The sequence below is a fragment of the Rhizobium bangladeshense genome (assembly GCF_001662075.1).
Taxonomy (GTDB): domain Bacteria; phylum Pseudomonadota; class Alphaproteobacteria; order Rhizobiales; family Rhizobiaceae; genus Rhizobium; species Rhizobium bangladeshense_B.
The window spans coordinates 674,270-787,798 of record NZ_LYPL01000001.1; the positions used below are offsets into that span (position 1 = coordinate 674,270).

The 113,529-nt window shown below is 62.2% G+C and carries 104 protein-coding genes, 1 tRNA gene and 1 other RNA gene (2 of these 106 only partly in view); 55 read left to right on the forward strand and 51 right to left on the reverse strand.

The window, feature by feature from the left end; all coding sequences use genetic code 11:
• The 11 genes from phnG to A7X77_RS03350 form a co-directional block, all read left to right on the forward strand.
• Positions 1-103, forward strand: partial view of a phosphonate C-P lyase system protein PhnG gene (gene phnG, locus A7X77_RS03300; RefSeq protein WP_064681558.1) — the 3' end only. The gene continues 374 nt to the left of window position 1, outside the view; 103 of the gene's 477 nt are visible here — the last part of the coding sequence; its start codon lies off the left edge, out of view; its stop codon occupies positions 101-103.
• Positions 103-711, forward strand: a complete 609-nt coding sequence (gene phnH / locus A7X77_RS03305) for a phosphonate C-P lyase system protein PhnH (protein WP_064681559.1) — start codon at positions 103-105, stop codon at positions 709-711. The genes phnG and phnH overlap by 1 nt, the downstream gene beginning before the upstream one ends.
• Before the next feature lie 4 nt (positions 712-715).
• Positions 716-1,822, forward strand: coding sequence for a carbon-phosphorus lyase complex subunit PhnI (locus tag A7X77_RS03310; protein ID WP_064681560.1), 1,107 nt, complete (start codon positions 716-718; stop codon positions 1,820-1,822).
• Positions 1,819-2,694: an alpha-D-ribose 1-methylphosphonate 5-phosphate C-P-lyase PhnJ gene (locus A7X77_RS03315; protein WP_064681561.1), complete on the forward strand. Its 876-nt coding sequence runs from the start codon at positions 1,819-1,821 to the stop codon at positions 2,692-2,694. The genes A7X77_RS03310 and A7X77_RS03315 overlap by 4 nt, the downstream gene beginning before the upstream one ends.
• Complete coding sequence (phnK, locus tag A7X77_RS03320; RefSeq protein WP_064681562.1) at positions 2,691-3,467, forward strand: phosphonate C-P lyase system protein PhnK; 777 nt, start codon at positions 2,691-2,693, stop codon at positions 3,465-3,467. Before A7X77_RS03315 ends, phnK begins: the two co-directional genes overlap by 4 nt.
• A 37-nt stretch (positions 3,468-3,504) precedes the next feature.
• Positions 3,505-4,212, forward strand: coding sequence for a phosphonate C-P lyase system protein PhnL (gene phnL / locus A7X77_RS03325; RefSeq protein ID WP_064681563.1), 708 nt, complete (start codon positions 3,505-3,507; stop codon positions 4,210-4,212).
• Entirely contained in the window at positions 4,209-4,826 is a 618-nt protein-coding gene (locus A7X77_RS03330; protein ID WP_064681564.1) for a DapH/DapD/GlmU-related protein, read from the forward strand. The genes phnL and A7X77_RS03330 overlap by 4 nt, the downstream gene beginning before the upstream one ends.
• Positions 4,827-5,252: 426 nt before the next feature.
• Positions 5,253-5,948, forward strand: coding sequence for a DUF1045 domain-containing protein (locus A7X77_RS03335; protein WP_064681707.1), 696 nt, complete (start codon positions 5,253-5,255; stop codon positions 5,946-5,948).
• A gap of 13 nt (positions 5,949-5,961) precedes the next feature.
• A complete protein-coding gene (locus A7X77_RS03340; protein ID WP_064681565.1) occupies positions 5,962-7,101 on the forward strand; it encodes an alpha-D-ribose 1-methylphosphonate 5-triphosphate diphosphatase in 1,140 nt (379 codons plus the stop codon).
• On the forward strand, positions 7,098-7,694 hold the full coding sequence (phnN, locus tag A7X77_RS03345) for a phosphonate metabolism protein/1,5-bisphosphokinase (PRPP-forming) PhnN (RefSeq protein WP_064681566.1): 597 nt from the start codon (positions 7,098-7,100) through the stop codon (positions 7,692-7,694). Before A7X77_RS03340 ends, phnN begins: the two co-directional genes overlap by 4 nt.
• A 20-nt stretch (positions 7,695-7,714) precedes the next feature.
• The gene (locus A7X77_RS03350; protein WP_064681567.1) at positions 7,715-8,218 is read left to right on the forward strand and encodes a GrpB family protein; all 504 of its coding nucleotides are present in this window, start codon (positions 7,715-7,717) and stop codon (positions 8,216-8,218) included.
• Positions 8,219-8,253: 35 nt separating this feature from the next.
• Here the strand turns inward: A7X77_RS03350 and A7X77_RS03355 are convergent, their stop codons facing one another.
• Together A7X77_RS03355 and polA are read right to left on the reverse strand one after the other, a co-directional pair.
• Positions 8,254-10,614: a DNA translocase FtsK gene (locus A7X77_RS03355; protein ID WP_064681568.1), complete on the reverse strand. Its 2,361-nt coding sequence runs from the start codon at positions 10,612-10,614 to the stop codon at positions 8,254-8,256.
• Positions 10,615-10,785: 171 nt separating this feature from the next.
• Positions 10,786-13,779 (reverse strand): DNA polymerase I, encoded by a 2,994-nt coding sequence (polA, locus tag A7X77_RS03360; RefSeq protein WP_064681569.1) that lies wholly within the window; start codon positions 13,777-13,779, stop codon positions 10,786-10,788.
• Between the two features lie 427 nt (positions 13,780-14,206).
• Between polA and A7X77_RS03365 the strand changes: the two genes are divergently transcribed.
• Positions 14,207-14,623, forward strand: a complete 417-nt coding sequence (locus A7X77_RS03365; RefSeq protein ID WP_064681570.1) for a MarR family winged helix-turn-helix transcriptional regulator — start codon at positions 14,207-14,209, stop codon at positions 14,621-14,623.
• Between the two features lie 124 nt (positions 14,624-14,747).
• Here the strand turns inward: A7X77_RS03365 and A7X77_RS03370 are convergent, their stop codons facing one another.
• Positions 14,748-17,075 carry a bifunctional diguanylate cyclase/phosphodiesterase gene (locus A7X77_RS03370; RefSeq protein ID WP_064681571.1) on the reverse strand — a complete coding sequence of 776 codons (2,328 nt, stop codon included), beginning with the start codon at positions 17,073-17,075 and terminating at the stop codon, positions 14,748-14,750.
• A gap of 214 nt (positions 17,076-17,289) precedes the next feature.
• Between A7X77_RS03370 and A7X77_RS03375 the strand changes: the two genes are divergently transcribed.
• From A7X77_RS03375 to A7X77_RS03405, 7 genes are all read left to right on the forward strand, one after another.
• Positions 17,290-18,678 (forward strand): dipeptidase, encoded by a 1,389-nt coding sequence (locus A7X77_RS03375; RefSeq protein ID WP_064681708.1) that lies wholly within the window; start codon positions 17,290-17,292, stop codon positions 18,676-18,678.
• Positions 18,679-19,070: 392 nt separating this feature from the next.
• A complete protein-coding gene (locus A7X77_RS03380) occupies positions 19,071-19,760 on the forward strand; it encodes an SH3 domain-containing protein (RefSeq protein WP_064681572.1) in 690 nt (229 codons plus the stop codon).
• Positions 19,761-20,103: 343 nt separating this feature from the next.
• On the forward strand, positions 20,104-20,325 hold the full coding sequence (locus tag A7X77_RS03385; protein ID WP_064681573.1) for a hypothetical protein: 222 nt from the start codon (positions 20,104-20,106) through the stop codon (positions 20,323-20,325).
• A gap of 262 nt (positions 20,326-20,587) precedes the next feature.
• Complete coding sequence (locus A7X77_RS03390; protein ID WP_064681574.1) at positions 20,588-22,912, forward strand: transglycosylase domain-containing protein; 2,325 nt, start codon at positions 20,588-20,590, stop codon at positions 22,910-22,912.
• Positions 22,913-23,293: 381 nt separating this feature from the next.
• Positions 23,294-25,210 (forward strand): molecular chaperone DnaK, encoded by a 1,917-nt coding sequence (dnaK, locus tag A7X77_RS03395; RefSeq protein WP_064681575.1) that lies wholly within the window; start codon positions 23,294-23,296, stop codon positions 25,208-25,210.
• 85 nt (positions 25,211-25,295) lie between these two features.
• Positions 25,296-26,423, forward strand: a complete 1,128-nt coding sequence (gene dnaJ, locus A7X77_RS03400) for a molecular chaperone DnaJ (protein ID WP_064681576.1) — start codon at positions 25,296-25,298, stop codon at positions 26,421-26,423.
• A gap of 328 nt (positions 26,424-26,751) precedes the next feature.
• Positions 26,752-26,952 (forward strand): hypothetical protein, encoded by a 201-nt coding sequence (locus tag A7X77_RS03405; RefSeq protein WP_004672628.1) that lies wholly within the window; start codon positions 26,752-26,754, stop codon positions 26,950-26,952.
• Between the two features lie 116 nt (positions 26,953-27,068).
• Here the strand turns inward: A7X77_RS03405 and A7X77_RS03410 are convergent, their stop codons facing one another.
• Positions 27,069-27,437: a helix-turn-helix domain-containing protein gene (locus tag A7X77_RS03410; RefSeq protein ID WP_064681577.1), complete on the reverse strand. Its 369-nt coding sequence runs from the start codon at positions 27,435-27,437 to the stop codon at positions 27,069-27,071.
• Positions 27,438-27,837: 400 nt separating this feature from the next.
• Here A7X77_RS03410 and recF point away from each other — a divergent pair, with 400 nt between their 5' ends.
• Genes recF through A7X77_RS03425 form a run of 3 tightly spaced genes read left to right on the forward strand, consistent with a single transcriptional unit; the run spans position 27,838 to position 30,268 of the window.
• Positions 27,838-28,962 carry a DNA replication/repair protein RecF gene (recF, locus tag A7X77_RS03415; protein WP_064681578.1) on the forward strand — a complete coding sequence of 375 codons (1,125 nt, stop codon included), beginning with the start codon at positions 27,838-27,840 and terminating at the stop codon, positions 28,960-28,962.
• Complete coding sequence (locus A7X77_RS03420) at positions 28,959-29,774, forward strand: molybdopterin-synthase adenylyltransferase MoeB (RefSeq protein WP_064681579.1); 816 nt, start codon at positions 28,959-28,961, stop codon at positions 29,772-29,774. Before recF ends, A7X77_RS03420 begins: the two co-directional genes overlap by 4 nt.
• 5 nt (positions 29,775-29,779) lie before the next feature.
• Entirely contained in the window at positions 29,780-30,268 is a 489-nt protein-coding gene (locus A7X77_RS03425; protein WP_064681580.1) for a GNAT family N-acetyltransferase, read from the forward strand.
• A 7-nt stretch (positions 30,269-30,275) separates the two neighbouring features.
• Here A7X77_RS03425 and A7X77_RS03430 read toward each other — a convergent pair whose 3' ends face one another.
• Complete coding sequence (locus tag A7X77_RS03430) at positions 30,276-31,277, reverse strand: 2-hydroxyacid dehydrogenase (protein ID WP_010033669.1); 1,002 nt, start codon at positions 31,275-31,277, stop codon at positions 30,276-30,278.
• Positions 31,278-31,461: 184 nt separating this feature from the next.
• On the opposite strand from A7X77_RS03430, the gene A7X77_RS03435 reads away from it, so the two are divergent.
• Positions 31,462-32,001, forward strand: a complete 540-nt coding sequence (locus A7X77_RS03435) for an SH3 domain-containing protein (RefSeq protein ID WP_064681581.1) — start codon at positions 31,462-31,464, stop codon at positions 31,999-32,001.
• Here the strand turns inward: A7X77_RS03435 and A7X77_RS03440 are convergent.
• Positions 31,994-32,986: an adenosine kinase gene (locus A7X77_RS03440; RefSeq protein ID WP_064681582.1), complete on the reverse strand. Its 993-nt coding sequence runs from the start codon at positions 32,984-32,986 to the stop codon at positions 31,994-31,996. The two genes, A7X77_RS03435 and A7X77_RS03440, sit on opposite strands and share 8 nt — an antisense overlap.
• A 417-nt stretch (positions 32,987-33,403) precedes the next feature.
• Between A7X77_RS03440 and A7X77_RS03445 the strand changes: the two genes are divergently transcribed.
• Positions 33,404-34,351, forward strand: a complete 948-nt coding sequence (locus tag A7X77_RS03445; protein WP_064681583.1) for an AEC family transporter — start codon at positions 33,404-33,406, stop codon at positions 34,349-34,351.
• Positions 34,352-34,420: 69 nt separating this feature from the next.
• On the opposite strand, the gene A7X77_RS03450 is transcribed toward A7X77_RS03445, so the two are convergent.
• Complete coding sequence (locus A7X77_RS03450; RefSeq protein WP_064681584.1) at positions 34,421-34,984, reverse strand: c-type cytochrome; 564 nt, start codon at positions 34,982-34,984, stop codon at positions 34,421-34,423.
• 153 nt (positions 34,985-35,137) lie between these two features.
• Between A7X77_RS03450 and A7X77_RS03455 the strand changes: the two genes are divergently transcribed.
• Both A7X77_RS03455 and A7X77_RS03460 read left to right on the forward strand, forming a co-directional pair.
• Complete coding sequence (locus A7X77_RS03455; protein ID WP_064681585.1) at positions 35,138-35,893, forward strand: 3-deoxy-manno-octulosonate cytidylyltransferase; 756 nt, start codon at positions 35,138-35,140, stop codon at positions 35,891-35,893.
• Between the two features lie 10 nt (positions 35,894-35,903).
• The gene (locus A7X77_RS03460; RefSeq protein ID WP_004672645.1) at positions 35,904-36,758 is read left to right on the forward strand and encodes a prephenate dehydratase; all 855 of its coding nucleotides are present in this window, start codon (positions 35,904-35,906) and stop codon (positions 36,756-36,758) included.
• 22 nt (positions 36,759-36,780) lie between these two features.
• Here the strand turns inward: A7X77_RS03460 and A7X77_RS03465 are convergent, their stop codons facing one another.
• From A7X77_RS03465 to A7X77_RS03485, 5 genes are all read right to left on the reverse strand, one after another.
• Positions 36,781-37,149, reverse strand: coding sequence for a VOC family protein (locus A7X77_RS03465; RefSeq protein ID WP_010034504.1), 369 nt, complete (start codon positions 37,147-37,149; stop codon positions 36,781-36,783).
• A gap of 125 nt (positions 37,150-37,274) precedes the next feature.
• Positions 37,275-37,535: a hypothetical protein gene (locus A7X77_RS03470; protein ID WP_064681586.1), complete on the reverse strand. Its 261-nt coding sequence runs from the start codon at positions 37,533-37,535 to the stop codon at positions 37,275-37,277.
• Between the two features lie 72 nt (positions 37,536-37,607).
• Positions 37,608-38,303 (reverse strand): helix-turn-helix transcriptional regulator, encoded by a 696-nt coding sequence (locus A7X77_RS03475; protein WP_064681587.1) that lies wholly within the window; start codon positions 38,301-38,303, stop codon positions 37,608-37,610.
• A 4-nt stretch (positions 38,304-38,307) separates the two neighbouring features.
• On the reverse strand, positions 38,308-39,267 hold the full coding sequence (gene nudC / locus A7X77_RS03480; protein WP_064681588.1) for an NAD(+) diphosphatase: 960 nt from the start codon (positions 39,265-39,267) through the stop codon (positions 38,308-38,310).
• Positions 39,264-39,674, reverse strand: a complete 411-nt coding sequence (locus A7X77_RS03485) for an HIT domain-containing protein (protein WP_064681709.1) — start codon at positions 39,672-39,674, stop codon at positions 39,264-39,266. Before A7X77_RS03485 ends, nudC begins: the two co-directional genes overlap by 4 nt.
• Before the next feature lie 88 nt (positions 39,675-39,762).
• Here A7X77_RS03485 and ffs point away from each other — a divergent pair.
• The 3 genes from ffs to A7X77_RS03500 all read left to right on the forward strand — a co-directional run bounded on the left by ffs (position 39,763) and on the right by A7X77_RS03500 (position 42,122).
• An RNA gene (ffs, locus tag A7X77_RS03490) (signal recognition particle sRNA small type) lies at positions 39,763-39,859 on the forward strand.
• Between the two features lie 45 nt (positions 39,860-39,904).
• Positions 39,905-41,776, forward strand: coding sequence for a DNA polymerase III subunit gamma/tau (locus tag A7X77_RS03495; RefSeq protein ID WP_064681589.1), 1,872 nt, complete (start codon positions 39,905-39,907; stop codon positions 41,774-41,776).
• Positions 41,777-41,798: 22 nt separating this feature from the next.
• Positions 41,799-42,122 carry a YbaB/EbfC family nucleoid-associated protein gene (locus A7X77_RS03500; protein ID WP_064681590.1) on the forward strand — a complete coding sequence of 108 codons (324 nt, stop codon included), beginning with the start codon at positions 41,799-41,801 and terminating at the stop codon, positions 42,120-42,122.
• A gap of 73 nt (positions 42,123-42,195) precedes the next feature.
• On the opposite strand, the gene A7X77_RS03505 is transcribed toward A7X77_RS03500, so the two are convergent.
• On the reverse strand, positions 42,196-42,813 hold the full coding sequence (locus A7X77_RS03505) for an MOSC domain-containing protein (RefSeq protein ID WP_197486775.1): 618 nt from the start codon (positions 42,811-42,813) through the stop codon (positions 42,196-42,198).
• Positions 42,814-42,870: 57 nt separating this feature from the next.
• On the opposite strand from A7X77_RS03505, the gene recR reads away from it, so the two are divergent.
• Both recR and A7X77_RS03515 read left to right on the forward strand, forming a co-directional pair.
• The gene (gene recR, locus A7X77_RS03510) at positions 42,871-43,476 is read left to right on the forward strand and encodes a recombination mediator RecR (protein ID WP_064681592.1); all 606 of its coding nucleotides are present in this window, start codon (positions 42,871-42,873) and stop codon (positions 43,474-43,476) included.
• Positions 43,477-43,487: 11 nt separating this feature from the next.
• Positions 43,488-44,726, forward strand: a complete 1,239-nt coding sequence (locus A7X77_RS03515) for a lytic murein transglycosylase (protein WP_156668072.1) — start codon at positions 43,488-43,490, stop codon at positions 44,724-44,726.
• A gap of 5 nt (positions 44,727-44,731) precedes the next feature.
• Here A7X77_RS03515 and A7X77_RS03520 read toward each other — a convergent pair whose 3' ends face one another.
• Together A7X77_RS03520 and A7X77_RS03525 are read right to left on the reverse strand one after the other, a co-directional pair.
• Positions 44,732-45,187, reverse strand: a complete 456-nt coding sequence (locus A7X77_RS03520) for a GNAT family N-acetyltransferase (protein WP_064681594.1) — start codon at positions 45,185-45,187, stop codon at positions 44,732-44,734.
• Between the two features lie 8 nt (positions 45,188-45,195).
• Positions 45,196-46,875 carry an MFS transporter gene (locus A7X77_RS03525; protein ID WP_197486776.1) on the reverse strand — a complete coding sequence of 560 codons (1,680 nt, stop codon included), beginning with the start codon at positions 46,873-46,875 and terminating at the stop codon, positions 45,196-45,198.
• Positions 46,876-47,072: 197 nt separating this feature from the next.
• Here A7X77_RS03525 and rimP point away from each other — a divergent pair, with 197 nt between their 5' ends.
• From rimP to A7X77_RS03575, 10 genes are all read left to right on the forward strand, one after another.
• A complete protein-coding gene (gene rimP, locus A7X77_RS03530; RefSeq protein WP_064681596.1) occupies positions 47,073-47,678 on the forward strand; it encodes a ribosome maturation factor RimP in 606 nt (201 codons plus the stop codon).
• Positions 47,679-47,738: 60 nt separating this feature from the next.
• Entirely contained in the window at positions 47,739-49,340 is a 1,602-nt protein-coding gene (gene nusA, locus A7X77_RS03535) for a transcription termination factor NusA (protein WP_064681597.1), read from the forward strand.
• Entirely contained in the window at positions 49,337-50,029 is a 693-nt protein-coding gene (locus A7X77_RS03540) for an RNA-binding protein (protein ID WP_197486777.1), read from the forward strand. Before nusA ends, A7X77_RS03540 begins: the two co-directional genes overlap by 4 nt.
• Before the next feature lie 102 nt (positions 50,030-50,131).
• Positions 50,132-52,879: a translation initiation factor IF-2 gene (infB, locus tag A7X77_RS03545; RefSeq protein WP_064681599.1), complete on the forward strand. Its 2,748-nt coding sequence runs from the start codon at positions 50,132-50,134 to the stop codon at positions 52,877-52,879.
• Between the two features lie 160 nt (positions 52,880-53,039).
• Positions 53,040-53,444: a 30S ribosome-binding factor RbfA gene (rbfA, locus tag A7X77_RS03550; RefSeq protein WP_010030783.1), complete on the forward strand. Its 405-nt coding sequence runs from the start codon at positions 53,040-53,042 to the stop codon at positions 53,442-53,444.
• 12 nt (positions 53,445-53,456) lie between these two features.
• Positions 53,457-54,389, forward strand: a complete 933-nt coding sequence (gene truB / locus A7X77_RS03555; protein ID WP_064681600.1) for a tRNA pseudouridine(55) synthase TruB — start codon at positions 53,457-53,459, stop codon at positions 54,387-54,389.
• Positions 54,390-54,485: 96 nt separating this feature from the next.
• Positions 54,486-55,337, forward strand: a complete 852-nt coding sequence (locus tag A7X77_RS03560; RefSeq protein ID WP_064681601.1) for an alpha/beta fold hydrolase — start codon at positions 54,486-54,488, stop codon at positions 55,335-55,337.
• Positions 55,338-55,487: 150 nt separating this feature from the next.
• Complete coding sequence (gene rpsO / locus A7X77_RS03565) at positions 55,488-55,757, forward strand: 30S ribosomal protein S15 (protein ID WP_009997779.1); 270 nt, start codon at positions 55,488-55,490, stop codon at positions 55,755-55,757.
• Between the two features lie 348 nt (positions 55,758-56,105).
• Entirely contained in the window at positions 56,106-58,244 is a 2,139-nt protein-coding gene (pnp, locus tag A7X77_RS03570; RefSeq protein ID WP_064681602.1) for a polyribonucleotide nucleotidyltransferase, read from the forward strand.
• Positions 58,245-58,373: 129 nt separating this feature from the next.
• Positions 58,374-59,390, forward strand: coding sequence for a class I SAM-dependent methyltransferase (locus tag A7X77_RS03575; RefSeq protein ID WP_064681603.1), 1,017 nt, complete (start codon positions 58,374-58,376; stop codon positions 59,388-59,390).
• Positions 59,391-59,485: 95 nt separating this feature from the next.
• Here the strand turns inward: A7X77_RS03575 and fabI are convergent, their stop codons facing one another.
• From fabI to fabA, 3 genes are read right to left on the reverse strand one after another with little or no spacing between them, the layout of a single operon-like run.
• Positions 59,486-60,292 (reverse strand): enoyl-ACP reductase FabI, encoded by an 807-nt coding sequence (gene fabI, locus A7X77_RS03580; protein ID WP_064681604.1) that lies wholly within the window; start codon positions 60,290-60,292, stop codon positions 59,486-59,488.
• Between the two features lie 4 nt (positions 60,293-60,296).
• A complete protein-coding gene (fabB, locus tag A7X77_RS03585; protein ID WP_064681605.1) occupies positions 60,297-61,529 on the reverse strand; it encodes a beta-ketoacyl-ACP synthase I in 1,233 nt (410 codons plus the stop codon).
• 45 nt (positions 61,530-61,574) lie between these two features.
• Positions 61,575-62,090, reverse strand: a complete 516-nt coding sequence (gene fabA, locus A7X77_RS03590; RefSeq protein ID WP_064681606.1) for a 3-hydroxyacyl-[acyl-carrier-protein] dehydratase FabA — start codon at positions 62,088-62,090, stop codon at positions 61,575-61,577.
• Between the two features lie 301 nt (positions 62,091-62,391).
• Here fabA and irrA point away from each other — a divergent pair, with 301 nt between their 5' ends.
• Complete coding sequence (gene irrA / locus A7X77_RS03595; RefSeq protein WP_038692124.1) at positions 62,392-62,811, forward strand: iron response transcriptional regulator IrrA; 420 nt, start codon at positions 62,392-62,394, stop codon at positions 62,809-62,811.
• A gap of 122 nt (positions 62,812-62,933) precedes the next feature.
• Here irrA and A7X77_RS03600 read toward each other — a convergent pair whose 3' ends face one another.
• On the reverse strand, positions 62,934-63,569 hold the full coding sequence (locus A7X77_RS03600) for a trimeric intracellular cation channel family protein (RefSeq protein ID WP_064681607.1): 636 nt from the start codon (positions 63,567-63,569) through the stop codon (positions 62,934-62,936).
• 113 nt (positions 63,570-63,682) lie between these two features.
• Here A7X77_RS03600 and A7X77_RS03605 point away from each other — a divergent pair, with 113 nt between their 5' ends.
• Positions 63,683-64,156, forward strand: coding sequence for a hypothetical protein (locus A7X77_RS03605; protein ID WP_064681608.1), 474 nt, complete (start codon positions 63,683-63,685; stop codon positions 64,154-64,156).
• A gap of 1 nt (position 64,157) precedes the next feature.
• Here A7X77_RS03605 and A7X77_RS03610 read toward each other — a convergent pair whose 3' ends face one another.
• The 5 genes from A7X77_RS03610 to A7X77_RS03630 all read right to left on the reverse strand — a co-directional run bounded on the left by A7X77_RS03610 (position 64,158) and on the right by A7X77_RS03630 (position 66,862).
• Positions 64,158-64,946: a YdcF family protein gene (locus tag A7X77_RS03610; protein ID WP_064681609.1), complete on the reverse strand. Its 789-nt coding sequence runs from the start codon at positions 64,944-64,946 to the stop codon at positions 64,158-64,160.
• Between the two features lie 68 nt (positions 64,947-65,014).
• A complete protein-coding gene (locus A7X77_RS03615) occupies positions 65,015-65,734 on the reverse strand; it encodes a YoaK family protein (RefSeq protein ID WP_064681610.1) in 720 nt (239 codons plus the stop codon).
• A gap of 159 nt (positions 65,735-65,893) precedes the next feature.
• Positions 65,894-66,133, reverse strand: a complete 240-nt coding sequence (locus tag A7X77_RS03620; protein WP_064681611.1) for a GIY-YIG nuclease family protein — start codon at positions 66,131-66,133, stop codon at positions 65,894-65,896.
• A 120-nt stretch (positions 66,134-66,253) separates the two neighbouring features.
• Positions 66,254-66,329: transfer RNA gene (locus tag A7X77_RS03625), tRNA-Ala, on the reverse strand.
• A 149-nt stretch (positions 66,330-66,478) separates the two neighbouring features.
• Positions 66,479-66,862 (reverse strand): TIGR02300 family protein, encoded by a 384-nt coding sequence (locus A7X77_RS03630; protein WP_064681612.1) that lies wholly within the window; start codon positions 66,860-66,862, stop codon positions 66,479-66,481.
• A 329-nt stretch (positions 66,863-67,191) separates the two neighbouring features.
• On the opposite strand from A7X77_RS03630, the gene cmk reads away from it, so the two are divergent.
• Together cmk and rpsA are read left to right on the forward strand one after the other, a co-directional pair.
• Positions 67,192-67,839 carry a (d)CMP kinase gene (gene cmk / locus A7X77_RS03635; RefSeq protein WP_064681613.1) on the forward strand — a complete coding sequence of 216 codons (648 nt, stop codon included), beginning with the start codon at positions 67,192-67,194 and terminating at the stop codon, positions 67,837-67,839.
• Positions 67,840-68,013: 174 nt separating this feature from the next.
• Entirely contained in the window at positions 68,014-69,717 is a 1,704-nt protein-coding gene (gene rpsA / locus A7X77_RS03640) for a 30S ribosomal protein S1 (protein ID WP_064681614.1), read from the forward strand.
• Positions 69,718-69,795: 78 nt separating this feature from the next.
• On the opposite strand, the gene A7X77_RS03645 is transcribed toward rpsA, so the two are convergent.
• The 3 genes from A7X77_RS03645 to A7X77_RS03655 all read right to left on the reverse strand — a co-directional run bounded on the left by A7X77_RS03645 (position 69,796) and on the right by A7X77_RS03655 (position 73,275).
• Positions 69,796-71,343, reverse strand: a complete 1,548-nt coding sequence (locus A7X77_RS03645) for a hypothetical protein (RefSeq protein WP_064681615.1) — start codon at positions 71,341-71,343, stop codon at positions 69,796-69,798.
• A gap of 330 nt (positions 71,344-71,673) precedes the next feature.
• Positions 71,674-72,300 (reverse strand): ribonuclease D, encoded by a 627-nt coding sequence (locus A7X77_RS03650; protein WP_010027227.1) that lies wholly within the window; start codon positions 72,298-72,300, stop codon positions 71,674-71,676.
• Between the two features lie 168 nt (positions 72,301-72,468).
• A complete protein-coding gene (locus A7X77_RS03655; RefSeq protein ID WP_064681616.1) occupies positions 72,469-73,275 on the reverse strand; it encodes a MerR family transcriptional regulator in 807 nt (268 codons plus the stop codon).
• A gap of 161 nt (positions 73,276-73,436) precedes the next feature.
• On the opposite strand from A7X77_RS03655, the gene A7X77_RS03660 reads away from it, so the two are divergent.
• Together A7X77_RS03660 and A7X77_RS03665 are read left to right on the forward strand one after the other, a co-directional pair.
• Positions 73,437-74,717, forward strand: coding sequence for a 4-aminobutyrate--2-oxoglutarate transaminase (locus A7X77_RS03660; protein ID WP_064681617.1), 1,281 nt, complete (start codon positions 73,437-73,439; stop codon positions 74,715-74,717).
• A 56-nt stretch (positions 74,718-74,773) separates the two neighbouring features.
• Positions 74,774-76,255 carry an NAD-dependent succinate-semialdehyde dehydrogenase gene (locus A7X77_RS03665; RefSeq protein WP_064681618.1) on the forward strand — a complete coding sequence of 494 codons (1,482 nt, stop codon included), beginning with the start codon at positions 74,774-74,776 and terminating at the stop codon, positions 76,253-76,255.
• A gap of 45 nt (positions 76,256-76,300) precedes the next feature.
• Here the strand turns inward: A7X77_RS03665 and A7X77_RS03670 are convergent, their stop codons facing one another.
• A complete protein-coding gene (locus A7X77_RS03670) occupies positions 76,301-76,510 on the reverse strand; it encodes a SlyX family protein (protein ID WP_064681619.1) in 210 nt (69 codons plus the stop codon).
• Positions 76,511-76,679: 169 nt separating this feature from the next.
• Between A7X77_RS03670 and uxaC the strand changes: the two genes are divergently transcribed.
• Positions 76,680-78,095 carry a glucuronate isomerase gene (gene uxaC, locus A7X77_RS03675; RefSeq protein WP_064681620.1) on the forward strand — a complete coding sequence of 472 codons (1,416 nt, stop codon included), beginning with the start codon at positions 76,680-76,682 and terminating at the stop codon, positions 78,093-78,095.
• Positions 78,092-79,549, forward strand: a complete 1,458-nt coding sequence (locus A7X77_RS03680; protein ID WP_064681621.1) for a mannitol dehydrogenase family protein — start codon at positions 78,092-78,094, stop codon at positions 79,547-79,549. The genes uxaC and A7X77_RS03680 overlap by 4 nt, the downstream gene beginning before the upstream one ends.
• A 77-nt stretch (positions 79,550-79,626) precedes the next feature.
• On the opposite strand, the gene A7X77_RS03685 is transcribed toward A7X77_RS03680, so the two are convergent.
• The 15 genes from A7X77_RS03685 to A7X77_RS03755 all read right to left on the reverse strand — a co-directional run bounded on the left by A7X77_RS03685 (position 79,627) and on the right by A7X77_RS03755 (position 97,251).
• Positions 79,627-81,516, reverse strand: a complete 1,890-nt coding sequence (locus A7X77_RS03685; protein WP_064681622.1) for a bifunctional sugar phosphate isomerase/epimerase/4-hydroxyphenylpyruvate dioxygenase family protein — start codon at positions 81,514-81,516, stop codon at positions 79,627-79,629.
• A 270-nt stretch (positions 81,517-81,786) separates the two neighbouring features.
• The gene (locus tag A7X77_RS03690; protein ID WP_064681623.1) at positions 81,787-82,515 is read right to left on the reverse strand and encodes an ABC transporter ATP-binding protein; all 729 of its coding nucleotides are present in this window, start codon (positions 82,513-82,515) and stop codon (positions 81,787-81,789) included.
• A gap of 2 nt (positions 82,516-82,517) precedes the next feature.
• Positions 82,518-83,264, reverse strand: coding sequence for an ABC transporter ATP-binding protein (locus tag A7X77_RS03695; RefSeq protein WP_064681624.1), 747 nt, complete (start codon positions 83,262-83,264; stop codon positions 82,518-82,520).
• Positions 83,261-84,247 carry a branched-chain amino acid ABC transporter permease gene (locus A7X77_RS03700; RefSeq protein WP_064681625.1) on the reverse strand — a complete coding sequence of 329 codons (987 nt, stop codon included), beginning with the start codon at positions 84,245-84,247 and terminating at the stop codon, positions 83,261-83,263. The genes A7X77_RS03695 and A7X77_RS03700 overlap by 4 nt, the downstream gene beginning before the upstream one ends.
• Positions 84,247-85,125 (reverse strand): branched-chain amino acid ABC transporter permease, encoded by an 879-nt coding sequence (locus A7X77_RS03705; RefSeq protein WP_064681626.1) that lies wholly within the window; start codon positions 85,123-85,125, stop codon positions 84,247-84,249. The genes A7X77_RS03700 and A7X77_RS03705 overlap by 1 nt, the downstream gene beginning before the upstream one ends.
• A 58-nt stretch (positions 85,126-85,183) precedes the next feature.
• Positions 85,184-86,320: an ABC transporter substrate-binding protein gene (locus tag A7X77_RS03710; protein WP_064681627.1), complete on the reverse strand. Its 1,137-nt coding sequence runs from the start codon at positions 86,318-86,320 to the stop codon at positions 85,184-85,186.
• Positions 86,321-86,404: 84 nt separating this feature from the next.
• Positions 86,405-87,232 (reverse strand): shikimate dehydrogenase family protein, encoded by an 828-nt coding sequence (locus tag A7X77_RS03715; protein WP_064681628.1) that lies wholly within the window; start codon positions 87,230-87,232, stop codon positions 86,405-86,407.
• A gap of 237 nt (positions 87,233-87,469) precedes the next feature.
• Positions 87,470-88,399, reverse strand: coding sequence for a LysR family transcriptional regulator (locus A7X77_RS03720; protein ID WP_064681629.1), 930 nt, complete (start codon positions 88,397-88,399; stop codon positions 87,470-87,472).
• A 95-nt stretch (positions 88,400-88,494) separates the two neighbouring features.
• Complete coding sequence (locus A7X77_RS03725) at positions 88,495-90,945, reverse strand: GcvT family protein (protein WP_064681630.1); 2,451 nt, start codon at positions 90,943-90,945, stop codon at positions 88,495-88,497.
• Positions 90,946-91,821 (reverse strand): choline kinase family protein, encoded by an 876-nt coding sequence (locus A7X77_RS03730; protein ID WP_064681631.1) that lies wholly within the window; start codon positions 91,819-91,821, stop codon positions 90,946-90,948.
• Positions 91,822-91,921: 100 nt separating this feature from the next.
• Complete coding sequence (locus A7X77_RS03735; protein ID WP_064681632.1) at positions 91,922-92,998, reverse strand: ABC transporter ATP-binding protein; 1,077 nt, start codon at positions 92,996-92,998, stop codon at positions 91,922-91,924.
• A gap of 23 nt (positions 92,999-93,021) precedes the next feature.
• Positions 93,022-94,119 (reverse strand): Gfo/Idh/MocA family protein, encoded by a 1,098-nt coding sequence (locus A7X77_RS03740; RefSeq protein WP_197486778.1) that lies wholly within the window; start codon positions 94,117-94,119, stop codon positions 93,022-93,024.
• Positions 94,119-95,006 carry a carbohydrate ABC transporter permease gene (locus tag A7X77_RS03745; RefSeq protein ID WP_156668073.1) on the reverse strand — a complete coding sequence of 296 codons (888 nt, stop codon included), beginning with the start codon at positions 95,004-95,006 and terminating at the stop codon, positions 94,119-94,121. Before A7X77_RS03745 ends, A7X77_RS03740 begins: the two co-directional genes overlap by 1 nt.
• Complete coding sequence (locus tag A7X77_RS03750) at positions 94,999-95,958, reverse strand: carbohydrate ABC transporter permease (protein ID WP_064681635.1); 960 nt, start codon at positions 95,956-95,958, stop codon at positions 94,999-95,001. The genes A7X77_RS03745 and A7X77_RS03750 overlap by 8 nt, the downstream gene beginning before the upstream one ends.
• 6 nt (positions 95,959-95,964) lie before the next feature.
• The gene (locus A7X77_RS03755; RefSeq protein ID WP_064681636.1) at positions 95,965-97,251 is read right to left on the reverse strand and encodes an ABC transporter substrate-binding protein; all 1,287 of its coding nucleotides are present in this window, start codon (positions 97,249-97,251) and stop codon (positions 95,965-95,967) included.
• 263 nt (positions 97,252-97,514) lie between these two features.
• Here A7X77_RS03755 and A7X77_RS03760 point away from each other — a divergent pair, with 263 nt between their 5' ends.
• The 5 genes from A7X77_RS03760 to A7X77_RS03780 all read left to right on the forward strand — a co-directional run bounded on the left by A7X77_RS03760 (position 97,515) and on the right by A7X77_RS03780 (position 102,810).
• Positions 97,515-98,192, forward strand: coding sequence for a TetR/AcrR family transcriptional regulator (locus tag A7X77_RS03760; protein ID WP_064681637.1), 678 nt, complete (start codon positions 97,515-97,517; stop codon positions 98,190-98,192).
• Between the two features lie 131 nt (positions 98,193-98,323).
• Positions 98,324-99,472 carry a Gfo/Idh/MocA family protein gene (locus A7X77_RS03765; RefSeq protein WP_064681638.1) on the forward strand — a complete coding sequence of 383 codons (1,149 nt, stop codon included), beginning with the start codon at positions 98,324-98,326 and terminating at the stop codon, positions 99,470-99,472.
• Between the two features lie 3 nt (positions 99,473-99,475).
• Complete coding sequence (locus A7X77_RS03770; protein ID WP_064681639.1) at positions 99,476-100,639, forward strand: dihydrodipicolinate synthase family protein; 1,164 nt, start codon at positions 99,476-99,478, stop codon at positions 100,637-100,639.
• A gap of 20 nt (positions 100,640-100,659) precedes the next feature.
• Positions 100,660-101,490, forward strand: a complete 831-nt coding sequence (locus A7X77_RS03775; RefSeq protein ID WP_064681640.1) for a sugar phosphate isomerase/epimerase family protein — start codon at positions 100,660-100,662, stop codon at positions 101,488-101,490.
• Between the two features lie 42 nt (positions 101,491-101,532).
• Positions 101,533-102,810 (forward strand): Gfo/Idh/MocA family protein, encoded by a 1,278-nt coding sequence (locus A7X77_RS03780; RefSeq protein ID WP_064681641.1) that lies wholly within the window; start codon positions 101,533-101,535, stop codon positions 102,808-102,810.
• A 13-nt stretch (positions 102,811-102,823) separates the two neighbouring features.
• Here A7X77_RS03780 and A7X77_RS03785 read toward each other — a convergent pair whose 3' ends face one another.
• The 3 genes from A7X77_RS03785 to A7X77_RS03795 are packed head-to-tail and all read right to left on the reverse strand — an operon-like array spanning position 102,824 to position 106,723.
• Positions 102,824-103,834, reverse strand: a complete 1,011-nt coding sequence (locus tag A7X77_RS03785; RefSeq protein ID WP_064681642.1) for a hydroxyacid dehydrogenase — start codon at positions 103,832-103,834, stop codon at positions 102,824-102,826.
• Positions 103,831-105,687, reverse strand: coding sequence for a DUF2264 domain-containing protein (locus A7X77_RS03790; protein WP_064681643.1), 1,857 nt, complete (start codon positions 105,685-105,687; stop codon positions 103,831-103,833). Before A7X77_RS03790 ends, A7X77_RS03785 begins: the two co-directional genes overlap by 4 nt.
• 4 nt (positions 105,688-105,691) lie before the next feature.
• Entirely contained in the window at positions 105,692-106,723 is a 1,032-nt protein-coding gene (locus A7X77_RS03795; RefSeq protein ID WP_064681644.1) for a LacI family DNA-binding transcriptional regulator, read from the reverse strand.
• Positions 106,724-106,868: 145 nt separating this feature from the next.
• On the opposite strand from A7X77_RS03795, the gene A7X77_RS03800 reads away from it, so the two are divergent.
• Entirely contained in the window at positions 106,869-108,155 is a 1,287-nt protein-coding gene (locus A7X77_RS03800) for an ABC transporter substrate-binding protein (protein WP_064681645.1), read from the forward strand.
• A 105-nt stretch (positions 108,156-108,260) separates the two neighbouring features.
• Here the strand turns inward: A7X77_RS03800 and A7X77_RS03805 are convergent, their stop codons facing one another.
• The 5 genes in view from A7X77_RS03805 to A7X77_RS03825 are tightly spaced (at most 37 nt apart) and all read right to left on the reverse strand, a layout consistent with a single transcriptional unit that may run on beyond the window.
• A complete protein-coding gene (locus A7X77_RS03805) occupies positions 108,261-109,232 on the reverse strand; it encodes a glycoside hydrolase family 26 protein (RefSeq protein WP_064681646.1) in 972 nt (323 codons plus the stop codon).
• A gap of 3 nt (positions 109,233-109,235) precedes the next feature.
• Positions 109,236-109,757 (reverse strand): DUF995 domain-containing protein, encoded by a 522-nt coding sequence (locus A7X77_RS03810; protein ID WP_064681647.1) that lies wholly within the window; start codon positions 109,755-109,757, stop codon positions 109,236-109,238.
• Between the two features lie 37 nt (positions 109,758-109,794).
• A complete protein-coding gene (locus tag A7X77_RS03815) occupies positions 109,795-111,663 on the reverse strand; it encodes a glycosyltransferase family 2 protein (protein ID WP_064681648.1) in 1,869 nt (622 codons plus the stop codon).
• Positions 111,660-112,643: a UDP-glucose 4-epimerase GalE gene (gene galE, locus A7X77_RS03820; protein WP_064681649.1), complete on the reverse strand. Its 984-nt coding sequence runs from the start codon at positions 112,641-112,643 to the stop codon at positions 111,660-111,662. Before galE ends, A7X77_RS03815 begins: the two co-directional genes overlap by 4 nt.
• Before the next feature lies 1 nt (position 112,644).
• Positions 112,645-113,529: the 3' portion of a UDP-glucuronic acid decarboxylase family protein gene (locus A7X77_RS03825; RefSeq protein ID WP_064681650.1), read on the reverse strand. Its footprint extends 138 nt past the window's final position; only the last 885 of its 1,023 coding nucleotides appear in the window; the start codon falls outside the window, past its right edge — the gene reads right to left on this strand; the stop codon is at positions 112,645-112,647.

The window sequence follows — 113,529 nt, forward strand, 5'->3', positions numbered from 1 at the left end:
TTTACCGATCACTGAGCGGATCGCCGCCGCCGAACGTCGCATGGCCGACGAGACGGCGGCGACCCGCGTCGATTTCTTCACGATGGTGCGGGGAGACAACTGATGGGTTTCGACACGGAAGTCTTGACCGGCGGCTTTGCCGAGCCGGTCTTCCACGCCCAGAGCGTCTTCAAGATGCTGATGCACGGCATGGCCCGTCCTGGGACGATCCAGACCGTTCAGCCCGATGTCGCGCCGCCTGCGCCGCTCGGCATTGCAGCCGGCGCGATCGCGCTGACGCTTTGCGATCACGACACGCCGGTCTGGCTTTCTCAGGGGCTAACAAAATCCGCCGTGCCGGAATGGCTCAGCTTCCACGCCGGCGCGCCGCTGACCACGGAGAAGGCCGAGGCACGCTTCGCCTTCACGGAGGCCGGTGCCACGCTTTGCCCCTTCGGCCTCTTTGCCTCTGGCACGCAGGAATATCCCGACCGTTCAACGACGCTCATCATCGAACTTTCCGACCTCGAGGGTGGGCGCCGGCTGGCGCTGATCGGCCCCGGCATCCAGACTGTGACAGAGATCGCACCTGTCGGGTTGCCGGAGACCTTCCTGCGGCTCTGGACCGAGAACCGCGCGCTCTTTCCGCGCGGAATCGACATCGTGCTGACATCAGCCGAGCGCTTCCTCTGCCTGCCGCGCACCACCAAGATCACAGCAACGGAGATCTGAGCTCATGTATGTTGCCGTCAAGGGTGGCGAGGCCGCCATCGCCAATGCCCACCGCCTGCTTGCCGACCGCCGCCGCGGCGACCGTTCGCTGCCGGCGATCGGCATCGATCAGATCGTCGCGCAGTTGGCACTCGCCGTCGACCGCGTCATGGCCGAGGCCTCGCTGTTCGACCGCACGCTCGCAGGCCTTGCCATCCGCCAGTCGCGCGGCGACATGATCGAGGCGATCTTCCTGCTGCGCGCCTACCGCACGACGCTGCCACGTTTCGGTTATTCCAAGCCGCTCGACACGGCTGATATGACGATCGAACGCCGTATCTCGGCGACCTACAAGGATCTGCCGGGCGGCCAGCTTCTCGGGCCAACCTTCGATTATACCCATCGCCTGCTCGACCCTTCGCTGCTTGCCGATGAGGCGGTCGAGGCGCCCGCGCTGCGTACTGCCGAAACCGGCCGCGTCATGCGCGTCTCCGAAATTCTCGGCGAGGAGGGCCTGATCGAGGCCGACGGCGATATGCCGGAGGATCACGAGGTCGGCGATCTGACCCGCGAGCCGATGGAATTTCCGATGAGCCGCGACCTTCGCCTGCAGGCGCTCGCCCGCGGCGACGAAGGCTTTTTGCTGGCGCTCGGTTATTCCACCCAGCGCGGCTACGGCCGCAACCATCCCTTCACCGGCGAGATCCGCATCGGCGAGGTCGCGGTCGAATTCGACGTGCCGGAACTCGGTTTCGCCGTCTCGCTCGGCGTCATTCAGATCACCGAATGCCAGATGGTCAACCAGTTCAAAGGTTCGGCCAAGGCGCCGCCGCAATTTACCCGCGGCTACGGCCTGGTTTTCGGGCAGAGCGAGCGTAAAGCGATGGCGATGTCGCTGGTCGATCGCGCATTACGCGCCGAAGAGCTCGGCGAGGATATCACCGCGCCGGCCCAGGACGAGGAATTCGTCATCTCGCATTCCGACAACGTCCAAGCGACCGGCTTCGTCGAGCACCTGAAGCTTCCGCACTATGTGGACTTCCAGGCCGAACTCGATCTCGTCCGCCGCATGCGAAGCGAATTCGAAGCCTCCCGCAGCAGCGGCGAAGACATGAAGGAAGCCGCCGAATGAGCGATCTCGCCAGCTATAACTTCGCCTATCTCGACGAACAGACCAAGCGGATGATCCGCCGCGCCATCCTGAAGGCGATCGCCATTCCCGGCTATCAGGTGCCTTTCGCCAGCAGAGAAATGCCGATGCCCTACGGCTGGGGCACCGGCGGCGTGCAGGTGACGGCCTCGATCATCGGTCCTGACGACGTGCTGAAGGTCATCGACCAGGGCGCCGACGATACGACCAACGCCGTGTCGATCCGCGCTTTCTTCCAGAAGGTCGCCAATGTCGCGGTGACGACGCATACGAGCGAGGCGACGATCATCCAAACGCGCCACCGCATCCCGGAGGAAAGGCTCAAGGCCGGCCAGGTGCTGGTCTATCAGGTGCCGATCCCGGAACCGCTGCGCTTCCTCGAACCGCGCGAAACCGAGACGCGCAAGATGCATGCACTGGAGGAATACGGCCTCATGCATGTGAAGCTCTATGAGGATATCGCCCGCAACGGCCGCATCGCCACGACCTATGCCTATCCGGTCAAGGTGCATGGCCGCTACGTCATGGACCCCTCGCCGACGCCGAAGTTCGATAATCCGAAGATGCACAGGTCGGAGGCGCTGCAACTTTTCGGCGCCGGCCGCGAAAAGCGCATCTATGCCGTGCCGCCCTATACCGATGTCGTCAGCCTGGACTTCGAAGACCACCCCTTCGAAATCCAGCGCTTCGGCAAGCCCTGCGCGCTGTGTGGCGCAGAGGAGGTCTATCTCGACGAGGTTATCCTCGACGACAAGGGCGGGCGCATGTTCGTCTGCTCCGATACCGATCATTGCGAAGATCGCCGGGCACACGGGCATGCCGGCGAAATGCTGGCCCGGGAGGCTGCAGAATGACCGACACGCCGCTTCTCAAAGTCAACGACCTCTCGAAGTTCTATGGCAATCGCATCGGCTGCCGCAATGTCTCCTTCGGGCTCTGGCCCGGCGAAGTGCTCGCCATCGTCGGCGAATCCGGCTCGGGCAAGACGACGCTGTTGAACTGCATCTCCACCCGGCTGATGCCGACCACCGGCAGTGTCGAATACCACATGCGCGACGGCACCTACCGCGACCTCTACCATATGAACGAGGCGGAGCGCCGTTTCCTGATGCGCACGGACTGGGGCTTCGTCCACCAGAACCCGGCCGACGGGCTGCGCATGACGGTTTCCGCCGGCGCCAATGTCGGCGAACGCCTCATGGCGATCGGCGACCGGCATTACGGCAAGATCCGCTCCACCGCCATCGACTGGCTGGAACGCGTCGAGATCGATGCCGACCGCATCGACGACCAGCCGCGCGCCTTTTCCGGCGGCATGCGTCAGCGGTTGCAGATCGCCCGCAACCTCGTCACCGGCCCACGCCTCGTCTTCATGGACGAGCCGACCGGCGGCCTCGACGTCTCGGTGCAGGCCCGCCTGCTCGATCTCGTGCGCAGCCTCGTCAACGACCTCGGCCTCTCGGCCATCATCGTCACCCACGATCTCGCCGTCGCCCGGCTTCTGTCGCATCGCATGATGGTGATGAAGGACGGCTACGTCATCGAACACGGGCTCACCGACCGGGTGCTCGACGATCCGCGCGAACCCTACACGCAACTGCTCGTTTCCTCGATCCTGCAGGTCTGAGCACCGCTGCAGGTCCAAAACCAGGGAAGAAGACATCATGCCAACGCCCCTCGTCGTTTCCGAAGTCTCGAAGAGCTTCACCATGCACCTGCGTGACGGCATCCGGCTGCCCGTCGTCTCCGATGTCGCCTTCTCGGTCGCATCAGGCGAATGTGTCGTGCTCGGCGGCCCGTCGGGCATTGGAAAGAGCTCGCTGCTCAAGATGATCTACGGCAATTATGCGGTCGACACCGGTCAGATCCTCATCCGCCACGACGGCCGCGTCGTCGATCTCGCCGCCGCCGATCCGCGCACCGTGCTCGACGTTAGGCGCAATACGCTCGGCTATGTCAGCCAGTTCCTGCGCACCGTGCCGCGCGTGGCGGCGATCGACGTGGTGGCAGAACCGCTCGTGGCGCGTGGCGATGACCCCATCACGGCGCGGGAAAAGGCGGGCGCGCTGCTTGCCAAGCTCAACCTGCCGGGAGCACTCTGGCAGCTCCCGCCCGCCACCTTCTCCGGCGGCGAGCAACAGCGCATCAATATCGCGCGCGGCTTCATCACCAATCACACGATCCTGCTCCTCGACGAACCGACGGCTTCGCTCGATGCCAAAAATCGCGCCGTCGTCGTCGACATGATCGCGGAGAAGAAAAAGGCGGGCGTCGCCCTTCTCGGCATCTTCCATGATGAGGAAGTGCGCGAGGCGGTCGCCGACCGTGTCCTCGACGTCCAGCAGTTCTCGCCGAGGAAGATCGCCGCATGAGCCGCAAGCTTGATATCGAGCCCTATATCCACAAAACGGCCGAGGTCAGCGATTCCACCTTCGGGCGCTATACGGAGGTCTCCGATCGCTGCCGCATCAGCGAGGCAACCTTCGGCGACTATTCCTACATCATGCAGGACGGCTCCGTCTGGTGCGCGACGATCGGCAAGTTCGTCAATATTGCCGCCGCCGTGCGCATCAACGCCACCAACCATCCAACCTGGCGGGCGACGCTGCATCACTTCACCTATCGCGCCGCCGACTACTGGCCGGACGCCGACATGGACGAGGATTTCTTCGCCTGGCGGCGCGCAAACCGCGTAACAATCGGCAACGACGTCTGGATCGGCCATGGGGCGACGATCCTGCCGGGCGTCAGCGTCGGCAACGGCGCGGTGATCGGCGCCGGCGCCGTCGTGTCGAAGAACGTTGCGGCTTACTCGATCGTCGGCGGCGTGCCGGCCAAGCTCATCCGCGAGCGCTTTTCGAAAAGGGTCGGCGAACGTATGGACACGCTTGCCTGGTGGGACTGGGAGCATGACCGGCTACGCCTGGCGCTGCAGGATTTTCGCGACCTTAGTGCGGAAGATTTCCTGGCGCGCTACGGGGCCTAGATTTGGTCTTCGCAGCGCCGGGACACCACTTACACAAAATGACACGCGACGTTCACGAAGCGGGACGAATGCGCTGCTCATCAACGCCTGGAATACAGGAGGAAGAGCATGAGATTCGAGCTGAAGAATGTCACACGCCGTTTCGGGAACAAGCTCGCCGTTGATGCCGTGACACTGACCATTCCCCAGGGCCAGATGCCTGCGCGCCGTCGGCGCCGCCTGGCTGGAGCGGATCCTGGTAATCTTCGCCTTCGACAACCTATCCAATGCGCTGCGCCCGTGCGTGACGGGGAAAAAGAACCACTGACAAACTGCCGCATCATCATTCTGTCACCGAAATCTTTTAGCCGGGGAGCCTGCTTGCGGTTCGCCGCCAAATCACTGCACATTGCGCTCCCCGTTTCGACGATCCCCAGGACAAAAGCCTTGCGCTACGCTCTCTATTTCTCGCCGCCGAAGGATGATCCCCTGACCGGCGCGGCCTCGCGCTGGCTCGGCCGCGACGCCTTTACGGGCGAGACCTATCCCGCCCCGGCCTATGAGCAGCTCGGCCAGGCAGAGCAGCTCGAACTGACCGCCGATCCACGGCGCTATGGCTTTCACGCCACGATCAAGGCGCCGTTTGCGCTTGCCACCTCCGTCACCGAATCGGACCTCATGACTTTTGCCGAGGATTTCGCCGCGCGCACGCCGGCCTTCGAAGTTCCCGAACTCGTGCTCGGTCAACTCGGGCGTTTTTTTGCGCTCGTCCCCGGTTCTCTTCATCAACCTCTTCAGGATTTCGCCGCGAAGGTGGTAAAGTCTTTCGAACCGTTTCGCGCGGCGCTTTCGGAGGCCGATATCATCAGGCGCAACCCGGAGAAGCTCAGCGACAGCCAGCGCGCCAATCTGCAGCGCTGGGGTTATCCCTACGTCATGGAGGATTTCGGCTTCCACATGACGCTGAGCGGGCAAGTACCCGAGGCCCGCGCCGCGGTGATGAATGCGATCCTGGCCGAGCGTTTTGCCGGTTTCACCGGCCGGCCGCTGTCGATTTCCGGCCTTGCCGTCTTCGTCGAGGAGACGCGCGGCGCCCCGTTCAAAGTTCATTCCTGGCTGCCGCTTTCCGGCGCCAAAAGCTGAAAGACCTGACGAGATGAGCAAAGAGACCGTGTTTTCCAACGCCCGCATCGTTCTCGAGGATGACGTCCTCGCCGGATCGATCCTCATCCGCGACGGCAAGATCGCCGATATTTCCGAAGGGAAGTCGGTAGCCGGCGAAGATTTCGAAGGCGACTTCATCATTCCCGGCCTCGTTGAGCTGCACACCGACCATCTCGAAGGCCATTATCAGCCGCGCCCCGGCATCCGCTGGAACAAGACCGCCGCGGTCCAGGCACATGACGCCCAGATCGTCACATCCGGCATCACCACGGTGTTCGACTGCCTCCGCATGGGTGCGGACGAGGACGGCGGCTTCGAACTTGGCGAGATGCGCGACATGGCCGACGCCATTCAGTCGGCGGAGAGGGAGGGCCGGCTGCGCGCCGAGCACCTTCTGCACCTGCGCTGCGAGGTCTCGGCCGACAATGTGCTCGAACATTTCGCGGATTTCGAGAAGGATCCGCATGTGCGGCTCGTCTCGCTGATGGATCATGCGCCCGGCCAGCGCCAGTTCCAGACGATGGATCAATATATCTTCTACTACCAGAAGAAGCGGGGCTTGAGCGACGAGGTCTTCGCCCGTTTCGTCGCCAAGCGTCAGGCGGAATCGGCGCGCAATTCGACCCCGCACCGTAACGCCATCGCCAAGGTCTGTGCCGAACGCGGCATCACGGTTGCAAGCCATGACGACGCCACACTCGCCCATGTCGACGAGGCGATCGACAACGGCGTGCGGCTTGCCGAATTTCCGACCAGCTTCGACGCCGCCCGCGCCTCGCACGAGCACGGCATGAGCGTGCTGATGGGGGCGCCCAACATCGTGCGCGGCAAATCCCATTCCGGCAATATCGCCGCCCGCGACCTCGCCGAGATGGGCGTGCTCGACGTGCTGTCCTCCGATTACGTGCCGCTCAGCCTGCTGCATGCGCCCTTCATCCTCGCCGACGAGGTCGAGAGCATCACGCTGCCGAAGGCGATCGCCATGGTGACGTCGACGCCCGCCCGCACCGTCAGCCTCGACGACCGCGGCCGGATCGCGACAGGGCTGCGCGCCGATCTCGTCCGCGTCCACCGCTCGCATGGCGTGCCGGTGACACGCTCCGTCTGGCGCCAGGGACGCCGTGTCGCATGAGCCCGCACGAACCCCATCCCGGAGCCGGCGCCGAGCGCGGCATCATGGTCGTCGTCGTCGGGCCGAGCGGCGCCGGCAAGGACACGCTGATGAACATTGCCGCCCGGCATTTCGCCGGCCGCGCCGACATTCACTTCACCCGCCGCGTCATCACCCGCCACCGTGACGCCGGCGGCGAAGACCACCTTTCCGTCTCCCTCCAAGGCTTTACGGCGATGGAACAGTCGGGCTCCTTCGCCGTGTGGTGGGAGGCGCACGGTCTGAAGTACGGTATCCCGGCCGAGGTCTCGGTGGCACTGTCCCGCGGCCATGTCGTCGTCGCCAATGGTTCGCGTTCGGCGCTTCACCGTTTCCAGGCCGCTTTCCCGCGGCTCAAGGTGATCAACGTCACCGCCCGGCCCGAAGTGCTCGCCAGTCGGCTGGAGGCGCGCGGGCGCGAGACGCATGAGGATATCATGGCGAGACTCGCCCGCGGGCCGCTGACGGTGCGCGGCGACTACGACGTGACGGAGCTCGACAATAGCGGCTCGCTCGAAGAGGCCAAGCAGAAGATGATCGCGATCCTCGACGGGCTGCTCGCCGAGGTGCATTGACCGCAATTGAAGGGAAGGGCATGCGCGCCATCAAAGTGGTCGACTACGATCCCTCCTGGCCGCGGCGCTTTGCCGAAATCAGCGCCGAAATCTCCGTCTTGCTCGGCGATGTCGTGCTGTCCATCGACCATCTCGGCAGCACGTCGGTGCCTGGCCTGGCGGCCAAGCCGAAAATCGACCTCGATGTCGTCACCATCTCAGACGATGTTCTGCCGGCGGCTATCGGCATCCTGCGCTCTGCCGATTTTGTCTTCCACGGCGACTTGGGAGAGAACCGCTGGGCCTTCACTCGAGATCACAAAGCCTATGGCTTCAAGCTCTATCTTTGCGACCCCGCCAACCTCGCGCATCGGCAACGCATCCTGTTTCGCGACTATCTCAGGGATCATACCGACAGGGCCGAAGCTTATGCCGATCTCAAACGGCGGCTGGCCGTGGAGGCAGACGGCGACCGGGATTTTTATACCGCCGGAAAATCGGCCTTTGTCAACGAGACGATACGATTGGCCACGTTGAGAACGTGAGACCGAAGCGCCTGCGGCGCTTCGGCCGTCCCCGATCAGTCGCTGTCGCCTCGTCCCGATACGATCTCGCGCTTGCCGACGTGATTGGCCGGGCCGACGAGCCCTTCCTTCTCCATGCGTTCGACCAATGAGGCGGCGCGGTTATAGCCGATGCCGAGGCGGCGCTGGATGTACGAGGTCGAGCACTTCTTGTCGCGCATGACGACTTTGACTGCCTGCTCGTAGAGCTCATTGCCGTCCTCGGAGGCCATGGCGCTCTTGTCGAAGACGGCGCCGGCCTCTTCCTCTTCCGGCTCTTCCTCTTCGTCGGCGGTAACGGTGTCGAGATATTCCGGGCGGCCTTGGGTTTTCAGATGGGCAACGACCTTTTCGACCTCGGCATCCGAAACGAAGGGACCGTGCACGCGGGCAATCCTGCCGCCGCCCTGCATGTGCAGCATGTCGCCCTGGCCGAGCAGCTGCTCGGCGCCCTGTTCGCCGAGAATGGTGCGGCTGTCGATCTTCGAGGTCACCTGGAAGGAGATGCGGGTCGGGAAGTTCGCCTTGATCGTGCCGGTGATGACATCGACCGACGGGCGCTGCGTCGCCATGATCAGATGAATACCGGCGGCACGCGCCATCTGCGCCAGACGCTGGATCGCACCTTCGATCTCCTTGCCGGCGACCATCATCAGGTCGGCCATTTCGTCGACGATGACGACGATATAGGGCATCGGCGCGAGATCCAGCTCCTGCTGCTCCTCGACCGGCGCGCCGGTTCCCCTGTCGAAGCCGGTCTGGACCATGATATGGATGGTCTCGCCCTTGTCGCGCGCCTGGGAGACGCGGCCATTATAACCGTCGATGTTGCGCACGCCGAGGCGCGACATCTTGCGATAACGCTCCTCCATCTCGCGCACCGCCCATTTCAGCGCCATGACTGCCTTCTTCGGGTCGGTGACGACGGGCGTCAGCAGATGCGGGATGCCGTCATAGACGGAGAGTTCGAGCATCTTCGGGTCGACCATGATCAGCCGGCACTGTTCCGGCGTCATGCGATAGAGCAGCGACAAGATCATCGTGTTGATGGCGACGGATTTGCCCGAGCCGGTGGTGCCGGCGACGAGCAGATGCGGCATCTTCGCAAGCTCGGCAATCACGGGCTCGCCACCGATGGTCTTGCCGAGGCCGAGCGCCAGCTTATAGCCGCTCTTGTCGAAATCCTGGCTCTCGATCATCTCGCGGAAATAGACAGTTTCGCGGGTGACATTCGGCAGTTCGATGCCGATGACGTTGCGGCCGGGAACGACGGCGACGCGGGCAGAAAGCGCCGACATCGAGCGGGCGATATCGTCGGCGAGGCCGATGACGCGCGACGACTTCACGCCGGGCGCCGGCTCGAATTCATAGAGGGTGACGACAGGGCCGGGGCGGACATGGATGATCTCGCCCTTGATGCCGAAATCTTCCAGCACGCTTTCCAGAAGACCGGCATTCTGTTCCAGCGTCTCCTGCGACATGATTTCGCCAAGCCGTTCCGGCGGCTCCTGCAACAGGGCGCGGGGCGGGAATTCATAGCCTGACGCGTCGACCTTTTCCGGTCTTGCTATAAGGCGCGGCGACGGCAGGACGGCGGCGACGGGGGGCGTCGACCGAGGCGCCGGCGCCGCCTGGGGCAGCGCTGTAGCCTGGGGCAACGGTGTAGCCTGCGGCATTGGTGCGGTCTGGGGTGCCTGGGGCACGCCTCTCTGGGCCAGCACAATCGGCTCCGCAGCGAGAACCGGCTTTTCCAGGGTTATCGCGGCCGGCAACCGCGGAGCCGCCGATGCGGGCGTTGCAGCCGGCGGCTGGATCGGGCGCGATGCTGCGGAAGCCGATTTCGGCGCGCCCGGACGCCATTCCATGACTCGGAACAGGGCGGTAATCGATTCGGGCGTGGTCTCGATCTTCGGAACAACGATCGAGGGTGTACGGACCGGCTCGCCTTCTTCGAAGGCCATGACTTCCCAGAAGGCGAAATCGGAAATCGAAGCCAGTTCGGAAGCAGCGCGCAAGGCCGGCGCCTCCGCCCGGGCGGAGGCCGGCGGCTGCGGCATCTCGATCATCGCAGCCGGCGCTGCGGCAAGCTCGCTCGGCTCCGGCAGATAGATGTCGAAAGGCACATCGACGGCGACCGGTTCTATCCGTATCGCATGCTGTTCGGGCTGCGGTTCGTCGCGAACGGGCTCGTTCGGCGGACGGCGCCGGCTGATCAGCGTTTCCGGGGTGCGCGTGAAGCGGACATTCGGCGCGAGCGAGAAGTTGCTCTGCCAGATCGGCGCCGCCGGCTTTTCGCCGGGATTTTCCTCCGCAAGCTCGGTTTCAAGCCCGCTGGAAAAATCTGCGGCATCCGTCAAATTGGTTCTGGGAAAACGCATGCGTCCGCTACTCACTCATGCCTAACAAATTACGACCCTACCGGGATAGAAAAGGAAGGTTAATAAGTTCCTTCCAGCCGGATCGATCAGATACAGCTGCCAGAAGCAAACCGACGCTATTTCAATGAGTTGCGTGAAGCGGAAAAATCTTTTTCCGTTTTGGGGAGGCGGTTAATGCGCCTCGTCCCAATTGGTGGCGGCGCGGGCATCGACGCGCAGCGGCACGCGCATTTCGAGCGCCGGCATGGTGGCGTTTTCCATGACCGAGACGATGATCGGCATCGCCTTTTCGACATCCTCATCCTCGACTTCGAAGATGAGCTCGTCGTGCACCTGCAAGAGCATGCGGACACGCTCGGCAAGACCGGCTTCAACAAGCGCCGGCTCCATCTTGATCATCGCCCGGCGGATGACGTCGGCGGCCGAGCCCTGGATCGGCGCGTTGATCGCGGCCCGCTCGTTGAAGGCGCGCACCGACGGATTGGACGAGCGGATTTCGGGATAGTTGATTCGCCGGCCGAAGATCGTCTCGACATAACCCTTGTCGCGCGCCATCGCCTTGCGGCTTTCCATATAGTCGCGGATGCCGGGGAAACGCTCGAAATATTTCTTGATATAGTCGCCGGCTTCCGACCGCTCGATCGAAAGCTGATTGGCAAGGCCGAAGGCCGAGATGCCGTAGATGATGCCGAAATTGATCGCCTTGGCGCGGCGGCGCACCTCGCCCGGCATGCCGTCGACCGGCACGCCGAACATTTCCGACGCCGTCATGGCGTGAATATCGACGCCATCCTCGAATGCCTTGGTCAGCTGCGGGATCTCGGCCACATGGGCAAGCACGCGCAGTTCGATCTGGCTGTAATCGGCGGAAATTAGCTTGTGGCCCGGTGTCGAGATGAAGGCGGTGCGGATCTTGCGGCCTTCGGCGGTGCGCACCGGAATGTTCTGCAGGTTCGGCTCGGAGGAAGAAAGGCGCCCTGTCGTCGTCGAGGCCAGCGAATAGGAGGTGTGGACCCGCTTTGTCTCCGGATGCACATAGCCGGGAAGCGCATCGGTGTAGGTCGATTTCAGCTTGGTGAGCTGGCGCCAGTCGACGATCTTGCGCGGCAGCTCGAAACCGGCGGCGGCGAGATCCTCGAGCACCGAGGCGGAGGTCGACCATTGCCCGGTCTTCGTCTTGCTGCCGCCGGCAAGACCCATCTTGCCGAACAGGATGTCGCCGAGCTGCTTCGGCGAGCCGATGTTGAAACGCTCGCCGGCCAGCGTGTAGATCTCGTCTTCCAGCCGTGCCGCACCCTGGGCCAGCTCGCCGGACAGGCGCGACAGGATCTGCCGGTCGACGGTGATGCCGCGCGCTTCCATGCGCGCCAGCACCGGCAATAGCGGCCGCTCCAACCGTTCATAAACGCTGGTCAGTCCGGCTGCCGCCAACCGCGGCTTCAGCACCAGCCAGAGGCGCAGCGTCACCTCGGCGTCTTCGGCGGCATAATGGGTGGCGCGATCGATATCGACCAGATCGAAGGTGACGTTCGCCCTGCCGCTGCCCGCCACGTCCTTGTAGGGGATCGGCGTATGGCCGAGGAATTTTTCCGAGAGCGGGTCCATGCCATGGGCGCCGGTGCCGGCGTCGAGCACGTAGGAGATCAGCATCGTGTCGTCGAAACTCTTCGTCTCGATGCCATAGCGCTTCATCAGCAGATAGTCGTATTTCAGGTTCTGGGCGACCTTGAGAACCGCAGCGTCCTCCAGCAGCGCCTTCAGCCGCGGCAGGGCATCGCGCATCGGGACCTGATTTTCGGCAAGGCCGCCGCCGAGCAGATCGCCGACGCCGTTCTTGTGGGCAAGCGGCACATAGGCGGCGCGAATCTTCGTGCCGGTGGGGTCGGCGACATTGTCGGCGATCGCCATCGAAAAGCCGACGATCTCGGCCTGCATGGCATCGAGCGACGTCGTCTCGGTATCGAAGGCCACGAGGCCAGTGTCGCGCGCATCGGCGATCCATCGGTCGAGCGTCGCTAGATCGCGGATCGTCACATAGGTGGAATGATCGAAGGGCAGCGTCGCAAAGGCCTCGGCCCGCGCCTTGGCAAGATCGGCGGGTGAAAAAGCGCCTTCGACGCCAGCCTTCGCACGCGGCGGCACGGGCACGGATGGCCCCGAGACGTCGGGGATGGCGCCGGCGACGGGTGCCGGCTCGGCCGCATCGAGATCGGGACCATGGGCGGCATCACCCCATTCGATGCGGACGACCGCCGGTTCGATGGCGCTTGCGTCACAATCGCAGACTTCGGCGACCCGTCGCGTCAGCGTCGTGAATTCCATCGTCTTGAGAAAGCCGATCAGCTTCGGACCGTTCTGCGGCTCCAGCATCAGCGCGTCGAGATCGAGATCGAGCGGCACGTCGGTACGCAGTCGCACGAGTTCGCGCGAGAGCTTGGCCATCTCGATATTGGCAAGGATCGTCTCGCGGCGCTTGACCTGCTTGATTTCGGTGGCGCGCTCGAGCAGCGTATCGAGATCACCGTATTCCTCAAGCAGCTGGGCGGCGGTTTTCGGGCCGATGCCGGGAATGCCGGGCACATTGTCGACGGAGTCGCCGGTCATTGCCTGCAGGTCGATCATCTTTTCCGGCGGCACGCCCCATTTCTCGACGACATCGGGAATGCCGATCTGCTTGTCCTTCATGCTGTCATACATGTGGACATTTGCTGTGACGAGCTGCATCAGGTCCTTGTCCGAGGAAACGATGGTGACATCGGCCCCCGCTGCCTCGGCCCGGCGGGCATAGGTGGCGATGATGTCGTCGGCTTCGAAGCCTTCGGTTTCGATGCAGGGCAGGTTGAAGGCGCGGGTTGCCTCGCGGATGAGCCCGAATTGCGGGATGAGCTCTTCGGGCGGGGCCGAACGGTTCGCCTTGTAGGCGTCGTAGAGATCTTTGCGGAACGTCTTGGCGGAATAGTCGAAGATGACGGCAAGATGCGTCGGCGTCACCCCGACATCGGTATTGCGCGCATCCCTCAAAAGCTTCCACAGCATGTTGCAAAAACCGGAAACGGCGCCGACCGGCAGGCCGTCCGTCTTGCGCGTCAGCGGCGGCAATGCATGGAACGCCCGGAAGATGAAACCGGAACCGTCGACTAGGAAGAGGTGATCGCCTTTTTTCATGCGTGCATGGATAGCGCGGGCACGAAACGAGGTCCATATAAAGTTCGGCGCGCCAAGAGATTATGGGGAATTATGCAGAAGCGATTCCTGCTCACCAAACTGTTACCGATTTGTAACGTGGCGTGACCCTTGAAAAACCACATTCGCAGTTACAAATCCATGTCACCGGCGCTTGATCGCGCCGCGGGTCTGATCACCGGCTTGTCCCCCGCCGCATCAGGCTTGGACAAAGGCCTTATCCCCCTCTCCGGGCCTTTGTCCCCATTTTAAGGTCGCCATGGCCAACCTCCAGGCCATGGCGACTTTTGTTTTTCCGCCCCTCGAAACGATGGGCGGAGCTTGCATTTTTTTGGAACGTCCTATGCGATTTGCTGCATTGTCTCCGGCACGGTTTTGAGCCTAACTTGCAATCATGGGATTTAACCGCATGGATTCGGGAGCTTACCTTGCCAGCCAGCTGGCGAAGGGTTTTGCCCGCTCGCTGCACCGGCGCGCGGTCGGGCTCGGTTTTTCTCCCGGTCAGTTTCCCATTCTGCTGGAACTCTGGGGCGAAGACGGCCTGACCCAGAAACAGTTGCTCGAGCGGGTCGATATCGAGCAGGCGACCATGGCCAATACGCTGTCGCGCATGGTCCGCGACGGGCTGATCGAACGCCGGCCGCATCCCTCCGACAAGCGGGCGCAGCTGATCTTCCTGACGCCGAAGGCGCGTGCCATGGAAGCCGAAGCGATCGAAAGTGCGCGCGAGGCCGACCTCGCGCTGTTCAAGGGCTTTCGGAGTTTCGAGCGCGAGCTGACGCTCGAATATATCCGCCGGCTGCTGGAAAACGCCAAGGCGCTCTGACCGGGTATTGCTCGCCGGCAAGACGGCTGGATCACCGCCACGTTATCGACGGATCGTCCTTTAGCCTTTTGTTTTGATGCATGTCGTTGTGCCGGAACCGATGCACGCTTCCGGGCGACATGCATTAGGCTATCGAGGACAGGAGGCTCTCGCGGGCAGCGAGCTTGGTGCTCGGCTCGACATCCGGTCTGCCGAGCAAAAACCCCTGTACCTGCGCACAGCCTTCTTCGACGACGATCTGGCGCTGCGTCTCGGTTTCGACGCCCTCCGTCACGACAGGCATGCCGAGACTGTGACCGAGGCCGATGATCGCGCGCACGATCGAGCGCGCCGCCGCGTCATGGTCCAGCATTCCGGTGAAGCTGCGGTCGACCTTGATCTTGTCGAAAGGGAAGGTTCGCAGGTTGGAAAGCGAGGAAAAACCGGTGCCGAAGTCGTCCATGACGATGTGAACCCCCAGGCTGCGCAGACGCTGCAGCGTGGCCATCACCCGGTCGCGATCACGGATGAGAGCGGCCTCGGTGATCTCGATTTCCAGCCGGCCGGGCGCAAGCCCGGTTTCCTTGAGGATCGCCTCGATCCGCTCGCATAGGTTTGGCAGCATGAACTGCACCGGCGAAACGTTGACGGCGATCCGCAGCGGAAGCGGCCAGCGCGCGGCCTCCTTGCAGGCCTGCTGCAGCACCCACTCGCCGAGCTGGACGATCGACCCGCTTTCCTCGGCGATCGGAATGAAGACATCCGGCTCGCTCAGGCCGTGGCCCGGCCGGTTCCAGCGCATCAGGGCCTCGTAACCGCTGATCTCGCCGTTCTGTGCATCGAGAACCGGCTGATAGCTGACATGGATCTGATTGCGGGTGATGGCGTGGCGCAGTTCGCTTTCGATCTGGCGGCGGGCTCGCGTGGCCTCGTCCATTTCCGCATTGAAGAAACAGGCCTTGCCGCGGCCGCCGTGCTTGACCCGATAAAGGGCGATATCGGCGTTGTTGCAGATCTCGTCTGCATCGCTTCCGTCGGTCGGATAAAGAGCGATGCCGAGGCTGACGCCGACGGCGGTCGGGTCGCGCGCCATATCCATCTCGGCGGCGAATTCGTCGAGGATCGCGGCTGCGAGCTTCTGCGCGGCCGCCGGTTGCTGTCCGGAGGATTGAATGATGGCAAATTCATCGCCGCCGAGACGGGCGATGGTATCGCGTTCATCGGCCACGCGACGCAGGATGGAGGCGACTTTGCAAAGAATGCGGTCGCCCTCGGCGTGGCCGAAAATATCGTTGACGGTCTTGAAGCGATCGAGATCGATATAGAAGAGGGCAACCTCGCTGTTCTTTCCCTTGGCCATCTGCAGCGCCTGGCGGATGCGCTTGTCGAACAACGACCGATTTGGAAGGTCGGTGAGAACATCGTGGTGGGCGAGATGCTCGATCATCTCCTCGGCCTGCCTGCGCTCGGTAAGATCGCGCACCGCCAGCACGTCGCAGTGGTGCCCGCGATAGACGATCCTGCTGGTGTTCACTTCGACGGAGATCTCCCTGCCATTCCTGGTGTTGAGCAGCGTCTCGCCCGGCCTGTTCTGTCCCTGGGTTAAGACAATGGAGGGCGCCTTGCCCGAGAGATCGGCAAGCTTCCAGCCGGAAAGTCCCTGAAAGCGTTCGTTAGTATCGATAATCCTGCCTTCCCGCAGGATCAGCAATCCTTCCTGCGACGCATTTGCGAGTCCCCTCAGATCCGTCAGGTGGCTTTCGACGAAGACCACGGCAATAGCGATCAGAATGAGAGCTGTGGCCGCCACCACGACGATCGCGGCCAGCAGGCTGGTATCCAGCACCATTGCCGGAACCTCTTTGCCGGGATCCGGCACGAGGGTGATGCTGGCCATTGAAATGAAGTGGAGTGTGCAGATCGCAAGGACGAAGGTGACCGACGAGGCGAGGAGCCGTCTCAGTCCCTTCAAGTGGAAGAAGGCGTGGAAGGCAATGCTCGACAGCAGCGCCCCCGCGAGTACCGCACTCAACGTCATGTACGGATCGTAGAGGATAACCGCCTGCGTCTCGATCGCCTGCATGCCGGTCAGGTGCATCGAGGCGATGCCGAGCGCCATCAGAACGCCGCCTTGGATGCGCGAAAACCTGCCCCGGCCCTGCGAAGCGACGAGGATTGCCGCCCACGAGCCGACCACCGACAAGAGGAAGGAAAGCGCCGTCAGGCCCAGCTGGTAGCTGATCGGCATGCCGCCGTCATAGGCCAGCATCGCGATGAAATGGGTTGCCCATACGCCGGTGCCGAAGGCGAAAGCCGACGCGCCGATCCAAAGCTTGCGGCGTCCGGCATCGCATTCCTGGGCGCGGGAAAGCGGCAGCATCGCTGCCATTGCGCCGATCAGGCAGACCACGGCCGCCGCCAGCACCAGCCGCCAATCGTGATTGTCGCGAATACAAGTAATGACCGAAAACATCTCGCCCCTCGCACAGCTGAATTCGGTCAAGTTAATTTGGTTGTACTAAATAACCGTAAATTGAATTAGGATGTTCTTCTATACTATCCGACAAATCTTCCCGACACGGGTCCAGATCTGGGTCACTTCCGCCACGCCCACTTTTGCTTTTTCCGCCTCGCCTGCCCTGCTGGTTTGGTCTATCGTCCGGCCGAATTTCAAAAAGGAGTCGAAAATGACGGATGTACAACAGGTGCTTGCACGCGCGGATCAGAACCTTTCCTCTAGTCTCGAAAAGCTGTTCGAGCTTCTGCGCATCCAGTCGATTTCCACCGATCCCGCCTTCAAGGCCGAATGCCGGAAAGCCGCCGAATGGCTGGTCGCCTATCTCCAGGGGATCGGCTTTTCCGCTTCGGTGCGTGACACGCCCGGCCATCCGATGGTGGTCGCCCACCATGCCGGGGCCTCCGCCGATGCGCCCCATGTACTGTTCTACGGCCATTACGACGTGCAGCCGGTCGATCCGATCGAGCTCTGGGAAAACGATCCCTTCGAGCCGTCGATCAAGGATATCGGCGAGGGACGCAAGATCCTGACCGGCCGCGGCACATCCGACGACAAGGGCCAGCTAATGACATTCGTCGAAGCCTGCCGCGCCTATAAGGAGATCAACGGCGCGCTTCCCTGCCGCATCACCATTCTCTTCGAAGGCGAGGAAGAATCGGGCTCGCCGTCGCTGAAACCTTTTCTCGAAGCCAACGCCGCCGAATTGAAGGCCGACTATGCGCTTGTCTGCGATACCGGCATGTGGGACCGCGACACGCCGGCCATCGCCGCGGCGCTGCGCGGCCTCGTCGGCGAGGAGGTGGTCGTGACGGCCGCCGACCGCGATCTGCATTCCGGTCTGTTCGGAGGGGCGGCGGCAAATCCGATCCATATTCTCGTCGAGGCGCTTGCCGGGCTGCATGACGAGACCGGCCGCATCACGCTTGACGGCTTCTATGAAGGCGTCGAGGAAACGCCCGACAACATCAAGGCGTCATGGGAGACGCTCGGCAAGAGCGCGGACAAATTCCTCGGCGAAGTCGGCCTTTCCATTCCCTCCGGCGAAAACGGCCGGTCGGTGCTGGAACTGACCTGGGCGCGGCCGACCGCCGAAATCAACGGCATCTGGGGCGGATATACCGGCGAAGGCTTCAAGACGGTGATCGCCGCCAAGGCTTCGGCGAAAGTGTCGTTCCGGCTCGTCGGCACCCAGGATCCGACCGCCATCCGCGGGGCTTTCCGCAAATATGTCAGGTCGAAAATTCCGGCCGATTGCTCGGTCGAATTCCATCCGCATGGCGGCTCGCCGGCGATTCATCTCTCCTATGACTCGCCTCTGCTGACCAAGGCAAAGACGGCGCTTTCCGACGAATGGCCGAAACCCGCCATCGTCATCGGCATGGGCGGCTCGATCCCGATCGTCGGCGACTTCCAGAAGATGCTCGGCATGGAATCGCTGCTCGTCGGCTTCGGCCTCAGCGACGACCGCATCCATTCGCCGAACGAAAAATACGAGCTTGTCTCCTATCACAAGGGCATCCGCTCCTGGGTACGGATTCTTCAGGCCCTTGCCGCCTGAGAGGAGAGACTGGCGCGTCTCACGCAGCACAAAAATTTGCGACAACAAAAAGGCCGGTTCAAACCGGCCTTTCGTTATCCGCTCATCTCAGTGCCAGTTCATCCGTGGTCAAGGAGAAGGCGGTATTGCAACGAGACTGCCTTCGAAAGGTTAACGAGCGGTTAACGACACTTGCACAAGCGTCTGCAGTGTCGAAAACCCCAGATCGCATCACAAAATCCCCCTCGTTCAAGCTGCGTTCATCGCGACCTCAGTATAAGCTTTTGAAAGACAAGGAAAATGGTGACGCCCTAACAAATGCCGGCGATCGCTCTATCTTTGCGCATATGGCATATGCCGCAAAGAAACGCAGCCAAGTGCTGCTGAAAACACGCCAACGAGGAGTGAGAAGCGTGAAAAACCTCATCGTCAAGATCGCCGCGGCCGCGCTGCTTGTGCTGGCTCCGGCGGTAGTACAGGCCGCCGAGGGTTACTCGACGGCGAATGTCAACATGCGTGCGGGACCAAGCACGCGCTATCCCGCCGTCGCAGTCATCCCCGCCGGCTCTTCGGTCGAAATCCGTGGATGTCTTTCCAACGTCAACTGGTGCGACGTCGAATTCTACGGCGGCCGCGGCTGGGTTTCCGGCCAGTATGTGCAGGCCGTCTATCAGCAACGCCGTGTCTATGTCGGTCCGCAATATTACCGTCCGCTCGGCATTCCAATGGTTACCTTCAGCGTCGGCAATTATTGGGACCGCTACTACCGCGGCCGCGATTTCTATCGCGAGCGTGACCGCTGGAGCCGCGGCCCGGACTATTATTACCGCGACCGCGAGTACCGGGAGCGGGATTACCGGCCACGGGAGTATCGGGATCGGGATTATCAGGTCCGCGAATACCGGGATCGTGACCGGGACCGACGCGACGACGTCCGCAGGGAGGAACGCCGCAGAGAGGTCCGCAGGGATGACGACAACAGGAGTTCGAATTTCCGTGATCTGCCGCAGTTCAGGGGCGGGAAGGCCGACACCTACAACCGCCCGGATCCCAGGGCTTCGCCCTTTGTCTGCCGCCCGGGCGATCCGTCCTGCGACAACTGAAATATCGAGGGCGGCAGCAATGCCGCCCTCTCTGCATGGACGGGTTCAATCGGCAGCAGTGCCAGAAAAAAGCCCGGCGCTCCTTGGGGGGATGCACCGGGCCTGATGTCGATCGGCCGCGTTGAGGGGAGACGGCCGATCTAGGCGGGACGTGAGGGGGTGTCCCGCTGCTCAATAAACAATCGTCGAGCCTATTGGTTCCATCCTGCGCATAATTCCTTAAATCAGAAATCGCATTTGATCGATGCATCGACAATTTGCTGTGAGCGCAGCCTGCCGCTCTTGTTTTGCCGGGTTGCTTATAGCAATTTGCAGTATTGCGGATCGATCTGCTGGAACCCTGATGACCCAAGACTACCTGGCTTTCTTCGGGCTGTTCGGCCCTCGGGCGGCCGCCACGGACGTTACCCTCTGGCATAAATACAACCCCATCCTTCCTGTACGCCTGACTGATGGGGCAAGCCTCAACCCTTCAGGCCAGATCTGGCGCCGCTTTCATCTGGGCGAGTGGGAATATAAGCAGGATCCGGAAACGCCCGACGATTACGAAGCCCGCCAATATTGAAGAGACGATTTAGCGGGAGGCAGCGCGACGCCGTCGTTTGCCGCCCTTTAACACCCCGTTAAATCGCCGCAATTACAGTTCAACCGGATGATCGCGTCGCCCGCTGCGTCGTTCCTTGAACCGGAATAGGTTGAAGGCAAATCACGCAGCCCTTCAAAGTGCTACAGCGTTCTTTGCGCGTCCGGAAGGACACGCTGCGCTGCAGGGGCGCCGTTATGCGAAGTGGGCTTCGCGATCGAACAGGGGATGCGACCGGTCGGCGATGGCAGGCAGAGGCAGATCAAGCGACAGAATAGAACCGTCCTTCAGCGGCCGCCCGGTCCGCGACGATGATGAATTTTCGCTCGATGCCGATGACCGCGTCATCGGCAGCAGATCGGCGCGACGCGGCGGTTCCAGGCCCCCACCGCAGCGTGCCGCCCGCCAGCGGCGGCGCGAGCCGCGCGAGCGTGAAAGCGGCGGCTTTTTCGGCTTTCTGCGCCGTGTGGTCTACTGGAGCGTCGTGCTGTTCATCTGGGTCGGGATCGGCGTTGCCGGGCTTGTTGTCTATTATGGTTCGCGCATGCCGAGCGCCAGCACATGGGCGATTCCAGAGCGGCCGCCGAACGTCAAGATCACCGCCGTCGACGGCAGCGTCATCGCCAATCGCGGCGCCACCGGCGGCGAGGCGCTATCGCTCGAAAACATGTCGCCCTATATTCCCGAGGCCGTCATCGCCATCGAAGACCGGCGTTTTTATTCGCATTTCGGCGTCGATCCGCTCGGCCTCGGCCGGGCGATCGTCACCAATTTCACAGCCGGCCACATGGTGCAGGGCGGCTCGACGCTGACGCAGCAGCTTGCCAAGAACCTCTTCCTCTCTCCCGATAGAACGCTGGAGCGCAAGGTGCAGGAGGTACTGCTCGCCTTCTGGCTGGAGCAGACGTACACCAAGGACCAGATCCTTGCGATGTATCTCAACCGGGTGTTCTTCGGATCGAACGCCTATGGCGTCGAGGCGGCGTCACGCCGCTACTTCAACAAATCGGCGCGGGACGTGAACCTCGGCGAAGCCGCAGTACTGGCCGGGCTACTCAAGGCGCCGTCGCGGCTTTCGCCGGCCCGGGACGCGGAAGCTGCGAATGCGCGCGCCCAGCTCGTGCTCGCGGCGATGCGCGAACAGGGTTTCATCACCGATTCCGAGGTCAAGACCGCGATGTCGCAGACCCCGGCTTCGGCCAAGAGCTACTGGTCGGGCGCCGGGCATTATGTCGCCGACATGGTGATGGATGAACTGCCGGGCCTGATCGGCGACGTCAAGGAAGACGTCATCGTCGATACGACCATCGACAAGTCACTGGAAAAAAAAGCCGAGCAATCGCTGGTCGATGTCCTCGACAAGGAAGGCGACAAGCTCGACGCCTCGCAGGCGGCACTCGTCTCGATCGACGGCACCGGTGCGATCCGGGCGCTGGTCGGCGGCAGGGACTATGCAACGAGCCAATTCAACCGCGCCGTCAAGGCCAAGCGCCAGCCTGGATCCTCGTTCAAGCCTTTTGTCTATGCTGCAGCGCTGGAAAAGGGACTGACGCCTTTTTCGGTGTTCAATGACGCGCCGATCCGCATCGGCGACTGGACGCCGGAGAATTACGAGAAGAAATACAATGGCGAAGTGACGCTCGCCACCGCGCTTTCCAAGTCGCTGAACACGGTTGCCGCGCAGCTGGTGATGTATGACGGGCCCGACCAGGTGATCAAGCTCGCCCACCGGCTCGGCATCGAAAGTGAGCTGCAGCCGAACGCCTCGATTGCGCTCGGCACGTCCGAAGTGTCGCTTATGGAGCTCACCGCCTCCTATGCCGCCTTCATGAACGGCGGCTACAAGGCGACGCCGCACGTCATTCGCCGGGTGACGACCGCAGACGGCAAGGTTCTTTACGAAAACACCTATGACAGCCCGCCGCGTGTGATGTCCGAGCAGATCGCCGCGCAGATGAATGCGATGATGATGGGCGTCATCGACAACGGCACCGGCAAGAGCGCCAAGATCCCCGGCTGGCAGGCGGCCGGAAAGACGGGCACGACGCAGAATTCCCGCGACGCGCTGTTCGTCGGCTTCACCAGTAACCTCACGACAGGCGTCTGGTTCGGCAATGACGACGGCAAGCCGATGAAGAAGGTGACCGGCGGCGGCCTGCCGGCCAAGGCCTGGAAGGAATTCATGATCGCCGCCCACAAAGGTCTTTCGCCGGCGCCGCTCTTCGGCAACGGCCAGCTGATCGGCGATCAGAACAGCGGCCAGCCAACGGCGCAGGCAGCACCGGACGGCGGGCAGCCGGTCACGGCCGAAGCGCCGCCATCGACCACGATCGGCGGGATCATTTCCGGTGTCTTCGGTGGTGACGAGAATGCCAACCGCTATCCGCAGGCGCCCGTCCGGCAGCACACCGCGTCGTCAGGAAACGGTCCAGTTCCACCTGCCGATATTGCCGAAGGCGGGTCCGACTATGGAAACGTCGTGCCGCCCGGCGATGTCGGGACGCCGCAGACGACCTCTTCGGTGCAGTCGCGGCGCACCACGCTGCTCGATCTGATCATGGGCCAGTGAGATTTTCGCAGAGCGCCCGCGCAGGCCCGATCCGCAAAACGCATCGCGACTTTCAGATTCGCCTGCGATGTTCAGGGCCTTTACCTGTTGGATATGTCTCTGCCGTAAAACCACCGCCACCGTTGCAGGACATGCGCGGAAAGCAGCCGCTCTCCCGCTATGGGCAGAGCTCTTTCCCGGCTACCGTCAAAATTGGAGGCAACACATTCGTTTTGCTGGATTCCGGGCGATTTCCCGCCTTGCAGTCCAGAAAACCGCTCCTTATATACGCCGCATCACCGCAATCACGATTGCGTAATCTTAAGTAGACCCATCCCGTAAGGGGCTGTCAGGGAAATGCCTTCTGGGGGTTCCGACAGCTTGCTTCAAGGAGAGAATGACATGGCAAAAGTAATTGGTATCGACCTTGGAACGACGAATTCCTGCGTCGCAGTCATGGACGGCAAGGACGCGAAGGTCATCGAGAATGCGGAAGGTGCGCGCACGACCCCTTCCATGGTGGCTTTTTCCGATGACGGCGAGCGCCTCGTCGGCCAGCCGGCCAAGCGCCAGGCGGTCACCAACCCGACGAACACGCTCTTTGCAGTGAAGCGCCTGATCGGCCGCCGCTACGAAGATCCGACCGTCGAGAAGGACAAGCATCTCGTTCCCTTCAGCATCGTCAAGGGCGACAATGGCGACGCCTGGGTCGAAGCCAATGGCAAGGGTTACTCGCCCGCACAGATTTCCGCGATGATCCTTCAGAAGATGAAGGAAACCGCCGAATCCTATCTCGGCGAAAAGATCGAGAAGGCGGTCATCACCGTTCCGGCCTATTTCAACGACGCGCAACGCCAGGCAACCAAGGATGCCGGCAAGATCGCCGGTCTTGAAGTGCTGCGCATCATCAACGAGCCGACCGCTGCCGCTCTCGCCTACGGCCTCGACAAAAAAGAAGGCAAGACGATCGCCGTCTACGACCTTGGCGGCGGCACCTTCGATATTTCGATCCTCGAGATCGGCGACGGCGTCTTCGAAGTGAAGTCCACCAACGGCGATACCTTCCTCGGCGGTGAAGACTTCGACATGCGTCTCGTCGAATATCTCGTTGCCGAGTTCAAGAAGGACAACGGCATCGACCTGAAGAACGACAAGCTTGCCCTGCAGCGCCTCAAGGAAGCTGCCGAAAAGGCCAAGATCGAACTGTCGTCCTCGCAGCAGACCGAAATCAACCTGCCGTTCATCACGGCTGACGCTTCCGGCCCGAAGCACCTGACGCTGAAGCTGACCCGCGCCAAGCTCGAAAGCCTGGTCGACGATCTCGTCCAGCGCACGATCGCGCCCTGCAAGGCAGCCCTCAAGGATGCCGGCGTCACCGCTGCCGAAATCGACGAAGTCGTTCTGGTCGGTGGCATGAGCCGCATGCCGAAGGTTCAGGAAGTCGTCAAGCAGCTGTTCGGCAAGGAGCCGCACAAGGGCGTCAACCCGGATGAAGTCGTCGCTCTCGGCGCGGCCATCCAGGCCGGCGTTCTCCAGGGCGACGTCAAGGACGTTCTGCTCCTCGACGTGACCCCGCTGTCGCTCGGCATCGAGACGCTCGGCGGTGTCTTCACCCGCCTGATCGAGCGCAACACAACGATCCCGACGAAGAAGAGCCAGACCTTCTCGACCGCTGAAGACAACCAGCAGGCCGTCACCATCCGCGTTTCGCAGGGCGAGCGCGAAATGGCTGCCGACAACAAGCTGCTCGGCCAGTTCGACCTCGTCGGCCTGCCGCCGTCGCCGCGCGGCGTGCCGCAGATCGAAGTGACCTTCGACATCGACGCCAACGGCATCGTCCAGGTTTCGGCCAAGGACAAGGGCACCGGCAAAGAACAGCAGATCCGCATCCAGGCCTCCGGCGGCCTCTCCGACGCCGATATCGAGAAGATGGTCAAGGATGCCGAGTCGCACGCGGCCGAAGACAAGAAGCGCCGCGAGGCCGTGGAAGCCAAGAACCAGGCCGAAAGCCTGATCCACTCGACGGAAAAGTCGCTAAAGGATTACGGCGACAAGGTCTCCGAAACCGACCGCACCGCGATTTCGGATGCGATCGCCGCGCTGAAGACGGCATCGGAAGCCTCCGAACCGGATGCTGACGACATCAAGGCCAAGACCCAGACGCTAATGGAAGTTTCCATGAAGCTCGGCCAGGCGATTTATGAAGCACAGCAGGCCGAAGGCGGCGCTGCTGCCGATGCCTCCGCGGAAGGCGGCGACAATGTCGTCGACGCCGACTACGAGGAAATCAAGGACGACGACCGCAAGAAGTCCGCGTAATCCGCGGCGGCGTGGTAATGCTTCAACACCTGATCCGGCTGCTCACCATGGCAGCCGGAAATCCATTTCCGGGGTTTAATCCTTAATGGCAAAAGCGGACTTTTACGAAACTCTGGGTGTAGCCAAGTCGGCGGACGAGAAAGAGCTGAAGAGCGCCTTCCGAAAGCTGGCGATGAAATACCATCCCGACAAAAATCCGGATGACAAGGACGCCGAACGGAAGTTCAAGGAAATCAACGAAGCCTACGAGATGCTCAAGGACCCGCAGAAGCGGGCGGCCTATGATCGTTACGGCCATGCGGCCTTCGAGCATGGCGGCATGGGCGGCGGTGGCGGCGGCTTTGCCGGCGGTGGCTTCTCCGACATCTTCGAGGATATTTTCGGCGAGATGATGGGTGGCGGACGGGCGCGCCAGCGTTCGTCGGGTGGGCGCGAACGCGGCGCCGATCTTCGCTACAATATGGAAATCACGCTGGAAGAGGCCTTTTCCGGCAAGACGGCGCAGATCCGCGTGCCGACGTCGATCACCTGCGACGTCTGTTCCGGGTCGGGCGCCAAGCCCGGCACGCAACCGAAGAACTGCGGCACCTGCCAGGGAACGGGGCGCGTGCGCGCCGCCCAGGGCTTTTTCTCGATCGAGCGGACCTGCCCGACCTGCCATGGCCGCGGCCAGATCATTCCCGATCCCTGTCAGAAGTGCCACGGCCAGGGCCGGGTAACCGAAGAACGTTCGCTCTCGGTCAATATCCCTGCCGGCATCGAGGACGGCACGCGCATCCGCCTGCAGGGCGAGGGCGAAGCCGGGGCCCGCGGCGGACCGGCGGGCGACCTCTATATTTTCCTGTCGGTGAAGCCGCATGAATTCTACCAGCGCGACGGAGCCGATCTCTATTGCGCCGTCCCGATCTCGATGACGACGGCGGCGCTCGGCGGAACTTTCGACGTGGCGACGCTCGACGGCACCAAATCGCGGGTGACCGTGCCGGAGGGCACGCAGGCCGGCAAACAGTTTCGCCTGAAGAGCAAGGGCATGCCGGTGCTGCGGTCGGCGCAGACGGGCGACCTCTACATCCAGATCCAGATCGAGACGCCGCAGAAGCTCACCAAGCGCCAGCGCGAGCTGCTGCAGGAATTCGAGCAGATTTCCTCCAAGGAGAACAATCCGGAATCGACGGGCTTTTTTGCCCGAATGAAGGAATTCTTCGAAGGCTGAGCCACAACCGGAATAGCCGCTTCGAAAGCCGGGGCAACGTTCCCGGCTTTTTCGTCATGATGACCCGTTTTGGCACATTCGCGTGGCGCGCCGGGCAATTTGTACCGCATTGAGACGCCAACGGGATGAGAGTCGATTTGCGTTAACGCAGTCGGATAATGGCGCTTGCAAGTTTTCCAAATGAATTCAGTCTCTGTCGTCAGCGCCAACCGGAGATCGGAGTAGGTTTTCGAAGGATCAGGCGCAGATTGGAATGATGGAGCGACCTTGGCCGTCCTTTCGGGCGCGGCGCTCTGTTCGGGGAATAACCAAAGCAAGAGTAACTGCCATGGCGCCAGCCTTCTCTTCTCAGCACGACGACGTCGACGTTCTCGCCGGCGCCATTTATACATGGTGCGCCGAGCGCAACATCAAGCTTCGCAGCCAACAGGGCCTTTCGATCGCCAGTATCGCGATCGACCTCTATCATGCCGGCCACCAGACGCAGGACGACCTGCTGACGGCGTTGCACGAGCGCGAATTTCATTGACGCTCTTTATCGAACGCGACGCGGCGCGTTTCGGCTCTCGCTCTTCTTGGGCTTGCCCGAAACGCGGAGCTTAAACGGATTGCAAAGTCTGCGAGGAGCCGAGTTCCCGGCTCGAATCACGCGGAGGTTTCGGCAGTCTGCCCACTGCTTATGAGCGTGAGAATGGTTTTGACCGCTTCCTTGCCTGCTGGTGAATTCAGCTTGTCGTAACTCAGGGCAAGCGCATAGGCGTCAGGGCTGAGCTCGATGCGGCTGCCGAATTGCGGCATGTCGGCGCCCTCGAAAAGAACCGAGATCTCGACGTCGAGAAAAACCGCGATCTGGTGCAGTTTGCTGGCGGAGACGCGGTTCGTCCCCTTTTCGTATTTCTGAATCTGCTGGAAGGTCAGTCCAAGGGCTTCACCAAGCTCAAGCTGGGAAACCCGGCGAAGGGCGCGAAGCTGTCTTATGTTGCGACCAACGATAATATCAACCGGATCTGGCACTTCGTCATTCTTTCATACGCAAACGGTTCGTTTACCATAGCGTTTCCGCCGCATAACTCAACCCGTTAGTTGCAAAATTCAACCGACTTTTTCTGGGCATTACGTTACGTCAGCGGCCCGGAAGAATGGGGCGGACCCGTTGCTATCCAGGCAGTTTGAAAGCAATGGCGAGGGCTGTCGGCGGCCTCAGACGCGACGCCGGATCGCTTCGACGCGGTTGTATTTTTTTGGGACATGCCGAAAAAGCGTACCGTACGGTTCCTGAATCGGCGCTTATTTACGCGAGCATGCGGACATACCGCCCGGGTATTTTACGCGTGATCCGTGGCGGCCAAGCCGCAAGCCTTGCTATCGACGCCGCTTCGGCATAGCTGTCAGGCTTCACAAACCCGGATACGCGATGCCGCACAAGGTTTCTCTTTCCCGTCTGAAGCTGACAGACTTCCGTAACTATGCGGCGGTGAGCCTCACCCTCGATGGCCGGCATGCCGTGCTGACGGGAAACAACGGTGCGGGCAAGACCAATCTCATGGAGGCGGTCTCGCTGCTTTCGCCGGGCCGGGGGCTTCGCCGCGCCGCCTATGGCGATATTACCCGCGTCGGCGCGGCCGGCGGCTTTTCGATCTTTGCCGCGCTTGACGGCATGGAGGGCGAAGTCGAGATCGGCACCGGCATTGAAGCGGGGGAGGAAAGCACCACCCGCAGGCTGCGGATCAACGGTACCGCGGCAAAGACCGCCGACGAACTGACAGACCATCTGCGTCTTCTCTGGCTGACACCGGCGATGGACGGGCTCTTTACCGGCGCCTCCTCCGACCGCCGACGCTTTCTCGACCGGCTGGTGCTGTCGCTCGATCCCGCCCATGGCCGCCGCGCCAGCGATTTCGAGCGCGCCATGCGCAGCCGCAACAGATTGCTGGACGAAGGCCGCTTCGACCCTTCCTGGCTCGCCGGCATCGAGGAGCAGATGGCCAGCCTCGGCATCGCCATGGCGCTCGCCCGACAGGAAATGCTCGGCCTGCTCGCCCGGTTGATCGAGGAAAGGCCCGAGAACTCGCCCTTCCCTTCGGCATCGCTGCAGCTTTCGGGCTTCATGGACGGCCAGTTCTCTCGCCCCTCGGTCGATCTCGAGGACGAATATGCGGCGATGCTGGCGGAGAGCCGGTATCGGGACGCCGGCGCGGGACGCACGCTGGACGGGCCGCACCGAGCCGATCTCATCGTCCACCACCGCGAAAAGGCGATGGAGGCGGAGCGTTGCTCGACCGGTGAGCAGAAAGCGCTGCTCGTCGGCCTGGTGCTTGCGCATGCGCGGCTCGTCGGCAATCTCACCGGCCATGCGCCGATCCTGCTGCTCGACGAGATCGCCGCGCATCTCGACGAGGGCCGCCGTGCGGCACTGTTCGATCTCATCGACGGGCTCGGCGGCCAGGCTTTCATGACGGGTACGGATCGGACGATGTTTTCAGCGCTCGCAGACCGGGCGCAGTTCTTCACCGTTGCCGACGGAAAGGTGTTCGGATGAGGAAGGCGGCTTTTCCCGGCGTCGGGCGTCATGATAGCATCGCCGCCATGGAACCGCTCAGCCCCGACGAAATCGCCCGATATCACCGTCACATCCTGCTCCCCGAGATCGGCGGCGCCGGCCAGCAGAGGCTGAAGGCCGCCCGCGTGCTGGTGATCGGCGCCGGCGGCCTTGGAGCGCCGATCCTGCAATATCTGGCTGCCGCGGGTATCGGCACGCTCGGCATCGTCGATGACGACCGGGTGTCACTTTCCAACCTGCAGCGGCAGGTGATCCACGATTCTGGCACGATCGGCGAATTGAAAACCGAAAGTGCGGCGCTCGCCATTGCCCGACTCAATCCGCATGTGCGCCTGATCCGCTTCGAGGGACGATTTGACGCGGAGACCGCCCAGCGGCAGCTCGCCGGCTTCGACCTGCTGATTGACGGTTCCGACAATTTCGACACGCGTTATGCCGCCGCCGACGCCGCCGAGGCGGCGCAGATTGCGCTCGTCACCGGCGCGGTCGGGCGTTTCGACGGTTCGCTGACGGTGCTCAAGCCCTATGAGACCGGAGACGACGGAACACCCAATCCCGGATATCGCGACCTGTTTCCGGAAGCGCCGCCGGCTGGCCTTATCCCCGCCTGCGCCGAAGCCGGAATCATCGGCGCGCTCACCGGCGTCATCGGCACGATGATGGCGATGGAGGCGATCAAGCTGATCACCGGCGCCGGCGAACCGCTGATCGGGCGGCTGCTGCTCTATGACGCGCTCTCGGCCCGGTTCGACACGATACGCTATAAACGCCGCCGGGAAAGGCAAGAATAGACCCTATGACAATCATCCGCCTGGATCAGAGCTTCACGCGCTGGGACGAACTGCTGGCACTCATCCTCGCCGCCTTCGCCTCGATGAACGGCAGGATCGACCCGCCCTCTTCGGCGCTCAAGCTGACCACGGAGTCGCTGGCCGAAAAAGCCGGAACCGAGATCGGTCATGTCGCCATCGAAGACGAAAAGCTGGTAGGCTGCCTGTTCCTGCGGCCGGAGGCCGACTGTCTCTATGTCGGCAAGCTCGCTGTTCTCCCGGAGGCGCAAGGCAAGGGGCTCGGCAAGCGGCTGCTGGCAACCGCCGAGGCGACCGCGGCAGCGCTTGGCCTTGCCGCTTTGCGGCTGGAGACGCGCATCGAACTCACCGAAAATCATGCCGTCTTTGGCGCCTGGGGATTTTCGAGAACCGCCGAGAAGGCGCATCCGGGTTTTGCCAGAACCACCTTCGTCGAGATGCGGAAGATGCTTGCGGCTCAGGCCCGCATCGTCTGAACCGGGATCAACGCCCGGGCAGCACCCGGTTCGGCGGCCTGTGGCCGTCGATGAAGGTGCGAATATTGATGATCACCTTGTCGCCCATATCAATGCGGCCTTCGATCGTCGCCGAGCTCATATGCGGCAGCAGCACGACCTTGCCCTCGTTGGCGAGCTTGACGAGTTTCGGGTTGACGGCCGGTTCGTTTTCGAACACGTCGAGGCCGGCGCCGGCGATCTTGCCCTCTCTCAGGCTTTTAATCAGCGCGCTTTCGTCGACCACATCGCCGCGGGCGGTGTTGACGAGATAGGCGGTCGGCTGCAGCAGCGCCAGGCGACGGGCTGAAATCAGATGGAAGGTTGCCGGCGTCGACGGGCAATTGACCGAGACGATGTCGACGCGGGCGAGCATCTGGTCGAGGCTTTCCCAATAGGTCGCCTCCAACTCGTCCTCGACGGCCGGATTGACGCGCTTGCGGTTGTGGTAATGGATCGAAAGGCCGAAGGCCTTGGCGCGGCGTGCGACTGCCGTGCCGATGCGACCCATGCCGACGATGCCGATGCGCTTGCCGTGAATGCGCCGGCCGAGCATCCAGGTGGGAGACCAGCCGGCCCACTCGCCCGGCTTGTCGGTCAGCACCCGCGCCCCTTCGCCGAGCCGTCTCGGCACCGCGAGGATCAGCGCCATAGTCATGTCGGCGGTATCCTCGGTCAGGACGTTCGGCGTGTTGGTGACGGTGATGCCCTTGCGCGCCGCCGCCTCGACGTCGATATGGTCGGTGCCGTTGGAGAAGCTCGCAATCAGCTTCATCTGCGGGCCGGCCGCCTCGATCAGCGCCGCGTCGATGCGATCGGTGACGGTCGGCACCAGCACGTCGGCGGTCCGGACAGCCGCCATGAGCTCGGGCACGGAGCGCGGCGCGTCATCGATGTTCAGCTCGGCATCGAAGAGTTCCCGCATTCGGGTTTCGACGGCATCCGGCAGCTTTCGGGTGATGTAGACCTTCGGTTTTTTCTTCGCTGTCATGGCTGCCTGCGGTGCCTTGTTCAGAGGTCTTTAACCAAGAGGGGTGATAATTTTCTCATTCCGGGCAATTTCTACCAGACCCGCACGCGAAGACAAACAAAACTCGTGGTGCAGCCGGCGAATATCACAACCCGGACAGCGTGCAGGCGAGCCTGCCGGTGAATTCGAGCAAACGGATGCCTCCATGCGCAGCAAAGTCCTGAAGTCCTGCCTCGCCTTCGCGATCGCTCTGGCCGCATCGCTCGGCCCCGTCGAATTTGCCAATGCGCAGGCGGCCAAGGGACCGAGCGGCCTGCCATTGCCCCGCTTCGTCACGCTGAAATCCAAGCGCGTCAATCTGCGCATCGGCCCGGGAACGGATTACGCGGTTTCATGGATGTATTTGAAATCCGGCCTGCCGGTCGAGATCATCCAGGAATACGACAACTGGCGCCGTATCCGTGATGCCGATGGCACCGAAGGCTGGGTCAATCAGTCGCTGCTCTCCGGCCAGCGTGCGGCGATCGCCGCACCCTGGATGAAGACGAAGGGCAAGGGCATCTTCGTCAATCTGCGCCGCGAGGCGCAGCCCTCCGCCTCGATCATCGCCAAGCTGGAACCCGGCGTGATGCTGACGATCGGCGAATGCAACGGCGACTGGTGCCGCGCCGAAACCGACGGCGCCACCGGCTGGGTGGCGCAGTCGGAAATCTGGGGCGCCTATCCCGGCGAAGCCTTCAAATAAGCCCTGCCTGCTTGGCGGCCTCGTTGAGCGAGGTCATCGGGCGCGGGCCGATCTGCTGGATGACGATGCCGGCAGCGAGGCAGCCGAGCTTGCCGCAATCTTCGAGGGACCGTCCCTGCGTATAGCCGTAGAGGAAGCCGGAGGCAAAAAGGTCGCCGGCGCCCGTCGTGTCTACAACTTCCCTGATCCGGATCGCATCGACGTAATAGCGCTCGCGGCCCTTCAGGATGACGGCGCCATTCTCACTCATCGTCACGGCGGCGATCTTGCAGTCCGCGGCAATCCTGTTCAGTGCCTCTTCGAAGTCTTCAGTCTGGTAAAGCGACAACGCTTCCTGGCGATTGGCGAAGACGATATCGACCGTGCCGGAGCGCATCAGATCGAGGAATTCGCCGCGATAACGGTCGACGCAGAAACTGTCGGAGAGCGTCATCGACATTTCGCGGCCGTTTTCATGGGCGATGCGGGCGCAGTCGCGAATAGCCTCCTTGGCGCGCGGCGGATCCCAGAGATAACCTTCGAAATAGGTGACCTTGGCATCGGCAACGACATCGGCCTCGACGTCCTCAGGGCCGAGTTCGACGCAGGCGCCGAGATAGGTATTCATCGAACGTTCGCCGTCTTCGGTGACGAAGATCATCGAACGCGCCGTCGGCGGGAAGGTGCCCTTGGGACGAGTCTGATAGTGGACGCCCTGGGCGCGAATGTCGTGGGTGAAAATGTCGCCGAGCTGATCTGCGGCGACATTGCCGAAATAGGCAGCCTTGCCGCCGAGATTCGCAACGCCGGCCGCCGTATTGCCGGCGCTGCCGCCGGAGGCTTCGAGGGCGGGTCCCATGCGCGAATAAAGAAGTTCGGCGCGCTCGGCATCGATGAGGTTCATCGCCGCCTTGGTGATCTTGTTATCAATGAGGAACTGGTCGTCGCAGCGGGCAATGATATCCACGATCGCGTTGCCGACTGTCAGAACATCGAATCTTGTCATGAAATGGGGAGTCCCGAATTTGTGTATCCGGGGTTCGGTCTTAGCGAAATTTCCGCGGTTTGGAAGGATAAATGGTGAATGGCGTCTCTATTCTTCGCAAAAGTGCCGCCTATTCGTCATGTCCCTGTCATTTTCGAGACCTACAAATGCTCGCAAGAAGACCGGCATGAGCAGCTTTTGGTTGCGGCCGGGCGACGAGGGATGATCCCTTCGATCTTACCGGCGCGGTGCTGACCACGGATGAACTGGCAGTCTCGCGATCCGGATATCCGGCAAGGCCGGAGCGGAAAAGCGGGCCATGCCCGCTTTTTTTGCGTTCCGATGCAGTCCATCGCGGCCGGGCGCCGATTGCGTTTTCAACGCAGGCCTTTTGCTGCTAGACCTCGGATACTCCCTCCCCGCAGAGCATCCTCCCTTATGTCAGCCATCATTCTCGACGTCCTTCCCATCTTCATCCTGATCCTCATCGGCTGGGTAATCGTTCGCAGCGGCTTGATGGCATCGAATGTCGGCGACGCGCTCAGTGATTTCGTCTTCAAGATCGCCGTGCCGCTATTGCTCTTCCGCACCATCGCCGAGGCGGATTTCCATGGCGCTTCGCCCTTCCGGCTCTGGATCGTCTATTTCTCCGGCGTCGCCATCACCTGGACGGCCGGCCATATCGCCGCCACGCGCCTCTTTAACCGCGACGAACGGATCGGCGTGCTGGCCGGTGTTTCCTCGGCCTTCGCCAACAATGTTTTTATCGGACTGCCGCTCGTCCAGCGGACCGTCGGCGACGAAGGACTGGTGGCGTTGTCGATCCTGCTTGCCGTGCATCTGCCGGTGATGATGGTCGCCGGCACGGTGTTGATGGAGCACGCGGAAAGAAAGATCGCCGGCAAAAGCGACCGCAGCATGGTCTTCGTGCTTCGCCAGATCGCCGTCAATCTCATCCGCAATCCGCTGGTGATCGGCCTTGCGGCCGGCATGGCCGTGCATCTTTCCGGCCTCACCATGCCGACTGCGGTGGCATCGGTCGTCGGCCAGATCGCCGGCATAGCCGGCCCGGCGGCGCTGATCTCGCTCGGCATGGCGCTGGAGAGATACGGCGTCTCCGGCAATCTCGGCATCGCCAGCGTGACTTCGAGCCTCAAGCTGCTGCTGCTGCCCGGCTGCGTCTGGACAGCGAGCCGTCTCCTCGGTCTCAGCCCCGAATGGACGGCGGCGATCGTGCTGACCTCCTCCGTGCCAACAGGCGTCAATGCCTGGCTGATCGCCAATCGTTTCGGCGTCGGCCACAGCCTCGCCGCCTCGACGATCTCGGTGACAACAGCGCTGGGCGCCGTCACCGTTTCTCTCTGGGCTTATTTCCTCGGCGCCTGATCTTGCGCTATCAACAACAAAAGCCCGGCTTGCGGCCGGGCTTCGATTGTCATGCGATGGCGCTTCGCCTTACTGAGTCGCGGTTTTCGGATCCGGCAGCGGTACCGGCGAATCGGCGAGCGTTTGCAGGTAGAGGATGACGTTGGCGCGCTCCTGATCCTTCGCCAGGCCTGCGAATCCCATCGCGGTGCCCGGCACATCCTTCTTCGGCGCCAGCAGGAACTTGTTGAGGTTCTCGAAGGTCCACTTCTCGCTGCTGCCCTTGGAAAAATCCTTCATGGCGGCGGAATAGGCGAAGCCTTCATGCGAGGCGATCGGGCGATCTACGACACCAAAGAGGTTAGGACCGACCTTGTTCGGTCCCCCTTTGGTGGCGTCATGACAGGCCTGACACTTCTTGAAGGCCGCTTCACCGGCCTTGGCATCTGCAGAAGCGAGCAATTGCGCGATCGGAACGGCAGCGGCGGGCGCGGCTTCACCACCGGCGGCGGGCGCCTCCTCGGCAACGATCGCGAAACCTTCCTTTTCCGGCGCTTCGGAATGGAAGATCCCCTCGGACGCGATGGAGACCGACATCAGAACGAAAATCGTTCCGAGCAGCGCCCCCACGGCCGTATTGACGTATGAATTCATCTGCAATGCTCCCCTTGCAGCCGGCAGACCAGAACCGGACCATCTTGAAATCGCGCGGAACCTATGTCTTTTGACTGGCCGTTGCAACTGTCTAAATGGTCTTATGCGTGAGACTTTTTGACACTTTTCAGCCCGGAATAGAAGGCCCGAACCATGAGTGATTCAAATTTAGACGAGGTGCTGGTATTGATCCCGGCGCGCATGGCCTCCACCCGGCTTCCGGGCAAGCCGCTCGCCGATATTTGCGGACTGCCGATGATCGTGCAGGTGGCGATGCGCGCCAAAGAAGCAGCCATCGGCCGCGTGGTCGTCGCCGTCGACGACCAACAGGTGTTCGATGCCGTTTCTGCCGCCGGCTTCGATGCCGTCATGACCAGCAGGGACCATCAATCGGGTTCCGACCGGATTTTCGAAGCGCTGACCAAGGTCGATCCGGACGGGAAAGCGAAAATCATCGTCAACGTCCAGGGCGACCTGCCGACGATCGATGCCGAAACCGTGCGCGCGGCTCTGCGCCCTCTCGAGAACGAGGCGGTCGATATCGGCACGCTGACGACCGAAATCGACGATGAGGACGACAAGACCGCGGCGCATATCGTCAAGATCGTCGGTTCGCCCGTCTCCGACACCCGTCTACACGCCCTCTACTTCACGCGCGCGACAGCGCCTTACGGCAAGGGGCCGCTCTATCACCATATCGGCCTTTATGCCTATCGGCGTTCGGCGCTGGAGCGATTTGTCTCGCTCGGCCCGTCGACGCTCGAAAAGCGCGAATCGCTTGAGCAGCTGCGGGCGCTGGAGGCCGGCATGCGCATCGACGTGGAGATCGTTGACACGGTTCCGCTCGGTGTCGATACTCCCGCCGACCTTGAAAAAGCGCGGCGCATTCTCTCCGCAAAGTCGAACTGACGGAACCATCATGAACATCAAGACCAACAGGATCGCCTTCCAGGGCGAGTTCGGCGCCAATTCCGACATGGCCAGCCGCGACATGTTTCCAACCATGGAACCGCTGCCGTGCCAGACGTTCGAGGATGCCTTCACCGCGGTCGACAACGGCGACGCCGATATCGCCATGATCCCGATCGAAAACACCATTGCCGGCCGCGTTGCCGATATCCATCACCTGCTGCCGGAATCGCGGCTGCACATCATCGGCGAATATTTCATGCCGATCCGTTTCCAGCTGATGGTGCTGCCCGGAGTGACCAAGGACGAGATCCGCACGGTGCACAGCCATATCCATGCGCTCGGCCAGTGCCGCAAGATCGTGCGCGCCCATGGCTGGAAGCCTGTCATCGCCGGCGATACGGCAGGGGCGGCAAAGCTCGTCAAGGAAACCGGCGACCGCTCGATGGCGGCGCTCGCGCCACGCCTTGCCGCCGATCTCTACGGGCTCGAGATCGTCGCCGAAAATGTCGAGGATACAGAAAACAACGTCACCCGCTTCGTCGTGCTCTCGCGTGACGAGGAATGGGCGCAGCGCAATTCGGCGGAAGAAAAGGTCGTCACCACCTTCGTCTTCAACGTCCGCAACATTCCGGCCGCGCTCTACAAGGCGCTCGGCGGCTTTGCCACCAACAACATCAACATGACGAAGCTGGAAAGTTACCAGCTCGGCGGAAAATTCGTGGCGACGCAGTTCTACGCCGATATCGAAGGCCATCCGAACGATCCGAACGTTCGCCGGGCCTTGGAGGAGCTGCGTTTCTTCTCCGAGAAGGTGCGCATCCTCGGCGTCTATAAGGGGCATGCGATGCGAGGCCTGCTCTAAGCAGGCCCCATCCATCAGGCTATTACTTATCCGGCTCACAGACGCGCAGCCGATGCCCGTCCGGATCGAGAACGACGAAGGTCGGGCCGAAATCCAGCTCCGTCAGTTCCTGGGCGATCGGCAGGCCGCGCTGGCGCCAGTCCTCATACTGCCTGGCGACGGCATTTTCCCCCGCCACCATGAAGGCCACTTCGCCCCGGTTGCCGATGGCGGAGGGCTGTGGTTCGACCTTGCTGCGCCGCCAGAGGCCGAGCGTGAAGCCGCCGTCGAGCGGAAAGGCGACGAAATTCGGCGCCTCCACAGCCGGTTCGCGGTTCAGGAGGTTGCGGTAGAAGCCGGCGCTCTCGCCGGGATCCTTGACGTAGAGGATAATCAGATTGGGGCTGGTCATTTCGGTTCTCCCGTTGCTGCTAAATGGGCACGGCGAGGACCGGCCTGCTGCCAATTTATGGCAGCAGGCGCTGACGGCGCTGCGAAAGCAGCGCCTCGTTCTCGGCCGGCGATGTGGATGATGGTCTAAAGCGAAAAACGGCTCTCGCGGCGCGGATCGCGTCCATCCATGAAGCCGAGGTCGCGCTTGCGGCAATCCGGCGCCGCCTCGAGATCGAGGCCGGTGTGGTTTGCACTGCGAATCCGAAAGATGCTCATGACCAGGTGCCGAAGGCCGAAGTGCTCGGACTGGCCGACATCGGCGAAAGTTTCCGCCGAAATGACATCAGCAAAGGTGTCGACTGCAAAACGGTCACTGGCTTGGCGGATGAGTGAAGATGTTGCCATGATCAGTACTCCTTTCTAGTGAAATTGAGACTGATCATAACGCCAACTGCTGACAGTTTATGGCAGCAGCATTTATCTCTCGATCGGCACGTCCTGCGTCTCGCGCCACTCCTTGAGAAGCACCGTGCGGCGGCGCGGATAACGCATCTCATGCAGTGCCATGTCGATGATGCGATCGGTGCGGAAATGGCGAAAATCCTGGCGCAGCTCGCACCAGGCCATGAGCACGCGCACGTGCTCGAAATAACCAAGCGCGAAAGGCCAGACGCGGCGGCGCGAGATCCGGCCCTGTTCGTCGCCGTAATGCAGCTCGAGAATACGCTCCAGGCGGATCGCCCTGCGGATGGCCGAGACATCGGCGCTGTCTTCATCCCGGCGTTTGGGGCCGACGAAGAGAGCGGCCGAATCGATCATTTCACGCAAATCGGCCGGCAGTACGGCGGCGATCTTGGCCAGCGCATCGGCGCCGGCGCCGGCAAGCCGCGGCTCGGCGGCGCGAGCCACCCAGCGCGAGCCGAGCACCAGAGCCTCCAGCTCTTCCTCGGAAAACATCATCGGCGGCAGCATGAAACCGGGCTTCAGCACATAACCGATGCCGGCTTCGCCTTCGATCATCGCGCCCTGGGCCTGCAGGCTGGCGATATCGCGATAGAGTGTGCGCAGGCTGACCCCGGTCTCCTGAGCGAGCACGGTGCCGGTCACCGGCCTGCGATAACGCCGAAGCGTCTGGAGCAGCGTCAGGAGCCGTTCCGAACGGGCGACGGGCATGGCACTAGCGCTTCCACTCCACCCAGTCGCGCATCAGGCGGTGGGCGATCGCCCCTTTCGGCGGCGAGGCCTTGCCATTGGCGCCTGGACGCTCGAGCATCTCGAGCGTTTCCTCGCGGGTAAACCAGCGGCAATCCTCCAACTCGGTCTCATCGCGCTTGATCTCGGTGGATTTCGCCTCGGCGTAACAGCCGATCATCAGCGAATGCGGCATCGGCCAGGGCTGCGAGGCGTGATAGCGGATACGGCCGGTGCGGATGCCCGATTCCTCCAGCGTTTCACGGCGCACTGCATTCTCGATCGTCTCCCCGGGCTCGACGAAGCCGGCAAGACAGGAATACATGCCGGGCGCAAAATGCGGGCTGCGGCCGAGCAGGCAGAGGTCGCGGCTCTCGTCGATCGTCAGCATGATGACGACGGGGTCGGTGCGGGGAAAGATCATGTGCTCGCAGGCGGCACAGACACGCTTGTAACCGCCGATATGAATTTCCATAGCCGAGCCGCAGCGGCCGCAGAAGCGGTTGTCGCCGTTCCAGCGAATGAGGCTGGCGGCCTGGGCGAATTCGCCGAGCAACACCTCGTCGATCAGCATTTCGCGAAACAGCGTACGGCCGTCGGCGGGCTTGTACTGGCTGGCGAGATCCTCGACGTCGATGCCGACGGGAACGGCGAGGCGGGGCTCGCCGGTCCTTCGATAGCCGAGAAGCACCGTCTCGTCCCAATCCGGCTGCAGTTCCTGCAGCTCGTAGCGGGCAAAGAGCGGATCGAGCACCTGGCCGTCATGCTTCAGCACCAGCTTGTCCCTGGCGAAGGCGAAGATATGGGTGCCTTCCCTCGCCAGCGCCCTTTCGACCGACTTTTCGTCGCGATGTTCGGAATCGCGATTGAGGTCGTTGGCGGCAAAGGCGGTGAGATTGCTGGGCTCCGGATGCGGCACGTCCGAATCGAAAAGCGAATGACTCATGATGAAAGGGCTTCCCGCAGCTTCGCTATGAATTCGTCTCTTTTCCCGTGTTCGTAGGGCTTAGCGCGCCCGAAGCCCCAGACAGGACCCGGCCAGTTGGCATCGCCTTCGAAGCGGGCAATGACATGAACATGAAGCTGGCGGACGATGTTGCCAAGAGCCCCGACATTGATTTTTGTCGCGCCGGTGATCTCTTTGAGCGCCTTGGCGGTGAGCTCCGTCTCGAAGGCGAGCAGCACCTGATCGAGCGGCGTCAGCTCGAAGATTTCGGTGATATCGGCCCGGCGCGGCACGAGAATGAGCCAGGGCCAGCGGGCATCCTTCGACAATCTGAGATCACAGAGGCCGGTGACCATGACGCTGATGCTGTCGTTTTCCAGCCGGGGGTCGAGCATAAAGCCGTTCAAGGGCATTCCTCCTGTCTTTTCCAACGACTAGCAGTTTTTTATCATGTTGGCTTGCATTTGATGACGATATTGCCGATATGTGCATCCGGGAGGTTGGTGGTGGACGAGCCACTCGCCAACCGGGTCAGGTCCGGAAGGAAGCAGCCCTAACGAGCCCGGCACGGGTCATCGTGCCAGCCTCCCACCTTCTCTTTCCGAAGTGCCCGGCAATCCGGGCGACAAGCAGGGCGATGAGCGACACCGAGCGACAATCAAAAGATGCCGCCTCGACGGGCACCGGATACCGGGTGCTGGCTCGCAAATACCGCCCCAAGGATTTCACGGATCTGATGGTCGGCCAGGAGCCGATGGTCCGCACGCTCACCAACGCCTTCGAGACCGGCCGCATCGCGCAGGCCTATATGCTGACCGGCGTGCGCGGCGTCGGCAAGACTACGACGGCGCGCATCCTGGCGCGGGCGCTGAACTACAAGACGACAGAGATCGACAAGCCGACGATCGACCTCCGCACCCCCGGCGAACATTGCCAGGCGATCATGGAAGGCCGGCATGTCGACGTGATCGAAATGGATGCCGCCTCCCATACCGGTATCGACGATATACGAGAGATCATCGAACAGGTGCGCTACCGGCCGGTTTCGGCGCGCTACAAGGTCTATATCATCGACGAAGTGCATATGCTGTCGACGCAGGCCTTCAACGGTCTGCTGAAGACGCTGGAAGAGCCGCCGGAACATGTGAAATTCATCTTCGCCACCACCGAAATCCGCAAGGTGCCGATCACCGTGCTGTCGCGCTGCCAGCGTTTCGACCTGCGCCGCATCAGCGCGTCGGACCTTGTCGGCCTGTTTACGACGATCGCGGCCAAGGAGGGCATTGAGGCGGAAGCGGATGCGCTGGCGATGATCGCACGCGCTGCCGAAGGCTCGGCGCGCGACGGCCTGTCGCTGCTCGATCAGGCGATCGCCCATGGCGCCGGCGCCGTGCAGGCGGAAGCCGTGCGCGGCATGCTTGGCCTTGCCGACCGCGCCCGGATCGTCGATCTCTTCCAGCATATCGTCAAAGGCGATGTCGCCGGCGCCCTCGGCGAATTCCAGAGCCAGTACGAGGCCGGCGCCAATCCGGTGGTCGTGCTGACCGATCTTGCCGATTTCACCCATCTGGTGACGCGGCTAAAATATGTGCCGGATGCGGCAAACGATCCCTCGCTGAGCGAGATCGAGCGCACGAAAGCGGCGGAACTGGCCAAGGGCGTGGCGGTGACGACGCTGTCGCGCATCTGGCAGATGCTGCTGAAGGGTATTCCCGAAACAGAAGGCTCGTCGCGCACGGCAGGGGCGGCCGAAATGGTGCTGATCCGGCTGGCGCATGCCGCACATCTCCCGGCGCCCGAGGATGCGGCACGGCGTCTTGCCGAATTTTCCGGCGACGCCGCCGGCTTGCGCCCCTCCTCCCCGTCGTCCGGCGGTGGTGGCGGCAACGGAACACGGGTTCCCTATCAGAGCAGCGTCGCGGCGCGGGCCCCGGAGCCGACACCGCGGCCGCAGCCCTCAGGGCCGACCGCGATGCTGCGCGCCGTCCCCAATCCGGAACCGCATACAATCGGCCGCGTCGAGACGAAGCCGGTTGAAGCGCCGAAGCCGCTGGTCCCGGTCAATTCAATCGGCGATATCGTCGACCTCGCGGCCGAAAAGCGGGACGTCAAGCTGAAGGCATTGGTGCGCAACTTCGTGCGGCCCGTCCGCATCGAGCCTGGCCGGCTGGACGTGAATCTCACCGAGGGCGCGCCAGGCACGCTGCTAAATGAGCTCGCCGTCAAACTCAAGGAATGGACAGGCATCCACTGGATCGTCAGCACCAGCCGCGAAGAGGGCGGGCCGACGATGGTGGAGGCGGAAGCCAAGGCACAGCAACAGCGGGTCAGCGACGCCCGCCAGGACCCCGATGTCGCCGCCATTCTTGCGCAGTTTCCGGGCGCCAAGATCATCGACGTGCGCGTCAGGGCGCCGACGCCGGAGGAGGAAGCGGAAGAGGCGACACCACCTGCCGCCGCCGAATCCGAAGAAGGTGATATCCTGCCGGGCGACGACATAGAATTCTAAGATTTCAAGAAGGAGCGAGACGATGCGCGACATCATGGGCATGATGGGCAAAGTCAAGGAAATGCAGGCCAAGATGGAGCAGATGCAGGCGGAGATCGCCGAGCTCTCGGCCGAAGGCAAGGCGGGCGGTGGCCTCGTCACCGTCGTTATGTCAGGCAAGGGCGAGCTGAAGAGCCTGAAGATCGACCCGTCGCTGTTCAAGGAGGACGATGTCGAGATCCTCGAGGACCTGATCGTCGCCGCCCACAAGGACGCCAAGGACAAGGCCGAAGCGCTCGCCGCCGAAAAGACCAAGGCGCTGACCGCCGGCCTGCCGATCCCGCCCGGCTTCAAGCTGCCGTTCTGATAACAGGCGATTCAATTCCGTACTATCACTCGGTACGGCTATTGCGCTCGCGTTGGGCGGAAGAAATCCGTTCTCAGCGATGCATTTCCAGCATCGCCCGCAGCTTGTGATGAATAGGAGCGGCGAGATATCGCGTCCGGTCCGCCTCCGAAAGCCGTCGACCGAAAGTTTCCATCAGCTCCGGCATCTTGACCTTTTCTCCGGCAAAGGGCTGGTGCTCCACCGGCATTCCAGCTTCGGCGATGCCGCCGCGGATGACGCGGCAATAGATGCCGGGGCGGGCGGCATCGGTATAGCGCTTGACGAAATTCGAATCGGCCATCCTGGCGGCGAAGGTGGCGCAGGGGATGCGGCATGCGCTGACTTCGAGGACGAGATCGCCTGATATGATGCGGTCGCCGACGGAAACGTCGCGATTGTCGAGGTCCGATATCACCATGTTTTCGCCGAAGGTGCCGGGGCTGTAGTGCCGGCCAAGTTCTTGTGCCCACCAGTCGAGCGTCAGCGATCCCTCGATATAGACCGCCTGATCAACGCCGCCATGATGTTTGCGGTTGCAGATCGCGTCGCCGACCAGGCCTTCGGCATCGATCATCACGGCGCCGTTGACGGCGTGTTTGAAGATGCCGGTCTTGTAGCTCTTGCCGGGCAGCCTTTCTGCATTGCCTCTACACAGCGCCAGGATTTTCATGAGACGGTCGATCCTTCCGCGATTCCGTTTTCGTTGCATATCAGCTAAGAACGGCGCATGGCAAAACGAGTCACCGGCCCCGAAATCGAAAAACTCATCCAGCTTCTGGCGAAGGTGCCGGGCCTCGGGCCGCGCTCGGCGCGCCGGGCGGCACTGCATCTGATCAAGAAGAAGGACCAGCTGCTCGGCCCGCTGTCGAATGCGATGGGCGAGGCCTATGACAAGGTGAAGATCTGCTCGCGCTGCGGCAATGTCGACACCGCCGATCCCTGCACCGTCTGCACCGACACGCAGCGCGATCAATCCGTCATCATCGTCGTCGAGAATGTCTCGGACCTCTGGGCGCTGGAGCGGGCGGGCGCGATGAACGCCGCCTATCACGTGCTCGGCGGCACGTTGTCGCCGCTCGACGGGATCGGCCCCGACGATCTCAATATTCGCGGGCTGATCGACCGGATCGGCGAAGGCGGCATCCGCGAGCTGATCATCGCCGTCAACGCCACCGTCGAAGGGCAGACGACGGCACATTACATTACCGACCAGCTGCAGGGACTCGACGTGAAGATCACGCGGCTGGCGCATGGCGTGCCTGTTGGCGGCGAACTTGACTATCTCGACGAGGGCACGCTTGCGGCGGCGCTACGGGCGCGGACAGTGATATGAAGGGGATTTATATGCCGCGAATACTCGCACTCGCTTTTGTGGCCGTCCTCCTCCCCCTCACCGCCCACGCAGCCCCATCGAAAACCGATGTTGAGGCGCAATTCGAAAGCTGGGTGCAGAAGGATCTCTGGCAGCAAGCCAAGGCCGGCGGCATTTCCGAGCAGACTTTCAAGGCCGCTTTCTCGGGCGTCGCGCTGAATTGGAACCTGCCGGATCTCGCTCCGCCGGGGTTCCCGCCGCCGAAGGAGCAGAAACAGACGCAGGCGGAGTTTTCCTCGCCCGGTCCCTATTTCAACGAGGACCATTTGAAGAGGCTTGCCGCAACCGGACGCGGCTTTGCCGCACAATATGGCTCGACGCTGAAGCGGATCGAGAAGACCTACGGCGTGCCGGGGTCGATCGTGCTCGCCATCTGGGGCCGGGAGACGGGCTTCGGCGCGGCGAAGATCCCGAATTCGGCGATCGAGGTACTGGCGACCAAGGCCTTCATGTCGACCCGCAAGGAAATGTTCCGCACCGAGCTGATGGCGGCGCTGCATATTCTCGACGGCGGCGACGTGACGCCCGCCGATTTCAAGAGCTCGTGGGCCGGCGCGCTCGGCCAGCCGCAATTCATGCCGACGAGCTATCTGAAATATGCGGTGGATTTCGATGGCGACGGGCACCGCAACATCTGGACCTCCGTGCCGGATACGCTTGCCTCGATCGCCAATTACCTTGTCAAGAAAGGCTGGCAGCGTGACCGCGACTGGGGCTTCGAGGTATCGATCCCGGAGGCAGTTTCCTGCGCGCAGGAGGGTCCCGACCTCGCGAAGCCGCTTTCGCATTGGGCCTCGCTCGGCATCGAGCGCATCTCCGGCAAGAACTTCCCCTCGGGCGAGATGAACGCGCAAAGCATGATGCTCGTGCCGGCCGGCCGCGACGGGCCTGAATTCATCGTCACCCCGAATTTCTATATCATCAAGGAATACAACAACTCCGATCTCTATGCGCTCTATATCGGCAATCTCGCTGACCGGATCGCCTCCAACGGCGGCGGCTTCCAGGGCCGATGGGGCGATGTCGGCAAGATGCTGCGTTCGGATGTCGCCGCCATGCAGAAGGCGCTGGAGCGGCAGGGCTATGATGTCGGTGGTTCCGACGGCCTGCCGGGCTACAAGACGCGGCGCTCGATCGGCCAGTGGCAGGCGAAGAACGGCATGAAGCCGACCTGCTTTCCCGAGGCCACGATGAAAGGCAAACTGAAGTAGCCGTTTCAGAGGTCGCGCTTCAGCCCTTCATGGCTCGCGACGAAGCCGAGCTTCTCGTAGAAACGGATCGAATCCGCCCGCGTCTTGTCCGATGTCAGCTGAACGAGACCGCAGCCCCGCTCGACACATTGGGTGATCGCCCATTCGATGAATTGAGAGCCGAGGCCGGAACCGCGGAAATCCCGGGCGATACGCACGCTTTCGATCTGTCCGCGCCACATGCCTGTTCTCGAAAGGCCGGGAACGAAGCTCAGCTGCAGACAGCCGACGAGCTGATCGTCCGTATCGCTGGCGACGGCCAGCATCTGATTGGCATCCGCCTCGATTGCGGCGAAAGCCGAGAGATAGCGCGCATCGATGGGGTCCGAGACGATCTCCCTGGCGCTGCCGAGATCGTCATCGGCCAAGAGCCGGACGATGGCGGCAAGATCGGATTGGCGGGCGAGCCTAAAACTGAACATGCCACTCCCTAATGGTGCAGATCGATCGGCGCTTTATGGAAGACGTCATCGCCCGGCGGGATAGCCTGGCGTTCGATCATTCGGTGAACATGCGGCGGACCTTCGCCGCGGTGAAGGGCGCGCAGCCTGTCGATGTTTTCGGCATCGGCCTGCGTGCGCCGCTGGTTGTGCCTGATATATTCGACCCAAGTCGGCGTATGGTAGGTTTCGGTCCAAAGCCCGGGATTTTCGAGATCGCGCATCAGCGCCCAGTGCCGCGCGCCATCGCGGATGCGGATACGGCGGCGTTCACCCATCAGCACCATGAATTCCGCAAGATCGTCATCGGCGATCTCGTAGTCGACCTGGATGACGATCGGACCGCTGCGCGGCGTGATGTCGAGGCTGAGCGCCGGCGCGGTGAAGCGGTTCAGCGGATCGAGATTGAGCGAGGCAAAGGCCGGCATCGAAAAGCGCAAGCCGATCGCAATGCCGAGCAGCATGACGACGGATGACGTCAGCAGCGCATTGGCGACGCCGTAGCGATCGGCAGCAACGCCCCACAGCCAGCTGCCGCCGGCAATGCCGCCGAAGGTGACGGTCTGGTAGAGCGACAGCGCGCGGCCTACCACCCAGCGCGGTGTCGAGAGCTGGACGATGGTGTTGAAAAGTGACAACGCCGAGACCCAACAGGCGCCGGCGACGAGCAGTCCGGCTGAGGTGAAGACGGCGCTCGGGCTGACGGCCGCAATGACGGCGCTGAGCGCAAAGCCGGCAAAGGCCAGGCGGATGATCGTCTCGCCGGAAAACGCTTGGCGAATTCTCGCACTCAGCACGGCGCCGCCGATCGCGCCAATGCCGAAAGCGCCGAGCATGAAGCCATAGGTCAGCGGTCCGCCGGCCACCAGATCAAGCGCGACAACCGGCAGCAGCGCCAGGATCGAGCTGGCGCCGATGCCGAAGATAAGCCCCCTGACGAGAACCTTTTCGAGATTGGGCGACATCGAGACATAGCGCAGGCCGGCGAAGATGGCGCTGGCGAGCGCCTCCCGCGGCAGGGTCGAAACCGGCGCGCTCGGCCGCCAACGCGTCAAAGCGTAGATCAATGGCAGGTAACTCAGCGTGTTGACGGCAAAGGCCGCGGCGGCGCCGGCGGCTGCCACAATGGCGCCGCCGATCGCCGGCCCGACGCTGCGGGTGATGTTGAAACCCATGCTGTTCAGAGTGACGGCGCCCGGCAGATCGGCGCGCGGCACCATGTCGCCGACCGAGGCCTGCCAGGAGGGGTTGTTGAGCGCCGTGCCGCAGCCGATCAGGAAGGTGAAGAAGAGCAGCAGCCAGGGCGTGATCCAGCCGAGAAGGGCTGAGGCCGTCAGCAGGCCTGAGACCGTCAGCATCATGCATTGCGCCGTCAGCATCACCCGGCGGCGGTCGTAATTGTCGGCAAGCGCGCCCGATATCAGGGAAAACAGCATGATCGGCAGCGCTGTCGAGGTCTGCACCAGCGCGACCATATCTTCCGAAGCAGTGATCGTCGTCATCATCCAGGCAGCACCCACCGCCTGGATCAGACCGCCGAAATTCGAGGAAAGGCTCGCAAACCATATGGCGCGATAGGTATCGTGCCGCAAAGGCGCCAATGTCGACGAAGTGTACGCCACAATATCTCCCGCTTTTGTCATTGCCCCCGCCGGGCAATATATGCGCATGACCGGCGCTGGCCATAGGCGCGTTCGCCCTGTCGGAGGCGAATTGGCGGAATCGGCCACAGACCTTGCAATTTCGTAAAAACCCGACTATATGGCTCTCAAATTCTTGATCGCTTGATGAAGAGTGGGCCGCAAGGACCCGCTCTTTTTTATTAGCTCGATCGCCTGAACAGCAGAAATTGCGAGGAGCGCACCGCTTGTCGGACATGACGAACGCAGACAACGAACTTGAGCCGCGGCTGATTACCGAAACCGGCCTTGACCAGCGTCTTGCCGATATCATCGAACCCGTTCTCATCGGGATGGGCTTCCGGCTGATCCGCGTGCGCATGCTGAACCAGAACGGCATGACGATGCAGGTGATGGCCGAGCGCAACGACGGCACGATGACCGTCCAGGACTGCGAAGAAGTCTCGATGGCGATTTCTCCGGTCCTCGATGTGGAAGATCCGATCGATAAAGAGTATCATCTCGAAGTGTCTTCGCCCGGCATCGACCGTCCGATGGTGCGGAAATCCGATTTCGTTCGCTGGCAAGGTCACCTGGTGAAATGCGAGACGTCGATCATGATCGGCAACCGCAAGCGCTTCCGCGGCAAGATCGTCGAAGCCGACGCAGATGGTTTCACGCTCGAGCGTGACCAGGTTGCCTACGGAGAAGAGCTGAATGTCACCATTCCTTTCACGGCGCTCAGCGATGCGAAACTCATCCTGACCGACGACCTGATCCGCGATGCATTGCGCGCCGACAAGCTGGCGAAAGCGCAGGCCGCCAACCAGAACGAAGCGGACGAGCAGGAATAACCGATTAACAGACCGCTCCCAGGGACGGGAACCCCGGAGCAAAGACGGAGAAACAAGACAATGGCAGTCAGTGCGAACCGGCTCGAACTTCTGCAGATCGCAGATGCAGTGGCGCGCGAAAAGGTCATCGACCGCGAGATCGTGCTTGCCGCAATGGCCGATGCCATTCAGAAGGCGGCACGCTCGCGTTACGGCACCGAATCCAACATCCGTGCCGACATCAATCCGAAGACCGGCGAAATCCGGCTGCAGCGCCTGCTCGAAGTCGTCGACAAGGCCGAGGATTATTCGACGCAGATCCCGCTCGAGCTCGCCCGCGACCGCAACCCGGACGCCGCACTCGGCGATTACATTGCCGATCCGCTGCCGCCGATGGATTTCGGCCGCATCGCTGCACAGTCCGCCAAGCAGGTGATCGTGCAGAAGGTGCGTGAAGCCGAACGCGATCGCCAGTTCGACGAATTCAAGGACCGCGTCGGCGAAATCGTCAACGGTACCGTCAAGCGTGTCGAATACGGCAACGTCATCGTCGATCTCGGCCGTGGCGAAGGCATCATCCGCCGCGACGAAATGATCCCGCGCGAGAACGTGCGCTATGGCGATCGCGTCCGTGCCTATGTCTACGATGTCCGCCGCGAACAGCGCGGCCCGCAGATCTTCCTGTCGCGCACGCATCCGCAGTTCATGGTGAAGCTCTTCACCATGGAAGTGCCTGAAATCTACGACGGCATCATCCAGGTGAAGTCGGTCGCCCGCGATCCGGGCTCGCGCGCCAAGATCGCCGTCATCTCGAACGACAGTTCGATCGATCCGGTCGGCGCCTGCGTCGGTATGCGCGGTTCGCGCGTCCAGGCCGTCGTGGGCGAGCTTCAGGGCGAGAAAATCGACATCATTCCGTGGAGCCAAGATCCGGCAACCTTCGTCGTCAACGCTCTGCAGCCGGCCGAAGTCGCCAAGGTCGTTCTCGACGAAGACGCCGAGCGCATCGAAGTGGTGGTTCCCGACGAGCAGCTGTCGCTTGCGATCGGCCGCCGAGGCCAGAACGTGCGCTTGGCGTCGCAGCTGACCGGCTGGGATATCGACATCATGACGGAGGCCGAGGAATCGGAACGCCGTCAGAAGGAATTCAACGAGCGCACCAACCTGTTCATGGATTCGCTCGACGTCGACGAAATGGTCGGCCAGGTTCTGGCATCGGAAGGTTTTGCCGCCGTCGAGGAACTGGCCTATGTCGATCTCGACGAAATCTCCTCGATCGACGGCTTCGACGAGGAGACGGCACAGGAAATCCAGCAGCGCGCCCGCGAGTTCCTCGAGCGTCTCGAAGCCGAGATGGACGAGAAGCGCAAGGCGCTCGGCGTTGAGGACGAGCTGCGCGGAATCGACGGCATGACCGCCCAGATGATGGTCGCGCTCGGCGAAGACGGCATCAAGACGATCGAGGACTTTGCCGGCTGCGCCGCCGACGATCTCGTCGGCTGGACGGAACGAAAGAACGGCGAAACGAAGAAGTTCGAAGGCCTGTTCTCGAAGTTCGACGTCTCGCGCGTCGAAGCCGAACAGATGATTGTCCAGGCCCGGCTTGCGGCCGGCTGGATCACCGAAGAGGACCTGGCGAAGGGGACCGAAGAAGAGGTCACCGAAGCTGAACAGGAAGCATGATGACCGCGCATGAGCCGGACGCTCTCCCTCAGGACGACGATCTTGCAGGTTATGACGTGAACGGACGCATGTGCATCGTGACGCGCGAAAGCGGATCGCCGGATGAGCTGATCCGTTTCGTCGCGGCTCCCGACGGAACCGTCGTCGCCGACCTGAAGCGCGAGCTTCCGGGACGCGGTTGCTGGGTGAAAGCCGACCGGTCGCTGGTCGACAGAGCGGTGGCGAAGAGGCTTTTCGCCCGCGCGTTGAAAAGCGATGTGAAGGCCGCGGACGATCTCGGTGCGAATGTCGACCGGCTGCTGGCGGCGCAATTGATGCAGATGATGAACATGGCTCGCAAAGCCGGCCAGTTCATCAGCGGCTCCTCCAAAGTGGACGCCGCGGTCAGAAGCGGAGCAGCCATTGCGGTGTTCCACGCAACTGACGCGGCGGACGACGGCGTGAGGAAAATCGACCAGGCCCGCAAGGCCTGGCACCTCGGAATGGAGACCGAGGAGGAGATACCTTCCTATCGCTTCTTCTCGGAGAGCGAAATGGAAGGCCTGATGGGCCAGAATGCTTTTATCCATGCCGCAGTGCTTGCAGGGCAGGCGGGTGAGGGTGTAGTGAAGCGCGCAAAGATGCTCGAACAGTACCGTATTGGCGGTCAGTCCCGGGCAGCGGGCGGCGCTGGCCGGCAAAAACAATGAGACGGTCACCGGCATCGGCCGGTCTCATTCTCATTGATCGACAGTATTTGAACGACAGGGTCTGATCTAGTCATCGCTCCCTGTCCGAAGGAACGGGAACGAATGACCGATAGTAACGACGACAAGACACTCAGCGTAACGGGCAAGAAGACGCTTACCCTGAAACCATCGGGGATGAGCCAGGGCACCGTTCGCCAGGATATGGGTCGGGGTCGCACCAAGGCGGTCGTGGTCGAGACCCGCAAGCGGCGCCCGATGCGCCCGGAAGACGAAAAGCCGATCACGCCCGCTGCCCCGGCAGCCCCGGTCCGCGCAGCCGAACCGGCGCCGGCGCCCGTTCAGGCGCGTCCGCAGCAGCCGACGCCGGCACCGCGGGTTCACCAGCCGGGCAACAGCCAGACCAACCAGCGTCCGCAGCAATCCTATCAGCCGCAGCGCTCGAACGACCGTCCGCGCCCTGTCGTGCTGAACCATCTGTCGCCTGAGGAGATGGATGCCCGTCGCCGTGCGCTGGCCGAATCCCAGGCGCGTGACGCCCAGGACGCGATCCGCCGCGCCGAGGAAGAAAAGCGCCGTGCCGCCGAAGAGGCGATCCGCAAGGCGGCCGAAGCCGAAGAGGCCGCCCGCAGGGCCGCCGAAGAGGCTGCCCGCCAGGCCGAGGCGCCCGCTGCCACCGAACCTGCTGCGGCACCGGCTCCTGCTGTGGCCGAAGCGCGCCCGAGCGCTCCGCGGCCGGCATCGCCGGCACCGGCTGCTCGCCGTCCCGATGGCGCCGGAGCACCTGCTGCCGCCCGTCCGGCGCCGGGCGCTGCCGCACCGGCAGGAGTCCGCGGCCGTCGCGATGACGAGGGCGACGATGATCGGGGTGCCGCACGCGGCGGCCCGGTTCGTGGCCGTGTTATCCGCCCGGAACCGGCAAAGCCGGTCACCACGCGTCCGAAAACGGATGAGGAGCGCCGCCGCGGCAAGCTGACGATCACCACGGCCGACGTCGACGGCGACGACAATGCCCGCGGGCGCTCGCTTTCGGCGATGCGCCGCCGGCAGGAAAAGTTCCGCCGCAGCCAGATGCAGGAAACCCGCGAGAAGATCTCGCGCGAAGTGGTTCTGCCCGAGACCATCACCATTCAGGAACTGTCGCAGCGCATGTCCGAACGCGCCGTCGACGTCATCAAGTACCTGATGAAGGAAGGCCAGATGATGAAGCCGGGCGACGTCATCGACGCCGACCTTGCCGAACTCATCGCCAGTGAATTCGGCCACACGGTCCGTCGCGTCTCGGAATCCGACGTCGAACTCGGCATCTTCAACGTCTCCGACGAAGAAGGCGAACTGGTTTCGCGCCCGCCCGTCGTCACCATCATGGGCCACGTCGACCACGGCAAGACCTCGCTGCTCGACGCCATCCGCCATGCCAACGTGGTCGCCGGCGAAGCCGGTGGCATCACCCAGCATATCGGCGCCTATCAGGTGGAACAGAGCGGCCAGAAGATCACCTTCATCGACACCCCGGGCCACGCCGCCTTCACGGCGATGCGTGCTCGCGGCGCCCAGGCGACCGACATCGCGATCCTGGTGGTCGCGGCCGACGACAGCGTGATGCCGCAGACGATCGAATCGATCAACCACGCCAAGGCGGCGAATGTGCCGATCATCGTGGCGATCAACAAGGTCGACAAGCACGAGGCTGATCCGCAGAAGGTTCGCAACCAGCTGCTGCAGCACGAAGTCTTCGTCGAATCGATGGGTGGTGAAGTGCTCGATGTCGAAGTCTCGGCTAAAACCGGCAAGAATCTCGACAAGCTGCTTGAAGCGATCCTGCTGCAGGCCGAAATTCTCGATCTGAAGGCCAATCCGAACCGGACGGCCGAAGGCACGGTTATCGAAGCCCAGCTCGACCGCGGCCGCGGTTCGGTCGCCACCGTGCTCGTCCAGAAGGGCACGCTGCGTCCGGGCCAGATCATCGTCGCCGGCGACGTCTGGGGCCGCGTGCGCGCCCTCGTCACCGACAAGGGCGACCATGTGAAGGAAGCCGGTCCCGCGACTCCGGTCGAGGTGCTCGGTCTTTCCGGCACGCCTCAGGCAGGCGACAAGTTTGCCGTGGTCGAAAGCGAAAGCCGTGCACGCGAAATCTCGGAATACCGTCAGCGTCTTGCCCGCGACAAGGCGGCTGCCCGCCAGTCGGGCCAGCGCGGTTCGCTGGAACAGATGATGACGCAGCTCCAGAGCACCGGCGTCAAGGAGTTCCCGCTCGTCATCAAGGGCGACGTGCAGGGCTCGATCGAAGCGATTGCCGGCGCGCTGGAAAAGCTCGGCACCGACGAAGTCCGTGCCCGCATCGTCCATTCGGGCGCAGGCGGCATCACCGAGTCAGATATGTCGCTCGCCGAAGCTTCGAACGCCGCCATCATCGGCTTCAACGTTCGCGCCAACGCGCAGGCACGCCAGTTCGCCGAACGCCAGGGGATCGAGATCCGCTACTACAACATCATCTACGATCTGGTGGATGACGTGAAAGCAGCGATGTCGGGCCTGCTGTCGCCGGAACGGCGCGAAACCTTCATCGGCAATGCCGAGATCCTGGAGGTGTTCAACATCACCAAGGTCGGCAAGGTCGCAGGCTGCCGCGTCGTCGAAGGCAAGGTCGAGCGCGGGGCGGGCGTCCGCCTCATCCGCAACGACGTCGTCGTCCACGAAGGCAAGCTCAAGACCCTCAAGCGCTTCAAGGACGAAGTCTCCGAAGTGCCAATGGGCCAGGAGTGCGGCATGGCCTTCGAAAACTACGAGGACATGCGCGTCGGCGACGTCATCGAGTGCTTCCGCGTCGAACACATCACGCGCACGCTCTAACCGTCGGGCGCCTCGCGCAACAACAGCTTTCCAGAAGCCATCCGCCAGCCGGCGGATGGCTTCTGGTATCTGGCGGCCTTGACCTTTGCAGCCAAAAGAGTCATGGACGCTCTCCTTTGACGGGTTCGATTCCCAGCCGCATCGGCAAACAGAGATAACAATGACCAGACCAACATCCTCCGCGCCTTCGCAGCGCATGCTGCGCGTTGGCGAACAGGTCCGCGCCGCGATCACCCAGGTGCTGCAGCGCGGCGAAGTGCGCGACGACGTCATCGAGGCGACCGTGATTTCGATCTCGGAAGTGCGCATGTCGCCGGACCTCAAGATCGCCACGGCTTACGTGACGCCGCTCGGCGTTTCCGACCACAGCATCGTCATCGAGGCGTTGAACCGCCATGCGAAGTTCATCCGCGGCCGGCTCGGGCCGCAGCTCCGGCAGATGAAATACATGCCGGAGGTGCGTTTCCGCGACGATACCAGCTTCGATAATTACAAGAAGATCGACGAGCTCCTGCGTTCGCCCGAGGTGAGCCGCGATCTCGACGGCGACAACGACGAACAATAACAGAAGAGACGCATGTCCAAACCACGCAAACCCAAGGGCCGGCCGATTTCCGGCTGGCTGATCCTCGACAAGCCGGTGGATTTCGGCTCGACGGAAGCCGTTTCCAAGCTCAAATGGCTCTACAAGGCGCAGAAGGCCGGCCATGCCGGCACGCTCGATCCGCTCGCCTCCGGCATGCTGCCGATCGCGCTCGGCGATGCAACCAAGACCGTTCCCTATGTGATGGATGGCCGGAAAATCTATGAGTTCACCGTCAGCTGGGGCGAGGAGCGCGCCACCGACGATCTCGAAGGAAATGTGACCCAGAGCTCGGAAAGCCGTCCGACCGAACAGCAGATCCGCGATATTCTGCCCCGCTATATCGGCACCATCAGCCAGGTGCCGCCGCAGTTTTCCGCCATCAAGATCGCGGGTGAACGCGCCTATGATCTGGCCCGCGACGGGGAAGCCGTGGAGATTCCCTCACGCGAAGTCGAGATCTTCCGGCTGACGCTGCTTGCCTGCCCGGATGCGAATACCGCGCATTTCGAAGTGGAATGCGGCAAGGGCACTTATGTCAGGGCGCTTGCCCGCGATTTCGGCCGCGAGCTCGGCTGCTATGGCCATATATCGGGGCTGCGGCGCACATTCGTCGCGCCTTTCCAGGAAGAAGCCATGGTGCCGCTTGCCAACCTCGTGGCGCTCGAAGCGATCGAAGACATGGATGAGCGGCTCGCCGCTCTCGATGCGTTGCTGATCGACACGTGCGAAGCGCTTTCCGCCCTGCCTCATCTCGTCATCAACGACGACCAGGCGCATCGGCTGAAGATGGGCAATCCGATCCTGGTGCGCGGCCGCGATGCGCCGATTGCCGAAAGCGAAGCCTATGCGACGGCTCGCGGCAGGCTGATCGCGATCGGCGAGATCGGCCAGGGCGAGTTTCGCCCAAAGCGGGTTTTCGCCTGAGTCTGTACAGCTGACGGTTGCCAGACGATCGCGATGCGATATCTTCCTTTCGGGCCGTAACGGCCCGAGGGGCCATGGTGGCCCGAGGGGAAAATTATGCGCGCAATCGCAATTGGAATACTGACGTTCTTTTCGATGTTCCTGACCGTCGCCGGCGCGCAATCCGGCGAGCGCTGGGCCGGGCTCCCGGCTTTTCCTGCCATGCCCGCGCCGAAGGTGAGCGGCATGGCTGATGTGAACGACATCAGGATGTATTATGCCGAATATGGTGAAGGCGATCCGATCCTCTTCATCCATGGCGGCCTTAGCAATACTGGCGTCTGGGGTCGCCAGATCGCCGAATTCGCCAGGGATCATCTGGTCATCGTTGCCGATAGCCGCGGTCACGGCCGCTCGACGCGCAGCCGGCAGCCTTTCGGCTACGATCTGATGACATCGGACTATGTCGCCCTTCTCGATTATCTGAAGATCGACAAGGTGACGCTCGTCGGGTGGTCGGACGGCGGCATCATCGGCATCGACATGGCGATGAGATATCCGGAAAGGCTGACGCGGGTCATTGCCCAGGCTGCCAATGTCACCACGGACGGCGTCAAGCCCGACGTCCTGAGCAACAAGACCTTCAACGAATACATCACCGTCGCCGGCGAACAATACCGGAAGCTGTCGCCGACACCGAACGAATACGACGCCTTCGTTACGCAGATTTCGCAGATGTGGGCGACGCAGCCGAACTGGACGGTGACGGAGCTTGGCAAGATCACGCTGCCGGTCACGCTTGCCATCGGCGATCATGATGAGGCCGTAAAGCTCGATCATACCGAGATGATGGCGAAAGAAATTCCGGGCGCAAAGCTCGTCATCCTGAAAGACACCAGCCATTTCGCCATGCTGCAAGATCCTGCAGGCTATAATGCGATGATTCGGGACGCCATGACGGGCCGCTGAAAGCTGCCGCGGGGCTCCCTCTTTCCATCGCTGCTTATTTGGTTTATAGGCAGCGCCAGCATCGGGTACGCTCGATTGCATTCGCGGCCAAAGCTGGACGGCATCCCGGCTTTTGGCGACTTCTTCTCCTCTCATAGAAAGGACCATCCGATGTCGATCACTGCTGAGCGCAAGGCTGCGCTGATCAAGGAATACGCAACCGCCGAAGGCGATACCGGTTCGCCGGAAGTCCAGGTCGCGATCCTGACCGAGCGCATCAACAACCTGACCGAACACTTCAAGGACCACAAGAAGGATAACCATTCCCGCCGTGGCCTGCTGACGATGGTTTCGAGCCGCCGCTCGCTTCTTGATTATCTCAAGAAGAAGGATGAGGGCCGCTACTCCAAGCTGATCAACAGCCTGGGTATCCGCCGCTAAGGTTGTCCGGCGGGCGCTTTCGAGCGTCCGCCGGATCTGTTTCGGGACGATGTTCCGATGAAATGTTCCGGCCGCGCCCTATCTCAAGCGGAGGAACGACCGGCGGACCCGGATGGGCCGGTTCTGCCAAACCAACCGCTGACCTGTCATGGGGCAGGATTGCCGGATGCTTTCGGCCAGAGCTTATCGAAGCTTTGGCCCGATTTCCCGGGGACAAGGGTTCCTGAGGAAGCTGAGACGAAAAGCCTCCCGTTGTCTTGCCCGTGATACGTCGCATTGATTGCGGTCGACTGTGCGCTGCGCCCTGATATCGGCGATGGCGCGTGCTCCCGCATTGAAGGACAAGATATGTTTGATACACACACCGTGGAAATCGAGTGGGCCGGCCGCCCGCTGAAGCTTGAAACCGGCAAGATCGCCCGTCAGGCCGATGGCGCCGTTCTCGCCACCTACGGCGAAACCGTCGTTCTCGCCACCGTCGTTTCGGCCAAGGCGCCGAAGCCCGGCCAGGACTTCTTTCCGCTGACCGTCAACTACCAGGAAAAGACCTACGCAGCCGGCAAGATCCCCGGCGGCTATTTCAAGCGCGAAGGACGCCCGAGCGAAAACGAGACCCTCGTTTCCCGCCTGATCGACCGTCCGATCCGCCCGCTCTTCCCGGAAGGCTACAAGAACGACACCCAGGTCGTCGTTACCGTCATCCAGCACGACCTTGAAAACAACCCCGACATCCTGTCGATGGTCGCGACCTCGGCAGCGCTGACGCTCTCCGGCGTCCCCTTCATGGGCCCGGTCGGCGGTGCGCGCGTCGGCTACATCAACGGCGAATATGTTCTCAACCCGCATCTCGACGAGATGGACGAGTCGAGCCTCGACCTCGTCGTCGCCGGCACCTACGACGCCGTGCTGATGGTCGAATCCGAAGCCAAGGAGCTGCCCGAGGACGTCATGCTCGGCGCCGTCATGTTCGGTCACAGGGGTTTCCAACCGGTTCTCGACGCGATCATCAAGCTCGCCGAAGTTGCCGCGAAGGAGCCGCGCGACTTCCAGCCGGAAGACTATTCGGCGCTCGAAAGCGAAATGCTCGGCCTTGCCGAAGCCGAACTGCGTGAAGCCTACAAGATCACCCAGAAGGCCGATCGCTACGCCGCCGTCGACGCCGTCAAGGCGAAAGTCAAGGCGCACTTCCTCCCCGAGGAAGGCGAAGCCCGATACACGGCCGAGGAAGTCGGCGCGATCTTCAAGCACCTGCAGGCCAAGATCGTCCGCTGGAACATTCTCGACACCAAGAGCCGTATCGACGGCCGCGACCTCGAAACCGTTCGTCCGATCGTTTCGGAAGTCGGGCTTCTGCCGCGCACCCATGGTTCGGCGCTGTTCACCCGCGGCGAAACCCAGGCAATCGTCGTTGCCACGCTCGGCACCGGCGAAGACGAACAATATGTCGACAGCCTGACGGGCATGTACAAGGAGCGCTTCCTGCTCCATTACAACTTCCCGCCCTACTCCGTCGGCGAGACCGGCCGCATGGGCTCCCCGGGCCGCCGCGAAATCGGCCACGGCAAGCTCGCATGGCGTGCCATCCGTCCGATGCTGCCGTCGGCCGAGCAGTTCCCCTACACGCTGCGCGTCGTCTCCGAGATCACCGAGTCGAACGGCTCGTCCTCGATGGCGACCGTCTGCGGCACCTCGCTCGCTCTGATGGACGCCGGCGTTCCGCTTGCCAAGCCGGTTGCCGGTATCGCCATGGGCCTGATCCTGGAAGGCGACCGCTTCGCTGTCCTCTCCGATATCCTCGGTGACGAAGACCACCTCGGCGACATGGACTTCAAGGTTGCAGGTACGGCCGACGGCATCACCTCGCTGCAGATGGACATCAAGATCGCCGGCATCACCGAAGAGATCATGAAGGTCGCGCTCAGCCAGGCCCAGGGCGGCCGCACCCACATTCTCGGTGAAATGTCCAAGGCGATCACCGAAAGCCGCGGCCAGCTCGGCGAATTCGCTCCGCGCATCGAAGTCATGAACATTCCGGTCGACAAGATCCGCGAAGTCATCGGCTCCGGCGGCAAGGTCATCCGCGAAATCGTCGAAAAGACCGGTGCGAAGATCAACATCGAGGACGACGGCACCGTCAAGATCGCTTCCTCTTCCGGCAAGGAAATCGAAGCGGCCCGCAAGTGGATCCACTCGATCGTTGCCGAGCCTGAAATCGGCCAGATCTACGAAGGCACTGTTGTCAAGACCGCCGACTTCGGCGCCTTCGTCAACTTCTTCGGCGCCCGCGACGGCCTCGTCCATATCTCGCAGCTCGCTTCCGAGCGTGTTGCCAAGACGCAGGACGTCGTCAAGGAAGGCGACAAGGTCTGGGTCAAGCTGCTCGGCTTCGACGAACGCGGCAAGGTTCGCCTGTCGATGAAGGTCGTCGACCAGGCCACCGGCCAGGAGATCGCGAACGAGAAGAAGAAGGAAGAAGCGGCCGAATAAGCCGCGTCTCCCAGATTGAATTCCGGGCGCGGGAATCTTCCGCGCCCTTTTTGTATGCTGGTTTTGCGAATGTCGTTTTCGCAAAGCCGCAGCACATTTTGCCCGACATGCTTTAACGAGACGAGACCCATGAGCCGCGAGACGCTGAAGACCCTGTTCCATCCCTTTGCCAGCGGCACAGTCGAGGCGCCCGGCGAGGGCGAGCGCGTGCTCTTTCTCGGCGCCGAGGCAGGCTTTCAGCTGCCTGAAGGCTTTACCGCCTCGCTCAGCGCCGTCCAGGGCTTCCGGCCGCTCTACCGGCAGCTTCTGGCGCAGCGGATCGACGCGAAGCCGGAGATCGACGGCGAGGATTATGACGCGGCACTCGTGCTGTGCACCAAGCATAAGGGCGAGAACGAGGCCAATCTGGCCGCCGCAATTGACCGCACGCGGGCGGGCGGCCTGATCGTCGTTGCCGGGGCTAAGGAAGACGGCATCCAGCCGCTGCGCAAGCGCCTGGAAGGGTTCGGCCTCGCCATCGACCACATGCCGAAATATCACGGCGTCGCCTTCTGGTTCGGCCGGCCGGCCGATGCCGGCGACATCGTTTCCAGGCTGGCAAAGGCGCCGGTGCGCGTCGACGACCGCTTCCATGCGACAGCCGGCATGTTTTCGCATGACCGGGTCGATGCCGGATCGGAGCTGCTCGCCTCGCGCCTGCCGCAGGATTTTACCGGCGACGTCGCCGATTTCGGCGCGGGATGGGGTTATCTCTCTGTCGAGATGGCGCAGAGATCGCGCGGACTGGGGCGCCTTGACCTCTACGAGGCCAATCACGCGGCCCTGGAGGCGGCGCGGGTCAATATGGCGGAGAACTGCCCAAACGCGCCTGCGCGCTTTTTCTGGCACGATCTGGCGGGCGAGCCGGTCAAGGATAAGTACGACCTCGTCATCATGAACCCGCCCTTCCATGAGGGCCACGCCGCCGAACCGTCGCTCGGCCAGGCGATGATCAAGACCGCCGCATCCGCCCTTCGCGGCGGCGGCCGGCTGCTGCTCGTCGCCAATCGCGGCCTGCCCTACGAGCCGGTTCTGGCCGCAGAATTCAGGGAAAGCGGCGAAACCTGCCGCAACGCCCGCTTCAAGGTGCTCTGGGCGAAGAAATAGAGTTGAGGGGGTTCCGATCCCGCTTTTGTCGATAAACAAAAAAGGCCGTGCGCATCCTCTGCGCACGGCCTTTGAGTTTCAGATCGAGGAGACGTCTACTCCACGTCAGCCCTGCGCAGCGTATCCAGCGTCGGCATGGAGGTAACGTTGAAGCCCGCGTCGACGAAATGGATTTCGCCGGTGACGCCGGCGGAAAGGTCGGAGAGCAGGTAGAGAGCGGAGTTGCCGACCTGATCGATGGTGACGGTCTTGCGCAGCGGCGCATTGCGCTGGTTCCACGAGAGGATGGCGCGCGCGTCCGAGATGCCGGCGCCGGCGAGCGTGCGGATCGGCCCGGCGGATATGGCGTTGACGCGGATGCCGCGCGGGCCGTAATCGGCGGCCAGATAGCGCACCGAAGCCTCGAGCGCTGCCTTGGCAACGCCCATGACGTTGTAGTTGGGGATGACGCGCGTCGAGCCATTGTAAGTCAAGGTCAGCATCGCGCCGCCGTCTTCCATCAACGGCGCGCAGCGCTTGGCGATCTCGGTGAAGGAGAAGCAGGAAATGACCATGGTGCGGCTGAAATTCTCACGCGTCGTATCGGCATAGAGACCCTTCAGCTCGTTCTTGTCGGAAAAGCCGATGGCATGGACGATGAAATCGAGCTTGCCCCAGCGCTGTTCAATCGCGTCGACCAGGCTATCGACCGAGGCGATGTCCTCAACGTCGCAGGGCAGCACGAAATCCGAGCCGACTTCGGCGGCAAGCGGCTTGACGCGCTTGCCGAGCGCTTCGCCCTGATAGGTGAAGGCGAGGTCCGCACCCTGTGCGGCGAGGGCCTTCGAAATTCCCCAGGCGATCGAGTGGTTGTTGGCGACGCCCATGACGAGGCCGCGCTTACCCTGCATGATTCCAGTCATATTATTATCCGTTATGGCGCTGGAAGACGAGCGTGGCGTTCGTCCCGCCGAAGCCGAAGGAGTTGGAGAGGGCGATATCGAACTTCGCATTGTCGATACGCTTGCGCACGATCGGCACGCCTTCGAATTCGGGGTCGAGCTCACTGATATGGGCGCTCTCGCCGATGAAGCCTTGCTGCATCATCAGCAGGGAATAGATCGATTCCTGCACGCCGGCCGCGCCCAGCGAATGGCCTGTCAGCGACTTGGTCGACTGGATATGCGGGATCCTGGCGCCAAAGACCTCGCGGATGGCGCCGATTTCCTTGCTGTCACCGACCGGCGTCGACGTGCCGTGCGTGTTGATATAGTCGACGTCCCCTTTGACGGTGGAAAGCGCCTGGCGCATGCAGCGGACGGCGCCCTCGCCCGAGGGAGCGACCATGTCGTAACCATCGGAGGTTGCGCCGTAGCCGACGATTTCGGCGTAGATCTTGGCGCCGCGCGCCTTGGCGCGCTCAAGCTCCTCGAGCACCAGCACGCCGGCGCCACCGGCGATGACGAAACCGTCGCGGTTGACGTCATAGGCGCGCGAGGCGCTGTCGGGCGTGTCGTTGTACTTGGAGGACATGGCGCCCATAGCGTCGAAGAGATTGGACATCGTCCAGTCGAGATCCTCGTGGCCGCCGGCAAACATCACGTCCTGCTTGCCCCACTGGATCATCTCGGCGGCGTTGCCGATGCAGTGCGCCGAGGTCGAGCAGGCCGACGAGATCGAATAATTGACGCCGTGAATCTTGAACCAGGTGGCGAGCGTGGCGGAGGCGGTCGAAGACATCGCCTTCGGTACGGCGAAGGGGCCGATGCGCTTCGGGCTGTTGTTCTTGACGGTGATGTCGGCCGCTTCGATGAGGGTGCGGGTGGACGGACCGCCGGATCCCATGATGATGCCGGCGCGTTCGTTCTGCGCGTAGTCCGTCTCTTCCAGACCGGAATCGGCGATCGCCTGCTTCATGGCGACATGGTTCCAGGCGCCGCCCTGCGACAGGAAGCGCATGGCGCGGCGATCGACCAGCTCGGCAAGTTCCGCCGGGCCAAGCTTCGGGCTGCCCCAGACCTGGCACTTGAAGCCGTGCTCGGCGAAATCGTTGGAAAAGGAAATACCCGACTTTGCCTGGCGCAAGGATTCGGTGACTTCGGCCGCGTCGCTTCCGATCGAGGAAACGATACCCAGACCCGTGACAACTACCCGTCTCATCTGATCAAACCTTTGTTGTTTTCGTCAGCCGCTCGAAATGCGGTTTCAGGCGGTCTTGTCTTTCGATAGACCGACACGAAGATCGGCCGCCTGGTATATGGTCTCGCCGTCTGCCTTCAGCCAGCCGTCGGCCGTGCCGAGCACGAGGCGGCCGCGCATGACGCGCTTGAAGTCGATGCCGTATTCGATGAGTTTCGTATGCGGCCGCACCATGCCCTTGAATTTCACTTCGCCTGTCGAAAGCGCCATGCCGCGGCCTTCTTCGCCGAGCCAGCCGAGGAAGAAGCCGGTCAGCTGCCACATGCCGTCGAGGCCGAGGCAGCCCGGCATGATCGGATTGCCTTCGAAATGGCAGGGAAAATACCAGTCGTCGGGACGCACGTCGTATTCGGCCCTGAGATAGCCCTTGTCGAAGGCCCCGCCGGTTTCGGAAATTTCCGTGATACGGTGAACCATCAGCATGGGCGGCAGCGGCAACTGCGCATTGCCGGGGCCGAACAGCTTGCCATGAGCGCAAGCGATGAGATCTTCATACGAGAAGCTGGACTGTCTGGTTGTCATAAAATTTATTTTTCCCCCCGCGTGAAGCCGATGGATGTGAACGTGTAGTCCAAGTTCTTCAGAAAATGAAGCACAAGCAAGGCAGCTTCATTCATCGCCCCGGACCAGGCTTACGCCATTATTTGGTGGTCGCATACAGGAAGGCCAGGGCCGCGACCAGACCTATTTGCGTCAAAAGCCCGTTTTTGCCGCCTTTATCAGGCTCTTGTCCCCATTGAACTATTGAAAGGATCCAGTGCAAAAGTTATACCGCTTTAAGAAACATGATTGCTTTATGCAGGAATAACCGGAGTTGGTTTTGATGACGGGTGCACTCCCGATCGCAATAGAGGTAAGGCTGCGTGGCGCAGGCTTGCGTCCCACCCGCCAGCGCGTCGCGCTCGGCGACCTCCTGTTTGCCAAGGGCGACCGGCATCTGACCGTCGAGGAACTGCATGAGGAGGCGGTTGCCGCCGGCGTGCCGGTGTCGCTCGCGACCGTCTACAACACGCTGCACCAGTTCACCGAGGCCGGCCTCATCCGCGTTCTCGCCGTGGAGAGCGCCAAGACTTATTTCGACACCAATGTGTCCGATCACCATCATTTCTTCGTCGAAGGCGAAAACGAGGTGCTCGACATTCCCGTCAGCAACCTGACGATCGCCAATCTGCCGGAGCCGCCCGAGGGTATGGAGATCGCCCATGTCGACGTGGTGATCCGCCTGCGGGCCAAGCGGGGCTGACGGCACCTTAGAACAGGATGATTTTAGGTCGGGCGGCCTAAAATCATCCTGTTCTAATTTAAATAGCTAGAGCATGATGTCGTCTGAAAACCGCTTACACTTTTCGGCATCATGCTCTGTCTTTACATGACATCGTCGGGATGCCGGCCGGGCTTGTGCTTGTAAATCGGAAAGGTCCACCCGAACCACAGCGCTCCGCCGCGAACGGCAAAGGCGGCTGCGACGCCACAGCCCGAGGCGAGATAAAGCGGCATCCCCAGCCCATTGGCGAGCGTGAACACGCCGGCGCCGACAAGGGCTGCCGTCACATAGATTTCCGGCCTGAGCAGCACCGAAGGCTCGTTTGCCATCAGATCGCGCAGGATGCCGCCGAAGGTTGCCGTCAACGTGCCGGTGACGATGGCGATGGTCGGCGAGCCGGTGGCGGCAAGTCCCTTGGCGGCGCCGAGCACGCAATAGGCGGCCAGACCGATCGCATCCAGCCAGATCAGCAGGCGATAGCGCGATTCCAGCAGGTGAGCGGTGAAGAAAACGATGACGCCCATGATGCAGCAGACGAGAATATAGCCGGGGTTCAGCACCCAGAAAACTGGCACGCGGCCGAGCACGATATCGCGCACGGTGCCGCCGCCGGTCCCCGTCACCATGGCGAAAAACAGAAAGCCGATCAGATCCAGCTGCTTGCGCGAGGCTGCGAGCGCGCCTGTCGCGGCAAACAGCGCAATGCCGGCATAATCGAGATAGACGAGCAAGGACATGCGGACCCCGGAGCCGGCGAACAGTTTCCGGAAAGAACCACGGCGGCAAGGGCGGCGCAAGGCGGGGCGGCCATAAAGCAAGCTGATAGAGCTTTATCCAAAGAGGAAAGCCCGTGAAACCGCTGGTGCTCGCCGTTCTGAATGTTCTCCTGCTGCTCGCCATGCCGGCTGCCGCCCTCGGCCAGCAATCGCTGATCTCCGACCCGGAGATCTACGAAAAGAAGCATTTCCAGGAGCAGTGCAAGACGGCCGAATTCGCCGACGGCTTCATCACCCGGCAGGACATCAACAATGACGGGCTGATCGACGCGGTGGTCAACGAAGGCCTGCTCACCTGCGACGGGCAGAAGGGGCCGCAATGCAATGACGACGGCTGCACCTATAATTTCTATCTGCAGGTCGCCGAAGGCGGCTATTTCATGATCGCGACGGCGCAGATCTATGGCTACGACTTCGTCCAGCGCTTCGGCAACATGGTGCTGGCGATGAAGATGCATCCGCGGTTCTGCGACCGCACCGAAGGTGACCCCTGCATCGTGACGGCACGCGTGCGCGGCACGAAATTCGTCACCATCTCGAAGAAGTGACTCAGCGGGGATAGAGCTCCGACGTCCGGCCGGCGAGGTAATAGCCGACCAGGCCGTACCATTCGCGGATCGCCGTCGCCATGTTCTGGGCATTGAGGTTCGGCTGGGTGAAATCCAGGCCCGGCCTCACCTGCCCGTCGGTGCGATAATCGGTCGGCCAGGGCACGATATCGATGCCGAGCTTGCGGAAGATGCCGACGGAACGTGGCATATGAAAACCTGAGGTGATCAGCAGGCAATGGGAAAGGCCCTGGCTTGCCAGGAATTCCTTGGTATTTACGGCGTTTTCGAAAGTGGTGCGCGATTGCCGCTCCTCGATCAGCCGCTCCCTGCCGATGCCGAACAGCGGGAAGAAGCGTTCGGACGCAGCCGCATCGCCTTCGTAGATGCCGGAGATGGAGCCGTCCCCGCCCGAGATCAGAATGCGCGACTGCGGAAATTTCTGCGCGAGCCGCAGGGCTTCGATGAAGCGGTCGGCGCCGCCGTTGAATTCGATGCCGTGGCGGGCCGTGTTCGCCTCGTTTTCGAAGGCGCCGCCGAGCACGATCATGCATTGCAGGTCCTCCGGATCATCGGCGGGTTTGGCGAAGCGCTGCTCGAGACCCTGCATCAGCAGGTTGCCGGTGGTGGTGTAGAGGGTGACGAAGAGGATGAGGGCCGAACCCGTTGCGCCGAGAATGCTTAAGGTCCGCCAGCGCAGAAGGCCGGCAAGCAGGGCAAAGAAGACGAGGAAGAATGCCAGCGACAATGGCTGAGCGAAAATCCAGACAAGCTTCGAAATGACGAACAAGACCTGCTCCTTGAGGATTGGCGGCGGTCCTTCCTATCCGATTCGAGGGTAACAGGAATGCGACGGTTCTAATTCGCGCGTGGGGCCGAGCGGTGCGGCGCAAGCTTCTGGTTGAAGCGCCGCTGAAGCGGCCGGGGAATGAACATGGCGGCAAGAGCCAGCGCCATGGCAAAGATGGCGACCAGCCACAAGGCATGGGCGCCCACCAGCCGCGTCAGCACCGCCCCGGCGATCGCGCCGAGCACCATGCCGGCCCAGGGCACGATCTGGATCGTCCATTCGACACGGCGATCACCGATGATCCAGCGGCCGATGCCGCGGCCGAAACGCGACAGCGCGCCTGTGACATAAGTCAGGCCGATCGGCAGGCCGTCGATATGTTCGACGGCGGCGTTCACCATGCCCATGGAACAGACGATCAGGTAGAATCTCGGAAGCATCATGCTTTGCGCGCTCACTATCGAGGCGAGCGCCAGGACGAGGCCGACGCAGCCGAGCACTACGAAAATCCGGCGCTGCGAGACATGGGCGATGACGATGCCGGCCGCGTTGCCGAGCACGAAGACGAGAATGGCCGAGATCAGCACCGCCGCGTGAAAAAGATTGCCCTCGCTCAAGGCAAGTGCGGCCCGCGTCGTGTTGCCCGTCATGAAGGAGACGAAATCGCCGGTCAGCAGCAGGCCGGTCGCATCGGTCATGCCGGCCAGAAACGAAATCGAGCCGACGAGGGCAAGCCCGGTCAGGGTGCGTCGGGTGCGGATGATACGGCGGCGTCTTGCTCTGGTCATTGCTCAAGGGTCCTGGGGCCGAATCGCTAAGATTTCGGCACAAGGATAATTCCGTTCATTGAGGAATTGGCAAACTGGATCGTGGGAATTTGGACTTGCACACCCTGGCGAACTTGTTCGACGGGCTGTGGGAGCGGCCTGCCCGAGTTGACGGGGTGGCTAGAGTCTTTTCTTTGCGAATGCTCTGCCGGAAGCCGACTTCAAGTACTTCTCAAAGGCAAAGGCCTGCGTTTCGTCGGAGAAGGCGAGATAGGTCTTCAAAGACCAAGGGACGTATTTCGAGGTGTGAGTTACCTCTCCGGCATTGTGTTTTGCCAAGCGCGACTTCAGGTCACCCGTCACGCCAACATAATAGCGATCCGTAGAGGTGATGCTCTGGAGAATGTAGACGTACTTCATAGAAGAATCACAGCCCGCCTACGTTGCTTCGCAACTTCGTCGCGGCAGCCTCCGCTTCCTTCTCGTCCTCGTCCCGTCAAGCCTTCCGGCTTGCCGAGCCGAAGCTCGAAGAGCGTAGGCTGGTGGAGCTAAGCGGGATCGAACCGCTGACCTCTTGCATGCCATGCAAGCGCTCTCCCAGCTGAGCTATAGCCCCATCAAAGGTGGTCCGGCGTGGCCGGTCCTGGGATACTCCGGAGGGCGTTGCCTCTGGGGTGGCGGCTTATTACTTCCGGTTTTCGGAGATAGCAAGCCTAAAAAATTCGGCCCGGAGAATTTTTTCCTCACCGGGCCGAAATGCGGTCGTCAGACTTCGTCTTCGTCGCCGGTCACGCCGATGATGTCGCTCATGTCGTCATCGTCATCGTCTTCGTCGGGCGTCAGGAAGGTATCGTCGTCGTCGTCGCCTTCGATTTCGACATCGTCGTCGCCGATATCGGGGATGTCGTCGCCGCCGGCGGCGTCATCGGCATCTTCCAGCGAGACCAGCTCGACTTCGGTGTTTTCGGTATCGACTTCCGCTACCTCGTCTTCTTCGGCGACGTCTGATATCGCCGAGGTTTCCTCGAAGAAGGACAGGGGGTAGGACTTGCCGGTATAAGGAGAAACGATCGGATCCCGGTTCAGATCGTAGAACTTCTTGCCGGTTTCCGGATCGGTGCGCTTGGTTCCAAGTTCCGCTTTCGCCACTATAAGCCTCGTGAGAATGGCCGAATCCGCGATTCGGCAAAATGCCGTTCAAGCCGGCGTTCCATCGGAATTTATAAGCCGGTCCCCTTAATCGCTGCGGCTTCGCATGTCAAAGCCAAACTTTATCATCGCAGTGCCGGGTATTTCCGGCGCCGGCGGATGCCCGGCCGGCTCCCCTCTCGCAACGAGGCGCGGGGGCTGCAGAAGCGGGCGGAGCCGGTCGCCGGAAAGGGCGGACTTGCGAAGGAAATGCTGCGCCTTTACAAAGCATTATGCCACGTGTGGCGCCGCGCCGAGGCCCGTAAGCGCCCTGCTCCAGGATTGATCCCATGACGACCAAGACTTTCACCATCGCCATCGACGGCCCGGCGGCGGCCGGCAAGGGCACGCTTTCGCGCCGCATCGCCGAGCAATATGGCTTCCACCATCTCGACACGGGCCTCACCTACCGCGCCACCGCCAAGGCGCTGCTCGACGCTGGCCTGCCGCTCGACGACGAGGCGGTGGCGGAAAAGATGGCGCGGGAAGTTGAACTTGGCGGGCTCGATCGCGATATGCTTTCTCAACACGAGATCGGCGAAGCCGCCTCGAAGATCGCCGTCATGCCGGCGGTGCGCCGGGCGCTGGTCGAGGCGCAGCGGCGGTTCTCGGAAAAAGCGCCGGGCACTGTGCTCGACGGGCGCGATATCGGCACGGTCGTCTGCCCGGATGCGCCGGTCAAGCTCTATGTGACGGCAACGCCACAGGTGCGCGCGAGACGCCGTTACGACGAGATTGTCGGCAAGGGTGCGACGGCGGATTTCGATGCGATTTTCGAGGACGTCAAGCGACGCGACGAACGCGACATGGGACGGGCCGACAGCCCTTTGAAACCAGCGGTCGATGCGCACTTGCTTGATACGTCGGAAATGAGTATAGAGGCCGCGTTTCAAGCTGCGCAATCGATCATCGATGCAGTCTTGAGCCGAAATGCCTAAATTCAAGCGATTTCGCGTGCTCAGAAGCACGCATATCGCTTTTATGCAGCCTGAAATTCCGTCCAAGCGCCGGATTGCCCTCGTGAGAGAGGGCGGACTGGGTTCAGGCCCGTTCAACGCAAACCAACCGGCGCGCACGTGTCCGATTCCATTTCGGGACACGCAGGAGATTTTATGTCAGTAGCTACCCCCTCCCGCGAGGATTTCGCGGCTCTTCTCGAAGAGTCCTTTGCCAAGAACGACCTGGCCGAAGGCTATGTCACCAAGGGCATCGTCACGGGCATCGAAAAGGACGTCGCCGTTGTCGACGTCGGCCTCAAGGTTGAAGGCCGCATTGCGCTCAAGGAATTCGGCGCACGCGCCAAGGACGGTTCGCTGAAGGTCGGCGACGAAGTCGAAGTCTATGTCGAGCGCATCGAAAACGCGCTTGGCGAAGCCGTTCTGTCGCGCGAGAAGGCTCGCCGCGAAGAAAGCTGGATCAAGCTCGAAGCCAAGTTCGAAGCCGGCGAGCGCGTCGAAGGCGTGATCTTCAACCAGGTCAAGGGCGGCTTCACCGTCGACCTCGACGGTGCGATCGCCTTCCTGCCGCGTTCGCAGGTCGACATTCGTCCGATCCGCGACGTCACGCCGCTGATGCACAACCCGCAGCCCTTCGAAATCCTCAAGATGGACAAGCGCCGCGGCAACATCGTCGTTTCGCGCCGTACGGTTCTCGAAGAATCCCGTGCCGAGCAGCGTTCTGAAATCGTTCAGAACCTCGAAGAAGGCCAGGTTGTCGACGGCGTCGTCAAGAACATCACCGATTACGGTGCGTTCGTCGACCTCGGCGGCATCGACGGCCTGTTGCACGTCACCGACATGGCATGGCGCCGTGTGAACCATCCGTCGGAAATCCTGAACATCGGCCAGCAGGTCAAGGTTCAGATCATCCGCATCAACCAGGAAACCCACCGCATCTCGCTCGGCATGAAGCAGCTCGAGTCCGATCCGTGGGATGGCATCCAGGCCAAGTATCCGGAAGGCAAGAAGATCTCCGGTACCGTCACGAACATCACCGACTACGGTGCGTTCGTCGAGCTGGAGCCGGGCATCGAAGGCCTGATCCATATCTCTGAGATGTCCTGGACCAAGAAGAACGTTCACCCCGGCAAGATCCTGTCGACCAGCCAGGAAGTCGAAGTCGTCGTTCTCGAAGTCGATCCGTCCAAGCGCCGTATTTCGCTCGGCCTCAAGCAGACGCTGGAAAACCCGTGGGCAGCATTCGCCCGCAGCCATCCGGCCGGCACTGAAGTCGAAGGCGAAGTCAAGAACAAGACCGAATTCGGCCTGTTCATCGGCCTCGACGGCGATGTCGACGGCATGGTGCACCTCTCCGACCTCGACTGGAATCGTCCGGGCGAACAGGTCATCGAGGAGTTCAACAAGGGTGACGTCGTCAAGGCCGTCGTTCTCGACGTCGACGTCGAGAAGGAACGCATCTCGCTCGGCATCAAGCAGCTCGGCAAGGATGCGGTCGGCGACGCCGCTGCATCGGGCGACCTGCGCAAGAACGCCGTCGTTTCCTGCGAAGTCATCGCGGTCAACGATGGCGGCGTCGAAGTGAAGCTCGTCAACCACGAGGACATCACTTCGTTCATCCGCCGTGCCGACCTCGCCCGCGACCGCGACGAACAGCGCCCCGAGCGCTTCTCGGTTGGCCAGGTCTTCGACGCCCGCGTCACCAACTTCTCCAAGAAGGACCGCAAGATCATGCTGTCCATCAAGGCTCTGGAGATTGCGGAAGAGAAGGAAGCCGTCGCTCAGTTCGGGTCTTCCGACTCGGGCGCTTCGCTCGGCGACATCCTGGGCGCAGCCCTGAAGAACCGCGGTGGCGAATAAGCCCCGCATCCTTCGCTAAAATCGAAGAACCCGCCGGAGCAATCCGGCGGGTTCTGCATTTTCAGGCAATGAACCGTATCATTCCCAGCCGACCATGCGCTGGTAGAGCTCGTAGACCGGGTCGGCGACCGCGCCGGCCCGCTGGGGCGCCGGATCAGCGTCGATCATTCGCGGCGTCCTTCGCGCGGGTGCGGCGTCGGTCGCTGCGGGATCGGGCTCGGCCTCCTCGCCTGACTGCGCCTGCTGATCTTCCTGCTGCTGATCCTCGGAAGCGTCGTCGCGCTGGTGCTGATGCTGGTGGTGCGTTTCCCCCGCCGTTTCGTTCGGCGGCATATCCTTGGCGAACTGATAAGGCAGCTGGGCATAGGCAAAACCATCCGGCATTCTTGCCGCAAGCGGCACATAGGAGGGTTCAACGGCTTCAGGGGCCGGCACTATTTGCGGCTGTGCGGCAATCTCCTTCGGCTGACGGTCAGCCGCCGCGGCAACCTTGCTCTCCGTCGGCGCGGGATGGAGTGCTGCGGTCTGGCGCAGGTCGGATGCCGGAATTTCCGCCGGCTGCCTCGCCAAAGTCTCGGCCGCATCGCTGATGACGGCGTCATCGAGGATGGCATCGATCTCCACTGCCGCCTCGACGAGACCATCCTCCAGTGCGGTGTCGACGTCCTGCTCGCGGATGATGGTGGCGATCATCTCGGAGGCCTCTTCGGTCATCGAGGCGACGATGCCCGTCCAGTTCCTGGGAATGACAGGATCGACCTGTTCCGAATTCGCGCGCGGCAGGACGGCAGGCGGCTCCGCCGTCCCCCTGCTATCGCCGGCCGCGGCTGTCTCCATGGATTGCCGGGCTTCGGTTTCGGGAGCGATCGGATTTTCCGGCGCGAGATCTTCTGACGTCGCCGGCGCGGAGCGGGCGTTGCCTTCAAGCTGCGGCGTTTTCGGCTCGGCTGCGTCCCCGACTTCGGCGGCGATCGTCTTCTCGTCCGTCATAAGCGCTTCGGCCCCGACATGGGCATCGGCCGGCGCGGGCGCCTGTTCTGCCGGCTGGCGCATGGCCGCAGGCAGGCTGCCCTCATGCAGCTGGATTTCAGGGCGGACATCGGCACGCATCGGCGAAGCGTCGTTCTGGCCATAGGAACGCACCACGGCGCGGGCGGCGAGATCGCGGTCCTTGTAGCGGACGATTTCGAGATAGGCGACGATCCGGGCGGCTTCCGGGCCTGTCGGATTTTTCAAGGCTTCGGCGATCATCCTGAGCGGCAGGCTATGGCCCTGTCCGGCAAGCTGGCGTTCGACCTCGTCGATCCGGGCGGCCGGCAGGCGCCGGATGGCATCGGCGAGCCGGGAGGCGAAGGCAAGATTGGTTTCGTCCTCGCTGCGATCCAGCGAGATGGCGCGGCCGGCCGCATCGAGGACATCGAAAAGGGCGTCGACCATGCGCTCACGCGCGGCCAGGAGCAGGATATTCAGCTTGCCGGCAATGGCGGAATTCAGGTCGGCAGCCTCGACGGCATTGACGGGCGCCGGAGCAATGACAGAACGGCCGAGGCCGCCGGCGACGATCGCCGCAGTCTGGCCTTGAGACGAAAAGCTTGCACTGGACGCTGCACGAACGGGAGTCAACATGGCATGCTCCTTTCGCAAAGTGACGATGAAAGCAGGCTCTATAAAAGGACCGTGCTCATCCGGCCCCCTTGCATCCCAGCAGATCCTCCTGTCCGCATGACGCAAGTCCGGCGTCATCGAATGCATAAAAATTAACAGGAATTTTAGTAAAGAGACCTTAACGAAATGCTAATAGTCGCCCGGAAGTGTGCAGCGGTTCCGGGACGACGACATGCCTAAAAACAAAGAGTGCGTCGCGATCTCTTCGATTCGCTTCGCGCCCTTCAGGCGTTCGCCATTACGGCCGCGGAGCCACGCACGGCGGGCGCCAGCGTTCACCGGGCGGTTCGTTCAGCTATGGGCGAAGATATCGGCCTCCTCCCAGCCGAGCAGGTCGAGCTTGGCGCGGGTCGGCAGGAATTCGAAGCAGGCGGTGGCATGGTCGAAGCGGCCGTCGCGGATCAGGCGGGCGGTCAACTTGTCGCGCAAAGCATGCAGGTAAAGCACGTCGGAAGCGGCATATTCGAGCTGGGCCGGAGACAGCGTTTCGGCCGCCCAGTCGGACGATTGCTGCGTCTTGGAGATGTCGATGTCGAGCATCTCCTTGAGATTGTCCTTCAAGCCATGACGATCGGTGTAGGTCCGGATCAGGCGCGAGGCGATCTTGGTGCAGAAGACCGGGGTCGTCGTTACGCCGAAGGTGTGGAAGAGCACGGCGATATCGAAGCGGCCATAATGAAAGATCTTCTGATGAGTGGGGTCTTCGAGCAGGGCGACCAGGTTGGGCGCCTCTTTCTGGCCGGCGGCGATACGGATAACGTCGGCGGTGCCGTCACCCGGCGAAAGCTGGACGACGCAGAGTCGATCGCGGCGCGGCACCAGGCCGAGCGTTTCGGTGTCGATCGCAACCGCGCCGGTGTAGCGGGCCGCATCGGCCGTGGAAATATCGCCTTCGTGGTAACGTATGGTGGCGGCCATGAGACTATCTTTCGTTCGAAACAGCCGCGCCTCTTTTCAGACGCGCAAAGGACGCTGTAGCGCTTTGAATTGCTGCATGATTTTATCCTTATATCGATTTTCGACCTAAGGAATTGCGTAGGTAGCGCTATAGCGCAAAGGCGCAAAGTGCGAAACCGCTTCTTCGCATCAGAATGTCGGCGGCGTGTTGATCCAGAGAAGCACGGTTTCGCCGTCGTGGCGGTTGCGCCAGGAATGGTAGCGGCGGCTTTCGAAATACAGCGAATCGCCCGGACCGAGTTCGAAGAACTGATCGCCGTCGAGCACCAGCTCGAGCCGGCCGGACAGGACATGCATGAATTCCTCGCCCTCGTGGCGATAGGCGCCCTCGCTGGCCGCACCCGGCGCCAGCACGAAACGATGGCAGTCCATCATCCTGCGGCCTTCGGCCAGCAGCTGCACGGTAACCCCGGGCGTCGTTTCCGGCCAGTTGCGCCATTCCCCGGCGCGCACCAGGACCGGCACCTCGCCGCTTTCCTCACCGGAAAGGCGGGAGACGGTGGTGCCGTAATATTCGGCGAGGTCGTGCAGCGTCTTGAAGCCGACGCCTTGCGAGGTACGCTCGAGCGTCGAGAGCGTCGAAGCGGTGATACCGTTATCGCCGGCCACCTGTTCCAGCGTCTTTCCGGCGGCATGGCGCAGGCTGCGCAGCCTGCGGCCGAGGCCGGAATCCTGGCTTGCTTCTCCCTCGGCCGAGGGATCTTCACCTTCCAGCGCCTCGCGGATGGCCGCGGGGTTGAGGCCGCGCTCGACCCGATACCAGGAGATGCGCTTCAGGCGCGCCACGTCGTCGGCGCTATATTGTCGATGACCGGTTTCGGAGCGGCCGGGAACCACCAGACCCTGGCTTTCCCAGAGACGCAGCGTCGAGGCGGAAACGCCCGCCAGCCGCGCGGCCTCCGCCACCTTGTAGCGCACAGGCCCGTTATCGTTCATCCCCACATCCCCGATTCTCGTCGCGCGAGCATTCATCAAAACGCGTGATGTTTGAAGCAAAAAATGGCTCTTGTTTTCTTGTAGGAAAAATGTAGGATTTTCTAGAATATCTTGCAGAACTTATGCAAGATAAATTCATTCCTCGCTACAGGAGCAGATCGATGACCGCGACAAGCCTTACGGACCGGAAGAACGCCGCGATTTCGCGCGGCGTCGGCATGACCACCCAGATCTATGCGGACCGGGCAGAGAATGCCGAAATCTGGGACAAGGAGGGTCGCCGTTACATCGATTTCGCTGCCGGCATCGCCGTGCTCAACACCGGCCACCGCCATCCCAAGGTCATCGCGGCGGTCAAAGACCAGCTCGACCGCTTCACCCATACCTGCCATCAGGTGGTGCCCTACGAAAGCTACGTGCGCCTTGCCGAACGGTTGAACGCGTTGCTGCCGGGTGCCTTCGAGAAGAAGACGATCTTCGTCACGACCGGCGCCGAGGCGGTTGAAAATGCTGTCAAGATCGCCCGTGCGGCAACCGGCCGCTCGGCCGTCATCGCCTTTGGTGGCGGCTTTCACGGCCGCACCTTCATGGGCATGGCGCTGACCGGCAAGGTGGTGCCTTACAAGGTCGGCTTCGGCGCCATGCCGGGCGATGTCTTCCACGTCCCCTTCCCGGTCGAACTGCATGGTGTTACCGCCGACCAGTCGCTTGCCGCGCTGAAGAAGCTCTTTGCCGCCGATGTCGATCCGCAGCGGGTCGCCGCCATCATCATCGAGCCGGTGCAGGGCGAAGGCGGCTTCTATTCCGCACCCGCAGCCTTCATGAAGGCGCTGCGCGAACACTGCGACCAGCATGGCATCCTGCTGATCGCCGACGAAGTGCAGACCGGTTTTGCCCGCACCGGCAGGATGTTCGCGATGGATCATCACGAGGTAGCGGCCGATCTGACGACAATGGCAAAGAGCCTTGCCGGCGGCTTTCCGCTCGCCGCCGTCACCGGCCGCGCCGAAATCATGGACGCACCGGGACCGGGCGGGCTCGGCGGGACATACGGCGGCAATCCGCTCGGCATCGCCGCCGCGCATGCCGTCCTCGATGTCATCGCCGAAGAGGATCTCTGCGACCGTGCGAATCTGCTCGGCGGCCGGCTGAAGCAGCGGCTGGAATCGCTGCGCGAGAGCGTGCCCGAAATTGCCGATATCCGTGGCCCTGGCTTCATGAACGCCGTCGAATTTAACGACCGGACGACCGGCTTGCCGAGCGCCGAATTCGCCAACCGGGTGCGGCTGATCGCACTCGACAAGGGCCTGATCCTGCTCACCTGCGGCGTCCACGGCAACGTCATCCGCTTCCTCGCGCCGATCACCATTGAGGACGAGGTTCTCGGCGAGGCGCTCGACATTCTCGAGGCCTCGATGCTGGAAGCGAGCGCGGCCAAGTAACCGAACCGGATTTCAATAGCTGCCGGCGACCGGCAGCCACTCCCAAAGGAGATGACATGGCTTTCACCACCGCCCTGACGAAGCACGTTCCCTTCTCTTCGCCGTTCCTGCGCGACGCCGGCTATATCAACGGCGTCTGGACATCGGGCAATGCCGCCAAGACCTTCGACGTGCTCAATCCGGCAACGGGCGAGCTGCTTGCCTCGCTACCCGATATGGGAGCCGGCGAGACGCGGGCGGCGATCGATGCGGCCCATGCCTCTCAGCCGGCCTGGGCTGCCCGCCCGGCCAAGGAGCGCAGCGCCACCTTGCGCAAATGGTTCGACCTGATGGTCGCCAATGCCGACGAACTCGCCGCGATCCTGACCGCCGAAATGGGTAAGCCGTTCCCGGAAGCGCGCGGCGAAATCCTGTATGCCGCGTCCTATGTCGAATGGTACGCCGAAGAGGCCAAGCGGATCTACGGCGAGACGATCCCAGCGCCGTCCCAAGACAAGCGCATGATCGTCATCAAGCAGCCGGTCGGCGTCGTCGGCACGATCACGCCGTGGAATTTCCCGGCGGCGATGATCGCCCGCAAAATCGCGCCGGCGCTGGCCGTCGGCTGCACGGTCGTGTCGAAGCCCGCCGAACAGACGCCGCTGACGGCGATCGCGCTCGCCGTGCTCGCCGAACAAGCCGGCATCCCCGCCGGCGTCTTCAATCTCATCGTCGGCATGGACGGACCGGCGATCGGCCGCGAGCTCTGCGGCAACGACAAGGTGCGCAAGATCAGCTTCACCGGCTCGACGGAAGTCGGCCGCATCCTGATGCGGCAATGCGCCGACCAGATCAAGAAGGTGAGCCTGGAACTCGGCGGCAACGCACCCTTCATCGTCTTCGACGATGCCGATCTCGATGCCGCGGTCGAGGGCGCGATCGCCTCTAAATACCGCAATGCCGGCCAGACCTGCGTCTGCGCCAACCGCCTCTACATCCAGTCGGGCATCTATGACGCCTTTGCGGCCAAGCTTGCCGCCAAGGTCGCCGCAATGTCGGTCGGCGACGGCTTCCAGGCGGGTGTCGAGATCGGGCCGCTGATCGACGAGCAGGGCCTTGCCAAGGTGGAAGATCATGTCGGCGACGCACTTGCCAAGGGCGCTAAGGTGCTGACCGGCGGCAAGCGCATCGATGGCGCCGGCACCTTCTTCGCCCCGACGGTGCTGACCAGGGTGGCGCGCGGCATGAAGGTGGCACGCGAAGAAACCTTCGGGCCGGTGGCGCCGCTCTTCCGCTTCGAGACGGCCGAGGATGTCATCGCTCAAGCCAATGATACGGAATTCGGCCTTGCCGCCTACTTCTATGCCGGCGACCTGAAGAAGGTCTGGCGGGTGGCGGAAGCGCTGGAATACGGCATGATCGGCATCAATACCGGCATCATGTCTTCCGAGACCGCGCCTTTCGGCGGTATCAAGCAATCCGGCCTCGGCCGCGAGGGTTCACGCCACGGCGCCGACGATTATCTCGAAATGAAATATCTCTGCATCGGCGGCGTCTGATCCGCCGGCCAGGAAAACCTGGCACGCGGTATCCCCCGCGTGCCGTCAATAATGCGGCGGGCGGGTGATACCAGGCGCTTCCAGCGACTGTTCCTCGAGCGACAGGAAGCGTTCGGTCAGCCGGTCGAGCTTGGTGCGCATCTGCTCGACGATCTTCCATTGTTCGGCAAGCTGATCGGACAGCTCCTCGATCGTCTTTGCCTGGTAGGCCAGCATTTCCTCCAGCCGGGTGATGCGGTTCGTCTCGTCGGACATCGATCCTCCTATGCCGAAAGCGGCAGTACAGATGGTTCTCCCAAAGCGGAAATAAGCCGCCGCGTCAATGCCTTCGAGCCCGCGTACAAAACGCACCATTTAGTTACTAAAAGACCTTGCCGCGCCTGATGTTGTGGGGTAGGCCCTTATCCATCAGGGAGGAATACTGATGGATGCAGGAAACGGCTTTCTTCATCCGGACCGGCTCTTTCCGGCCGACCCGGCAACACGGACCATTGCGCGAGACCTCTACGAGACGGTGCGCAATCTTCCGATCGTCAGCCCGCACGGGCATACCGAACCGTCCTGGTTCGCCGACGACAAGCCCTTCGAAGATGCGGCCTCGCTGCTCGTCATTCCCGATCACTATCTCTTCCGCATGCTGCACAGCGTCGGCGTTCCCTTGGACGCGCTCGGCGTGCCTCGGCTCGACGGCAAGCCGGTGGCTGCAGGCCGCGCGACCTGGCGGAGCTTTGCCAAGTATTACCATCTCTTCCGCGGAACGCCGTCGAGCCTCTGGGTCGACCACGCCATGTCGGCCGTACTCGGCTGCACCGAGCCGCTGACACCTGACAATGCCGATGCGCTCTACGACCACATCAATGCCCAGCTCGCCCTGCCGGAATTCCGGCCGCGGGCGCTGCATCAGCGATTCGGCATCGAAACGATCGCGACGACGGAGGGCGCGCTCGACCCGCTGGCCCATCACCAGAAGATGGCCGCGGACGGCTGGATCGGCAGAGTGCGCACCACCTACCGGCCGGATAGTGTCACCGATCCCGACGCTGTCGGTTTCCGCGACAATCTCGTCAAGTTCGGAGAGATCACCGGCACTGACGTGACGCGCTGGGACGGGCTGATCGAGGCGCATCGGCGCCGGCGCGCCTATTTCCGCCAGTACGGCGCCACCGCGACCGATCACGGCGTGCCGACCGCCTTCACTGCCGACCTGCCGCTTTCCGAAAAACAGGCACTGCTCGACAAGGCGCTGAAGGATCCGCTTTCTCCTCAGGATGCCGAGCTCTTCCGCGGCCAGATGATGACCGAGATGGCCGGGCTTTCGGCCGAAGACGGCATGGTGATGCAGATCCATGCCGGCTCGCGGCGCAATACCGACAGCGGGCTGTTTGCGACGCGTGGCCCGAATATGGGTGCCGATATTCCGACGCGAACGGATTGGGTCGGCGGCCTCAATGCGCTGCTTTCCAGATACGGCCATGCGCCGGGGCTGCGCGTGCTGCTCTTCACCCTCGACGAGACGACCTATGCGCGCGAGCTGGCGCCGATGGCCGGCCATTGGCCCTGCCTGATGATCGGCCCGCCCTGGTGGTTCCACGACAGCCCGCTCGGCATCCGGCGCTATCTAGACCAGGTCGTGGAAACGGCAGGTTTTGCCAATATGGCCGGCTTCAACGACGATACGCGGGCGCTGCTTTCGATCCCGGCGCGGCACGATGTCTGGCGCCGCGAAGTCTGCCGCTTCCTCGCCGGGCTTGTCGCCGAGCACCGGCTTTCCAAGCGGGACGCCGAAATCGTGGCAAGCGAACTTTCCTATGGCAATGCGAAGAAGGCCTACAAGCTGTGAGCGAACGACTGCAGACCCTATCCGGCCTCGCCCCGACGGCGAAGCTTCCCGCCTATGACCGCGGCCGGCTGAAAAGCGGCATTCTGCATCTGGGACCCGGCGCCTTCTTCCGCGCGCATTTCGCGCCGTTTACCGATGGCGCGCTCGCCGCCGCGGGCGGCGACTGGGGCATCGAGGTGGCAAGCCTGCGCACGCCCGATGTCGCCGACAATCTGAGTGCCCAGAACGGGCTCTATACGACGCTGATCCGCGATACCTCGGGCACGACGGCTGAGGTGATCGGCTCGATCCTGAAGGCGCATGTGGCGCCGCGCGATCCGGCCGGCCTGCTGGCGCGGCTCGAAGACCCTGCGATCCGTATCGTCAGCATGACGGTGACGGAAAAGGCCTATGGGTTCGATCCGGCAACCGGCGGCCTCGACCTCAAACATCCCGATATCGTCGCCGACCTCGCCAACCGGCATGCGCCGCGCGGCGTCATCGGCTATCTCGTCGAAGGCCTTGCACGCCGTCGGCAGAAGGGGATCGCCCCCTTTACGCCGCTCAGCTGCGACAACCTGCCGAGCAACGGCGCGGTCCTGAAACGACTGGTGCTCGAATTCACCTCCCGCATCGATGCCGATCTGCATCGCTGGATCGAAGCCAACGTGCCCTTCCCCTCGACGATGGTCGACCGGATCACGCCGGCCAGCACCGAGACGACCTATGCCGATGCCGAGCGGCTGACGGGTCGCACGGATATGGCGGCGATCGAGACGGAACCCTTTACCCAATGGGTGATCGAGGACCATTTCGCCAATGGACGCCCGGATTGGGAAAAGGTGCGCGGCGCGCTGATGGTCGAAGACGTCTCGGCCTATGAGAAGATGAAGCTCCGGATGCTGAACGGCGCCCATTCGCTGCTCGCCTATCTCGGTTATATCGGCGGCTATGAATTCATCCGCGACGTGATGGACGATGCCGCCCTGGCAGCTCTGGCCTATCGCCACATGCACGCGGCGGCGAGAACGCTCGATCCGGTCCCCGGCATCGATCTCGACGATTACGCCAAGGAATTGATAGCGCGCTTTGCAAACAAGGCGATCGCGCACCGCACCTATCAGATCGCCATGGACGGTACCCAGAAACTGCCGCAGCGGCTGCTGGAACCGGCATGCGAGGCGCTGGCGCACGGCGACAGGGCAGAGACCTATGCGATCGCCGTTGCGGCATGGATGCGCTATGCGATCGGGGAACGCGGCAATGGCGAGCGCTACGAGCTGCGCGATCCCCGGGCCGCGGAGATCGCCGCTCTCATCGCCGATGTCCCGCGCACGGGCCTTGCGCTTTCGGCGGCTCTCTTCACCCTGCCCGGACTGTTCCCGACCGCTCTGACCGGAAACCGGGCTTGGACGCAGGATGTCTCGGACAAGCTGGAGATTCTGATCCAGGACGACCGGCTGCCGCTGTTTTGAGCTGGGCACATCGGTTGGACACCGGGCGACCGATCGCAGATCCTGAGAAGAAGATGCGGGTGGATCGGTCCGCTGCATCAACTCTTGGGCATGCCCTCCGGCCTTAGATGCTTTTTCAAGGCGGCTATCCGGAAGATCGCGTTGGCGGCGCCATAACCCTTATATCCTCGGCGTTCGACAATCTCGAAGAAGAAGCCTTCGCCGAATGTCGGGCTGTAGAGCTGGAAATATTCGCCGAACTCGTCCCGGTCGTACAGAATATTTTCTGCCCTCAACCGGTCGCTCAACGCCGCTTCCAGACCGAACCTCGCCTCGGCGTCATCGTAGTAATTGGGGGAAATAGCCAGCGGCTTGAAGCCGTTCTGCCGCAAGCTGGCCGCGGTCGCGAAAATATCATCGGTGTGGAAAGCCAGATGCTGCACGCCCGAGCCGAATGTCTCGGCAATGAAGTGCCCCGCGAGCGTGCGCCGGTTCTCTGCTCCGTTTAGGGTGATCCGCAGCGAGCCGGACGCATTTTCCAGCACTTGGCTGCGCACCACGCCAGCGGGATCGATGATGTCGAACACGGGCGTCTTCTGCGCTTCGAAGATCGAGGCGTAGAACAGCAGCCAAGTGGGCATTTCGTCGTAGGCGACCGTCTGGGCTATATGGTCGACATGCAAGAGATGAGCGGGAGCAATCTGCGCCTCGTCTTCGACCGGCAGGAAGTCGATCTCCGAAAAGCGGCCGAGATCACCCTTGTCGTCAATCAGGTAAATCAGCCCACCGCCTACACCCCGGATTGCCGGAATTTTGACCTCGCCGACGCCGACGGCTTGGCTGAAAGGCTCGGCATCGAGCGCCATGGCTCTCTCGAAAGCTTTGCCGGCATCGTCGACCATCAGCGCTATGGCATAGGCCGTCGTCCCGTGCACGGCGAAGGACGCACCGGCAAAGCCCGCGCTATCGGCATTGACGATAAGACGGATGTTTCCCTGGCGGTAGAGCGTGACATTTTTTGTTCGATGAACGGCCTCTTTCCGGAAGCCCAGGGTCCGCAGGATGCCGACGAGTTCCGCCGCTTCCTCTTCGTCGGCGGAGAACTCCACGAAGCCTATTCCTTTAACGATCGATCGATCGGGCATCGCCTTGGCCGAAAAGCTCCGAGTATTCGGCATACGCCGCACCTGATCGCCCAGATAAATCAGCGAGCGGTGGCCATCGGCGGCAATCAGACGGGGCGACCCTCCGCGGAACTGATCGTTGAATATTTCGAGCGAGAAATAACCATCATAGCCGGTCTCGGCGACGGCAGCGGCAAAAGCCGCTACCGGAAGGTCACCTTCACCCGGCATGTTTCGGAAATGCCGGCTCCAGTAGAGAAGGTCCATGTCGATCAGCGGAGCATCGGCAAGCTGGACGATAAGGATCTTGTCTTTCGGGATCGAACGGATGGAGTTAATGTCGATCTTTCGTGACAGGGTATGGAAACTGTCGAGGATCAGACCGACATTCGGATGATCGGCCCTGCGCACGATTTCCCATGCATCCCGATGGTCATTGATATGCCGCCCCCAGGCGAGCGCCTCATAACCGATCTTCAAGCCGCGCTTGGCAGCCCGCTCACCGAGCGCGTGAAAATCTGCCGCCGCCCGATCAATGCCGCCGAGCGAGGCGGACGAGGCATTCGAGCAAACCAGGATGAGCTCTGTGCCCAGTTCCTGCATCACATCGAACTTTCGTTCGGCGCGATCAAACGCGCGACTGCGCAACGGTTCGGGCATGCCCTCAAAATCGCGGAATGGTTGGAACAGCGTGATTTCAAGCCCGCGGTCGCGCACCATCCTGCCGACATCCGCCGGCCTGCCGTCGAAAGCCAGAAAATCATTCTCGAAGATTTCCACGCCATCGAAGCTCGCTTTGGCGATCGCATCCAGCTTCTCGGGGAGCTCTCCGCTGATCGATACCGTGGCAATCGAAGTTTTCATCGGTTAGCTCCTGGCCTTGCCTATACGGCGGTGAGAAATTCAGCCCTGCCTCTAAGGCCGGGTTCGAGCGCCAGCATCCGGGCGGCGAATGGCTCACCTCGCCTCTCTACCGGCAAAAGATGGCTCGCTGTCGCTCTCCCGAAGGGCACCAATTTAAAACTTGCCTGCCAAACGCAATTCGAGCGAACCGTAGCGCCGTGCTGCGACTTGATGCGCCGCCCTGCCAGACCGGGGATTCTCCCAGTCTTGGCAGGGGCGCAGTCGAGCGCGTCAATGCGCATGCTCGGCCTCGATATGGCCGCCGAGGAAGAGCTGCCCGACGCGCGGATCGGAAAGCAAAGCCGAAGCCTTGTCGTGCATACGCGTCTGACCGAGCTCGAGTACGAGGCCGTAATCGGACATGGCGAGCGCGGCCTTCGCGTTCTGCTCCACCATCAGGATGGTGACGCCTTGGTCGCGCAGCCTGATCAGGGTCTGAAAAACTTCCTGCACGAGATTGGGCGACAGGCCGATCGAGGGCTCGTCGATCAGGATCAGCTTCGGGTCAAGCAGCAGGGCGCGCGCCACCTCCAGCTGCTTCTGTTGCCCGCCCGACAGTTCGATCGCCTTGCGGTCGGAGAATTTACGCAGCATCGGGAACTGGTCCATCACCATGTCGATCCGCCTGCGCACATTCGGCTGGTCGCTTGCGGTGATGCCGCCGAGTTCCAGATTATGAAAAACGGAGAGTTGCGGAACGACGTTGCGGCCTTGCGGAACATAGGTGACGCCATGCCCGATCATCTGCCGCGGTGTTTGCCGGGTCACATCCTGGCCATCGAGCAAGATTTGACCGGACTGGATGTTCAGCAGGCCGAAGATGGCTTTGAAGACGGTCGACTTGCCGGCGCCATTCGGCCCGATGACGGTGGTGATCGAAGCTTTCGGGATCGAAAAGGACACGCCGTTCAAGATGGTGATCTTGCCATAACCGCCTTGGATTTTTTTGAGCTCGAGCATTGTCAACCTCCAAGATAGGCGTCGATGACGGTCTGGTTCGAGCGGATTTGGTCCGGTGTGCCTTCCGCAATGATGTTGCCTTCCGCCAGAACAATGATGCGGGAGCACAGGCTCATCACGAACTCCATGTTGTGTTCGATAACGACGAACGTCGTGCCGTGCTCGGCATTGTAGGCGACAAGCCGGTCCTTGAGGTTGGCGAGCATCGTCAGGTTGACGCCGCCCGCCGGCTCGTCGAGCAGAACGAGACTCGGGCCGGCCATGAAGGCCATCGCCGCATCGACCAGCTTTTGCTGGCCGTAAGAGAGCGAACCCGCCAGCGTGTCGCGCAGGTGCCCTAGGCGAAAGAAGGTGATCATGCGCTCCGCTTCGGCCGTCAAACCGGCGTCGCCGGGGCCGAAGAGACGTGCCAGCATCGTGCCGTGATGCTCCTGCCCGGCAAGAATGATGTTGTCGAGCACGGACATTTTCGGAAAAACCGAAAGCTGCTGAAAGGTTCGCCCGACACCGAGCTTGTTCAGATCGGAGGCGCGCATGCCGGAGACGTTTTTGCCGTTGACCGTCACTTCGCCGGCATCCGGAGTCAATTGACCGAGGATGCAGTTGAAGAGCGTCGATTTGCCTGACCCGTTGGGGCCGATCAGGCCGAGGATCTCGCCTTTGTTGACCTCGAAGGAAACACCATCGACGGCACGGATTCCGCCGAAGCTCTTGCCAATATTGCGAACGGAGAGGATGGGCGTGTTCATTTCAGGCTGGCTCCTTCCGCCATGTCTGCGCGGACCTGTTGCTTCGGCCAGAATTTGTCACGGATCCTGGCGCCGACACCAATCAGCCCCGACGGCACGAAGATCAGCATGACAATGACCAGCGCCGAATAGATGATGAGATAATATCCTTCGGTGAAGCGCAGGACCTCTGGCAGCAGAATGACGACGCCGGCTCCGACCCACGGGCCGAAGAAGTACCCCGCGCCACCGACGATCACCATCAGCAGGATGCGAAGGGAATGGGCGAGCGCGAAGGATCCAGGCTCGATGAATTGGACGAGAGGCGTGATCAAGGTGCCGGCAAGTCCGCCATATGTCGAGCCGATGGCAAAGGCGAGAAGGGTTATGCGCCGCGTATCGACGCCGAGACTTTCGGCGCGGACCGGGTTTTCACGCAGAGCCTTGAAGGCGCGGCCCCAAGGCGAACGGACGATCCCCCACATCGCAAGCGCCGCAAATGCCGTCACGGCAAGCGTGAAATAATAGAAAGGCAATTGCTTCATCGTCGAGAACAGGCCGAAGTCGGGACGCGGCATGCCGACGAGGCCGATGCTTCCGCCGGTCAGCCAATCTTCGTTTCTCAGCACGAGAAAGACGAGCGTGTTGAAGGCCAAGGTCACAAAGGCGAGGAAGTGGCCTTTGACACGCAGCGCCGGATAGCCGAGGAGCAGGCCGACGACGAAGCAGGCAAGCAGCGCCAGGGGCATGGCCACAATCCAATGCCAGCCTGCGAGCGTCAACAGCGCGGTAATATAGGCGCCGATCGCCATGAACGAGGCCTGCGCCAGCGATATCTGGCCGGCATAGCCCAGCGTCAGGTTCAGTCCCATGGCGGCGATCGTAAAGATCAACCAGGAGGTCAGCACGTAGACTATGTAGTTCTTTTGACCGATGGGGGCGGCGACAGCGAGCGCGAGCAGCCCGAGAATGACCAGAATACGTATGGTGGAACTCTTCGCCATCAGACGGTCCTCCCTTCGGACGTTCCCATGATGCCCTGCGGCCTGACGAGGATGATGACGATCAAGAGCACCAGGGGAAGCGCCGCGCGATACTGGGCCGTGACGTAGGCAGCAGTCAGGTTGTCGAGAACACCGATCAGCAGGCCGCCGACCAATGCGCCGCGGATCTGGTTGAAACCGCCGACGATTGCCGCGATGAAAGCGATCAAGCCGAGTGTTTCGCCGTTGGAGAACTTGGCGAGATAAACGGGCGTGATCAGATAGGATGCAAGGGCGGCAAGCGCTGCGTTGATCAGGAACGTGTAGAGGATCATCCGCTTGACGTTGACGCCGAGGATTTCCGCGACTGCCGGATTTTGCGCGGTGGCCTGCATGCAGCGCCCGGTGCGGGTGCGGTTCAGGAACAAGGTCAGCAGCACCACTATGCCGAGGCAAAGCACGAGATTGAGGATGTCCTGCAGCGAAAGGACAGCGCCAAAAACGTCGATCGGATCATTCGGAAACATCGCCGGGAAAGGCTGAGCTTCGGCCGAATAGAATTCCTTGACGCTCTCCTTCAGGAGAATTCCGAGCGCCATGGTCGCGATGATCAAAGTGATCCCGCCATGGGGAAGGATCGGCTCGACCATGAGCTTCTTGAAGAGGACGCCAAGAATGACGACCGACAGTATGAGCCCGGCCAGCAGCGCAGCCCAGAAGGGCATGCCGAGAATGCTCATGCAGGCAAGCACGAAAAATGCCGGCAGCATGACGAACTCGCCCTGAGCAAAATTCACCGTCTGCGCCGCCTGCCAGACGAGGGTGAAACCGATGGCGACGAGCGCGTAGATGGAACCGGTCGCCAGACCGGACAGTAGGACCTGTAGGAATTGAGACATTGTGCCACTCTCTCGATGGCCGCGGCAGCCGAAGCGGCCGCGGCAGAGCAGGGGATGATCAGTTGGCCGGAACAGTTCCGATCACGACCGGTGAGCCATTCTTCACCTGGACCATGAAGCTCGGACGCGACATTTCCCCGTGTTCATCCCAGCATGTGTCGAGAAGGATCTTCGGGTAGTCTGCGGCCTTAAGGCACAGTCCGTGCATCTTTTCGGCGAAGGCCTCGCCATCGAGCTCGCCGACCATCTCCGTGACGTATTTCGTCGTCCAGGCGCCGATATAGCCCTTGATGGCGTCATGCGTCGGCTTGCGCTTGAAGGTCTCCTCGAACTTCTTGTCGAAGGCGCCGATGCCCGGAACATCCGTGGCGCTCGCGGTCAGGCCGACATGGGCGATGGCGCCATCCGCCGCGCTGCCTGCCAATTCGACCACCTTGGCTTCGGTCAGGGTGACTTCACCGACCAGCGGCATGGGCAGAGATTGCTTCTTGGCCTCAATGAGGAAGCGAGCGGACTCCTCCTGATTCATATAGACGAAAACGGCATCGGGGCCGGCCTGCTTCAGCTTGGCGATATCGGCAGCATAGTCGGCTTGGCCTTGCTCGGACGGCACGTCGGCGACAATCTCGATTCCGGCCTTCTTCATTTCCTGGGTGAAGACGTCATGGCCTCCCTTGCCGAACTCATTATTCACCCAGGCGACGGCGACCTTCTTCGCCTTGATCGTCCCGGTGAAATAGCTGGTCAGCGCGGGAATACCCTTTTGGGAACCCGATGATGTCCGGAAAACGAAGGGGTTTCCTTTCTGAACGATGCTCGGAGATTCCGAACCGACGAATTGCGGCGTGCCGTTCTGTTGCGCGACGAGCATATTGACCATCGTCGAGCCGGAATAAATCGTGCCGAGGATCGCATAGGCGCCTTCATCGATCGCCTTCTGTACAAGGGCGCGCGAAACCTGCGGATCGGTCTGCGTGTCATATTCGCCAAGTTCGATTTTCTTGCCGAGAATCCCGCCTTCGGCGTTGATTTCCTCGACCGCGATCTTGATCCCGTCGCGCCAATTGGTTCCTGCGGGGGCGCCGGCGCCGGAAAGCTCGGCCACCATGCCGAGCTTGACCGTGTCTTCGGCATGAGCGACACCCAATCCGACGAAGACGGCAGTTGATATTCTGAGCAGATTCTTACGGTACATACTGTCCTCCCAGTAAAAATAAGACCGGCTTTTGCGGCGCCGTCTCCTTGAGCGCCCCGGCCTCCCATCAGCAGGAGACGAAAGCTAGCCGCTTTTCAAGCACACTTCCGGTTCAGGCGGTCGCATCAACAGCAAGTCCACAAGGACAAGAGCTTGCGCGTCAAACATCCCAGCGCCCGTCATCGTCCGGCACCCACGCCGGCGTGCCTCCTGGATGAGCGGCGGAATTTCCGGCTTGGTGATGACGCAAGCAACGAATTGCCGGGCTTCCAGTTTGGATGCGTCGATCGGCAAAGGATCATCCGGCCGCATTCCGAGCGGGGTCGCGTTGGCGACGAGATCATAGCCTGCCGGATTCGCATCTCCAGACACGACCCGCCCCGGATAAAGCCTGTCGAGCCTTCCGATAATAGCATTGCGCCGCTCGGTGTCGATATCGTGGATCGCAAGCATTCCCGCTCCGCGCCTCATGATTTCGAGGGCGATCGCCGAACCCGCGCCTCCACACCCCACCAGCAGGCATCTGCGGCCGGCGACGGAAAAACCTTCCTTCTCCATTCCATCCAGAAATCCAAGTCCGTCGGTATTGTCGCCGTCCCAATCGTCGCGCGTACGGCGCACGACATTGACCGCCTCGACGAAGGTCGCGCGATCCGATGTGGTCGCGCAGAGGCCGAATGCCGCTTGCTTGTGCGGAACGGTGACGAGGATTCCGCCGACATTGGAAACCGCCCGCAGCGCCTCAAAAACGGTAGGCAGATCAGAAGAAGCCACATGCATCGGCACGACGACGGCGTCTTCCTTCCGATCGTTCAAAAGCCGCGTGATGACATCAGGCGAACGCACCTGCGCGATGGGGTCACCAACGACTATGAAAAGCCTCGTATTTCCAGAAGGAATAATTCCCGCCATCTGCCGTCCGCTTGCTAGCCGGCGAGCCGTAACATACTGCCGCACCGGGTTGTGCGGCCGTATAGCGCTCGACCTGTGTCAATTCTCCACATAAGCGTAGCGATCAACGACCGCTATATCGAGTATCATTTTCATAGGCTTCCGTAACATCATGTTAATGACCAAATCGTGCGCCGAGCGAGCACCCGAAACCGCGGAATCGGGCTGCGAGCTCTGCCGGCGACCGGGTGAAAAATGCTATTTCTTCCGCGTTGACGCTCTATCTGCGGGCCTCAGGGAACTCGCGCTCTGCATTTCATGGCGAAGAAGCTGCCGAAAGTGCTCGGCATAGGCGGATAGAGGCAGATCCCGACGATAGGCGATGTAGGTATGGAAGATGCTGTCGGCGTCGATTTCGATACCTTTTAATCCGCGAACGACGCCGTGCGCCACGGTGAACTCGTCGATGATCGCGATCCCCAGACCCGCCGCCACCAGGCTGCAAACCGTCGTGCCGAAGCGAGCCTTGATATTCATCTGATAGGCGACGCCGCTATTGGTGAACATGGCCGCCATGATCGCGCCGTACGGGTCTTTGGGGTCGATCCCGATCAACGGATAGCCAGCCATTTCCTGGGGCGTGATCTTGTCCCGGGTCGCCAGCGGGCTCGTCTCCGGGACGATGCACAGCAGCCTGCCGCTCGCCAGAGGCTCGAATTCGATAAGGGGATGATCGAAACGGGACGAGATGGCGACCAACTCGCCGCGTCCGAGGAGCAGGTAATCGATCGCCTCCTCTATCTTGAGAATGTTGACGTCGAGGCCGAGAGCGGGAAAGCGCTGCCGCAGCTTGGCGATGGCACGGGGAACCATCACATTGGCGATGCTCGGCACGGATGCGATGCGAAGCTCCTGGCTCTGTCCCCGCCCGAGCCCGGCTACGGCCGATTGGAGATCGTCGATCTTGCGATGCACGGTATCGAGCAGGTCGAAAATATTGCGCGCCTGGGATGTCGGCACAAAGCGGCCGGCGCGCCGGTCGAAGAGCCGGATACCGAGGGAATCTTCCGTATATTTCATAAGGCGGCTGAGGCCGGGCGCCGAAACGTTAAGCAACCGCGCAGCGCCTGCGATGCTGCCGGTCACCATGATGGCGCGTATGACCTCGATCTGTCTTAGCGTAAGCATCACCAGCCAAACGACACGCGCTCAGACGCATGTGTCGACATTGCATTAGCAGGGAAGGCGCGCGTAATGCAAGTTTAGGCAATCGGGCGGCGCCACTACGCCTTCACCCGTACCATGCCGGGATCGTAGAGCGATGCCAGCGACACCCGGCAGCGGATGCGCTGCCTTGCAACGTCAAGCGCATAGCTGCCAGACAGGACAAACTCCTCGGAGATGCCATCGGGGTTGCGGACGTAGCCGTAGCCGATCGCCTTACCCAGCGTATAGCCGTAGCCGCCGCTCGACAGCCAGCCGACGCGCTTGCCGTCGCGATAGATGGTTTCGCGGCCGAGCAGCACGGTATCGGGATCGTCGGGAACGAAGCAGGCGAGGCGCTTCTTCACACCCTCCTTAAGCTGCCGCTCGATCGCCTCGCGGCCACGGAAGGGAATGTTCTTTCTGATCTTCACCGCCCAGCCGAGGCCGGCCTCAACAGGCGTGTGGTCGGGGCCGATATCGGAACCCCAGGCGCGATATCCTTTTTCCAGGCGGCAGCTCTCGATGGCGCGGTAGCCGGCATTGACGAGGCCAAGCGCGCCGCCAGCAGCCATCAATACGTCATAGACCGTGGTCGCATATTCAACGGGAATATGCAGCTCGTAGCCGAGCTCGCCGACATAGGTGATGCGCAAGGCCCGCACCGGGCAGCCCGATATGCCGATGGTTCTGAACTGGCCGAAGGGGAAGGCGGCATTCGAGACGGCGCTGACGGTCACCTTCTCCAGCACGGCGCGTGCATTCGGTCCCATCAGCGACAACACGGAATAGGCCGAGGTGACGTCGACCAGCTCCGCATGCATCTCCGCCGGAATATTGCGGGCGATCCAGTCGAAGTCGTGAGTGGCGAAACCGGTGCCGGTGACGATGTAATATTCGTCCTCGGCGATGCGGGCGACGGTCAGGTCGCATTCGATGCCCCCTTTGTCGTTCAGCATCTGTGTGTAGATGAGCGATCCCACGGGCCTTGCGACATCGTTGGCGGCGATCCAGGAGAGTGCCGCCTCGGCATCCCTGCCCTTCAGCACGAATTTGGCGAATGAGGTCTGGTCGAAGATGACGGCCGCCTCGCGCACCGCCTTATGCTCGCGGCCGACGGCGTCGAACCAGTTCTGCCTGCCGTAGGTGTAAATATCCTTCGGCTCCTCATTGGCGAAGAGATCGGCGAACCAGTTCGGCCGCTCCCAGCCGAGCTTTTCGCCGAAACAGGCGCCCTGCGCCTTCAGCCGGTCATAGAGCGGCGACTTGCGGCAGGGGCGCCCGCTCGAATGCTCCTCGAACGGCCAGGCCATGGTGTAGTGCCTGCCATAGGCTTCGAGCGTGCGGGTGCGCACCCAGTCGGTATCGAAATGCGGGCGGCCGAAACGGCGGATATCGACCGGCCAGAGATCGTAAGGCGGCTCGCCCTTGGTCACCCATTCGGCAAGCGCCATGCCGGCGCCGCCGGCCGAGGCGATGCCGAAGGCGTTGAAGCCGGCGCCGACAAAGAAATTTTTGAGCTCGGGCGCTTCGCCGAGAATGAAGTTACCATCCGGCGTAAAGCTTTCCGGGCCGTTCAACAGCTGCTTGACGCCGACATTCTCCAGCGCCGGGACGCGGCCGAGCGCCTGTTCCATGATTTGCTCGAAATGCTCGAAATTGCTGTCCAGCAGGGAGTAGTGAAAACCTTCTGGGATGCCCTTCTCCGCCCAGGCGATGGGGTTCGGCTCGTAGCCGCCCATGACGATGCCGCCGACCTCTTCTTTATAGTAGGTCAGGCGATCGGGATCGCGCAGCGTCGGCAGGTTGGAGGGCACGCCGAAGGATTCGGTGATGATATATTGGTGCTCGACCGAGACCAGCGGCACGTTGACGCCGAAGCGGGCAGCGAAGGCGCGCGTCCATTGGCCGGCGCAGACGACGACGCGCTCGCATTCGATGCGGCCTTCAGCCGTGACGACGGCGCGGATCTTTCCCTTGTCGATCTCGAGGTCGAGAACCTCGGTATCCTCGAAGATCGAAACGCCGGACATGCGGGCGCCCTTTGCCAGCGCCTGGGTGATGTCGGAAGGGTTGGCCTGGCCGTCGGTCGGCAGGAAGGCGGCGCCGACCAGATCGTCTATTGTCATCAGCGGCCAGAGGTCGAAGGCCTCCTGCGGCGTCAGCAACTGCATTTCAAGGCCGAAGGACTGCGCCGTGGTCGCCTGCCGCTTGACCTCCGTCCAGCGCTCCTCGTTGCAGGCGAGACGCAGACCGCCGTTCATCTTCCAGCCGGTGCCGAGACCGGTTTCCGCCTCCAGGCGCTTATAGAGATCGACGGAATAACCGAGCAGCTGGGTGATGTTGGCGCTGGTGCGCAGCTGGCCGACAAGGCCGGCGGCATGGAAGGTGGTGCCCGAGGTGAGCTTCTTGCGCTCCAGCAGGACGGTATCGGTCCAGCCGAGCTTACCGAGATGATAGGCAGTCGAGCAGCCGATGATGCCGCCGCCGATGACCACGGCTTTTGCCGTCTTAGGTAATTCTCTGGTCATTTATCGATCCTGTTCAAAGGCTTGATAGGCGCGGTCGAAACGGGCCAGATTTTCGGCCGTATAGGCGCCGTAGTCGAAATCGATGGTGGAATGGATTTCCGAAATCATGCTCCAGAGCGCCTCGCGCAGCAGCGAGGCGCATTTCATCGCGCCGTAGCGGCGGCGGAGATCATCGGTCGGCGGCCGGTCGAAATAAATCTCCAGCATCATTTGCTCGGCGGCTTGCGAGAACTCGTTGTTGGAGGCCAACCCGCCGAGATCGAACAGCGGCGTGTTGAAGCCGGCATAATCCCAGTCGATCAGCCAGAGCCGCTTGCCGTCATCGAGAAAATTGGCGGCCAGCAGGTCGTTATGGCAGAAGGCGATCTCGAACGGCGCTGCCGCCTCTTCCAATGTCTCGGCCTTGGCGATCAACGCCGGCAGCAGTGGAAGGTGGAGGCTTCCCGACTCCTTCAGGCTGGCTGCGTAGTCGCGGATGACATGGAAGACCCAGAAGATCATCGCCGGGCCACGGAAATGCCGAGCGATGTCGCAATGGCAGGCGCGCACCAGCGGAATGACCCGGGCCAGCATTTCCGGCGTCCTGATATCCTCGGGCGACAGCGCCCGCGCCTCGATATAGTCGAGCACCAGCACGCCGGGCGAATGGTGGATGACGGCGGGCGACAGGCCGGCGGCGTGCGCCGCACGGCTTGCGGCAAGCTCGTTCTGCCTGATGATGTGGTGGATCGGAATGTCGGTGCCGAGTCTCACCACGCAGCGCGCGACGGCATCGCTGACCAGATAGTTCCTGTTGGTGATGCCGCCAGATATCGGCGAAATTTCAATCGGACCCTGCCAGATGCCAAGCGCATGAATCCTATCCTCAGGCGTCATGCTATCCCCCTTGCGGCGCTGGCAAAATGATGGGGCAGAGGAGGATAGGCTGTCAAGCAGGCGCGCGCGTCCTCCCGGACGCGCAAAGGGTGCTGCAGTGTCAGATCGTCTTGCCGGCGGCGTCGAAGACGTGGCAGCGGGCCGGATCGAAGAGAGCCTTCACATTGGCGCCGGCCTCGACCTTCTGCTGACCGTCGAGCGCGACCGTCAGCAGCTGGCCATCGGGCGTCGTGGTGTAGAGCATGGTGGCGCCGCCGAGATTTTCGACTAGGTCGACATTCACGGTCGAAAGCGTGATGGTGCCCTGCGTGAGGGAGAGATGCTCGGGGCGGATGCCGAAGGTGACGGCCTCGCCTGCCTCGCCCTTCAGCCGGCGCGGCAGGCGGACGGAATTGCCGCAAACATGAATGCTGGTTTCGGCTTCACCGACCTCTTCGATGCGCGCCTGCAGAAAGTTCATCTTCGGGCTGCCGATAAAGCCGGCGACGAAGCGGTTGGCCGGGTTGTTGTAGAGGTCGAGCGGCGCGCCGACCTGCTCGATGCGGCCGGAATTCAAGACGACGATCTTGTCGGCCATCGTCATCGCTTCGACCTGGTCATGGGTGACGTAGATCATGGTGTTGCCGAGCTGCCGGTGCAGCCTGGAAATTTCGACGCGCATCTGCACGCGCAGTTCGGCATCGAGATTCGACAGCGGTTCGTCAAACAGGAAGATGCGTGGCTCGCGGACGATGGCGCGACCGATGGCCACGCGCTGGCGCTGGCCGCCGGAGAGCGCCTTTGGCTTACGCTCCAGGAGCTTCTCGATTTGCAGGATCTCGGCGGCGCGTTTGACCTTCGGCTGGATATCGGCCTTCTTGTAACCCGCAGTCTCCAGGCCGAAGGCGAGGTTCTTGTAGACCGACATATGCGGATAGAGGGCATAGGACTGGAAGACCATGGCGATGCCGCGCTTGGCTGGAGCCACCTCGTTCATGCGCTCGCTGTCGAGCAGCAGCGCGCCGCCCGATATTTCCTCGAGGCCGGCGATCATCCGCAGGAGGGTCGATTTTCCGCAGCCCGACGGGCCGACGAAAACGACGAATTCGCCGGGATCGATCGTCAGGTCGATGCCATGGATCACATCGAAGGCGCCGTAGCGCTTCTCGACCTTCTGAAGAACGACACTGGTTGCCATCGTCTCTAAACCCTCTCTTGCCGTTACCTGGTTCTTGCGCGCCAATCGGCGTATTTCGGACTGTCGGGGCCGACCGGCAGCGGCACTTCGGCGCCGCTGTCGGACGACTGGTAGATGGCCGTGACGAGTTCCAGCGCACGGCGCGCATCCTTCGTCGTCACCGGCAACGGCGCCTGGCCCCTCAGGAACGCATGAAACTGGCCCATCTGGGTGGTGAACCGCGGCGCGACCGGCTGCCAGTCGCCGACCACCTGATCGATCTTCTGCTTGATATCGTCATTGGCGGCGATGATCTTCCAGGGATCCTTGCCAGGCGTATAAGGTTCGTGCGTGCTTTCGAAGGTGACGTTTTCGAAGTGCAGCCTCAACCGGCTGATCTGCTCCTGCGAACCCAGCGTGCAGGACAGCGAGACAAAGGCGCCGTTTTCCATCAGCAGGCTTGCAGAGGCGCAGTCCTCGACCTCGATATCGTTGACGCGGGTGGCGACGCGGCCGAAGACCCTTGCCGCCGGGCCCATTAGATGCATCAGCATGTCGTGCAGATGCAGCGCATGGGTGACGAGCACGCCGCCGAGCTCGGTCGCCCATTTGCCGCGCCAGGGAACGGCGTAATATTCCGGCTTGCGCAGCCAGAAGGTTTCGACGGAAGCCGTATAGGGCTTGCCGGCGATGCCGGCATCGATGATCCGCTTGGCCTTCTGGATGCCATCGCCGTAACGGTACTGGAAGATCGGCATCAGCACGCCCTTGGCTGCCCTTTCCGCTTCCATGATCCTATCGACGCCGGCAAGCGAGCCGGTCAGCGGCTTTTCGCAAACGACATGTTTGCCGGCGGCGAGCGCTGCCACCACTTGTTCCAGGTGGATGCCGGGCGGGGTGCAGATATCGATGATGTCGATCGTATCGTCGGCCAGCAGCTCCGCAAAGGAGGTGGTGCGGCGTTCGATGCCGAACTCGTCGCCGACTGACGCCAGTCGCTCCTCGTTCAGGTCGCAGATCGCCACGACCTTGAACTTGTCGGAATGCGGCAAATAACCTTCGACGATATGGGAGCGGCCGATACCGCAGCCGACGATCGCGACCGTCTTAATGCTCATGTCACTCTTTCCCATTGCCGCCATCAACGTTTCATGCCCGTGGTGGCGATGCCCTCGATCAGCAGGCGCTGGAAGAACAGGAAGAAGAAGAAGACCGGCACGAGCGTCAGGGTGGACATGGCGAAGAGGCCGCCCCAGTCCGAGGCGCTGGTGGAATCCACAAAGGTGCGCAGGCCGAGTTGAATCGTATAGGTGTTCATGTCGTTCAGGTAGATCAGCGGACCGAAGAAGTCATCCCAGGTCCAGATGAAGGAGAAGATGGCGGCAGTCGCCAGCACCGGCAGCGACAGCGGCAGCATGATCTTCCAATAGATGCGCCAGGCGCTGCAGCCGTCCATCATCGCCGCCTCATCGAGCTCACGCGGGATGCCGCGGAAGAACTGCACCATCAGGAAGATGAAGAAGGCGTCGCTTGCCAGGAACTTCGGCACGACGAGCGGCAGGATCGTGTTCACCCACCCGAGATCGAGGAAGAGCACATATTGCGGGATCAACGTCACGTGATAGGGGATCATCAGCGTGCCGAGCATGATGGCGAACCAGAAGTTCCGGCCGGCAAAACGCAGCCTGGCAAAGGCGTAGGCCGTCAGCGAACAAGCGATGACATTGCCGATCACCACCAGCAGCGAGATGACAAGCGAATTCCAGAAGAACCGGCCGAAACTGACGTCGAGCCCGGTCCAGCCGCGCAGATAGGAAGAGAAGTCGATCGACGACGGAATGATCGAAGTCGATGAGAAGATCTCGTTTTCCGGCCTGACCGACGCCGAGACCATCCACAGCAACGGATAAAGCATCAGAAGCGAGGCGGCGATCAGCAGGGCGTGGATGACGATCGAGGCCGGCAAGCTGCGTTTGGTGATATCCGATGGCGGCCTGGCCGCAGTGACGGAAGCGGTCATCTCAGTCATCGTAGTGCACCCAATAACGCGAGGTCAGGAAGGAGAAAGCCGTGAAGATCGCGATGATCACCACCAGGATCCAGGCAAGCGCCGAGGCATAGCCCATCCGGAAATTGCCGAAGGCTTCCTGATAGAGATAGAGCGTGTAGAAGAGCGTCGAGTTGATCGGGCCGCCGGTGCCGCCTGATATGATGAAGGCCGGCGTAAAGGCCTTGAAGGCTTCGATCGTCTGCACGACGGCGTTGAAGAAGATCACCGGCGTCAGCAGCGGCAGCGTGATCTTGTAGAATTGCCGGAATTTCGAGGCGCCGTCGAGGCTCGCCGCCTCATACATGTCCTGCGGGATCTGGCGCAGGCCTGCTAGGAAGATGATCATCGGCGAACCGAACTGCCAGACCGAGAGCGCCACCAGCGTGTAGATCGAATAGTTCGGATGCGAGATCCAGCTCGGACCTTCGATGCCGAACTGCGAGAGCGCGGCATTGACGAGACCGTCGCTGGCGAAAAGCTGGCGCCAGAGCACGGCGATCGCCACGCTGCCGCCGAGCAACGAAGGGAGGTAGAAGATGGCGCGATAGAAGGTCAGCCCGCGCAGGCCGCGGTTCAACGCCATGGCGACCAGCAGGGCAAAGGTCAGCTTGAACGGCACCGAGAAGACGACATAAGTCAGGGTGACGTTCATAGCGGCCGAGAATTTCGGATCCGCCGTGGCGATGCGCACGTAATTCGCCATTCCCACCCACCGCGGCGACTGAAGCATGTCGAAGTCGGTGAAGGAGAGATAGAGCGAAATCAGGGCCGGCCCGAGCGTCAGCCCGAAAAAGCCGACGAGCCATGGCAGAAGGAAGAGATAACCGGGAGCATTGGCATTCCAGAGACGACGCAAGCGTCCCTCGGCCACGGCTCCCTGATATCTTTCCACTGATATAGCCCCTGCGGGCGTGCGCATCGCATTGCTCATACGGGATCAGCCTCTTGCGAGAATCTGCGTAATTTCAGTGACAAGCTGTTTGCCGCCATCGGCGGGAGACAGCTGTCCGAAACCGACCTGTTCGGCAATGTTTCGCAGCATCAGCTCGCCTTCACCGGCACCGGCCGGGGGCGGCGGAGGCAATTTGCCGGCGAGATCGCCGAGACCGCTGACATAGGCCAGTGCCACCTTGCCGTTTTCATCGAGCTTCGCCGCGACGACCTCGCGCATGGCAGCCGATTCCGGAATGCCGCGCTCGACATCCAGGAGCAGCACTGCCTCAGGATTCTTGACGAAGAAATTGACGTAGTCGACGGCTAGGTCGATTGCTTTCGACTGGGCCGAGACCGAGAAGAACATCGAAGGCTTGCGATAGTGGCCGCCCTTCGAATCCGGCTTGACTCGCATGTAATTGGTGAGCGCCAGCTTATCCTTGTTCATTGCCTGATAGGCGACGAACTGGTTGGAATGGGCGAAACCGGCGGCCGATTTGCCGAGCGACACCGTGTTGGTTTCGATATCATTCTTGTCGAGAGCCTGAATATCGGCGGGAACGCAGGCGCCCGCCTCACGGAACTTGGCCCACATGTCGTACCATTCCGATGCATCCTCCACACCGAAACCGATCTTGCCGTCGGCGGTATAGAGCGCCTTGCCGCGTTGACGCAGCCAGTTCTCGAACAGCGGTTCAGCGCCGCTGCCGTCGGCTATACCGAACATGCCCTTGCGCTTACCGGCCTTCGTGATCTCCGCACCCATCCGGGCGAATTCATCCCAGGTGGTCGCCTGCGTCGGCAGATCGACGCCGGCCTCCTTGAAGGCGGTGGTGTTGAGCACCGTCGCGGCGGAATTGGCGCCGAGGCTGACGCCATAGAGATGGCCGTCGACGCTGCCGCCCTCGATCTGGGCCTTGTCGAAATCGTCGAGATTGAGCTTGGCCGGCATATAGGATTCGAGCGGGGCGAGCGCGCCACGCCGTGCATATTGGACGATATAACGATAGTCCATCTGGATGACGTCGGGCGCGTTGCGGCCCGCGACCTGGGTCGCAAGGCGCGGCCAGTAATCGCCCCAGCCGAGGAACTCGCCGGTGATCGACGTGCCGGGATTCTTGGTCTGATAGAGCTGCGACACCTTGTTGGTTCGGTCGGCGCGCGGCTGCGAGCCCCACCACAGGAGACGCAGGCGCTTTTCCTGGGCCAATGCGCTGGTGCCGAGCGCCGAGAGCGACAGAAGTGCTGCGCCTCCGGCCACGAAATTACGTCTGTTTACACGCAGAGTCATTTTTTCCTCCTCCAAAGGGAAGCGCCTCCACACGCTTCCAAACCAGTTTTGCTTGCGCAAATAACTAATTGGTTACAAGCTACGAGCAAAGCGGCAAGCCTGTCAAGCGGTGTCGGTTAGAGCATGATGGCGAAAAGCCTCGACGGTTTCAGGCGACGTCATACTCCGACCTTCTGTTGCGGTGGGCCGCCCTTCCAAATTCGGTTTTTACAATTTCGCACCGAAGGCTTATGAGCGCAGCACGTGGAGACAGGGGTGGAGCGATGAACGACAGCGGGGGAAACAGAGAAAAGAAGCAGGCCCGGCGACCGTCGACAGAACGGACGGCCCAACGCGATCCGGAGCGGACACGCGCGGCGATCCTCGAAGCGGCAACCCAGGAATTCGCCGAAAACGGCATGGGCGGCGCCCGCGTCGACGCCATCGCCGAACGGGCCGGCACCAACAAACGCATGCTTTATCATTATTTCGGCGACAAGGAGCAGCTCTATCTCAAGGTGCTCGAGGAGGCCTATGTCGGCATCCGCACCGCCGAGCGCGCGCTGCATATCGGCGACCGCAGCCCAGAGGAAGGCATCAGCGAATTGGCGCTCTTCACCTGGCGCTATTTCCTCCAGCACCCAGAATTCCTGAGCCTGCTCGGGACGGAAAACCTGCATCGCGCCCGGTGGCTGCGCCAATCCGTCCGCCTCAAGGAACTGCATTCGCACCTGATCGGCGAGCTATCCCAAGTTCTCGAGCAGGGGAAAAAACAGGGCGTCTTCATCGAGACGGCCGATCCGCTGCATGTCTACCTGACGATCGCCTCGCTCGGCTATTTCTACCTTTCCAACCAGTACACGCTCTCGACGATCTTCGGCCGCGACCTGATCGAGCCGGCCAATCTCAACGCCTGGGAAAGCCATATCGTCCACGTCACGCTCGCCTCGATCAAGCGCTGAATAGCGAAAGCAGGATTTGACTATTGACAGGTTCGCTGCTCTTCTGCCATCAAGTAACCGTTTAGTTACCGGCTTGGGAGGGTCGGGCCAGGACGCCCGCTCCCGCCGCAAAAAACTGCAGGGAGGAAAAAATGGCACGCTTGGGGATCATCTTGCACGGCGTCACCGGCCGCATGGGTTACAACCAGCATCTGGTGCGCTCGATCCTGGCCTTCCGCGACCAGGGCGGCATCACGCTGAAATCGGGAGAGAAACTCGAGATCGACCCGATCATCGTCGGCCGCAACGGCGCGAAGATGGAAGAGCTGGGGAAGAAGCATAACATCAAGCGCTGGTCGACCGATCTCGATGCCGCGCTGGCCAACCCCAACGACACGATCTTCTTCGACGCCGGCACGACGCTGATGCGCGCCGAGCTTCTGTCCAAGGCACTCGACGCCGGCAAGCACGTCTATTGCGAAAAGCCGATTTCCGACGATCTGCAGGTGGCGATCGATCTCGCCCGCAAGGCACGCCGCTCCGGGCTCAAGCATGGCGTCGTGCAGGACAAGCTCTTCTTGCCCGGCCTGCGCAAACTGGCGCTGCTCAGAGATTCCGGCTTCTTCGGCAAGATCCTCTCGGTGCGCGGCGAATTCGGCTACTGGGTATTCGAAGGCGATTGGGGCGTGCCGGCGCAGCGCCCCTCCTGGAACTACCGAAAGGGCGACGGCGGCGGCATCATCCTCGACATGCTCTGCCATTGGCGCTACGTGCTCGACAACCTGTTCGGCGAAGTCAAGGCCGTTTCCTGCCTGGGCGCCACCCATATTCCGCGCCGCATCGACGAGCAGGGCAAGTCCTATGACTGCGATACGGACGATGCGGCCTATGCGACCTTCGAGCTGGAAGGCGGGGCGATCGCGCAGATCAACTCCTCCTGGGCCGTTCGCGTACGCCGCGACGACCTCGTCACCTTCCAGGTCGACGGCACACATGGCTCGGCCGTCGCCGGCCTGACGAAATGCTGGAGCCAGCATCGCGTCAACACGCCGAAGCCGGTCTGGAACCCCGACCAGCCGCAGACGATCGACTTCTACAAGACCTGGGACGAGGTTCCGGATACGCAGGCCTTCGACAACGGTTTCAAGGCGCAGTGGGAAATGTTCATCCGCCACGTCGTCGAAGATGCTCCCTGGCCCTATGGGCTGGAAGCGGGCGCCAAGGGCGTGCAGCTTGCCGAACTCGGGCTGAAATCCTGGGCCGAGCGCCGCTGGCTCGACGTCCCCACACTGGAGTTCTGAGCCGTGACCACGATCAATCTTCCCCTCGACGGCAAGATCGTTCCCTACACGCTGACCGGCACGCCGATCGAACTCAAAAAACGCGACGCCAAGAGCTTTCCGCGCATCGCCTTTGCCGCCGCCCATGTGGTCGCCGATCCGCTTGCCGACAACGATCCCTGGCTGACGCCGGCGATCGACTGGGAGCGGACGCTCGCCTTCCGCCACCGGCTCTGGGATCTCGGCCTCGGCGTCGCCGAAGCGATGGACACTGCACAGCGTGGCATGGGCCTCGGCTGGCCGGAGGCGCGCGACCTGATCCGCCGGGCGCTTGCCGAGGCGGCCGGCCGCAAGGACGCGCTGATCGCTTGCGGCGCCGGCACCGATCATCTGTCACCCGGTCCCGACGTGACCGTCGATAAAATCATCAAGGGCTATGAAGAGCAGATCGAAACGGTGGAGGCGGCCGGCGGACGTATCATTCTGATGGCAAGCCGGGCGCTTGCCGTCGCGGCAAAAGGCCCGGACGATTACGTCAGGGTCTATGACCGCATCCTTCGTCAGGTAAGGGAACCCGTCATCATCCACTGGCTGGGAGAGATGTTCGACCCGGCGCTCGAGGGGTACTGGGGCAATGGCGACCACCTGAAGGCGATGGAAACGTGTCTGCAGGTGATCGAAGCCAATGCCGCCAAGGTCGACGGCATCAAGATCTCGCTGCTTTCCAAGGAGAAGGAAGTCACCATGCGCCGGCAACTGCCGAGATCCGTGCGCATGTATACCGGCGATGACTTCAACTATGCCGAACTGATTGCCGGCGACGAAGAGGGCCATTCGGACGCGCTGCTCGGCATCTTCGACGCCATCGCGCCGGCAGCTTCAGCTGCTCTCGACGCGCTCGGCCGCAAGAGCAACCACGAGTTCTTCGATCTGCTCGAGCCGACCGTGCCGCTGTCGCGCCACATCTTCAAGGCGCCGACCCGCTTCTACAAGACCGGCGTCGTCTTCCTCGCCTACCTCAACGGCTTGCAAGACCATTTTACCATGGTTGGCGGCCAGCAGAGCACGCGTTCGCTCACGCATCTGGCCGAACTCTTTCGCCTGGCCGACAAGGCGCGGGTGCTCGCCGATCCGGAACTCGCAGCGGCGCGGATGCGCCAAGTGCTGGCCGTCCACGGCGTTCACTGAACTCGCACGGGAGGAATGAGATGCAGGTCGAAGGACTTTCGATCAACCTGGCGACAATCCGCGAGCAATGCGGCTTTGCCGAAGCCGTCGATATCTGCCTGAAGCATGGCATCACCTCGATTGCGCCCTGGCGCGACCAGGTCGCCAAGGCCGGCCTCGATGAGGCGGTCAGGATCGTCAAGTCAAACGGCATCAAACTCACCGGTCTTTGCCGCGGCGGCTTTTTTCCGGCGGCGAACGAGGCCGACTGGCAAAAGAACCTCGACGACAACAGGCGCGCCATCGACGAAGCGGCCGCGTTTTCCGCCGATTGCCTCGTGCTCGTCGTCGGCGGCCTGCCCGGCAGCTCGAAGGATATTGTGGCGGCCCGGCAAATGGTGTTCGACGGCATCGCCGCCGTTCTGCCGCATGCCCAAGCATCCGGTGTGAAGCTCGCGATCGAGCCGCTGCATCCGATGTATGCCGCGGACCGGGCCTGCGTAAATACGCTCGGCCAGGCGCTCGACATGTGCGAAGCCCTCGGCGAGGATGTCGGCGTTGCGATCGATGTCTACCATGTCTGGTGGGATCCGGATCTTGCCAACCAGATCGCCCGCGCCGGGCGGATGAAACGGATATTTGCCCACCACATCTGCGACTGGCTGGTGCCGACCAAGGATATGCTGCTCGACCGCGGCATGATGGGCGACGGCGTCATCGACCTCAGGGGCATAAGACGGATGATCGAGGCGGGGGGCTTCTTCGGGGCGCAGGAAGTGGAGATCTTTTCGGCGGAGACCTGGTGGAAGCGCCCGGCCGACGAGGTGATCGCCACCTGCGTCGAGCGCTTCCTCAGCTGCTGCCAGATCTGATTTTCAAAATTCGTTTCATTAGCATGCAGGAGGATTCATTCGATGGAGAAACGCCGTTTTGCCCTGATCGGCACCGGTAACCGCGGCACCACCATGTGGGGCAAGGACCTGCTTGCCGGCTGGCGCGAACATGTCGACCTGACCGCCATCGTCGAGAAGAACTCGCTGCGCGGCGAGCGCGCCCGCAACATGATCGGCAGCAACGCGCCGCTTTACGAAAACATCGATTCCATGCTCGCCGAGCAGAAGCCGGATCTGGTCATCGTCTGCACACCCGACCAGACGCATGACGATATCATCGTGCGGGCGCTGGAGTCCGGCATCGACGTCATCACCGAAAAGCCGATGACCACCTCGATCGAGAAAATTCGCCGGATTCTCGACGCCGAGAAGCGCACCGGCCGCCGGGTCGATGTCTCCTTCAACTATCGCTATGCGCCGACGGCGGCCAGGATCAAGGAACTGCTCAATGCCGGCGAGATCGGCCGGGTGACCTCCGTCGACTTTCACTGGTATTTGAACACCAAGCACGGCGCCGATTACTTTCGCCGCTGGCACGCCTATACGGAAAATTCCGGCAGCCTGTTCGTTCACAAGGCCACCCACCATTTCGATCTCCTGAACTGGTATCTCGACAGCGACCCTGAGGCCGTCACGTCCTTCGCCGATCTGCAGAACTACGGCCGCAAGGGCCCGTTCCGCGGACCCCGCTGCAAACTCTGTCCGCACGCGCATGAATGCGACTATTATCTCGATCTCGAAGCCGACCCTTTCCTCGATCAGCTTTACGAGGACCCGTCGAAGATCGACGGCTATTTTCGCGATGGCTGCGTTTTCCGCGAGGATATCGACATCCCCGACACGATGGTGGTGTCGCTCCGCTACCGCAACAACGTCCATGTCTCCTATTCGCTGAACACCTTCCAGCCGATCGAGGGCCATCACCTTGCCTTCAACGGCACGAAGGGCCGTATCGAAATCCGCCAGTATGAGGCGCAGCCCTGGGAACGGCCGAAGGAGGACACTATTCTTCTCATCCGGAATTTCCCGAATGGCAGGCAAGCCGTCGAGCGGATCGTCGTCCCGCATTTCACCGGCGGTCATTACGGCGGCGACGACCGCATGCGCAACATGATCTTCAAACCCGACATGGAAGACAGGCTCGGCCAGCGGGCCGGCACGCGGGCGGGCGCCATGTCCGTGCTCTGCGGCATTGCCGCGCTGACGAGTTCGCGCACCGGCAAGATGGTCGAAATCGCCGAGCTGATGCCCGAACTTGCCAATGACGGTTCACCCAATTCGCTGAGGACACCGCGCTAACGCGCGCCCCTGGTCAGGCGATATTTTCGAGATCCTGCCGGCGGATCTGGTAGAGCAGCGGCCGGCCGGCCGTAAAACGCTCGATCTCATCCGCCGCCATCTCGCCGAGACGCGCCCGTTCCAGACCGATGGCGCCGGCGATGTGCGGGGTCAAGAAAACGTTCGGCAGATCGTAGAAGACCGAACCCGCCTCCGGAATTTCCGGATCGGTCACATCGATGACCGCGTCGATGCGGCCGGTCTTCAGCTCCGAAAGCAGAGCGGTCTCATCGATGAGAATGCCGCGCGCGGTGTTGATGAGCGTTGCCCCGTCTTTCATCAGCGACAGTCTTCGCGCATCGATCATATGCTGCGTCGCCGGTAGTGACGGCGCGTGCAGGGACACGATATCAGCGCGTCGCATCAAATCGTCGAGCTCGACTTTCTCCGCTCCGAGGCCTGCCGCCTCGGCGGCATCGACCATGGGATCGAACAGCAGCAGCCTGTATTCGAACGGTTTCAACAGCTCGATCACGCGCCTGCCGATGCGCGAGGCGCCGATAATGCCGAGGGTGCGGCCATAGTTTCCAATCGCTTCGCGCTGCAACGGATAGGTCCGATCGCGGTTGCGGTCGGCAACGTAGAGATCGCGGAACCGGAAGGCGCGCTTGCCGGCGAAGAGGATCGCGGCGAGCGTGAATTCGGCAACCGGCACGGCATTGGCCTCGGCCGCGTGGCTGACCGCGATACCGGCTTCGAAGATGGCCTCGTCGATGATGCCCTTCACCGTGCCGGCCGCATGGACGATGAGGCGAAGCCGCGGCGCGGCAGCGGGAATCTCAGGCCCGACATAGGGTGCGCCCCAGCCGGTCACAAGGATTTCGGCTTTGGCCAGCAGGCGGCTGGCGCGTTCGTCCTCGAAATGCTGCAGCGGCTCGGGGTCCAGCAGGTGGCCAATCGTATCGAGCCGGCGCAGGATCTCATCCGGCAAGACATGCTCCGTGCGCGACGGCTCCAAGGCAAGGGCGATTGCCGGACGGCTCATGGCATCTGGCCCGGGGCTTCGATGGCGCTGACGGTTACACCCTTTTCCCGCACCAGCGCCTCCAGCGCCGCAATATCAGGCGCTTCCGGCGGCCGAGTCCAGGCGGAGGCGACGGCAGCGGGATCGCCAAGGGCCAGCACCGCCGTCACCAGGATGGTCTCACCGGCCGGAATCTGGCCGCGCAGCTGCGGCACGATGGTCTTGGCAACGATCACATTGGTATTGGGCTGGGCCTTCTGCGCGAGGCCGGCGCGATCAACCGACGATCCCAAATCGAGAATGCCGCTGAAATCGGCTTCGCCGATCGCATACGCAGCACCATCGGAGGCCGACAGCGTGTCCCGCTCGAAATCCCGGCGGGCGATGGCAAAGCCGCCTTCGGCGACCCTCAGCGGCCGGGCCGCCCTGATCCGGTGGAGGCGGATATGCCAGGGGGCCGCGGGCGTCAGCCAGCTTTCGACGCTGACATCGGGGAAAGGTGACCATTTCGCATAAAGCACATCGCCCGCGAGCCTGGCTTCCTCATTGGTTTCGCGCACGCGGTAATGCAGGCCGTCATCGCTGAAGGCCAGCATCGAATCGAAAGCGGCAAGCGCAAAGCCGCGCTCGTCGGATTCGACGCTGAAGCCGTATCGCGTGGAATAGGCGAATTTTGCGTATTTTTCCGTGCCGAAGCGCATCTGCAGGTTTTCCTGGCCTGATGACAGCGCCACGACATCGCCGCCCGCCCGCATCATCACCATGCCGGGATGGCGCTGGGCAACAACCTCGGGCGCCTGCTCCGGCGCCTTTTCCTCGGAGGTCCAGAACCGATGGTCCTCGGCGATCGCAAGCGGCAGAAAGGCCTTCAATGCCCAATAGGGCGAGCCGGCGGAATTGTAGCTCTCCGACATCAGCAGGCTCGGATAGCCGAAACCGATCGACAGCACGCCGTCGCGATCGGCGATCGGCTTGTCCCTCCACCAGCGCAGATGATGCAGGCAAAGGTGTTTGACCTCGCCCCAGGGCAGCGCCTCGACATCGGCGAAGGCGAGCGCCGACCAGAAGCCGGCACAGGCAAAGCGATAGGTCAGGCTGCGGCCGAAGGGGATGGTCGCCCCATCGGCGGCAAACCAGTGGCGGAAATCGCGGGCGAAGAGGATCGCCCGTTCGCGGTAGCGCTTGGCATAATCGTCATCGACGAGCTTCGAATAGATCAGCCCGTAAAAATGCATGGCGAAGGGAATGTAGTGGTCGAGGCGGCGCACGTTTCCGTCGCGATACCAGCCGTCGCCGATATAGAAGCCCTCGAGTTCCTCCAGATATTGCCGCGTCAGGGTGCGGTCGAAATCGGCGCCGAGACGGTCGAGGGCGATATCGACGAAAATCCGGAAGAATTTCCAGTTGTTGTCGGCATAGTCGAACTGCCGGGCGTGCTTGAGATAGGCGATGACATTGCTGCGGGCGCGCGCATCGAGCGGCTCCCAGATTTTTTCCGGCACCAGCGCCAGGGCAAAGCCGAGGGCGGCAAGCTCGACCATGCGCTGATCGCGGCCATTGACCGTTCCCCAGTATTCGGGATGGGCGGGGTCGGTGCCGTTTGCGAGGCCTTCGGCAAAACGATGCCAGTGGGCGAAGTCTCCATTGCCGGCGCCAAGCGGCGCCAAACCCCAGAGCGGGCGCGCAAAACCTTCAAGATCGGCCGCCGCCCGGTCGAAATGCGCGGCGGCACCGCTCAGTCTGACGCGGGCATTGCCTTTCGAAAAACAGGCAAGCAGCGGATCGAAGAGATCGAGCAGGGCTCGGCTCATATCGGTGCGGGTTTCGAGCGGATTGCCGGCAAGCGGATTGGCGCTGGCGGGATCATAGGTCATCGGATCACTCACGAGTTTCGACGTTCACGACAGTCCCTCCTGCAACGGGAACGACAGCCTGGCAGATGTGGCGCGCCGGCGCCGTCCTGTTGCGGAAACGGGACAGCATCAGCGAAACGGCTTCGCGCCCGAGGGCGGCGCGGTCGACGCGCATGGTGGAGAGCTGCGGATTGGTCATCAGCGCACAGGGCAGATCATCGAAACCGACGATCGCGAAATCCTCAGGCACACGCAGGCCCGCTTCGATGACAGCCTCGAGCACGCCGACGGCGATGAAATCATTCATGCAGAAGGCGGCGGTAAAACCGGCATTCTCGGCGAGGATCGCCGCCGTGCGTTCATGGGCCTCGCGGCTGGCGCTGCCCTGCAGCGTCATGGCTACGAAACGACCTTCGGCGCCGGGAACAGCGGCAATCGCCGCCTCGAAACCGCGAATGCGCTCCCGGATCGTATGGCGGTGGGAGCCGCTCAGATGCAGGATGCGGCGATGACCAGCCCTCGTCAGCCGGCTGGTCGCCTCGTAGGCGCCGAAGAAATTAGCCGGCGAAACACCATCGAACTGCATCCTGGGATCAGTGCCATTGACAAGCACGGTCGGCGTCGTGGTGGCCCGCAGCCAGTCGCGCAGGGGTCCGTTGGGATCGAGACCGACGAGAAAAAGGCCCTCGGCCCCCGCGGCCCGCATATAGTCGCGCACCGCATCCGGCGTGATCCGGTCCTCCCGGACCAGCCGAATTTCGAAGGGCATGCCCGCTTCCGACGCTCCAGTGCGCAAGCCGTCGACAATCGCTTCATAAAAGACGCTGAGCCCGCCCGTAACGCCGTCGCTGGCAATCAGCGCCAGCCCGCCGGCAACAGCTTCGGCGGTAGGTTTGACCGGATAACCGTGCTCGGCCGCCACTTTCAGGATCTGCCGCCGGACGGTTTCGCTGATCCCCGGTTCGTTGGCGAGTACGCGCGACACCGTCGAGACGGAGACGCCCGCCAATGTGGCTATGTCGGCCTGTCGCAGCCGTTTTACTTTTTCATCGCTCATAGGCAAACCTTATGCAAGTAATGCAAATTTGCAATATAAACGTTATTTCTTGCAAAGAATTTTTTTTTGCGTAACCTGTCTCCCGAAAATGTCCGACGACGCCATGGAGGATGGCGGCGGACATGGTGGGACAAGGGAGGATTTCATGCAGGTTAATCGCCGTTCATTTTTGATGGGTTCAGCCGGTGCAGCTGCCGGCCTTGCCTTTGGCGTGGGAAGCGCGATTCCGGCCTTTGCCGAGGGCACGCAGCTCCGCGCCATGTGGTGGGGCTCCAACGACCGCGCCAAACGCACGCTCGATGTCGCCAAGCTCTATCAGTCGAAGACACCTGGCGTCACGATCGTCGGCGAATCGCTTTCCGGCGAAGACTACTGGACGAAGCTCGCCACGCAGATGGCCGGCCGGGCCATTCCAGATGTTTTGCAGCTCGAGCCGGGAACAATCTCCGACTATTCCAAGCGCGGCGCCTGCCTGCCGCTCGACGAATTCGTCCCCTCGACGCTCAAGGTCGACAGCTTCGGCGCCGACATGCTGAAATTGACGACCATCGACGGCAAGCTCTATGGTGTCGGCCTCGGCCTCAACTCGTTCTCGATGTTCTTCGACACGGTCGAATTCGAAAAGGCGGGCATTCCGCTGCCGACCATCGACCTCACCTGGGATGAATATGCCAAGCTCGCCGTAGAACTCGCAAAGGCCTCCGGCAAGGGCGGCGGCCCCTATGCGGCACGCTACGCCTATGTGTTCGACGCCTGGCTGCGTCAGCGCGGCAAGAGCCTCTTTGCAAAGGAAGGGGTCGGACTCGGCTTCACGGCCGACGATGCCACGGAATGGTTCGACTACTGGGAGAAGCTGCGCAAGGCCGGGGGCACTGTTGCTGCCGACGTCCAGACGCTCGACCAGAACACCATCGACACCAATGCGCTTGGTCTCGGCAAGTCGGTCATCGGCATGGCCTATTCCAACCAGATGATCGGCTATCAGCTGATCATCAAGAACAAGCTCGGTATCACCATGCTGCCGCGCGAAAAGAAAGGCGGGCCGTCGGGCCACTACTACCGCCCTGCGCTGATCTGGAGTGTCGGCGCCACGACGAAGAACGGCGAAGCGGCCGCGAAATTCATCGATTTCTTCGTCAACGACATCGAGGCCGGCAAGATTCTCGGCGTCGAGCGCGGCGTGCCGATGTCGCCGACCGTGCGTGAGGCCATCCTGCCGCAGCTGAACCCGACCGAACAGGAAACGGTCAAATACGTCAACATGCTCAAGGATCAGGTCGGGGAATATCCGCGGCCGGTGCCGATGGGTGCAACCCAATTCGACCAGCGCGTGCTGCGCCCGATTTGCGACGAACTCGCCTTCGAACGGACCTCGCCCGCCGATGCGGCGACCCGGCTCGTCGAAGAGGGTAAGGCAACGCTCAAGGGATGATCGGCTGCCGAATATGAGAGGAGAGGCCCGCAAAAGCCCAGCGGGCCTTTCTGTTTCTCGGACTGAAGCGCGTTGCGATCTTATGGAGTGCGCTTCAGATGCCTTTCAGTTGGCTGCCAGGCTTTCGACTACGCGCCAGTCCGGCCGGCCGAGATTAAAGGGCCAAGCGTGCACGTCGCGGTCATTGAAATAGACGACTTCCTGAAGGTTCGGGAAGGCGCTCTGTTTCAGCGTCGCGGTTTCGATCCAGGGTTTCATATAGGCGTCGCTGCCTTCATAACCGAGCTCTGCGACCCAGATGGGCTTTCCATAGCCGGCGACGAGATCATAACCCTGCCTCAGCGCTTCCGAAAAGGTCCGGTGCTTGTTGTAGGCAAGCTCGTCGTAGCGCTGGAGACCGAAAACCGAGAGGCCGACAAGATCGACGTAATCGTCGCCGGGATAATAGGCATCAAGGCCGGGTTCTCCCTTCGGCGACCACATGAGCTCGGTGCCGGGCGCCTCGTCGCGGACGATATCCATCATCCGTTTGTAGGCGGTGATATAGTCCTGCGGGTTCCAGCCGGACCACGAAAACCGACCTGACTTGTCCTCCATCTCCTGGCCCCAACGGACGATCACAGGGCTCTTCAGCTGCGAGATCATCTGCGCGATTGCCCGCATGTTGACGTCGTAATCGCCCCGCAGCACCTTGCGGCGAAGCTCTTCGGAGGTCAGCCGCCAGTCGACGTCCCAGGACCACGGCTCCACCGTGATCAGCAGGTGGCGGCCTCTGGCCTGCGCATAGGCATCAGCGATACGCAGCGTCTCCAGGTCGACATCTTCCCATGGCAGGAACAGGGCCTCGGTCGAGACATTGGTCTGAGCGCCGAAATCCCCATGCGGGTCATAGGCGCCGAACTTGATGCCGTCGGCATGAACCACCGGGCGTTTATCGATGATCGTTCGTATGCTGGATGTCTGGTTCGGGGCGATGCCCGCATATTGCATTTCGCTTCGGCCGGGCAAATCCGTCGCACACAATAGCAGCAATGCGATCGCGACGGTCGAGAGGTGGTTTTTCATCAGCGTCTTCATGGCTCACCCTCCTTTTCGGGCAAGTTCCTGGTCCGACAGGAGTTGCTTCAGATCGCGTGCCTTGGCGCTGACGGTGTCCGCGGCAACAAGCTTGCGGAATTCGTCGTCCCGGTGCACCGATGCATGCCGAAAGACATACCAGTTGCCGTTCGGCTGGCGCCGCTGATAAATCGTGTTGCCGATCCTGCGGTGACCGAAACAGGTGCTGGCGCGCGCTGCACCCTCGGCATTCGTCCAGATGGCACGCATGCAGAGCTGGCCGAGGTCGTCGACAATCCATTTGCCTTCGGCGAAGGACTGCTTGCCCTTGTCGTTCACCCAGGCGACAAACCGCCGGCCATCCTCGATGAAGCGGCCGCCGCCGGTATCCCAGGTCCAGGTCCTGTCGCCGTAGATCCGGTAGAGCTCATAGGCGGTGAGCGGCGTCGGCTCATTCTTCTTTGCGGTCTCGGCGCCCTGCGCCGCGAATGACAGGCACAGGCTGAGAGCCAGGGCCGCCCCATATAGTCTCGATCCGATACGCATTACATTCTCCTCCTCGACGCTGGCCGGTTTCCCCGGCTCAAACACCTTGTTCGTCGCGTCCCGTGCGTCCGAACCCATTCCATCTGATGCGGAACTTCACGGTCCGGGTTTTGCCGCCGCCCAGACCGGCTCCGGCCACGGCAAATTGCGATTGGCTGAAACTGATGACAGTCTGACCGTGCGCGAGGGCTTCGAGACTGCGCAGCCCATGGCCGCCGGCCTGCATGCCGCCTGTGACGCAGATCGCAAGCCCCGTCGCCGTCGCCAGCCACAGGCCGCGTGACCGCGGCAGCAGCGGCAGACCGTTCTCGATTGCGTGGCGAAGGACGATCAGCACCGTCAGCAGCAGATAGATCATGAGATTTATCGCGGCGAATATATAAAAGCCCTGGGCGGCGGCCGCGTCGTTGGCAAACACCATGGCGACGGCGCAAAGGCCGGCTAGGCCGATATAGGGCGCGACGATGCGCAGCGGCAAAGACTGCTGCTCCTGCCGGCCTTTCGGCGTGATGCGAAAGTCGACGAAAGAGCCGCAGACATGGTCGCGAACAGCTGCGAGGCTGCCGGCGAGCGACCACGGCCAACGCAGGAAGATGAAGGCAAGCCCTTCCCAGCCGAACAGTTTCGCATCGTGCGGTCTGAAGGTTCCCGTTGCCCGCCAGAAGAAGGCAAACAGCGTCAGCACGATCGATATCGGCGCGAAATGCAGCAGGAAATCCGGATAGGTTACGTCGACGAAGACATCGCCCGTCAGCAAAGCGGCAACCGGCAGCAGGAACATCACGGCCATGATGGCGGAGAAAAGCGGGTACCACAGCTGCGAAAACACGAACTGGAATTTCAGATGCCAGGGCAGATGGGTGACGTAGCGGCGGGAATATTGCAGCAGGATGGTGACGAGGCTGCGCGACCATTGAAATTCCTGGACGGCGAGATCGACGAAGTTCGCCGGACCGTCGCCGTGAGCGATCGCATCGACGGCATGGACACCGCGCCAGCCGCCGGCATTCATCATCAGCGTCGTAGAATGATCTTCGGCAAGTTCGGGGCCGAGGCCGCCGATCTCACGAAGGGCTGAGGTGCGAACGGCATAGTGGGAGCCGATGCAAAGCGGCGCCCAGCCATTGTTGTAACCGGTCTGCAGCGAACCGTGCAGACTCGCCTCCGCGTAAAGCCTTCCGCGCGCCGCCCAGCTTGCCGCCGCATTCGCATCGCAGATGCTGGGCGCGGAGACGTAGCCGATGCCGGGATCGGCAAACGGGCGCAGGACTTCCCGCAGATAAGTCGGCGTCGGTACATGATCGGCGTCGAACTGGGCGACGAAATCGTAACGCGCATAGCCGAAATGGTCGTAGAAATAGGCAAGATTGCCTTCCTTGCACCGGGTCCGGCGCGGCCAGGTCGTGCGGTGATATTCCGCCACGCCCTTTCGGGTGGAGATCAGCACGCCGTGCTCGGCGCACCAGCGTCTGGTTTCCTCCGAAGGATCCTCGTCGGCCAGCCAGACGTCGAACTCGACGCCGATCTGATCGAGCATCGCCTGCAGCGTGGCGCGGACGACGGCAAAGGGCTCGGACGGCGCCTTGGTGACGACCATCGCCACACGCCCCTCCGGCAGCCGTGCACGCGAACTGATCGTCCTGGCATCGAGGAAGATCAGGATGAAATAGGCCGGGACGAGCGTGATCCAGGCGAGCACGGCGGTGATGAGCACGAACGCAGCCCAGGAAATGATATGGGCGGACTGGCACCACCAGATCCAGAAAAACCCAAGCGCGGCCAGCCAGCAGAGGATGCCGAAGCCATAGGCGACGCGTCTGCGGCCGGTGAAAACAGGATCGAATGCTTCGGCGGCGGCGGTTTTCGCAGGCGCGAGGCCATAGCCGATGTGCGAAGCGTCGCTCATGCCGTCACCTCGAGCCCGAAGGTGGGGCCGGCGGTGCGGATGATCGTATCGATATCCGAGAGTGCCGGCGCGAAGCCGAGTTCCGCTTTCGCCCTTGCCGTGTTGGCAAAAAGGATCGGCGGATCGCCGGCACGGCGGGAGCGGTAGCGGACCGGCACTTCACGGCCCGTCGTGCGATGGATGGCTACAAGGATCTCGCGCACCGAGGTGCCCCGGCCGGAACCGAGATTGACGCTGAGCGAGCCGCCGCCCGCCATCAGGTGATTGACGGCGGCCAAATGCGCCTGCGCGAGATCGCTCACATGGATATAGTCGCGAACGCAGGTTCCGTCCGCGGTCGAATAGTCGGTGCCGAAGATATCGAGCCGATCCAGCCTGCCGGCGGCAGCGAGCAGGGCGCGAGGAATGAGATGGGTCTCGGGCTCGTGACGCTCGGCTAGCTCGCCATCCGGATCGGCGCCGGCGGCGTTGAAATAGCGGAGTGCGGCGAAGCGGATGCCATAGGCGGCGGCAAAATCCTCGAGCGCCATCTCGAAGATCAGCTTGGTGCGGCCATAAGGATTGACCGGCTGCTGCGGGGTTTCCTCCCGTATCGGCAAGGAGGCGGGAACGCCATAGGTGGCGCAGCTGCTCGAAAAGACGATCCGGTCGATATCCTGATCGAGGCAGGCTTCGAGCAGCGTGAGGCTGCCGACGACGTTGTTGCGGTAGTATTTTCTCGGCATCTCGACGGATTCGCCGACATAGGCGTTGGCGCCGCAATGGATAACGCAATCGGGCGAAAATTCGGCCATCGTCCGGCGCAGCGCCATCGCATCGCCGAGTTCACCGCGGATGAGCGGGCCCCAGCGGACGCTGTCGGCATGTCCCGTCGACAGGTTGTCGTAGGTAACCGGGATCATGCCGGCGCGCGAGAGCGCTTTGCAGATATGACTGCCTATGAAACCGGCACCGCCGGTGACGAGAATGTAGCGGGGCATCTCATACGGCCTCCGCCTTCTCTGTCCGGGCAAGCAGGCCGTCGAAATATTCGACGGTGCGCGCCAGGCCGGCTTCGAGCTCGATGTGAGGTTGCCATCCCAGCTCGGTCATCGCCCGGGAAATATCCGGCCGCCGCTGGCGCGGATCGTCGACGACAGCAGGCAGGTGAACGATGCGGGAACGCGAATTCGTGAGGTCGCGGATGATTTCCGCCAGGCGCCGGACGGTGAATTCGCCGGGGTTGCCGAGATTGATCGGGCCGTGGCAGGCGCTGCCGGATGCCGAGAAACGCAGGAAACCTTCAACGAGATCGTCGACATAGCAGAAGGAGCGGGTCTGCTGGCCGTCGCCGTAGATCGTCAGGTCGGCGTTGCGCAGAGCCTGCACGATGAAATTGGAGACCACCCGGCCGTCATCCAGGCGCATACGCGGTCCATAGGTGTTGAAGATGCGGCCGACCTTGATGTCGACGCCATGAGTCCTGTGGTAGTCGAAGAACAGGGTTTCGGCGCTGCGCTTGCCTTCGTCGTAACAGGCGCGCGGCCCGATCGGGTTGACGTTGCCGCAATAGGTTTCGCGCTGCGGGCTCTGGTTCGGATCGCCATAAACCTCCGAGGTCGACGATTGAACGACGGTCGCGCCGGTCTTTCGCGCGCAGTCCAGGGTGTTGACGGCGCCGAGCACATTGGTGAGCAATGTGCCGACCGGATCCCGCTGATAATCGGGCGGAGAGGCGGGCGAGGCGAAATTGAAGATGAGCGACGCTTCGATATCGAAGGGCTGCCGGACATCGTGCTCGATGATGCGAAAACGGGGGTTCGACAGGAGATGATCGACATTCACACGGCGGCCGGTCGAAAAATTATCCAGGCATATGACGCTGTG

What these genes read in the sequence shown, in the direction of transcription:
- A7X77_RS03655 (WP_064681616.1), bottom strand. Translation starts at nt 73,275, where the DNA reads ATGAACGATAACGGGCCTGTGCGCTACAAGGTGGCGGAGGCCGCGCGG.
- A7X77_RS03650 (WP_010027227.1), bottom strand. Translation starts at nt 72,300, where the DNA reads ATGGCCGCCACCATACGTTACCACGAAGGCGATATTTCCACGGCCGAT.
- A7X77_RS03765 (WP_064681638.1), top strand. Translation starts at nt 98,324, where the DNA reads ATGGCACGCTTGGGGATCATCTTGCACGGCGTCACCGGCCGCATGGGT.
- A7X77_RS03460 (WP_004672645.1), top strand. Translation starts at nt 35,904, where the DNA reads ATGAACATCAAGACCAACAGGATCGCCTTCCAGGGCGAGTTCGGCGCC.
- A7X77_RS03685 (WP_064681622.1), bottom strand. Translation starts at nt 81,516, where the DNA reads ATGAAAACTTCGATTGCCACGGTATCGATCAGCGGAGAGCTCCCCGAG.
- rbfA (WP_010030783.1), top strand. Translation starts at nt 53,040, where the DNA reads ATGACCAGACCAACATCCTCCGCGCCTTCGCAGCGCATGCTGCGCGTT.
- A7X77_RS03450 (WP_064681584.1), bottom strand. Translation starts at nt 34,984, where the DNA reads ATGAATTCATACGTCAATACGGCCGTGGGGGCGCTGCTCGGAACGATT.
- A7X77_RS03350 (WP_064681567.1), top strand. Translation starts at nt 7,715, where the DNA reads ATGCGCGCCATCAAAGTGGTCGACTACGATCCCTCCTGGCCGCGGCGC.
- A7X77_RS03615 (WP_064681610.1), bottom strand. Translation starts at nt 65,734, where the DNA reads ATGACCAGAGCAAGACGCCGCCGTATCATCCGCACCCGACGCACCCTG.
- A7X77_RS03755 (WP_064681636.1), bottom strand. Translation starts at nt 97,251, where the DNA reads ATGACTCTGCGTGTAAACAGACGTAATTTCGTGGCCGGAGGCGCAGCA.
- pnp (WP_064681602.1), top strand. Translation starts at nt 56,106, where the DNA reads ATGTTTGATACACACACCGTGGAAATCGAGTGGGCCGGCCGCCCGCTG.
- A7X77_RS03540 (WP_197486777.1), top strand. Translation starts at nt 49,337, where the DNA reads ATGATGACCGCGCATGAGCCGGACGCTCTCCCTCAGGACGACGATCTT.
- A7X77_RS03705 (WP_064681626.1), bottom strand. Translation starts at nt 85,125, where the DNA reads ATGTCTCAATTCCTACAGGTCCTACTGTCCGGTCTGGCGACCGGTTCC.
- A7X77_RS03745 (WP_156668073.1), bottom strand. Translation starts at nt 95,006, where the DNA reads ATGACTGAGATGACCGCTTCCGTCACTGCGGCCAGGCCGCCATCGGAT.
- A7X77_RS03720 (WP_064681629.1), bottom strand. Translation starts at nt 88,399, where the DNA reads ATGCTTACGCTAAGACAGATCGAGGTCATACGCGCCATCATGGTGACC.
- A7X77_RS03470 (WP_064681586.1), bottom strand. Translation starts at nt 37,535, where the DNA reads ATGGCAACATCTTCACTCATCCGCCAAGCCAGTGACCGTTTTGCAGTC.
- A7X77_RS03525 (WP_197486776.1), bottom strand. Translation starts at nt 46,875, where the DNA reads ATGCGCATATATTGCCCGGCGGGGGCAATGACAAAAGCGGGAGATATT.
- A7X77_RS03815 (WP_064681648.1), bottom strand. Translation starts at nt 111,663, where the DNA reads ATGAGCGACGCTTCGCACATCGGCTATGGCCTCGCGCCTGCGAAAACC.
- phnL (WP_064681563.1), top strand. Translation starts at nt 3,505, where the DNA reads ATGCCAACGCCCCTCGTCGTTTCCGAAGTCTCGAAGAGCTTCACCATG.
- A7X77_RS03435 (WP_064681581.1), top strand. Translation starts at nt 31,462, where the DNA reads ATGCGCAGCAAAGTCCTGAAGTCCTGCCTCGCCTTCGCGATCGCTCTG.
- phnH (WP_064681559.1), top strand. Translation starts at nt 103, where the DNA reads ATGGGTTTCGACACGGAAGTCTTGACCGGCGGCTTTGCCGAGCCGGTC.
- A7X77_RS03385 (WP_064681573.1), top strand. Translation starts at nt 20,104, where the DNA reads ATGACCCAAGACTACCTGGCTTTCTTCGGGCTGTTCGGCCCTCGGGCG.
- A7X77_RS03790 (WP_064681643.1), bottom strand. Translation starts at nt 105,687, where the DNA reads ATGACCTATGATCCCGCCAGCGCCAATCCGCTTGCCGGCAATCCGCTC.
- A7X77_RS03735 (WP_064681632.1), bottom strand. Translation starts at nt 92,998, where the DNA reads ATGGCAACCAGTGTCGTTCTTCAGAAGGTCGAGAAGCGCTACGGCGCC.
- A7X77_RS03710 (WP_064681627.1), bottom strand. Translation starts at nt 86,320, where the DNA reads ATGTACCGTAAGAATCTGCTCAGAATATCAACTGCCGTCTTCGTCGGA.
- cmk (WP_064681613.1), top strand. Translation starts at nt 67,192, where the DNA reads ATGACGACCAAGACTTTCACCATCGCCATCGACGGCCCGGCGGCGGCC.
- irrA (WP_038692124.1), top strand. Translation starts at nt 62,392, where the DNA reads ATGACGGGTGCACTCCCGATCGCAATAGAGGTAAGGCTGCGTGGCGCA.
- galE (WP_064681649.1), bottom strand. Translation starts at nt 112,643, where the DNA reads ATGCCCCGCTACATTCTCGTCACCGGCGGTGCCGGTTTCATAGGCAGT.
- A7X77_RS03365 (WP_064681570.1), top strand. Translation starts at nt 14,207, where the DNA reads ATGGATTCGGGAGCTTACCTTGCCAGCCAGCTGGCGAAGGGTTTTGCC.
- fabI (WP_064681604.1), bottom strand. Translation starts at nt 60,292, where the DNA reads ATGACTGGAATCATGCAGGGTAAGCGCGGCCTCGTCATGGGCGTCGCC.
- A7X77_RS03500 (WP_064681590.1), top strand. Translation starts at nt 41,799, where the DNA reads ATGCGCGACATCATGGGCATGATGGGCAAAGTCAAGGAAATGCAGGCC.
- A7X77_RS03780 (WP_064681641.1), top strand. Translation starts at nt 101,533, where the DNA reads ATGGAGAAACGCCGTTTTGCCCTGATCGGCACCGGTAACCGCGGCACC.
- phnK (WP_064681562.1), top strand. Translation starts at nt 2,691, where the DNA reads ATGACCGACACGCCGCTTCTCAAAGTCAACGACCTCTCGAAGTTCTAT.
- A7X77_RS03310 (WP_064681560.1), top strand. Translation starts at nt 716, where the DNA reads ATGTATGTTGCCGTCAAGGGTGGCGAGGCCGCCATCGCCAATGCCCAC.
- A7X77_RS03445 (WP_064681583.1), top strand. Translation starts at nt 33,404, where the DNA reads ATGTCAGCCATCATTCTCGACGTCCTTCCCATCTTCATCCTGATCCTC.
- A7X77_RS03665 (WP_064681618.1), top strand. Translation starts at nt 74,774, where the DNA reads ATGGCTTTCACCACCGCCCTGACGAAGCACGTTCCCTTCTCTTCGCCG.
- infB (WP_064681599.1), top strand. Translation starts at nt 50,132, where the DNA reads ATGACCGATAGTAACGACGACAAGACACTCAGCGTAACGGGCAAGAAG.
- A7X77_RS03330 (WP_064681564.1), top strand. Translation starts at nt 4,209, where the DNA reads ATGAGCCGCAAGCTTGATATCGAGCCCTATATCCACAAAACGGCCGAG.
- A7X77_RS03455 (WP_064681585.1), top strand. Translation starts at nt 35,138, where the DNA reads ATGAGTGATTCAAATTTAGACGAGGTGCTGGTATTGATCCCGGCGCGC.
- A7X77_RS03495 (WP_064681589.1), top strand. Translation starts at nt 39,905, where the DNA reads ATGAGCGACACCGAGCGACAATCAAAAGATGCCGCCTCGACGGGCACC.
- A7X77_RS03715 (WP_064681628.1), bottom strand. Translation starts at nt 87,232, where the DNA reads ATGGCGGGAATTATTCCTTCTGGAAATACGAGGCTTTTCATAGTCGTT.
- uxaC (WP_064681620.1), top strand. Translation starts at nt 76,680, where the DNA reads ATGGATGCAGGAAACGGCTTTCTTCATCCGGACCGGCTCTTTCCGGCC.
- A7X77_RS03370 (WP_064681571.1), bottom strand. Translation starts at nt 17,075, where the DNA reads ATGTTTTCGGTCATTACTTGTATTCGCGACAATCACGATTGGCGGCTG.
- A7X77_RS03795 (WP_064681644.1), bottom strand. Translation starts at nt 106,723, where the DNA reads ATGAGCGATGAAAAAGTAAAACGGCTGCGACAGGCCGACATAGCCACA.
- A7X77_RS03725 (WP_064681630.1), bottom strand. Translation starts at nt 90,945, where the DNA reads ATGACCAGAGAATTACCTAAGACGGCAAAAGCCGTGGTCATCGGCGGC.
- A7X77_RS03520 (WP_064681594.1), bottom strand. Translation starts at nt 45,187, where the DNA reads ATGTTCAGTTTTAGGCTCGCCCGCCAATCCGATCTTGCCGCCATCGTC.
- A7X77_RS03390 (WP_064681574.1), top strand. Translation starts at nt 20,588, where the DNA reads ATGGCAGGCAGAGGCAGATCAAGCGACAGAATAGAACCGTCCTTCAGC.
- rpsO (WP_009997779.1), top strand. Translation starts at nt 55,488, where the DNA reads ATGTCGATCACTGCTGAGCGCAAGGCTGCGCTGATCAAGGAATACGCA.
- dnaJ (WP_064681576.1), top strand. Translation starts at nt 25,296, where the DNA reads ATGGCAAAAGCGGACTTTTACGAAACTCTGGGTGTAGCCAAGTCGGCG.
- fabB (WP_064681605.1), bottom strand. Translation starts at nt 61,529, where the DNA reads ATGAGACGGGTAGTTGTCACGGGTCTGGGTATCGTTTCCTCGATCGGA.
- A7X77_RS03405 (WP_004672628.1), top strand. Translation starts at nt 26,752, where the DNA reads ATGGCGCCAGCCTTCTCTTCTCAGCACGACGACGTCGACGTTCTCGCC.
- A7X77_RS03340 (WP_064681565.1), top strand. Translation starts at nt 5,962, where the DNA reads ATGAGCAAAGAGACCGTGTTTTCCAACGCCCGCATCGTTCTCGAGGAT.
- fabA (WP_064681606.1), bottom strand. Translation starts at nt 62,090, where the DNA reads ATGACAACCAGACAGTCCAGCTTCTCGTATGAAGATCTCATCGCTTGC.
- A7X77_RS03600 (WP_064681607.1), bottom strand. Translation starts at nt 63,569, where the DNA reads ATGTCCTTGCTCGTCTATCTCGATTATGCCGGCATTGCGCTGTTTGCC.
- nusA (WP_064681597.1), top strand. Translation starts at nt 47,739, where the DNA reads ATGGCAGTCAGTGCGAACCGGCTCGAACTTCTGCAGATCGCAGATGCA.
- A7X77_RS03760 (WP_064681637.1), top strand. Translation starts at nt 97,515, where the DNA reads ATGAACGACAGCGGGGGAAACAGAGAAAAGAAGCAGGCCCGGCGACCG.
- A7X77_RS03775 (WP_064681640.1), top strand. Translation starts at nt 100,660, where the DNA reads ATGCAGGTCGAAGGACTTTCGATCAACCTGGCGACAATCCGCGAGCAA.
- A7X77_RS03785 (WP_064681642.1), bottom strand. Translation starts at nt 103,834, where the DNA reads ATGAGCCGTCCGGCAATCGCCCTTGCCTTGGAGCCGTCGCGCACGGAG.
- A7X77_RS03430 (WP_010033669.1), bottom strand. Translation starts at nt 31,277, where the DNA reads ATGACAGCGAAGAAAAAACCGAAGGTCTACATCACCCGAAAGCTGCCG.
- A7X77_RS03515 (WP_156668072.1), top strand. Translation starts at nt 43,488, where the DNA reads ATGCCGCGAATACTCGCACTCGCTTTTGTGGCCGTCCTCCTCCCCCTC.
- recR (WP_064681592.1), top strand. Translation starts at nt 42,871, where the DNA reads ATGGCAAAACGAGTCACCGGCCCCGAAATCGAAAAACTCATCCAGCTT.
- A7X77_RS03505 (WP_197486775.1), bottom strand. Translation starts at nt 42,813, where the DNA reads ATGAAAATCCTGGCGCTGTGTAGAGGCAATGCAGAAAGGCTGCCCGGC.
- rpsA (WP_064681614.1), top strand. Translation starts at nt 68,014, where the DNA reads ATGTCAGTAGCTACCCCCTCCCGCGAGGATTTCGCGGCTCTTCTCGAA.
- polA (WP_064681569.1), bottom strand. Translation starts at nt 13,779, where the DNA reads ATGAAAAAAGGCGATCACCTCTTCCTAGTCGACGGTTCCGGTTTCATC.
- A7X77_RS03660 (WP_064681617.1), top strand. Translation starts at nt 73,437, where the DNA reads ATGACCGCGACAAGCCTTACGGACCGGAAGAACGCCGCGATTTCGCGC.
- A7X77_RS03475 (WP_064681587.1), bottom strand. Translation starts at nt 38,303, where the DNA reads ATGCCCGTCGCCCGTTCGGAACGGCTCCTGACGCTGCTCCAGACGCTT.
- A7X77_RS03670 (WP_064681619.1), bottom strand. Translation starts at nt 76,510, where the DNA reads ATGTCCGACGAGACGAACCGCATCACCCGGCTGGAGGAAATGCTGGCC.
- A7X77_RS03375 (WP_064681708.1), top strand. Translation starts at nt 17,290, where the DNA reads ATGACGGATGTACAACAGGTGCTTGCACGCGCGGATCAGAACCTTTCC.
- A7X77_RS03700 (WP_064681625.1), bottom strand. Translation starts at nt 84,247, where the DNA reads ATGGCGAAGAGTTCCACCATACGTATTCTGGTCATTCTCGGGCTGCTC.
- A7X77_RS03420 (WP_064681579.1), top strand. Translation starts at nt 28,959, where the DNA reads ATGAGGAAGGCGGCTTTTCCCGGCGTCGGGCGTCATGATAGCATCGCC.
- A7X77_RS03730 (WP_064681631.1), bottom strand. Translation starts at nt 91,821, where the DNA reads ATGACGCCTGAGGATAGGATTCATGCGCTTGGCATCTGGCAGGGTCCG.
- A7X77_RS03645 (WP_064681615.1), bottom strand. Translation starts at nt 71,343, where the DNA reads ATGTTGACTCCCGTTCGTGCAGCGTCCAGTGCAAGCTTTTCGTCTCAA.
- A7X77_RS03465 (WP_010034504.1), bottom strand. Translation starts at nt 37,149, where the DNA reads ATGACCAGCCCCAATCTGATTATCCTCTACGTCAAGGATCCCGGCGAG.
- A7X77_RS03740 (WP_197486778.1), bottom strand. Translation starts at nt 94,119, where the DNA reads ATGGCGGCAATGGGAAAGAGTGACATGAGCATTAAGACGGTCGCGATC.
- A7X77_RS03355 (WP_064681568.1), bottom strand. Translation starts at nt 10,614, where the DNA reads ATGCGTTTTCCCAGAACCAATTTGACGGATGCCGCAGATTTTTCCAGC.
- A7X77_RS03440 (WP_064681582.1), bottom strand. Translation starts at nt 32,986, where the DNA reads ATGACAAGATTCGATGTTCTGACAGTCGGCAACGCGATCGTGGATATC.
- A7X77_RS03750 (WP_064681635.1), bottom strand. Translation starts at nt 95,958, where the DNA reads ATGAGCAATGCGATGCGCACGCCCGCAGGGGCTATATCAGTGGAAAGA.
- A7X77_RS03620 (WP_064681611.1), bottom strand. Translation starts at nt 66,133, where the DNA reads ATGAAGTACGTCTACATTCTCCAGAGCATCACCTCTACGGATCGCTAT.
- A7X77_RS03810 (WP_064681647.1), bottom strand. Translation starts at nt 109,757, where the DNA reads ATGCGTATCGGATCGAGACTATATGGGGCGGCCCTGGCTCTCAGCCTG.
- A7X77_RS03425 (WP_064681580.1), top strand. Translation starts at nt 29,780, where the DNA reads ATGACAATCATCCGCCTGGATCAGAGCTTCACGCGCTGGGACGAACTG.
- A7X77_RS03805 (WP_064681646.1), bottom strand. Translation starts at nt 109,232, where the DNA reads ATGAAGACGCTGATGAAAAACCACCTCTCGACCGTCGCGATCGCATTG.
- A7X77_RS03575 (WP_064681603.1), top strand. Translation starts at nt 58,374, where the DNA reads ATGAGCCGCGAGACGCTGAAGACCCTGTTCCATCCCTTTGCCAGCGGC.
- A7X77_RS03315 (WP_064681561.1), top strand. Translation starts at nt 1,819, where the DNA reads ATGAGCGATCTCGCCAGCTATAACTTCGCCTATCTCGACGAACAGACC.
- nudC (WP_064681588.1), bottom strand. Translation starts at nt 39,267, where the DNA reads ATGAGTCATTCGCTTTTCGATTCGGACGTGCCGCATCCGGAGCCCAGC.
- dnaK (WP_064681575.1), top strand. Translation starts at nt 23,294, where the DNA reads ATGGCAAAAGTAATTGGTATCGACCTTGGAACGACGAATTCCTGCGTC.
- A7X77_RS03695 (WP_064681624.1), bottom strand. Translation starts at nt 83,264, where the DNA reads ATGAACACGCCCATCCTCTCCGTTCGCAATATTGGCAAGAGCTTCGGC.
- truB (WP_064681600.1), top strand. Translation starts at nt 53,457, where the DNA reads ATGTCCAAACCACGCAAACCCAAGGGCCGGCCGATTTCCGGCTGGCTG.
- A7X77_RS03560 (WP_064681601.1), top strand. Translation starts at nt 54,486, where the DNA reads ATGCGCGCAATCGCAATTGGAATACTGACGTTCTTTTCGATGTTCCTG.
- A7X77_RS03690 (WP_064681623.1), bottom strand. Translation starts at nt 82,515, where the DNA reads ATGCTCGAGCTCAAAAAAATCCAAGGCGGTTATGGCAAGATCACCATC.
- phnN (WP_064681566.1), top strand. Translation starts at nt 7,098, where the DNA reads ATGAGCCCGCACGAACCCCATCCCGGAGCCGGCGCCGAGCGCGGCATC.
- recF (WP_064681578.1), top strand. Translation starts at nt 27,838, where the DNA reads ATGCCGCACAAGGTTTCTCTTTCCCGTCTGAAGCTGACAGACTTCCGT.
- A7X77_RS03800 (WP_064681645.1), top strand. Translation starts at nt 106,869, where the DNA reads ATGCAGGTTAATCGCCGTTCATTTTTGATGGGTTCAGCCGGTGCAGCT.